The organism is Streptomyces sp. NPDC057445 (assembly GCF_042802855.1).
Taxonomy (GTDB): domain Bacteria; phylum Actinomycetota; class Actinomycetes; order Streptomycetales; family Streptomycetaceae; genus Streptomyces.
Window position 1 is genome coordinate 1 of sequence record NZ_JBHVDH010000019.1, and the last position, 115343, is coordinate 115343.

General features: G+C 72.8%; 70 protein-coding genes and 2 pseudogenes. 47 read left to right on the forward strand and 25 right to left on the reverse strand.

The features are described from left to right. From ACFU5O_RS29020 to ACFU5O_RS29040, 5 genes are all read left to right on the forward strand, one after another. Positions 1-420: adenosylhomocysteinase (locus ACFU5O_RS29020; RefSeq protein ID WP_384245015.1), on the forward strand; the 420-nt coding region annotated here is incomplete at its 5' end. 219 nt (positions 421-639) lie between these two features. Next, positions 640-1905, forward strand: a complete 1266-nt coding sequence (locus ACFU5O_RS29025; protein ID WP_384245016.1) for a beta-ketoacyl-[acyl-carrier-protein] synthase family protein — start codon at positions 640-642, stop codon at positions 1903-1905. Further along, on the forward strand, positions 1902-3170 hold the full coding sequence (locus ACFU5O_RS29030; RefSeq protein ID WP_384245017.1) for a ketosynthase chain-length factor: 1269 nt from the start codon (positions 1902-1904) through the stop codon (positions 3168-3170). Before ACFU5O_RS29025 ends, ACFU5O_RS29030 begins: the two co-directional genes overlap by 4 nt. 53 nt (positions 3171-3223) lie before the next feature. Next, positions 3224-3499 (forward strand): acyl carrier protein, encoded by a 276-nt coding sequence (locus ACFU5O_RS29035; protein ID WP_384245018.1) that lies wholly within the window; start codon positions 3224-3226, stop codon positions 3497-3499. A 104-nt stretch (positions 3500-3603) separates the two neighbouring features. Beyond that, a complete protein-coding gene (locus ACFU5O_RS29040; protein ID WP_384245020.1) occupies positions 3604-5250 on the forward strand; it encodes an FAD-binding protein in 1647 nt (548 codons plus the stop codon). 89 nt (positions 5251-5339) lie between these two features. Here the strand turns inward: ACFU5O_RS29040 and ACFU5O_RS29045 are convergent, their stop codons facing one another. Continuing rightward, positions 5340-5636: an antibiotic biosynthesis monooxygenase family protein gene (locus tag ACFU5O_RS29045; protein WP_384245021.1), complete on the reverse strand. Its 297-nt coding sequence runs from the start codon at positions 5634-5636 to the stop codon at positions 5340-5342. Between the two features lie 171 nt (positions 5637-5807). Here ACFU5O_RS29045 and ACFU5O_RS29050 point away from each other — a divergent pair, with 171 nt between their 5' ends. The 4 genes from ACFU5O_RS29050 to ACFU5O_RS29065 are packed head-to-tail and all read left to right on the forward strand — an operon-like array spanning position 5808 to position 11851. Next, entirely contained in the window at positions 5808-6803 is a 996-nt protein-coding gene (locus tag ACFU5O_RS29050; protein WP_384245022.1) for an ATP-binding cassette domain-containing protein, read from the forward strand. Then, positions 6800-7624 carry an ABC transporter permease gene (locus tag ACFU5O_RS29055; protein WP_384245024.1) on the forward strand — a complete coding sequence of 275 codons (825 nt, stop codon included), beginning with the start codon at positions 6800-6802 and terminating at the stop codon, positions 7622-7624. Before ACFU5O_RS29050 ends, ACFU5O_RS29055 begins: the two co-directional genes overlap by 4 nt. Before the next feature lie 22 nt (positions 7625-7646). After that, positions 7647-10535: an SNF2-related protein gene (locus tag ACFU5O_RS29060; protein WP_384245025.1), complete on the forward strand. Its 2889-nt coding sequence runs from the start codon at positions 7647-7649 to the stop codon at positions 10533-10535. Beyond that, complete coding sequence (locus ACFU5O_RS29065; RefSeq protein ID WP_384245026.1) at positions 10532-11851, forward strand: hypothetical protein; 1320 nt, start codon at positions 10532-10534, stop codon at positions 11849-11851. Before ACFU5O_RS29060 ends, ACFU5O_RS29065 begins: the two co-directional genes overlap by 4 nt. A gap of 274 nt (positions 11852-12125) precedes the next feature. Here the strand turns inward: ACFU5O_RS29065 and ACFU5O_RS29070 are convergent, their stop codons facing one another. Further along, complete coding sequence (locus ACFU5O_RS29070; RefSeq protein ID WP_384245027.1) at positions 12126-14519, reverse strand: ATP-binding cassette domain-containing protein; 2394 nt, start codon at positions 14517-14519, stop codon at positions 12126-12128. A gap of 339 nt (positions 14520-14858) precedes the next feature. Here ACFU5O_RS29070 and ACFU5O_RS29075 point away from each other — a divergent pair, with 339 nt between their 5' ends. From ACFU5O_RS29075 to ACFU5O_RS29120, 10 genes are all read left to right on the forward strand, one after another. After that, the gene (locus ACFU5O_RS29075; RefSeq protein ID WP_384245029.1) at positions 14859-16379 is read left to right on the forward strand and encodes an AMP-binding protein; all 1521 of its coding nucleotides are present in this window, start codon (positions 14859-14861) and stop codon (positions 16377-16379) included. A 1-nt stretch (position 16380) separates the two neighbouring features. Beyond that, positions 16381-16647, forward strand: a complete 267-nt coding sequence (locus tag ACFU5O_RS29080; protein WP_384245031.1) for a phosphopantetheine-binding protein — start codon at positions 16381-16383, stop codon at positions 16645-16647. Positions 16648-16649: 2 nt separating this feature from the next. Then, positions 16650-17690 (forward strand): anthranilate phosphoribosyltransferase, encoded by a 1041-nt coding sequence (locus tag ACFU5O_RS29085; RefSeq protein ID WP_384245033.1) that lies wholly within the window; start codon positions 16650-16652, stop codon positions 17688-17690. Continuing rightward, positions 17683-18519 carry a tryptophan synthase subunit alpha gene (gene trpA, locus ACFU5O_RS29090; protein WP_384245035.1) on the forward strand — a complete coding sequence of 279 codons (837 nt, stop codon included), beginning with the start codon at positions 17683-17685 and terminating at the stop codon, positions 18517-18519. Before ACFU5O_RS29085 ends, trpA begins: the two co-directional genes overlap by 8 nt. Then, entirely contained in the window at positions 18516-18890 is a 375-nt protein-coding gene (locus ACFU5O_RS29095; RefSeq protein WP_384245036.1) for an ectoine synthase, read from the forward strand. The genes trpA and ACFU5O_RS29095 overlap by 4 nt, the downstream gene beginning before the upstream one ends. Positions 18891-18956: 66 nt before the next feature. Further along, entirely contained in the window at positions 18957-20096 is a 1140-nt protein-coding gene (locus ACFU5O_RS29100; protein ID WP_384245038.1) for an acyl-CoA dehydrogenase family protein, read from the forward strand. A 77-nt stretch (positions 20097-20173) separates the two neighbouring features. Beyond that, on the forward strand, positions 20174-20869 hold the full coding sequence (locus tag ACFU5O_RS29105) for a transglutaminase family protein (protein WP_384245040.1): 696 nt from the start codon (positions 20174-20176) through the stop codon (positions 20867-20869). Then, positions 20869-21567, forward strand: coding sequence for an N-(5'-phosphoribosyl)anthranilate isomerase (locus ACFU5O_RS29110; RefSeq protein WP_384245042.1), 699 nt, complete (start codon positions 20869-20871; stop codon positions 21565-21567). Before ACFU5O_RS29105 ends, ACFU5O_RS29110 begins: the two co-directional genes overlap by 1 nt. Continuing rightward, positions 21564-22262, forward strand: coding sequence for an indole-3-glycerol-phosphate synthase (locus tag ACFU5O_RS29115; protein WP_384245043.1), 699 nt, complete (start codon positions 21564-21566; stop codon positions 22260-22262). The genes ACFU5O_RS29110 and ACFU5O_RS29115 overlap by 4 nt, the downstream gene beginning before the upstream one ends. A gap of 202 nt (positions 22263-22464) precedes the next feature. Next, positions 22465-23541: a selina-4(15),7(11)-diene synthase gene (locus ACFU5O_RS29120; RefSeq protein WP_384245045.1), complete on the forward strand. Its 1077-nt coding sequence runs from the start codon at positions 22465-22467 to the stop codon at positions 23539-23541. A gap of 150 nt (positions 23542-23691) precedes the next feature. Here ACFU5O_RS29120 and ACFU5O_RS29125 read toward each other — a convergent pair whose 3' ends face one another. After that, on the reverse strand, positions 23692-24330 hold the full coding sequence (locus tag ACFU5O_RS29125; RefSeq protein ID WP_384245047.1) for a hypothetical protein: 639 nt from the start codon (positions 24328-24330) through the stop codon (positions 23692-23694). Positions 24331-24451: 121 nt separating this feature from the next. On the opposite strand from ACFU5O_RS29125, the gene ACFU5O_RS29130 reads away from it, so the two are divergent. From ACFU5O_RS29130 to ACFU5O_RS29150, 5 genes are read left to right on the forward strand one after another with little or no spacing between them, the layout of a single operon-like run. Beyond that, positions 24452-25327: a TetR/AcrR family transcriptional regulator gene (locus ACFU5O_RS29130; RefSeq protein ID WP_384245049.1), complete on the forward strand. Its 876-nt coding sequence runs from the start codon at positions 24452-24454 to the stop codon at positions 25325-25327. A 16-nt stretch (positions 25328-25343) separates the two neighbouring features. Further along, the gene (locus ACFU5O_RS29135; RefSeq protein WP_384245051.1) at positions 25344-26210 is read left to right on the forward strand and encodes an NAD(P)H-binding protein; all 867 of its coding nucleotides are present in this window, start codon (positions 25344-25346) and stop codon (positions 26208-26210) included. After that, the gene (locus tag ACFU5O_RS29140; RefSeq protein ID WP_384245053.1) at positions 26207-27247 is read left to right on the forward strand and encodes a zinc-binding dehydrogenase; all 1041 of its coding nucleotides are present in this window, start codon (positions 26207-26209) and stop codon (positions 27245-27247) included. Before ACFU5O_RS29135 ends, ACFU5O_RS29140 begins: the two co-directional genes overlap by 4 nt. A gap of 11 nt (positions 27248-27258) precedes the next feature. Beyond that, the gene (locus ACFU5O_RS29145) at positions 27259-27723 is read left to right on the forward strand and encodes an ester cyclase (protein ID WP_384245055.1); all 465 of its coding nucleotides are present in this window, start codon (positions 27259-27261) and stop codon (positions 27721-27723) included. Next, positions 27720-28637, forward strand: a complete 918-nt coding sequence (locus ACFU5O_RS29150) for an MBL fold metallo-hydrolase (RefSeq protein ID WP_384245057.1) — start codon at positions 27720-27722, stop codon at positions 28635-28637. The genes ACFU5O_RS29145 and ACFU5O_RS29150 overlap by 4 nt, the downstream gene beginning before the upstream one ends. A gap of 515 nt (positions 28638-29152) precedes the next feature. Here ACFU5O_RS29150 and ACFU5O_RS29155 read toward each other — a convergent pair. Genes ACFU5O_RS29155 through ACFU5O_RS29165 form a run of 3 tightly spaced genes read right to left on the reverse strand, consistent with a single transcriptional unit; the run spans position 29153 to position 31323 of the window. Continuing rightward, entirely contained in the window at positions 29153-30034 is an 882-nt protein-coding gene (locus ACFU5O_RS29155; protein ID WP_384245058.1) for an NmrA/HSCARG family protein, read from the reverse strand. A gap of 12 nt (positions 30035-30046) precedes the next feature. Further along, positions 30047-30886, reverse strand: coding sequence for an NAD(P)H-binding protein (locus tag ACFU5O_RS29160; RefSeq protein ID WP_384245060.1), 840 nt, complete (start codon positions 30884-30886; stop codon positions 30047-30049). Between the two features lie 2 nt (positions 30887-30888). Next, entirely contained in the window at positions 30889-31323 is a 435-nt protein-coding gene (locus tag ACFU5O_RS29165) for a SnoaL/DnrD family polyketide biosynthesis methyl ester cyclase (protein ID WP_384245062.1), read from the reverse strand. A gap of 194 nt (positions 31324-31517) precedes the next feature. Between ACFU5O_RS29165 and ACFU5O_RS29170 the strand changes: the two genes are divergently transcribed. Next, a complete protein-coding gene (locus ACFU5O_RS29170) occupies positions 31518-32396 on the forward strand; it encodes a class I SAM-dependent methyltransferase (protein WP_384245064.1) in 879 nt (292 codons plus the stop codon). Between the two features lie 76 nt (positions 32397-32472). Here ACFU5O_RS29170 and ACFU5O_RS29175 read toward each other — a convergent pair whose 3' ends face one another. From ACFU5O_RS29175 to ACFU5O_RS29185, 3 genes are all read right to left on the reverse strand, one after another. Next, on the reverse strand, positions 32473-33228 hold the full coding sequence (locus tag ACFU5O_RS29175; protein ID WP_384245066.1) for an SDR family NAD(P)-dependent oxidoreductase: 756 nt from the start codon (positions 33226-33228) through the stop codon (positions 32473-32475). 7 nt (positions 33229-33235) lie between these two features. Next, the gene (locus tag ACFU5O_RS29180; protein WP_384245068.1) at positions 33236-34312 is read right to left on the reverse strand and encodes a serine hydrolase domain-containing protein; all 1077 of its coding nucleotides are present in this window, start codon (positions 34310-34312) and stop codon (positions 33236-33238) included. 107 nt (positions 34313-34419) lie between these two features. Beyond that, the gene (locus ACFU5O_RS29185) at positions 34420-34881 is read right to left on the reverse strand and encodes a nuclear transport factor 2 family protein (protein ID WP_384245070.1); all 462 of its coding nucleotides are present in this window, start codon (positions 34879-34881) and stop codon (positions 34420-34422) included. Between the two features lie 200 nt (positions 34882-35081). On the opposite strand from ACFU5O_RS29185, the gene ACFU5O_RS29190 reads away from it, so the two are divergent. From ACFU5O_RS29190 to abc-f, 4 genes are all read left to right on the forward strand, one after another. Beyond that, on the forward strand, positions 35082-35387 hold the full coding sequence (locus tag ACFU5O_RS29190; protein WP_384245072.1) for an antibiotic biosynthesis monooxygenase family protein: 306 nt from the start codon (positions 35082-35084) through the stop codon (positions 35385-35387). An 81-nt stretch (positions 35388-35468) separates the two neighbouring features. Continuing rightward, the gene (gene fabG, locus ACFU5O_RS29195; RefSeq protein WP_384245074.1) at positions 35469-36254 is read left to right on the forward strand and encodes a 3-oxoacyl-ACP reductase FabG; all 786 of its coding nucleotides are present in this window, start codon (positions 35469-35471) and stop codon (positions 36252-36254) included. 19 nt (positions 36255-36273) lie between these two features. Next, positions 36274-37239 (forward strand): aromatase/cyclase, encoded by a 966-nt coding sequence (locus ACFU5O_RS29200; protein WP_384245075.1) that lies wholly within the window; start codon positions 36274-36276, stop codon positions 37237-37239. Positions 37240-37251: 12 nt separating this feature from the next. Continuing rightward, positions 37252-38931, forward strand: coding sequence for a ribosomal protection-like ABC-F family protein (gene abc-f / locus ACFU5O_RS29205; protein ID WP_384245076.1), 1680 nt, complete (start codon positions 37252-37254; stop codon positions 38929-38931). A gap of 562 nt (positions 38932-39493) precedes the next feature. On the opposite strand, the gene ACFU5O_RS29210 is transcribed toward abc-f, so the two are convergent. From ACFU5O_RS29210 to ACFU5O_RS29255, 10 genes are all read right to left on the reverse strand, one after another. Then, positions 39494-40480, reverse strand: a complete 987-nt coding sequence (locus ACFU5O_RS29210) for a Gfo/Idh/MocA family protein (protein ID WP_384245077.1) — start codon at positions 40478-40480, stop codon at positions 39494-39496. Positions 40481-40510: 30 nt separating this feature from the next. After that, entirely contained in the window at positions 40511-41935 is a 1425-nt protein-coding gene (locus ACFU5O_RS29215; protein WP_384245078.1) for an NDP-hexose 2,3-dehydratase family protein, read from the reverse strand. Next, entirely contained in the window at positions 41925-42701 is a 777-nt protein-coding gene (locus tag ACFU5O_RS29220; RefSeq protein ID WP_384245080.1) for a thioesterase II family protein, read from the reverse strand. Before ACFU5O_RS29220 ends, ACFU5O_RS29215 begins: the two co-directional genes overlap by 11 nt. Before the next feature lie 6 nt (positions 42702-42707). Then, positions 42708-43289 carry a dTDP-4-dehydrorhamnose 3,5-epimerase family protein gene (locus tag ACFU5O_RS29225; protein ID WP_384245081.1) on the reverse strand — a complete coding sequence of 194 codons (582 nt, stop codon included), beginning with the start codon at positions 43287-43289 and terminating at the stop codon, positions 42708-42710. Then, positions 43276-44298, reverse strand: a complete 1023-nt coding sequence (gene rfbB / locus ACFU5O_RS29230) for a dTDP-glucose 4,6-dehydratase (protein ID WP_384245170.1) — start codon at positions 44296-44298, stop codon at positions 43276-43278. Before rfbB ends, ACFU5O_RS29225 begins: the two co-directional genes overlap by 14 nt. A 64-nt stretch (positions 44299-44362) precedes the next feature. After that, positions 44363-45265 carry a glucose-1-phosphate thymidylyltransferase RfbA gene (gene rfbA, locus ACFU5O_RS29235; RefSeq protein ID WP_384245172.1) on the reverse strand — a complete coding sequence of 301 codons (903 nt, stop codon included), beginning with the start codon at positions 45263-45265 and terminating at the stop codon, positions 44363-44365. Positions 45266-45320: 55 nt separating this feature from the next. Further along, a complete protein-coding gene (locus tag ACFU5O_RS29240) occupies positions 45321-46460 on the reverse strand; it encodes a DegT/DnrJ/EryC1/StrS family aminotransferase (RefSeq protein ID WP_384245083.1) in 1140 nt (379 codons plus the stop codon). Beyond that, positions 46457-46903 carry a sugar 3,4-ketoisomerase gene (locus tag ACFU5O_RS29245; RefSeq protein WP_384245085.1) on the reverse strand — a complete coding sequence of 149 codons (447 nt, stop codon included), beginning with the start codon at positions 46901-46903 and terminating at the stop codon, positions 46457-46459. Before ACFU5O_RS29245 ends, ACFU5O_RS29240 begins: the two co-directional genes overlap by 4 nt. Positions 46904-46958: 55 nt before the next feature. Beyond that, positions 46959-48218: a cytochrome P450 gene (locus ACFU5O_RS29250; protein WP_384245087.1), complete on the reverse strand. Its 1260-nt coding sequence runs from the start codon at positions 48216-48218 to the stop codon at positions 46959-46961. Positions 48219-48277: 59 nt separating this feature from the next. Next, complete coding sequence (locus ACFU5O_RS29255; protein ID WP_384245089.1) at positions 48278-49516, reverse strand: macrolide family glycosyltransferase; 1239 nt, start codon at positions 49514-49516, stop codon at positions 48278-48280. A 295-nt stretch (positions 49517-49811) separates the two neighbouring features. On the opposite strand from ACFU5O_RS29255, the gene ACFU5O_RS29260 reads away from it, so the two are divergent. From ACFU5O_RS29260 to ACFU5O_RS29315, 12 genes and pseudogenes are all read left to right on the forward strand, one after another. Continuing rightward, positions 49812-51023 carry a cytochrome P450 gene (locus ACFU5O_RS29260; RefSeq protein WP_384245091.1) on the forward strand — a complete coding sequence of 404 codons (1212 nt, stop codon included), beginning with the start codon at positions 49812-49814 and terminating at the stop codon, positions 51021-51023. Positions 51024-51215: 192 nt separating this feature from the next. Next, complete coding sequence (locus ACFU5O_RS29265) at positions 51216-64163, forward strand: SDR family NAD(P)-dependent oxidoreductase (protein ID WP_384245092.1); 12948 nt, start codon at positions 51216-51218, stop codon at positions 64161-64163. Continuing rightward, positions 64115-70027: an SDR family NAD(P)-dependent oxidoreductase gene (locus ACFU5O_RS29270; protein ID WP_384245173.1), complete on the forward strand. Its 5913-nt coding sequence runs from the start codon at positions 64115-64117 to the stop codon at positions 70025-70027. The genes ACFU5O_RS29265 and ACFU5O_RS29270 overlap by 49 nt, the downstream gene beginning before the upstream one ends. 31 nt (positions 70028-70058) lie before the next feature. After that, a complete protein-coding gene (locus ACFU5O_RS29275) occupies positions 70059-81209 on the forward strand; it encodes an SDR family NAD(P)-dependent oxidoreductase (protein ID WP_384245093.1) in 11151 nt (3716 codons plus the stop codon). A 29-nt stretch (positions 81210-81238) separates the two neighbouring features. After that, entirely contained in the window at positions 81239-85921 is a 4683-nt protein-coding gene (locus ACFU5O_RS29280; protein ID WP_384245095.1) for an SDR family NAD(P)-dependent oxidoreductase, read from the forward strand. An 84-nt stretch (positions 85922-86005) separates the two neighbouring features. Further along, positions 86006-91621 (forward strand): annotated as a pseudogene (locus ACFU5O_RS29285) (SDR family NAD(P)-dependent oxidoreductase); the annotation flags it as partial. Between the two features lie 13 nt (positions 91622-91634). Next, positions 91635-92819, forward strand: a complete 1185-nt coding sequence (locus ACFU5O_RS29290; protein ID WP_384245096.1) for a hypothetical protein — start codon at positions 91635-91637, stop codon at positions 92817-92819. Positions 92820-92878: 59 nt separating this feature from the next. Further along, positions 92879-94192: an activator-dependent family glycosyltransferase gene (locus tag ACFU5O_RS29295; protein ID WP_384245098.1), complete on the forward strand. Its 1314-nt coding sequence runs from the start codon at positions 92879-92881 to the stop codon at positions 94190-94192. Further along, positions 94189-94935: a class I SAM-dependent DNA methyltransferase gene (locus tag ACFU5O_RS29300; protein WP_384245100.1), complete on the forward strand. Its 747-nt coding sequence runs from the start codon at positions 94189-94191 to the stop codon at positions 94933-94935. The genes ACFU5O_RS29295 and ACFU5O_RS29300 overlap by 4 nt, the downstream gene beginning before the upstream one ends. A gap of 7 nt (positions 94936-94942) precedes the next feature. Beyond that, complete coding sequence (locus tag ACFU5O_RS29305) at positions 94943-95629, forward strand: 4'-phosphopantetheinyl transferase (protein ID WP_384245102.1); 687 nt, start codon at positions 94943-94945, stop codon at positions 95627-95629. 24 nt (positions 95630-95653) lie between these two features. Continuing rightward, positions 95654-96784, forward strand: coding sequence for a transaldolase family protein (locus ACFU5O_RS29310; RefSeq protein ID WP_384245103.1), 1131 nt, complete (start codon positions 95654-95656; stop codon positions 96782-96784). A gap of 199 nt (positions 96785-96983) precedes the next feature. Then, positions 96984-98951, forward strand: a complete 1968-nt coding sequence (locus ACFU5O_RS29315) for a helix-turn-helix domain-containing protein (RefSeq protein ID WP_384245104.1) — start codon at positions 96984-96986, stop codon at positions 98949-98951. 394 nt (positions 98952-99345) lie between these two features. Here the strand turns inward: ACFU5O_RS29315 and ACFU5O_RS29320 are convergent. Continuing rightward, positions 99346-100158: pseudogene (locus tag ACFU5O_RS29320) on the reverse strand (IS701 family transposase); the annotation flags it as partial. Between the two features lie 519 nt (positions 100159-100677). Between ACFU5O_RS29320 and ACFU5O_RS29325 the strand changes: the two are divergent. Both ACFU5O_RS29325 and hflX read left to right on the forward strand, forming a co-directional pair. After that, positions 100678-103113 (forward strand): beta-glucosidase, encoded by a 2436-nt coding sequence (locus ACFU5O_RS29325; RefSeq protein WP_384245106.1) that lies wholly within the window; start codon positions 100678-100680, stop codon positions 103111-103113. A gap of 50 nt (positions 103114-103163) precedes the next feature. Further along, the gene (gene hflX / locus ACFU5O_RS29330; protein ID WP_384245107.1) at positions 103164-104567 is read left to right on the forward strand and encodes a GTPase HflX; all 1404 of its coding nucleotides are present in this window, start codon (positions 103164-103166) and stop codon (positions 104565-104567) included. A gap of 68 nt (positions 104568-104635) precedes the next feature. Here the strand turns inward: hflX and rfbH are convergent, their stop codons facing one another. Then, the gene (rfbH, locus tag ACFU5O_RS29335; protein ID WP_384245108.1) at positions 104636-105934 is read right to left on the reverse strand and encodes a lipopolysaccharide biosynthesis protein RfbH; all 1299 of its coding nucleotides are present in this window, start codon (positions 105932-105934) and stop codon (positions 104636-104638) included. A gap of 211 nt (positions 105935-106145) precedes the next feature. Between rfbH and ACFU5O_RS29340 the strand changes: the two genes are divergently transcribed. Both ACFU5O_RS29340 and ACFU5O_RS29345 read left to right on the forward strand, forming a co-directional pair. Then, positions 106146-106328: a DUF5302 domain-containing protein gene (locus ACFU5O_RS29340; protein WP_384245109.1), complete on the forward strand. Its 183-nt coding sequence runs from the start codon at positions 106146-106148 to the stop codon at positions 106326-106328. A 364-nt stretch (positions 106329-106692) separates the two neighbouring features. After that, positions 106693-108285, forward strand: a complete 1593-nt coding sequence (locus ACFU5O_RS29345; RefSeq protein WP_384245111.1) for an acyl-CoA carboxylase subunit beta — start codon at positions 106693-106695, stop codon at positions 108283-108285. A gap of 50 nt (positions 108286-108335) precedes the next feature. Here ACFU5O_RS29345 and ACFU5O_RS29350 read toward each other — a convergent pair whose 3' ends face one another. Continuing rightward, on the reverse strand, positions 108336-109550 hold the full coding sequence (locus ACFU5O_RS29350) for an RNA-guided endonuclease InsQ/TnpB family protein (protein WP_384245112.1): 1215 nt from the start codon (positions 109548-109550) through the stop codon (positions 108336-108338). A gap of 144 nt (positions 109551-109694) precedes the next feature. Here ACFU5O_RS29350 and ACFU5O_RS29355 point away from each other — a divergent pair, with 144 nt between their 5' ends. After that, positions 109695-109901: an acyl-CoA carboxylase subunit epsilon gene (locus tag ACFU5O_RS29355; protein ID WP_384245114.1), complete on the forward strand. Its 207-nt coding sequence runs from the start codon at positions 109695-109697 to the stop codon at positions 109899-109901. 409 nt (positions 109902-110310) lie between these two features. On the opposite strand, the gene ACFU5O_RS29360 is transcribed toward ACFU5O_RS29355, so the two are convergent. Both ACFU5O_RS29360 and ACFU5O_RS29365 read right to left on the reverse strand, forming a co-directional pair. Then, positions 110311-110682 carry a hypothetical protein gene (locus tag ACFU5O_RS29360; RefSeq protein ID WP_384245115.1) on the reverse strand — a complete coding sequence of 124 codons (372 nt, stop codon included), beginning with the start codon at positions 110680-110682 and terminating at the stop codon, positions 110311-110313. A 178-nt stretch (positions 110683-110860) separates the two neighbouring features. Further along, on the reverse strand, positions 110861-112216 hold the full coding sequence (locus ACFU5O_RS29365; RefSeq protein ID WP_384245174.1) for a cytochrome P450: 1356 nt from the start codon (positions 112214-112216) through the stop codon (positions 110861-110863). A 635-nt stretch (positions 112217-112851) separates the two neighbouring features. Here ACFU5O_RS29365 and ACFU5O_RS29370 point away from each other — a divergent pair. After that, on the forward strand, positions 112852-114186 hold the full coding sequence (locus ACFU5O_RS29370) for a cytochrome P450 (RefSeq protein ID WP_384245117.1): 1335 nt from the start codon (positions 112852-112854) through the stop codon (positions 114184-114186). 429 nt (positions 114187-114615) lie between these two features. Here the strand turns inward: ACFU5O_RS29370 and ACFU5O_RS29375 are convergent, their stop codons facing one another. Beyond that, positions 114616-115230 carry a DUF6082 family protein gene (locus tag ACFU5O_RS29375; protein ID WP_384245118.1) on the reverse strand — a complete coding sequence of 205 codons (615 nt, stop codon included), beginning with the start codon at positions 115228-115230 and terminating at the stop codon, positions 114616-114618. Positions 115231-115343 lie beyond the last annotated feature (113 nt).

Here is a 115343-nt window from a genome sequence, read left to right on the forward strand (position 1 = left end):
ATCGTGGGGAACATCGGCCATTTCGACAACGAGATCGACATGGCGGGTCTGGCGGGGGTGGCGGGCATCGTGAAGGACGAGGTCAAGCCGCAGGTCCACACGTGGACCTTCCCTGACGGCAAGGTGCTGATCGTGCTGTCCGAGGGGCGTCTGCTGAATCTGGGCAACGCGACCGGCCATCCGTCGTTCGTGATGTCCAACAGTTTCGCGGACCAGACGCTGGCCCAGATCGAGCTGTTCACCAAGCCCGAGGAGTACCCGACCGACGTCTACGTGCTGCCCAAGCACCTGGACGAGAAGGTCGCCCGTCTCCACCTGGACTCCCTGGGTGTCAAGCTCACCACGCTCCGTCCGGAGCAGGCCGCGTACATCGGTGTCGAGGTCGAGGGCCCGTACAAGCCCGACCACTACCGCTACTGACCCCCGTCCCTGTCCGCCGACTCCCCTCACGGACCCCCGTCACCGACTCGCATCGAAGAGCCGGGCGGCCACCTCGCGTGGCCGCCCGGCTCTTTCCGGCAGCAGGCATCCGTGCTTCGAGCGCACCTCTAGGCCGGTCGGCGAGTCTCGAAGCCGATCGGCACCCGCACGATCCGGCCATCCCGCCGTCCCGGAGGAGACAACTGTGAGGCACAACCGATGAGGCGCGTCGTCATCACCGGGATCGGAGTGGTCGCGCCCGGTGGAGTGGGCACCAAGGAGTTCTGGTCGCTGCTGACGGCCGGCCGGACCGCCACCCGTGGAATCACCCTGTTCGACGCGTCGCAGTTCCGTTCCCGCATCGCCGCAGAGGTCGACTTCGACCCGCAGGCGCACGGATTCACCGCCGAAGAGGCCGGGCGCCTCGACCGGGCCGCCCAGTTCGCCCTCGCGAGCGCGCGGGAGGCCCTCTCCGACAGCGGTCTGGCCGGCGGGCTGGACCCGCTGCGCACCGGCGTCACGCTGGGCAGCGCGGTCGGCTGCACCACCGGACTCGACACCGAGTACGCGGCGGTCAGCGACAGCGGCACCCACTGGCTCGTCGACCACGAGCGCGCCGTACCGCACCTCTACGACTACTTCGTGCCCAGCTCCATGGCCGCAGAGGTGGCCTGGGCCGCGGGCGCCCAGGGCCCGGTGTCCATGGTCTCCACCGGGTGCACCTCAGGCCTGGACTCCCTCGGGCACGCCGTGGAAGTCATCCGCGAGGGCTCGGCGGACGTGATGGTGGCCGGCGCCACCGAGGCGCCGATCTCCCCGATCTCGGTGGCGTGCTTCGACGCCATCCGCGCCACCTCCCCCCGCAACGACGAGCCGGAGACCGCCTCGCGGCCCTTCGACCGCACCCGCAACGGGTTCGTGCTCGGCGAGGGGGCGGCCGTACTGGTCCTCGAGGAGTTCGAGCAGGCCCGCCGCCGTGGTGCCCATGTGTACGCCGAGATCGCGGGGTTCGCCTCCCGCAGCAACGCCTTCCACATGACCGGACTGCGCCCCGACGGCAAGGAGATGGCAGAGGCCGTCAGGGCCGCGCTCGCCGAGGCCGGGCTCGACGCCTCCGCCGTCGACTACATCAACGCGCACGGCTCGGGCACCAAGCAGAACGACAAGCACGAGACCGAGGCGTTCAAGCGCAGCCTCGGACAGCGGGCGTACGAGGTGCCCGTCAGCTCCATCAAGTCGATGATCGGTCACTCGCTCGGCGCGATCGGCTCCCTCGAAGTGGCCGCCAGCGCCCTCGCGATCGAGCACAACACCGTGCCGCCGACCGCGAATCTGCACGAGCCCGACCCGGCCTGCGACCTGGACTACACCCCGCTGACCGCGCGCGAGCAGCGCACCGACACGGTGCTGACCGTCGGCAGCGGATTCGGCGGCTTCCAGAGCGCCATGATCCTCACCCGCCCGCGTCTGGGGGAAGCGGCATGACCACCACCATCACCCGCGACGAGACCGGGGGCCGCACCGGCGGCCGTACGGCCGGGGCCGTCGTCACCGGCATCGGCGTCGCCGCCCCCAACGGCCTCGGCGTCAAGGCATGGTGGGACGCCACCCTGCGCGGCGAGAGCGGCATCGGGCCCCTGACCCGCTTCGACGCCACCGGCTACCCGGCCCGCCTCGCGGGCGAGGTCCCCGGCTTCGTCGACGAGGAGCACATCTCCAGCCGGCTGCTGCCCCAGACCGACCGTGTCACCCGGCTGTCGCTGGCCGCCGCCAAGGAGGCCCTCGACGACGCCGCGGTCGACCCGGCCCGGCTGCCCGAGTACGCGGCCGGAGTCGTCACCGCCAGCTCCGCCGGAGGCTTCGAGTTCGGCCAGCGCGAGCTGGAGCTCCTCTGGAGCAAGGGCGGCGCCTACGTCAGCGCCTACCAGTCCTTCGCCTGGTTCTACGCCGTCAACTCCGGCCAGATCTCCATCAAGCACGGGCTGCGCGGCGCCAGCGGCGTCGTCGTCTCCGAGCAGGCCGGCGGCCTCGACGCCGTCGCGCACGCCCGCCGTCAGCTGCGCAAGGGCGCCTCGCTCGTCGTCACCGGCGGCCTCGAGTCCGCCGTCTGCCCCTGGGGCTGGGCCGCGTACATGGCCTCGGGCGAACTCAGCACCTGCGACGATCCGGCGCGCGCCTACCTTCCCTTCGACGAGGACGCGAGCGGCCATGTCGTCGGCGAGGGCGGCGCGCTGCTGATCCTCGAGGACGCAGAGGCCGCCCGCGCCCGTGGCGCCCGGGTGTACGGCACCGTCGCCGGCTACGCCGCCACGTTCGACCCCGCTCCCGGCAGCGGAGGCGCACCCCGGCTCGCCGACGCGGCCCGGCTCGCCCTCGCCGACGCCGGGGTCCGCCCCGAAGAGGTCGGCGTCGTCTTCGCCGACGCCGCCGGAACCCGCGCCGCCGACCGCGCCGAAGCCGGGGCCATCGCCGCTGTCTTCGGCCCGCACGGTGTGCCCGTGACCGCGCCCAAGACCATGACCGGCCGGCTCTCCGCGGGCGGCGCCTCGCTGGACCTGGCAGCCGCCCTGCTGTCCCTGCGCGACCAGGTCGTCCCGCCGACCACCGGTGTCACGCGGCCGGCCGCCGACTGCCCCGTCGACCTGGTCACCGGCGGCGCCCGGCGCACCGGTGGCTCCCTGCGCACCGCCCTGGTGCTGGCCCGTGGCCGCGGCGGCTTCAACGCGGCAACCGTCGTCCGCGCGGTCTGACACACCGCTCGACGCCCCACTCCGCAATCCCCAAGAGAGAAAGAGGTACCACCGTGGACCGGCTGGAAATCAGCGATCTGACCACCCTGCTGCGCGAGTGCGCCGGCGAGGGCGAGGGCGTCGACCTCGACGGCGACGTCCTGGACACCCTCTTCGTCGACCTCGGCTACGACTCCCTGGCCGTCCTGCAGACCACCGGCCGCATCGAGCGCGACTACCAGGTGGTCCTCGACGAGGAGGCGATCGACGACGCCGAGACCCCGCGGCTGTTCCTCGAACTCGTCAACCGGGCGATCGACGCCCGCGACGGCGCCGCCACCGCCGCCTGACCACCCCGCCGCCCGGCCGCCTGACCACCCCGCCGCCCGGCCGCCCGGCCGCTGCGTCACCCCGCCTTCCCCGCACTCCCTCACCCCGCACCGAGAGGTTCACGATGACTGGTCCCAACCGCCGACGGTTCGTCACGGGCACCGTGGCCGCAGCCACGGCCACGGCCGCCGGGGCGGCCTCGGTCGCCGCCGCCGCGCCATCCGCCCGGGCACACGCGGCATCCGGCGACCCCGGCTTCGGCACGGTCACCGTGGGGGAGGCCGACCCGCGCTACGAGGACCTCGCGGTCCGCGGCGCCAACAAGCGCTTCACCACCCGCCCGGAGTCCTTCCGCCTGGTCTCCTCGACCGCGCAGGCCGTGCGCGCCGTGGGCGACGCGGTACGCGCGGGCAAGCGCATCGCCGTACGCAGCGGCGGGCACTGCTACGAGAACTTCGTCGGCGACCCGGCCGTCGAGGTCGTCATCGACCTCGCGGAACTCGACACCGTCCGCTACGACGCGGGCCGCCGCGCCTTCGAGGTCGGCGCGGGTGCCCGGCTCGCCGACGTGTACCGCACGCTCTACTACGGCTGGGGCGTCACCGTCCCCGGCGGCGCCAGCGCCTCCGTCGCCTTCGGCGGCCATGTCCTGGGCGGCGGCTACGGACCTCTCTCCCGCCGCCACGGCATCTCCTCCGACCACCTGTACGCCGTCGAGGTCGTCGTGGCCGACGCCGCCGGCCGGGCCCGCGCCGTCATCGCCACCCGCGACAGCAACGACCCGCACCGCGAACTGTGGTGGGCCCACACCGGCGGGGGCGGCGGAAACTTCGGACTCGTCACCCGCTACTGGTTCCGCTCGCCCGACGCGACCGGCAGCGACCCGTCGCGACTGCTGCCCCGCCCGCCCGGCAGCGTCCTCACCTCCACGGTGATGTTCCCCCGCGACGGCATGGACAAGGCCGCCTTCCGCGCCCTGGTGCGCAACCACGGGCGCTGGCACGAACGCAACAGCGGCCCGGACTCGCCGTACCGGGGCCTGTTCAGCGGCCTGGTGCTGCTCGGCAAGCAGCACCAGAACGACCAGGGGATGGCCGCCATCGCGTTCACGCACCTCGACGCCACCCTGCCGGACGCACCGCGGCTGCTGCAGAACCACATCGACGCGCTGACCGCGGGCGTGACCGTCCAGCCGCTCGTCATGCCCGCAGAGAAGATGCCGTGGCTCGCCTCGGTCAACTCCCTCGCCGCGGCGCAGGACGCCGAGACGGGCCGGCAGAAGATCAAGTGCTCGTATCTGCGCAGCGCGTTCACCGACGAGCAGATCGACGTCCTCCACGAGCGGCTCTCCGGCCTCGACCACTCCAACGACACCAGCTCGGTGTCGCTGCAGTCCTACGGCGGCCGGGTCAACGCCGTCGCCCCGGGCGCCACCGCATCGGCCCAGCGCGACTCGGTTCTCAAGGCCCTGTTCATGAACACCTGGCAGGACCCGGCCCAGGATGCCGACAACACCGGCTGGCTGCGCCGCCTCTACGCGGACGTGTACGCCGCGACGGGCGGTGTCCCGGTACCGGGCGGCCAGGGCGACGGCTGCTTCATCAACTTCCCGGACGTGGACATGGCCGACCCCAGGTGGAACACCTCCGGTGTCCCGTGGCACGAGCTGTACTACAAGGGCAACTACCCCCGGCTGCAGGCGGTCAAGGCCGCCTACGACCCGCGTGACGTCTTCCGCCACGCGCTGTCCGTCCGCCCGGCCGGGCGCTGACCCGGCGCCACGGCACACGGACAGGGCCGGTGCGGTATGCACCGGCCCTGTCCGTGCGCTGTCGGTGCGCCGTTCGCACGGCGCACCGCTCAGCCCGCTTCGCGCTCCAGCACCGTCGTGGTGAACAGATTCGGGTCGCTCGTGCTCAGCCGGCGCAGAGCCGTCGCGTGGGGAACGAAGTCGGGATGCGTGACCGCCCGGCGGAAGGACTCGGCGTCCGTCCACTCGGCGACGTTCACATAGCTCGCCGGGTCGTCGGCGTGCCGCATCAGCCGGTGCCGGACAAAACCCGGCCGGTCGGCGAAGAAGGCCGAGGTCTCCTCGAAGAGCCGCTCGAACTCCTCCACCGGACCGCTGACGGTGAACCTGTTGACGAAGGTGACCACTGTGTTGCCTCCGGGACTCGGGCGGACGGTCCGCGCTTGGAAGGTCCCCCCTCCGGCTCGACCCGCGCTCGAACGGCAGCCGAGCGTACCCGGCCATGCTGCCTCGCAGGCACGTCCACACCCGTCCCGCGTGCCGGTCCACGCCCCCGAACCACCCCGAGGAAGGACACCATGGGATCCGAGTACGCGATCCACGCCGAGGAACTGCGCAAGCGGTACGGCGACGCCCACGCCCTGAACGGGTTCGACCTGCAGGTTCCGCCCGGCACCGTGCACGGTCTGCTCGGCCACAACGGTGCGGGCAAGACGACCGCCGTCCGTATCCTCGCCACCCTGGCCGGGTTCGACAGCGGCCGCGCGGAGGTCGCCGGCTACGACGTGGCGCGCCAGAGCGCCCAGGTGCGCTCCCGGATCGGACTCCTCGGCCAGTACGCCGCGGTCGACGAGGTGCTCTCCGGACGCCAGAACCTCGTGATGTTCGGCCGCCTCTACCACCTCGGCAAGAAGGAGGCCGGAGCCCGCGCCGACGCCCTGCTCGAGCAGTTCGGCCTCGCCGGCACCGGCGACAAGCAGGTCAAGGACTACTCGGGCGGCATGCGCCGCCGCCTGGACCTGGCCGCCAGCCTCATCCTCGCCCCCAAGGTGCTCTTCCTCGACGAGCCCACCACGGGCCTGGACCCGCGCAGCCGCAACGAGGTCTGGGGGGCCGTCAGGTCCCTGGTCGACGACGGCACCACCGTGCTGCTCACCACCCAGTACCTGGACGAGGCCGACCAGCTCGCCGACCGCATCTCCGTGATCGCCTCCCCCGGCAAGGAAGGCGGCCGGGTCATCGCCGAGGGCACCCCGGACGAGCTCAAGTCCGCCATCGGCGGCGACCGCATCGACGTCACCGTGCGCCACGCCGGCGACCTCGCCACCGCGGCCGGTGTGATCCGCGGTGTCACCGGCAGCACCGCAGAGACCGATGAGGACAACCGGCGGGCCGGTGCACCCGTCGCCGACCGCGTCGCCGCCCTCACCGGAATCGCCCGCGCTCTCCAGGAGGCCGGCATCGACGTCGAGGACATCGCCCTGCGCCGCCCCACCCTCGACGAGGTGTTCCTGCACCTCACCGGCGAGCGCACCGGGCACAAGGACGACACGAAGGAAGAGGTGACGGTGTGACCACCGCAAACCCGCAGGCGGACGCCCGCACCGGCAGGCTCGGCTGGGCCCTGTCCGACTCCTGGGTCCTCACCGGGCGTTCGCTCGCCCACTGGGCCCGCAACCCCGCCCCCGTCATCATCGGACTGCTCTTCCCGATCATGATGGTGCTGATGTTCGGCTACCTCTTCGGCGGAGCCATGCAGGTGCCCGGCGGCGGCAACTACCGCGAGTTCCTGGTTCCCGGCATGTTCGCCATGACGATGGTGTTCGGCATCGAGGTCACGATGCTCGCCGTGATCACCGACGCCGCCAGGGGCGTCACCGACCGGTTCCGGGCCATGCCCACCTCCTCCGCAGCCGTGGTCACGGGCCGCAGCATCGCCGACATGCTCAACTCGGTCCTCGGCCTCGCCGTCATGATCCTGTGCGGCCTCGCCGTCGGCTGGCGCGCCCACGAGGGGTTCCTCAACGCCCTCACCGCCGTGGGCCTGTTGCTCCTGCTGCGCTTCTCGCTGCTGTGGGTCGGCATCTACCTCGGCCTGGTGTTCACCGACACCGCCGCCGTCACCGCCGTCCAGACCCTGGTGTGGCCGCTCGGCTTCCTGTCCAACGCGTTCGTCTCGCCCGACACCATGCCCGGCTGGCTCGCCGCCGTCTCGGAGTGGAACCCGCTCTCCGCCACCGGCACCGCCACCCGCGAGCTGTTCGGCAACCCCGGCTGGGAAGGCGGCTCCTGGGCCTCGGAGCACGCGATTCTCCTCGGAATCGCCTGGCCGGTCGTGATTTGTGCGATCTTCTTCCCGTTGGCCGTGCGACGCTATCAGCGGCTCGGCCGCTGAACGAAGGGGAGCAACCGAACCCATGGCAGAGGCATTGACGACGGCCGGTCAGGCAGCCGGACTCGCCCGGTGCGCAGTGGTCTTCGAAGCCGGAGACCCGGCCCGCACAGGGAGGATCCTGTTCTGGCGGCCGGACGGCGGACCACTCCCCGACCGGCCCGACGGCCCGGGAGAACATTCCGAGGCCGTCCTCGTCACCGCCACCGACGGGGCGGCCGGCGGCACAGCCGTCCAGGCGCGCCCCGTCCCCGTGCTCCGGATGCCCGTCGCCGACGCGCTGCCGGCGCTCGCCCACGCCGCCAGGCCCGGCACCGGGGCCCACCCGGCCGCCGCGTTCTGGGGCAGCGCCACCGCGCTCGCGCTGCATCTGGGTGCCCGCCGACGGCTGCTGCCGGGCGTCTCACCCGCCGGGTACGACGCCTGGCGGGTCGGCCCCCTGGACCTGGACGACGTACAGCGCATCCGCGAACTCGCCGCCGCCGCACCGCCGGAGGCCCGCGCCCTGCCGCTGCCCGGCCCCGGCGCGCCCCGGCTGCCGGACGCCGAAGGACTCGTACGGGCCTTCCTGGACGCCGTCGCCGACACCCTTCCGCGCACCCCCGCCGCCGAATCCGCCTCCGGCCGGGCCGCGTTCTCGGCCCCGGCACCCCAGCACGTACCCCAGCTGCGGGCCTGGGCCGACGAGGTCTCGGCCGGCCTCGACTCCGGCGTACGCATCTCCCTGCGCCTGGAACTGGCCACCGCGCAGGACCGGCCGCCGCAGCTGCGGCTCGTCCCCTGGGCGCACAGCCTTGCCGACCCGACCCTGACCGCGCCCGCCCGCACCGTCTTCGACGGTGGCGCCGCCGCGTTCGGGCACCGGGCCGCCGCCGACATCGCGGGCGCCGTCCGCCGCGCCGCCGGGGTATGGCCGCCGCTGGAAGGGATGCTGCCGGTCCCCGGCGAACTCGAACTCTCCGACGCCGAGATCGGCGACCTGCTCGGTGGCGGCGCCGCCCGGCTCCGGGCCCACGGAATCGACCTCCACTGGCCCGAGGACACCTCCCGCGGGCTGGGCGCGCAGGCCGTCGTCGGCGCCGGCCTCACCCCGCCCGCGGACATGCGTTCCTTCCTCGGCGGCGCCTCCACCGTCGACTTCCGCTGGCAGCTCACCCTCGACGGCGAACCGCTCACCGACACGGAGGCCGCGCAGGCCGCCGCCGCGGAACGGCCCGTCGTGCGGCTGCGCGGACGCTGGTTCCTCCTCGACGCCCCGCTCGCCCGCAAGGCACGGGAGCCGGAACTGAAACCGCTCACCCCCATCGAGGCACTCGGCGCCGCCCTCACCGGCCACGCCGACATCGGCCGCGAGCAGGTCCGCGTCGCCCCGACCGCCTGGCTGCTCGCCCTGCGCGAGCGGCTGTCCGACCCCGAGGGCGGCAACGAGCCGCTGCGTCCGCCCGCCGCGCTCGACGCCACCCTGCGCGACTACCAGCTGCGCGGCGTGCGCTGGCTGGAGCGCATGACCTCCCTGGGCCTCGGCGGCTGCCTCGCCGACGACATGGGCCTGGGCAAGACCGTCCAGCTCATATCGCTGCACCTGTTCCGGCAGGAACACGCCGACACCACGGGGCCCACGCTGGTCGTCTGCCCGGCCTCGCTGCTCGGCAACTGGGAACGGGAGGTACGCCGCTTCGCCCCCGGCACACCCGTACGCCGCTTCCACGGCACCGGACGCACCCTGGACGGCGCGGGCGAAGGCTTCGTCCTCACCACGTACGGGACCATGCGGCTCGACACCGAGGTCCTCGCCGCGCACCGCTGGGGGATGGTCGTCGCCGACGAGGCCCAGCACGTCAAGAACCCGCTGTCGGGAACGTCGAAGGCGCTGCGGCTGATCCCCGCGGGCGCACGCATCGCCCTGACCGGCACCCCCGTCGAGAACAACCTCTCCGAACTGTGGGCGATCCTCGACTGGACCACACCCGGACTGCTCGGCTCGCACGGTCACTTCCGCTCCCGCTGGGCCAAGCCCATCGAGGCCGAACGCGCCGGCGCCGAGGCCGCCGTCCAGGACGAGGACACCGCGGCACGGCTCTCCCGGCTCGTCAGGCCGTTCCTGCTCCGCCGCCGCAAGTCCGACCCGGGCATCGCGCCCGAACTGCCGCCCAAGACGGAGACGGACCGGCCGGTCTCCCTCACCCGCGAGCAGACCACCCTGTACGAGACGCTGGTCCGCGACATCATGGCCGAGATCAAGAGCAGTGAGGGCATCGCCCGCCGGGGCCAGGTCCTGAAGCTGCTCACCGGCCTCAAGCAGATCTGCAACCACCCGGCCCAGTTCTTGAAGGAGCACGGCCCGAAGGAGCACGGCCCGGGACAGGACAAGCCGCTGCTGGCCGGCCGTTCCGGCAAACTCGCCCTGCTCGACGAGCTGCTGGACACCATCCTCGCCGAGGACGGCGCGGTCCTGGTCTTCACGCAGTACGTCGCCATGGCGCGGCTGCTGGAGCGTCATCTCACCGACCGGGGCGTCCCCGTACAGTTGCTGCACGGCGGAACTCCCGTGCCCCGCCGCGAGGAACTCGTACAGCGCTTCCAGAACGGCGAGGTACCGGTCTTTCTGCTGTCGCTGAAGGCGGCCGGCACCGGCCTCAACCTCACGCGCGCCGACCACGTCGTCCACTTCGACCGCTGGTGGAACCCCGCCGTCGAGGCCCAGGCCACCGACCGCGCCCACCGCATCGGACAGACCAGGCCGGTGCAGGTCCACCGGATGATCGCCGAGGGCACCATCGAGGACCGGATCGCCGCCATGCTCCAGAGCAAGAAGGAACTGGCGGACGCCGTGCTCGGCGCGGGCGAGGCCGCCTTCACCGAGCTGACCAACGACGAACTGGCCAACCTGGTCGAGCTGAGGAGCGCCGGATGAGCGGGCACGAGGCCGCCGACAACGCGAACACCGGGGCACGCGGCTTCCCGGCCTTCGCTGCGCGCAAGGGCGGACGCGCCCGCGGCCGGTCCTGGTGGGCCAAGGCCTGGGTCGAGGCGATGGAGGACACCTCCCTCGACCCCGAGCCGCTCAAGAAGGGCCGCACCGTGGCCCGTTCGGGCGTGCTCGGCCCGGTGACCGTGAGCCCGGGACGGATCGCCGCGCCGGTGTACGACGGCGAGGACAGCTGCACCGTGGAGATCGCGCTCACCGTCCTCGACGACGACGAGTGGGACCTGCTCTGGGAGAAGCTCGCCGAACGGCCCGCCGAGCTCGAGGCCGTTCTGGCGGGCGAACTGCCGGCGGATCTGATGGAGGCGGCCGAGGACGCCCGGGTGCGGCTGCTGCCGGGCTACGGCGACCTGGAGCCGGAATGCGGCTGTGACTCCTTCGACCACCCCTGCGCGCACGCCGCCGCGCTGTGCTACCAGGCGTCCTGGCTGCTGGACGAGGACCCCTTCCTGCTGCTGCTGATGCGCGGCCGCGACCGGGAGCCAGCGCTCGACGAACTCAGGACGGCCGTCCTGATGGGCATCATGGGCGCGCAGGACGAGGACGACTACGAGGAAGAGGACGAGGACGAGGACGGGACCGGGGACGGGCCGCCCCGGGGACCGGCCGACGAGCCCGCGGACGCAACGGCCGAAGGCATCGACGCCGGCCTCGCCCACACCCTCGGCATCCCCCCGCTGCCCGCCCCGCCCCCGCTGCCCGAGGCCCTGCACACGGACGGTGACGCCCCCTCGGGCATCGAGGCCGACCCGATGGAGCGGCTCGCCGACGACGCCGCCGTCCGCGCCCGCGCACTCCTGGCGTACGCGCTCGGCCACACCACGGCCCCGCCGGCCCCGCTCACCCACTGGCAGGACACCGTCCGCATCGCCGCCCACGCCGACCCGCGCACCCTGGAGCGGCTCGCGGAGGCCAGTGGCAGAGGGGCAGAACTGCCACGGGCCGCCGAGGCCTGGCGGCTGGCCGGCGCGGCGGGTCTCGCCGTCCTCGAGGAGACCTGGACCCCCGACCGGCAGGAGACCGCGCGGGCCCGGACCGCGCTGGCCCTCGGCTGGGAGGAGGACGAACTCCCCGAACCGGCAGTCCGGCACAACCGCTGGACCTTCGAGGAGCGCGGCCTGCAACTGCGCCAGGGCCGCGACGGCCGCTGGTACCCGTACCGCCGCGAAGGGGACGGATGGTGGCCCGCCGGCGGACCGGAGACGGATCCCGCGGCGGCCCTCACGGAGCTTCTGGGCGGCTGAGGCGCGGGGCGTCGGGCCCTCACGGAGCTTCTGGGCGGCTGAGGCGCGGGGCGTCGGTAGAGCGCGTATCGGCGGGATCGTGCGCCGCGCCTCCCCGCGGCACGGCGCTCCCTTCGGCCGATCCCGACACCCACCGCCGCGAAGGCCACCGCCGCGAAGGCCACCGCCGCGAAGGCCCGGCGTGGGCAGCGGTCAAGGCCGGGCGGGCGGCGCGGGAACCCCGCTCTCCCCGTGGCGACCGCCTCAGGGGACGGGGTGCCCGCGACGGCCTCTGTCAGGCGCCGACGTAGGCCGCGAGGTGCTCGCCCGTGAGGGTGGAGCGGGCGGTGACGAGGTCGGCGGGCGTGCCCTCGAAGACGATCCGGCCGCCGTCGTGGCCGGCGCCGGGACCGAGGTCGATGATCCAGTCGGCGTGCGCCATGACCGCCTGGTGGTGCTCCACGACGATGACCGACTTGCCGGAGTCGACGAGCCGGTCGAGCAGGCCGAGCAGCTGCTCGACGTCGGCGAGGTGGAGGCCCGCGGTCGGCTCGTCGAGGACGTAGACGCCACCCTTCTCAGCCATGTGGGTCGCCAGCTTGAGCCGCTGCCGCTCGCCGCCGGACAGGGTGGTGAGCGGCTGGCCGAGGCTCAGGTAGCCGAGACCGACGTCGGCGAGCCGGACCAGGATGCGATGCGCTGCCGGCGTGTGCGCCTCGCCCGCGCCGAAGAACTCCTCGGCCTCGGTCACCGACATCGCCAGCACCTCGCTGATGTCGCGGCCGCCGAGGTGGTACTCCAGCACCGATGCCTGGAACCGCTTCCCTTCGCAATCCTCACAGGGGGTGGCGACGCCGGCCATCATCGCCAGGTCGGTGTAGATGACGCCGGCGCCGTTGCAGGTGGGGCAGGCGCCTTCGGAGTTGGCGCTGAACAGCGCCGGCTTCACGCCGTTGACCTTCGCGAACGCCTTGCGGATCGGTTCGAGCAGTCCGGTGTACGTCGCCGGGTTGCTCCGCCGTGAGCCGCGGATGGGGCTCTGGTCGACCGAGACCACGCCCTCGCCGGCCGGGATCGACCCGTGCACGAGCGAGCTCTTGCCGGAGCCGGCGACGCCGGTGACGACGGCGAGCACCCCGAGCGGGACGTCGACGTCGACGCCCTGCAGGTTGTTCGCCGTCGCGCCGCGGATCTCCAGCGTGCCGGTGGGCTTGCGTACCGTCTCCTTGACGGCGGCCCGGTCGCCGAGATGGCGGCCGGTGACGGTGCCGCCGGCCCGCAGCCCCTCGACGGTGCCCTCGAAGCAGACGGTGCCGCCTTCCGTACCGGCGCCGGGGCCGAGGTCGACGACGTGGTCGGCGATCGCGATCACCTCCGGCTTGTGCTCCACGACGAGCACCGTGTTGCCCTTGTCCCGCAGCCGCAGCAGCAGGTCGTTCATCCGCTGGATGTCATGGGGGTGCAGGCCGATGGTGGGCTCGTCGAAGACGTAGGTGACGTCCGTGATCGAAGAGCCGAGGTGACGGATCATCTTGACGCGCTGTGCCTCGCCGCCCGACAGCGTGCCCGCCGGCCGGTTGAGCGAGAGGTAGCCGAGCCCGATCTCCACGAACGAGTCGAGGGTCTGCTGCAGCGCGGTGAGCAGCGGCGCCACCGACCGCTCCTTGAGCCCTCGGACCCACTCGGCCAGGTCCCTGATCTCCATCGCGCAGGCGTCGGCGATGCTGATCTTGTCGATCTTCGACGACCTGGCGCCCTCGCTGAGCCGGGTGCCGTCGCACTCGGGGCAGGTGGTGAAGGTGACCGCCCGCTCCACGAACGCCCGGATGTGCGGCTGCATCGCCTCCTTGTCCTTGGACAGGAACGACTTCTGGATCTTGGGGATCAGCCCCTCGTAGGTGAGGTTGACACCGTTGACCTTCACCTTGGTCGGCTCACGGTAGAGGAAGTCCTGCATCTCCTTCTTGGTGAACTCGCGGATCGGCTTGTTCGGGTCGAGAAAGCCCGACTCGGCGTAGATCCCCACGGTCCACACGTTGTCCGACTTCCAGCCGGGAATGGTGAACGCGCCCTCGGTGATCGACTTGGAGTCGTCGTAGAGCTGGGTGAGGTCGATGTCGGAGACCGTGCCGCGGCCCTCGCAGCGGGTGCACATGCCGCCGGTGCGCTCGAAGGTCGCCTTCTCGGCCTTGGTCCTGGCGCCGCGCTGCACGGTGATCGCACCGCTCGCCCGGACCGAGGCGGTGTTGAAGGAGTACGCGCTGGGCGGGCCGATGTGCGGCTTCCCGAGCCGGCTGAAGAGGATGCGCAGCATCGCGTTGGCGTCGGTGGCGGTGCCGACCGTGGAGCGGGGGTCGGCACCCATCCGCTGCTGGTCGACGGAGATCACGGTGGTCAGCCCGTCGAGGACGTCGACCTCGGGCCGCGCCAGCGTCGGCATGAAGCCCTGTACGAAGGCGCTGTAGGTCTCGTTGATCAGCCGCTGCGACTCCGCGGCGATCGTGTCGAACACCAGAGAGCTCTTGCCCGAGCCGGAGACGCCGGTGAACACCGTCAGCCGGCGCTTCGGGATCTCGATGCTGACGTCCTTGAGGTTGTTCTCCCGCGCGCCGTGCACGCGGATCAGATCGTGGCTGTCGGCAATGTGCTGCGCAGGCGACTGCGTGTCCGTCCTCGTGGTCCTGCTCATCGTGTCTCCATCATCTTGGGCGGGGCCGCCTTCGCGGTCCCGTCGGCGTCGCCTGGCTCGATCCGACCAGCCCCGAGCGTAACGTCTGGTTCTCCTTCGACGGCGTGGTCGCGAAAACCGTCGCTGCCGACCTGATCGGCGGTGCCGGCCGGTGGCGCGAGAACCAGGGCATCGATGCCGCTTCGGCCCGTGCCCCCGGGCACCGCAGCGCGTGAACCGGGCCGCCTCCCTCACCGTCCCTGCCGGGTCGCCCGCCCTCCGTACACCAAGGCTCGAACGGTTCTCCAGGCGTGAAAACCACCATCGGTCACAGATCGTTCGGCCGGAGGGACGGGGAAGATGGCAGGCGGAGACAGCGCTGTGCGCGTGGGGACGACCCCCGCTGACGCGTTTCTCGTCCACGCGCGGCTGCGGCCCGGGGCGCCGGCGCTGGTATGGGGGGACGAGGAGACCAGCTACGGCGAACTGCTCGGGCTCGTCGGGTCCGAGAGGCTGCGGGTGGCAGGCCTGGCCGCCGGGCCCGGGGAGCCCGTCGGGGTTCCGGCCGTCAAGTCCCCCGGCACCGTCGCGCTGATCCTGGCCTGCCTGCTGGAGCGGCGGCCCGTGCTGCTGTCCGCCGGGACGCTGGGGCAGGAGGTCCTGGAGCGGCTCTACGAGCAGGCCGGCGTCCGCCATGTGCTGGCCGCGCGGGCCGTCCCCGGCGGGGAAAGCGGCGGGGAAGGCGGCGGGGACGACGGCGGGGCGGAGCCCGGGCGGGCGCCGCGGCCCGGGGCTCCCGCGCTGCTGCTGACCACTTCCGGGTCCACCGGAATGCCCAAGATCGTGCCGCTGGGCGGCGAGGCGATCACGGAGTTCACCGGCTGGGCGGGAACGCACTTCGGTATCGGTCCCGGCACCACCGTGCTCAACTACGCGCCCCTCAACTTCGACCTCTGCCTGCTGGACGTGTGGACCACCCTCGCCCACGGCGGTCGCGTCGTCCTCGTCGACCCCGAGCGGGCCTTGCAGGGCCCCTACCTGCTCGGGCTCGTCGAGCGGCACGCGCCGGAGGTGGTGCAGGCCGTCCCGATGTTCTACCGGCTGCTCGCCGACGCCGCCCGCGCGGCCGGCGACCGCGTCCTGCCGGGTGTCCGGCACGCCGTGTTCACCGGCGACACCATGCCCGTACCCGTTCTCGAGGCCCTGCCGCGGCTGCTTCCCGGCGCCCGTCTGGCCAACGTCTACGGATGCACCGAGACCAACGACAGCTTCCTGCACGAGGTGACCGACCCCACGGTCCCCGCCCCGCTCGGCCGGCCCCTGCCCGGCGTCGGCGCCCTCGTCGTCACCGCCGACGGCGCCGTGCTGGAGGGCCCCGGAACCGGCGAGCTGTATGTGTCGACCCCCTTCCAGAGCAGCGGCTACCTCGGTGCGGGCGGCAACGGCGCCTTCGTGCCCGACCCGCGCCCGGACGCACCGTCCGGCGGGCGCCGCTGGTTCCGCAGCGGCGACCTGGTCCGGCGCGACGCCGACGGCGTCCTCACCCTCGAGGGCCGCACCGACTTCCAGGTCAAGGTCCGCGGTGCGCGGGTCAATCCGCAGGAGGTCGAGCACGTGCTCCTCGAACACCCCCAGGTGACGGAGGCCGCCGTCCTCGCGCTGCCCGACCCGGTGGCCGGCCGGCTTCTGCACGCCGTCGTACGGCGCGGCGCCGGAAGCGGACTGAACAGCCTCACCCTGCGCGGCCATCTGGCCCGCCGGCTGCCGCGCACCGCCATCCCCTCCACCGTGCGGATCACCGATGAGCCGCTGCCCCGGACTTCCACCGGCAAGGTCGACCGTGACCGCGTCGCCCGGGCCCGTACCAGCAAGGAGAGCTGACATGCCAGACATCCTGACGGCCGTCAGGCGGTTCGTCGTCGAGGAGTTCCTCCCGGACGTCACGCCACAGGAGCTCGACCCCGACCTCGACCTGCTGGACGAGGGCGTCATCGACAGCCTCGGCCTGCTCAAGGTGATCGCGTGGATCGAGTCGACGTACGACATCGACACCGACGAGGTCGACCTCGACCCGGACGCCTTCCGGTCGGTCGCCGCCATCGGGGCGTTCGTCGAAAGCGTCTCCCCGGCGCGGCCGGAGGCGGCCTAGCCATGCACGAAGCCCTGGTCGCCCTCATCGGCGGCGGCCGACCGGTGGATCTGGGGACCTGGCGGTCCTTCTGGGACCGGCTCCACGACGGGGGCCTGCGCCGGGGCGAAGCGGTGGCGCTGCTGTCCTCGCTGTCCACCTCCCTGCCCGAACGTGCCACGCTGACCGCGCTGCTGGACTCGCTCGACGAGCGCCGCCCGGACCGGGCCGTGAGCTTCGAGAACACGGTCAACATCGTCGGCACCGGCGGCGGGCCGCGGACCTTCAACATCTCCACCGCGGCCGCCTTCACCGCCGCCGCCATGGGCGCGAAGGTCGTCAAGACCGGCTCGCGCGCCTACACCAGCGGCTACGGCTCCGTGGACCTGCTGGAGCTGCTCGGGATCGGGCTCACCGGCTCGTACGAGCAGACCCACGAGGTCCTGGAACGCGACGGCATCGCGTTCGCCGGCTCCTTCGTCTATCCCGCCGAGCTGGCCCGCCTCGGCCGCAGCATCCTCCCCCTCGGCATGCGCGACATCGGCCGGTTCGTCAACGTCCTCGGACCCTTCCTGTCCGGTGTGCCGGTCACCGCCCAGCTCACCGGTGTCTCCGACCCCCGGACGCTCCCGGCGCTCCGCCAGGCCGCCGAGCACATCGCGCGCCGCACCGGCCGCACCGTGTGGGTCTGCACCAACGACCTGGGGGCCGACGAGCTCGTCGGCTTCGTCCCGAACCGCGTGCGCACCTACGAGGGCGGCGGCGAGGACGAGTTCACGCTCCGGCCGGGTGCGCTGGGCCTCGCGCCCGGGCACCTCGGGGACCTGCGCCAGGCGGCCGGCGGCGGCGAGGACGTGGTGCGCCGCTTCCTGGACGTGCTGTCAGGGGAGGGCGACCCGGTGGCCGAGCAGACCGTCTGTCTCAACGCCGCGGCGCTCGCCGTCGCCGGGCGGCTGACCTCCGACTGGCTCGGTGCGCTGGCCGCCGCCGAGGCCGCGATCCGCGACGGCTCGGCCCGGGCGCTCGTGGAACGGCTGCGTTCACGGGCGGTGGCCGTTGTCTGAGTTCTTCGCCGGGCGCCGGCCGGGACGCCCCGGCCTCGCCCTCTTCCTCAACGCGGGCGACCCGCCCCTCGCCGTGCTGCCCGAGCTGCTCGCCATGGCCGACGAGAACGACGTGGACTGCGTCGAACTCGCCGTGCCCTTCCCCGACTCGGTCACCGACGGACCGGTCATCCGGCGCTCGGCGGACCGGGCGCTCGCACAGGGCGTCACCCTCGACACCGTCCTGGCCGCCGTCGCCGCCGTCCGCCCCTCGCTGCGCCGGCTGCGCATCGCGCTGCTCGCTGACTGGAGCCACACGGTCAGGGGCACCTCACTGCCCGGCTTCACCCGGGCCGTGGCCGGGGCCGGCTGCGACGGGCTGCTGCTGCACGGGCTGCCGCCGCGGCTGCGCGAGCCGTACCGGGAGGCCTCCCGAGAGGCCGGACTGCCGGTCGTCACCACCTGCTACGCCGTCTCCGGCCCCCAGGTACGGGCGGACGCGGCGGCCCACGCCTCCGCCTACCTCTACCTGGTGGCCCACTACGGCCGCAGCGGCACCGCGGCCCCGCTGGACGAGCGGCGGCTCGCCGACGCCGTCCGGGAGCTCGGGGCCGCGTCCGCGGCGCCCGTCGCCGTCGGCTTCGGCGTCCGCACCGCCGGGGACATCGCCCGCCTCGAACGGCTCGGCGCCGGGTCCGTCGTCGTCGGCAGCGCGGGCGTGGCCCGCATCGAACGGGCCCTCACCCACCGCCGCGACCCCGTCGCGGAGTTCGCGGAGTTCGTACGGGAGCTGCGGTCGAACGCCACCGCGCGCTCCGGCACCACCGTTCCGAAGGGAATCGCATCATGATCATTCGCAAGCTCGAAGACGTCGCCTCCGTCGAGTGGGGCAACGGTCTCAGCCGCCGCTTCCTGACCGAGCGGGACGGCGTCGGCTACTCGGTGACCGACACGGTCGTCCGCGCGGGCACCAAGTCCCGTCTGGAGTACCGCAACCACCTGGAGACCTGCTACTGCATCGAGGGCAGCGGCGAGGTGATCGACACCGCGGGCAACTCGCACCCGATCACCCCCGGCACCCTGTACGCCCTGGACCGGCACGACGCCCACTGGCTGGTCGCCGCGCCGCACGAGGACCTGCGCCTGGTCTGCGTGTTCTCCCCGGCGCTGCGCGGCGACGAGAGGCACAACCTCGACTCGCCCGAGTTCTCGCAGTACTAGGGCCTCTCGTTCGCGACGAAAGACCCCAGCCCCGGCCGGGGCGCCTACCCGCACAGGAGCACGTAGATGATCAAGTGGAGCGGTGACCAGCAGGCCCTGCGCGACGGCCTCGGCCCGTACCTGGACGTCCTGAACGCCGGCCACGCCGAGCAGGACGCCGCCGCCGCCTTCCCGCACGAGAAGTGGGCCGTCCTGGCGGGCGCCGGGATCCTCGGCCTGCCCTTCGACGAGGAGTACGGCGGCCTCGGGCAGGACCTCCTCACCACCATGTACGTGCTCGAAGGCCTGGGCGAGGGCTGCCGCGACGCCGGGCTGAACTTCTCCGTGTGCACTCACCTGGTCAGCACCGGAGTCCCGCTCCAGCGCTTCGGCAACCCCGGGCTCAAGGAGCGGTATCTGCCCCGCATCAGCTCGGGCGAGCTCATCGCCGCGCACGCCATCAGCGAGCCCGACAGCGGCTCCGACGCGCTGGCGATGCGCACCCGTGCCCGGCGCGACGGCGGCGACTGGGTGCTCGACGGCAGCAAGGCCTTCGTCAGCAACGGGCCGGTGGCCGGGGTGTTCGTGGTGTACGCGCGCACCAGCGACCGCCCCGGCCCGCTCGGCTGCACCGCCTTCCTGGTGGAGCGCGACACGCCGGGCCTGACCGTCGGCGCCCCCGTCGCCAAGATGGGTCTGCGCACCTCACCGCTCGCCGAACTCTTCCTCGACGACTGCCGGATCCCGGCCGACCGGGTGCTCGGGCGCGTCGGCGGGGGCTACCTCGTCATGGAGTACGTGATGCGGTGGGAGATCCTGCTCTCCTTCGTCGTCAACGCGGGGGAGATGCGCAGCAGGCTCGACCGCTGTGTCGCCTACGCCAAGGAGCGCGTCCAGTTCGGCCGGCCGATCGGCTCGAACCAGGCGATCTCGCACAAGCTCGTCGACATGCGCATCGGCCTGGAGACCTCACGGCAGTGGCTGTACGGCACCGCCGAGAAGATGGCGGCCGGGGAGAACGTCACCGAGGACATCGCCATCGCCAAACTCGTCACGAGCGAGGCCAACGTGGCCTCCGCGCTGTCCGCCGTGCAGATCTTCGGCGGCTACGGCTACCTGGCGGAGTACGGCATCGAGAAGGAACTGCGCAACTCGGTCGCCGGAACCGTCTACTCGGGCACCTCCGAGATCCAGCGCAACCGCATCGCCGCGCTGCTCGGCCTCTGAGCAGCCGCCCGGACGCCCCCGGCCACCCGGCCACCCCGCCACCGGGCCCCCGACTCCGACGGAAGCGGACCACCAGCATGAACCGCAACGACCTGCGCCCCACCGAGTTCCTGGACCACGAGTCAGCGGAGGTCCGCGAGTTCGTCCGGGCCTCGCTGCCGCCCGGCGGGGGCCGGACCCCCACCGAGCAGGCCGTCGCCCTCTACTACGCCGTCCGCGACGGCATCCGCTACGAGGTGTACGGGGCCGACCTGTCCCGCCGCGGCCTGAGCGCCGGCCAGGTCGTGCGCACCGGCTCCGGCATGTGCCTGCACAAGTCCGTGCTCTACGCCGCGTCCCTGCGCTCCCTCGGCATCCCGGCCCGGCTCGTGCTCACCGACGTACGCAACCACCTCGCCTCCGAGAAGCTCAGGCAGCTCCTCGGCGGTGACGTCTTCCACCAGCACGCTCTGACCTCCGTGTGGCTGGAAGGCCGCTGGGTCAAGGCCACCCCCGTCTTCAACAGGACGCTGTGCCGGCTGTACCGGATGGCCCCGCTGGAGTTCGACGGCACCGCCGACAGCCTGCACCACCCCTTCGACGAGCAAGGGCGGCGCCGGATGGAGTTCCTGCGCACCCACGGCGAGTTCGACGACCTGCCCTACGACATGGTCCTCGAGGATCTGCGCACCGCGCACCCGGGGCTGTTCAGGGAGGGCGCCGCCACGGCCTTCGCGGACGGTTCGCTGGCCGAGGACGCGCCGTCCGCGCCCCGGGCGGGGGCGGGCGCATAGTGCTGGTCAAGTTCTGCGGTGCCACCACCGAGTCGGAGGTGGCGGCCGTCGCCACGGCCGGGGCCGACCTCGTCGGCCTCTGGTACGCGGTGCCCGGCGGCCCCGCCGAGCTGGCGGCCGGCCGGGCCGTGCAGCTGTGCGCCGCCGCCCGGGAGACCGGCCGCGCCGAACCCGTACTCGTCACCTTCTCCCACGACACGGAGGACCTCCTGGCGGTGGTGGAGGCCGGGCGGGTGCCCTGGGTGCAGCTGCACGGCTTCCAGGCGCCGTCGGTGGTGCGCCGGCTGCGCCGTGACGGGCCGCCGGGCCTGCGCATCGTCAAGGTCCTGCATGTGGACGCGGCCGGGCGGTGCCTGGAGGGTGCGCTCGCCGGAGCGTACGAGAAGGCGGGCGCGGACTGTGTGCTGTACGACGCGGTCGGTGCGGACGGCAGGATCGGCAGCACGGCCCGCTCCCTGGACCCGGCCGCCGTCACCGCGCTCGCCGGGCGCACCGGCCTGCCGTTCCTGCTGGCGGGCGGACTGCACGCGCAGAACAGGGCCGCCTTCGAAGCGGTCGTCGCCCACCCGCGGTTCCTCGGCATCGACGTCGACTCGGCGGCCAGGGGACCGGGCGGGCTGCTCGACGCCCGGGCCGCCTCCGCGGTCGCCCACGCCTGGCGCGCCGGCACCGCAGCCGCACCCGGGACGGCGGCATGAGCGCCCCCTTCACCGATGCCCTGACCACCGCCCGGCTGCCGCTGGTGATGGAGGTCAAGTGCCGTGACGCCGGGGGCGAGGATCTGCTCGGCGGCCGGCCGGTCGCCGACGTCGTCGCCGCCTACGAGGCCGCCGGGGCGCCGTGTGTCTCGGTGGTGACCGGCCGCTGGTTCGGCGGGAGCGAGGACCTGCTGGCCGAGGTCGCCGGCCTGACCCGGCTGCCGCTGCTGCGCAAGGACTTCATCACCAGCCGTCGCCAGCTCCGGCGCAGCGCCGAACTGGGCGCCTCCGCCGTACTGCTGACGGTCCGTCTGCTGTCCTCCGACACCCTTCGGCTGCTGACGCGGCAGGCCCTCGATCTCGGTCTGACGCCGTTCGTCGAGGTCGGCGACGAGGAGGAGGCCGCGGCCGTACGGTACGGCGCGGACTGTGTGGTCGCGGTCAACAACAAGGACATCACGACCCGGGAGCGGGGCGAGGGCGACCTCTCCCGCAGCCCGGCCCTGCTGCCGGCGGTCCGGGCCACCGGGACCCGGTGCCCGGTCAGCGCCAGCGGCATCCACAGCCCGCAGGACGCCGCGGCCCTGGTCGACGCCGGTTTCGCGGGGCTGCTGGTCGGCACCGGGCTCCTGCGGGCGGCGAGCCTGGAGCAGTGGTGCGAGGACTTCGCCCGCGCGCGTACCCGCCGGCCGTGACCGCCCTGCCGGGCCGGATCGGGCCCTGAACCTGCCCGGGGCGGGCCTCGCGACGGCCTTCCCCTCGTGGAGGCGGCCTTGGAGCGTTGACTTACCGTCAGTACGATGCGGCTTAGTTGATCACTCAGCGTGTGGTTCCGGCCATGGTTCGTGACGTATCACGCAGAGTGCTCGCGCGCCGACAACTGAGAGGGAATCAAGAGTGCCCCACGCACTGGCAGTTCCGCCGACCTACGCTCCCATCCCGTCCGCCGTGCACCCGAACCACGCCGCCATCGACGCACGGACCGCAGCCTGGGCCGACACCTTCGACATCGGATCACCGGAGTGGCGCAGCCGCCTCGTCACCCAGGACATCGGCGTGTTCGCCGCCCGCATCCTTCCCGAGGGGCAGGAGGAGGTCGTCGCCCTTCTCTCCGACTTCGTCATATGGCTCTTCGGGGTGGACGACGGCTATTGCGAGGAGGGTGAACTCGGCGGCAGGCCCGGCGAGTTGGCGGCGACGCTGCACCGTCTGCTGCGCATCGCGCAGAACCCCGAATCGCCCATGCTCACGGACGATCCCCTCGCGGAAGGGCTGCGCGATCTGACGCTGCGGGTGTCCCGATGCGGAACCGCCCTGCAGGCCGCGCGGTGGGTGGACACCCTGCGCGAGTACTTCTTCGCCGTGGTGTGGGAGTCGGAGCACCGCGCCGCGGGCCGGGTTCCGGGGCTGAACGACTATGCGCTGATGCGCCTCTACGACGGTGCGACCTCCGTGGTGCAGCCGTTCCTTGAGATGGGGTACGGGTTCGAACTCCAGCCGTACGAGCGGGACAGCAAGGCGGTGCGGGCCGCCGCAGAGATGACCTCGTTCATCACCACGTGGGACAACGACATCTACTCCCACCACAAGGAAAGCCGCGGGACGGGCTACTACCTGAACATCGTCCGGGTGCTGGAGCGCGAGTACGGACTGAGCCCGGAGCAGGCGCTGACCGCGGCGGTGGCCCAGCGCGACCGCGTGATGTGCCTCTTCCTGAGCCTGCGCGCCAAGCTGGAGGACGAGGGAAGCCCCCAGGTGCGGCAGTACCTGCGCGGCCTCTCCTCCTTCATCCGGGCCACCCAGGACTGGAGCATCAGCTCCCTGCGCTACACCACGCCCGACGACCCGGCCCTCCTCCCCTCGTCGTTCACCGACGAGCCGAGTGACGGCAGCACCGATCCGCTGGACATCCCGTCGATCTCCTGGTGGTGGGATCTGGTGCCCGTCTCCCGGACGGCACCCCTGGGCGAGTAGCTCCCCCGCGCAGCCCCTCGTGGGGACGTCGTGGGACGGCCGTCACCTGCCGGCCGTTGGAACGGGAACGAGATGGCCGGTCATGGACGCCGCTGCGGCGTCCATGACCGGCCCGGCCCGGCGACGGGGGACGCCGGACCGCCTGCTGTTTCAGCCCCGGGCCGCTGCCGCCGAACGCCGCCGGGCAGCAGGGGTGTTGCGCCTGCCGCGGGCGGTGCGGCCCCACGGCTTGTAGACGGACACCACCGCGGCGACGGTGAGCAGCACGAACAGCAGCGGGACACTCCACAGCAGGAAGTCGGCGGGCCAGCCGGGCTTCGCCACGCCTGCGGCGGCGTCAGCGGTGTTCTCGGTGGCCTTCATGACGATCGGGTGGATCACGAACCAGGCGAAGACCGTCATGAAGAGGGTGATGACCCACTTCACGATGATCCAGAAGTGCAGCATGAATCCCCATGCGGTGCCCCAGGACAGCAGGATGCCCGTGATGGCGGCGGTGATGCTGAACACGGTGACGCTGGTGTCGTCGAAGACGTACATCGCCTGGTAGACGCCCTTGGCGATGGCGGGGTCGTCGGTCGTGTACCCCATCACGGCCAGGACCACCATCGACAGGGACATCCCGACCCAGCCGACCGATGTGACGACATGGATCGCCAGCGTCAGTTTCCGGGCCCGGCGGCTCAGTTCGAACTTCTTCTTCCCCTTCTGGACCTTCCTCTCCTTGGCGGTGCCCAAGGGCTGTGTGCCTGCGGTGGCCTGGGAGCGGTCGACAGCGGGTGCGGACAAGATTCATGCCTCCTGCGGACTGTGGCGATCATCGTCGAGGGCATAAACTCTGTATGCCGTAAGGGGAAACTCCGTACAGGGTACAAAGTTCATGTCGCCGACGCGAGGGGATACCAGCACAATGGCCGGAAACGATGGCCGGACGGATCCGGAACGGACTCTCGTCCTCCTCTGGCGGGACCACCGGGGGCCCGCCCGCCCGGCCCGTGGACCCAAGCAGGCCTTGACCGTCGACGCGATCGTGGACAGCGCGATCCGCGTCGCGGACACGGAGGGGCTGGACGCCCTGTCGATGCGCAAGGTGGCCGAACCGCTGGGGGTCTCCACCATGTCGCTCTACACCTACGTCCACGGGCGGGCCGAGCTGGTCAACTGCATGCTCGACAAGGTCCTTTCCGAGTCACCGTCGCTCGCCGAGGTCGAGGGCGGCTGGAGGAAGGCTCTGGAGCGGTACGCGCACGGCGCCCGCGACATCGCCCGCCGCCACCCCTGGGTGCCGCCGCTGTTCTCCTCCCGCATGCTCATGGGGCCGAACGAGACCGCGGTATGGGACGGGGTGCTCCACGCCGTCTGCGGAACCGGCCTCGACGAGCGGGAGATGCTCACCGTCGTCAACCTCGTCAACGGCTATGTGCGGGGCGCCACGGTGCAGGAGACCGACGTGGAACAGGACGAGCGGCGGTCGGGCCTGAGCTACCAGGAGTGGTTCGAGCGCAGCGGCCCGGTGCTCGAACGCCTCATCCCCTTCACCCGGTACCCCACACTCACCAAGGTCTGGATGTCCGGCGTCTTCGACGAGCCAGGCTCCGGCTTCGGCCCCGACGGAGGCTTCGAGTTCGGCCTCCAGCGGGTGCTCGACGGCATCGAGCGGTACATCGACGAGCGCACCGCCGCCCGCGACGGCGGTCCAGCCGCTCTCCGGGAGGCCTCCAGCCCCGCCGCCGACCCTGGCAGCACAACTGGCCGACAGGTCCCGGCGGGCCGGGACCGAGGGTGACGAGGGTGGAGCAGGCGTGACAGTTCTGGTGACAGGAGCAACGGGATCCGTCGGACGCCATGTGGTGGCACGGCTCGTGGCCGAGGGAGTGCCGGTACGGGCGCTGACCCGCGACCCGGAGTCGGCCCAGCTGCCCCCGCAGGCCGAGGTGTTCACCGGCGACCTCACACAGCCGCGGACGGTCGTCGAGGCGCTGCGCGGGGTGGAGAAGCTCTACCTCTTCCCGGTGCCCGAGACCGCGGGCGAGGTCGTCGCCGCAGCCAAGGAGGCGGGTGTCCGCCGCATCGTGGTGCTGTCCTCGGCCTCCGTGCTCGACGAGTCCGGCGACAACCACAGCGGTGAGCACCACCGCATCGTGGAGAAGGCCGTGGAGGCCTCGGGCATCGAGTGGACCTTCGTCCGCGCGGACGAGTTCGCCACCAACGTGCTGTGGAAGTGGAGCCACTCCATCCAGGTCGAGGGCGTCGTCCGCGCGCCGTACGGCAACGCCCCGCGCGTGCTGGTCCACGAGAAGGACGTCGCGGCAGTCGCCGCGGCCGCACTCCTCGAGGACGGGCACGGCGGCCGGGCGTACATCGTGACCGGGCCCGAGGCGATCACCCAGACCGACCAGGTGAAGGCCATCGCCGCGGCCACCGGCCGGGACATCGCCTTCGAGGAGATCACCCCCGCCCAGGCGCGGGAGCAGATGGGCCGGTTCATGCCGCTGCCGGTCGTGGACATGGTCCTCGGCTACCTCGCCGACGCCGTCGAGAACCCGCCGGTCCCGGCCGACACGGTCGAGAGGATCACCGGCCGCCCCGCGCTGACCTTCGCGCAGTGGGCCGCCGACCACGCGGCCGGCTTCGCGGCCGCCCAGGACCCGGCGCAGGCCGCCGCATGACCGCCGCCGGTACGCAGGCCGCGCTCGACAACCCCGCCGTCCGCATGACGGGCAGCGGCGAGCCCGAGCAGCACATCGAACGGTACGACGCCGGCCGCCCCGCGGCCGGACGCGGCAAGGTGGTCGTCGAGGTCGAGGCCGCCGGCGTCTCGTTCGCCGAGGTGCAGATGCTCCAGCACCTGCACCCCTTTCCGCCCCGCTTCCCCTTCGTGCCCGGCTACGACCTCGTCGGCCGGATCGTCGAGGTCGGCGACGGCGTCACCGGCTGGAACGCCGGCGACCGCGTCGCCGCCATGCCCCGCTACGGCGGCTGGCAGAAGTACGCCGAACTGCCCGCCAAGCACCTGGCGGCGCTGCCGGAGGACCTGGACGCGGCCGAGGCCGTCGCCCTGGTCACCAACGGTGTGACGGCCTGGCAGATGCTGCACCGCCTCACGGACGTCGAGGCCGGTGACACCGTCCTCGTGCACGGCGCGAGCGGTGGCGTGGGCTCCCTGCTCACCCAGATCGCCGTCCACCGCGGGGTGCGCGTCATCGGCACCGCCTCGCCGGCCAAGCACGACGCGGTACGCGAACTGGGCGCGGAGCCGCTCGACTACCGCACCCCCGATCTGCCGTCCGCGGTCCGCGCGCTGGCCCCCGGCGGCGTCGCGGCGGTCTTCGACCACATCGGCGGCAAGGGCCTCGACAGCAGCTGGGCGATGCTCGCCCCCGGCGGCACCCTGGTGTCCTTCGACTCCTCCGTCGCCGGCTACGAGCCCGGCCAGTGGTTCCGCCCGCATCTGCCGGCCCTGCGCCGCACCGTCCGGCACGCCGTCGCCCGCCGCCTCGGCCGCACCGGCGGCCGCAGGATGCGGATGTACTACGTCAAGCCCGGCAAGGACTTCGAAGCCGACCTGAACGCCATGTACGGGCTGCTGGCGCAGGGCGTGCTGCGCCCGGAGATCGCCGGCCGCCTTCCGCTGGCAGAGGCCGCCGCGGCGCTGCGTGCCCTGCTCGACGGCCGCGCGGTCGGCAAGTACGTCCTCGTCCCCTGAAAGGAATCACCATGACCACCACCGTGAACGAGACCATCACGACCACCGCCGGGCAGAGCGTCCAGGAGCGCAACAAGGAGCTCGCGCTGTCGATGGTCGCCGCCTGGAACCGCTGGGAGCTCCAGGGCATCATCAAGCACTGGGCGCCGGACATCCAGCACTTCTCCGAGGACCGCCTGGTCGACTCGCAGGCCATGGCCGGCGCCATGCAGGGCGGCCTCGCCGCCTTCCCCGACCTCCACCTGGAGGCGAAGAGCGTGGTGGCCGAGGGCGACCGCGTCATCCTGCGCATCACCGTGACCGCCACGCACCTCGGCGAGTTCATGGGCAAGGCCCCCACCGGCAGGAAGGTCACCTGGTACATGCTCGAGGAGCTCCGCTTCAACGAGGCGGGCCAGGTCATCGAGCACTACGACGTCTTCAACTACCTTCCGATGCTGAAGGAGCTGGAGTTCGTCGCGGCGGACGTGCTGTGACCCTCACGGCTCCCGCCGGCGCGAACGTCACCGAAGTGGCCGACGGTGTCCACGCGTACGTGCAGCCCGAAGGCGGCTGGTGCCTGAACAACGCGGGCATCCTCACCGACGGCGGGCAGAGCGCGCTCGTGGACACCGCGGCCACAGAGGCGCGCGCCCGGCGGCTGCGCGAGGCGGCCCTGAGGCTCGCCCCACGGCCGCCTCGCGCCCTGGTCAACACCCACTTCCACGGGGACCACACCTTCGGCAACTTCGTCTTCCCCGAGGCCCTGACGATCGGCCACGAGGAGACCCGCACCCTCGTGCAGGCCGCCGGTCTGCACCTGACCGGTCTGTGGCCGGACGTGTGCTGGGGCGACATCGAGATCAGGCCCCCCGAACTCACCTTCCGGGACCGCACCACGCTGTACGTGGGCGCGATACGCGCCGAGCTCATCCACATCGGGCCGGCCGCGCACACCACCAACGACACGGTGGTGTGGCTGCCGGAACAGCGCGTGCTGTTCACCGGCGACCTGGTGATGAACGGCGTCACACCGTTCTGCGTCATGGGCTCCGTGGCCGGCTCGCTGCGCGCCCTGGACCGGCTGCGGGCGCTGGGCGCCACCACCGTCGTGCCCGGCCACGGTCCGGTCGCCGGCCCGGAGATGCTCGACGCCAACGAGGCCTATCTGCGCCGGATCCAGCAGCTCGCCAAGGAGGGCGTCGCCGCCGGCGTCACCCCTCTCGACCTCGCCCGTGACACCGGCCCGGGCCCCTACGCCGGGCTGCTCGACGCCGAACGCCTGGTCCCCAACCTCCACCGCGGCTACGCCGAGGAACGCGGCCTGCCGGAGGGCTCCCCCCTCGACATCGGCGCCCTCTTCGACGAGATGATCGTCTACCACGGCCGCCACCCGGTCTCGCACGCCTGAGCCTGTTCCCCGGCCGCCGGCCGCCACGGCCGGCCCCCGGCCCGGCGGGCGGGGCATCCCGTGAAGTCCCGCCTGCGCGTGCGCTGTTGGCGCTGGTGGCGAAAGGTATGACGGCTCGTCAACAACTGGCCGGAGCCCGACGGAGCCACCACTCGACCAGTCCGTGCCGTGCCGTGCTCGTGCCGGGGAACGCGAACGCCGTTGCCGAGGGCCGGCCCGCTTCGTGCGGGCCGGCCCACACGTGCGCCGCCCGTGTGTGAGGGTGGGGCGCACGGGATGCGCACCGCGTAAGGGGGCTTCGACATCTGGGGCCTGGTCGCCCCGTGGCCGCTCTTGCGACGGTGGTGACCGCCCTCATGCAGTCAGGTGCTCAGGGACTCCCCGTCGGCGCGCAGGTCCACGGGCACCCCGGCCGGTCCACCGGGGGCCGGACGCATCACGAGACCGGACGCATCACGAGAGCCGGGCGCCCCCCTTCAGGGAGGCGCCCGGCTCTCGTGCGTTGCCCTGCCGGGTCAGACGTCGACGGTCTTCAGGAACGCCTCGAAGGACTTCAGGCCCGGGTGGACGGCGCGCAGGGCGGGGATGTCCGCCCGGTAGCCGTGGTCCTGGAACCACTCGAACATGAGGGCGATCTCGGGGGCGTTGGGGATGTACGGATTGGCCGCCACCGCGTCGAGGGGGATCTCCTCGAAGCGGGCCGGGCCGCCCGTGCGGGCCGCGAACGCCTCGGCGACCTCGGTGGCCGTCAGCTCGTCACCGGCGATCTCGACGGCGCGGCCGAGGTACTCGTCAGGCTTCTCGAAGGCCTCCGCCGCGAACCAGCCGATGTCGTCCACCGCGATGAACTGCACCCGGGTGTCCGGCTTGAGACCCAGCTGGACCACCAGGGTGCCGTCGACCTGCTGGGGGCCGTGCGCCGCGAAGTTGTCCATGAAGAACGTCGGCCGCAGCACGGTGTGGGGCACCCCGAGCTCGTCCAGGTAGCGCTCGATGTGCCGCTTCGAGTCGAAGTGCGGCACACCGCTGTGCCGCTCCGCGCCGCCCACCGAGCTGTACACGACGTGCGCGACACCGGTGTCCCGGGCCGCACGGGCCACCGCGCGGCCCTGGCGGACCTCACCGCCCAGGCCCGCCGGCGTCATGAAGTTCTGCACGCTGAAGACGCCGTGGACGCCGTCCATCGCGGCCCGCAGCGATTGCTCGTCGTTCAGGTCACCCCGTACCGGGGTCACCCCGAGCGCGGCCAGCGCCTGCGCGGCGGGGGCGTCCGGGGTGCGGACCAGGGCCCGCACCTCGCGGCCGCGGGCGGCCAGCTGACGGGCGGTCGCGCCGCCCTGCAGACCGGTCGCGCCGATCACCAGGACCGGGCCGGAAGTCTTCTCCGTCTGGGACATGCTCATGTCTCCTCAGCCGAACAGCGGCGCGTTGGCCGCCGCCCACTCGCGGTACGGGCGGGGCTCGCGGCCGGTGAGGTCGCGCACGGTGGTCGTGGGCCTCGCCCACGGCACCTCGGGGCTGTGCAGCGCGGCGACGTTGCTCACCGCCGCCTCGCGGTCGCCGGTGATTCCGGCGAAGACCTCGACGACCTCCTCCCGGGGCGCGACGGAGAAGTCCAGTTCCCTGCCGATGGCCTCGCCGAGGATGCGCGCCTGCTCCTCGGAGGTCAGCACCTCGGGGCCGGTCAGGACGTACGCCTTGTTCTCGTGCCCGTCCTGCGTCAGCGCGGCGACGGCCACCGAGGAGATGTCGTACTCGTCGATCGGCGCGCCGGGATTGTTCCCGATCCAGTCGCGGACGCGGCTGTTCTCACGGACCGTCTTGATCCACCAGGAGGTGTTGGCGTGGAACGGGCCGGGACGCAGGAACGTCCAGGCGGCGTCGACGCCGAGGATTGCCTCCTCCGCCTCACGGTGCTCCCGCGCGATGCCGTGCGGCAGCGGGTGCAGCACGCCCGCCGACGACAGCAGCACGATCCGGCGCAGGCCCGCCTCGGCGGCCGCGGCGGCGAACGTCCGCGCCTCGGCCGCCACATCGCCCGACAGCACGACCAGCGCGGCGTCGGCACCCTTCAGCGCGACGGCCAGCGAATCCGCGTCGCCGGGGCTGCCCGCGACGACCTCGACGCCCTCCGGCAGGTTCGCCTCCTGCGGCTTCCTGCTGAGCGCCCGCACCTCGCGTCCGAGGGCCACCAACTGCTCGACGACCTCGCGGCCGACCTTGCCCGTTGCTCCGGTCACCAGAATCATGGTCAGGCCCTCCAGCCCTGCGGCTCGGGCCACGGGGAGCCGAGCTGGCGGTACGTGCCCTGGTAGTCGGGCCAGTCACGGTGGTCGCGTATCTTGCCGTCCACGAAGCGGATCAGATGGATCTGCTCGCCGGAGAACTCACGGCCGGTCGGGGCCATGCCGACCAGCTCGCCCACATGGCGGCCGTACAGCACGAGGTTGGCGCGCACCCAGTCGCCGTTCTCCTCCAGGGAGACCTCGACCAGCCGCGCCTCCTGCGAGAACGTCATCTTCAGCCACTTGACGGCCATGGCGAACGAGTCCGGGCCGCGCAGATCCATGTGCTCCATGGTCGCCGGATTCAGGTATTCGGGATGAATGTACTCCGCGACGTCCTCGGTGTTTCCGGTGTTGTACGCCGCGATCATGCGGCGTACGGCAGCAAACTGACTGCTCATCAATTCCCTCCACAGGGCTTTCCGTCACAGGACGTCGGATTTCTTTCATCTTCGGGCCCTGGCTTTCCCCGGGCAAGGGGCGAATTGCCGCTGCGACCGGATGTCCATCGATCCTCCAGCGGATCCCGTGGACGGACCTCCAGGATGAGTTCCGGATGCTCGGCCCCGACGTCCGCATATTCCTGGGAGCTGAATTGAGTACCGACACCGCCACGGCAACCTACAAAACGAAAGTCACCGCCGCCTTCAACGGCGCCGCGGCGACCTACGACCGGCTCGACGTGGAATTCTTCACGCCCATGGGCAGTCGCCTCGTCGAGCTGGCCGCCCCGCGGGAGGGGGAGCGGGTCCTCGACGTCGGCTGCGGCCTCGGCGCCACCCTGCTTCCCGCCGCCCGCCTGATCGGCGAGCAGGGCAGCGCCCTCGGCATCGACATCGCGGAGGCGATGATCGAGGAGGCCGGCAAGGAGGCCGCCCGCCAGGGCATCACCAACGTCGGCCTGCGCGTCATGGACGGCGAGCACCCGGACCTGCCGGCCCGCTCCTTCGACCTGGTGCTCGGCAGCTACAGCGTCATCTTCCTGCCGGACGCCCGCGCGGCCCTGGCCCGCTACGCCGACCTGCTCGCCGACGGCGGCCGTATCGGCTTCACCAGCCCGGTGTTCACCAAGGACACCTTCCCGTTCCTGCCGCCGCTGTTCACCGAGCTGATCCCGATGTCGCTGCTCGAGCACCTGCCGGAGGCCTGGCACCCGGAGCAGCTGCACCGGCAGCTGCACTCCTGGCTGGAGGACCCGGCCGACCTGACGGCCGCGCTCGGGAAGGCCGGCTTCACCGACGTCCGCATCAGCGACGAGCCGGTCCTGCAGACCGCCCCCTCCGGTGAGGCATGGGTGAACTGGTCGCACACACAGGGCATGCGGCTGCTGTGGCAGCACCTGCCGGAGGCAGAGGCGGCCGCCCTGCGCGGGCGCATCGTCACCGCCCTCGACGCGCTGCGAACCGACGGCGGCCGCGGCCGGGTGCAGTTCGAGGTCCCGGTCCGCTACGTCACCGCCACCGTCGCCCGCTGAGCCCGCGCGGACGCACCACGGCGCGGGGCCCGCCGGAGAGATCCGGCGGGCCCCGCGTTCCGTGCTTCCGGCGCCGTCAGGTGACGGACAGCGCGCCGTCCACGGCGAACACGGTGCCGTTGGCGTACGCCGCCTCCGGGCGGGTCAGCTGGACGATCCACCAGGCGATCTCCTCAGGCCGGCCGACCCGACCGGACGGAATGCGCTCCGCCATCTGCGCCAGGAAGCCGTCGTAGGCCTCCTGCGGCATCCCGGCCCGCACGCCGACACCCGTGTCCACGACACCCGGGGCGATGCCCACCGAGCGGATGCCGCGCGGAGCGAGCTCCACGGCCCAGGTACGGGTCAGGAAGTCCATCGCCACCTTGGCCATGCCGTACACCGAGTTCTCGGGCCAGGCCCGGCGCCCCAGCGAGCCGGCCGAGCTGACGTTCACCACGACACCGCCGGTGGCCTGAAGGGCGTCCAGCGCGCGCTGGGCGAGGAACACCGGGGCGATCAGATTGGTGCCCAGCTGAGCGCCGACGGAGGCCCGCTCGAGGCCGTCCAGCGCGACAAAACCGGTGACCGCCGCATTGTTGACGAGGACATCGAGCCGCCCGAATTCGCGCAGCGCGGTGCCGACAACGGCATCCGGCGCCCCCGGGTCGGAGATGTCCGCAGCCAGCACGCGAATTCGCTCGTGACCGTCGGCGGTTTCCTTGAGCGTGTCCTCGTTGCGTCCGACGATCAGCACATGCGCACCGTCGTCGGCGAAAGCGCGGGCGGTTGCCGCACCTATTCCCGTACCGCCGCCGGTGACAATGACGGCCTTCTCCACGGAATTCGTCATCGTGGCCTCAGAAGCACAGGGCGGTGTTGACGCCGCGGATGACGGCCTGCTCGGCGTCGTGACCGAAGTCCTTGTCGCCGATCGTGAACGACAGCTGCACGCGGGCGCTCAGGTCACGCGTGGTGGCGGCCAGGGTGGCGTAGCCCGGGATGCCGGCACCGTGGCCCCACAGGTCGAGGCCCTTGTCGTTCTCGAGCTTCATGATGCCGAGGCCGTACCCGATGCCCATCGGCAGGTTCTCGATCATCTCGGGCGGCAGCGGAGTGGTCATCTCCGTGAACTGCGCGTCCGCCAGCAGCTTGCCGCTGAACAGAGCGCTGAAGAACGTGTCCAGGTCCTTCGTGGTCGAGATGATCTCGCCCGCACAGCCCGCCTCCGACGGGTTCATCAGCGTGACGTCCACCGGCTCGCCGCCGATCTGCATGTAGCCGCGGGCATGCGGCCCGGGGATGTTCGGGTCGTCGCCCGGCAGCACCGTCTCGTCCAGACCCAGGGGCTCCAGCACGCGCTCCGTGATCTCCTCACGGTACGAGCGGCCGGTGACCTTCTTGATGAGCAGACCGATGATGAAGTAGTTCGTGTTGCAGTACATGAACTTCGTGCCCGGCTCGAACTCCAGCGGCTTCGCGGCCGCGATGGCGATCAGGTCCTCGGGCTCGTAGTGCTTGTAGCGGTCGCGCAGGAAGCGGTCGCCCGGCTTCTGGAACGAGTCCATGTAGTTGTACAGACCGCTGGTGTGCTGCATCAGATTGCGGATGGTGATCTTCTCGCCGTACGGCAGCAGGCCCGGCAGGTAGCTCTCCACCGTGCGGTCGAGGTCGATCCTGCCGTCGGCGACCAGCTGGAGCACCACGACCGCGACGAACGGCTTGGTGATGCACGAGATGCGGAAGCGGCCGTCCTCGGGAACCGGGCGGTCCGTGCCCAGCTCCGCGATGCCGGACGTCACGACGAAGGAGTCCTCGCCCCGCGTGACCCGGAACTGGACACCGCCGGCACCGAGCTCGACGAGCCGGTCCGCCGCGCCCTGCACGGCCGTCTGAAGGGCCGAGACCTCCGGCCGGTCGATCGTCGTCTGGGTCATGTCGGGAAACCCCCATGGGATTGCGGTCGGTTCTTGTACGGGGAGACTCGCCGCAGGCGATCGCGGCGCGGCCGGAGGACGGTGGAGCGGAACTCGACCGGGCCGGATCAGGCCAGGTCGTCGCGGGTCACCCGGCGGGCCGCGACCTGCAGCTCACCGGCGTCGCGCACCAGCACGTCCTCGCACACGCACACCCGGTGCACCCGGGAGTCCTTGCCGACCGTCGAGGCGTAGACGACGGCGTAGGAGCGGACGTGCACGGTGCCGTCCTGCTGCGGGCGCACATCGAGCATCCCGATGACGTGGCGGTGCTGCTCGCCGGACCCGGCCAGCTGGGCGTGGGCGCGGGTCGTCGAGGCGATCAGCGCGGACCGGCCGCGCACCGGCTCGGGCAGGGTCGGCACGTCGAAGGTCGCGTCCTCGGTGAACGTACCGGCCCACCGCTGCGGCTCGTTCAGGTCGAGCAGCTGCATCTGGCGGGCGTAGAACTGCTGCACCTCGGCGTACAGCACCGCGGCCTCGGCGGCGGGCAGCTGAACGGCGGTCGCGGGGTCGGCCAGGATGGTCACGGGGAACTCCGATCGTCGGCATGTCGTCTCCGGGCACTCTCCGGGGGCCCGATCGAGCCCTCTTCGAAGATTCCTCAAGTCCCGGAACGGACGGTGGGGACGACCGCAGCCGCGGGCACCGCACAAGGCCCCGCGCGTGGGACGGCAGAGCTCGCCTTCGCGAAGCGGCCCGGTGCCCCTCATCCACGGGAGCGACAGCCATGGTGACCTTCGTCAACAAACTCAACGTCCACGGGGACATCGAGGAGTTCCTCGCCGCCAAGAGCCGCGTCACGGCCTACATGAGCGCCCAGCCCGGCTACGTCAGCCACCAGACCCTCCGTCTGGTCGGCGCCCCCAACGTCTTCGTCGAGCTGGCCGTGTGGGAGGACGCCGCCGCCCACCGCGCCGCCGTCACCGGCGAGGGGTTCCAGGAGCTCGTCAGGGGCCTCGCCGCCCTCGCCACGCCCGAGCCCGGTCTGTACGAGACGGTCCCCGACGCCGACCGTGTCGCCGATGCCGTCTGACCTCCGTCTCAAGCATCTTTCCGCCGGTTCTCGAGCGGCTCCGGCATACGGTCGGGACAATCACACAGTTCTGGAGGGACGATGACGGCACCGACGAAGCCGGTGGCGCTGGTCACCGGTGCCACCAGCGGTATCGGCCTGGCCGTGGCGCGCGACCTGGGGCGCCGCGGTCACCGCGTGTTCATCTGCGCGCGCACCCCCGAGAAGGTACGGGAGACCGTGGCCGGGCTGCGCGCCGAGGGGCTGGAGGCGGACGGCGCGGCGGCCGACGTGCGCGACCGCGAGTCCGTGGCGGCGCTCGTCGCCGCGGCCGTGGCGACGTTCGGCCCGATCAGTGTCCTGGTCAACAACGCGGGCCGCAGCGGCGGCGGGGTCACCGCGGACATCGATGACGAGCTCTGGGACGACGTCATCGACACCAACCTCAACAGCGTCTTCCGGCTGACCCGCGAGGTGCTGAAGAAGGGCGGCATGGAGGGCGCCTCCTACGGCCGCATCATCAACATCGCCTCCACGGCCGGCAAGCAGGGCGTCGTGCTCGGTGCCCCGTACTCCGCCTCGAAGCACGGTGTCGTCGGCTTCACCAAGGCCCTCGGCAACGAGCTGGCCCCCACCGGCATCACCGTCAACGCCGTCTGCCCCGGCTACGTCGAGACGCCCATGGCCCAGCGGGTGCGCGCCGGCTACGCAGCCGCGTACGACACCACGGAGGACGCGGTCATGCAGAAGTTCACCGCGAAGATACCCCTCGGCCGGTACGCGACCCCCGAAGAGGTCGCGGGCCTCGTCGGCTATCTGACCACCGACCTCGCCTCGTCCATCACCTCCCAGGCGCTCAACGTCTGCGGCGGACTGGGCAACTTCTGACCCGGAAGAGAGACATCCGATGGCAAACGAGCGGGTGCACCGCACGGTGCACGAGGTGGAGACGGACGCGCCGGCGGACGTGGTCTACGGGCTGATCGCGGACGCCGAGCGGTGGCCGCTGCACTTCCCGCCCAATGTGCACGTGGAGAAACTCGAGAGCGACGGCGGCACCGAGCGGCTGCGCATGTGGGCCACGGCCAACGACCGGATCAAGTCCTGGACCTCGCGCCGCGTCCTGGACCCCGGGCGGCGGCGCATCGGGTTCCGCCAGGAGGTGTCCGCGGCTCCCGTCGAGTCGATGGGCGGTACCTGGATCGTCGAGCCGCTCGGCGACGAGCGCTCGAAGCTGACGCTGCTGCACGACTTCACCGTCGTCGGCGACCGCGCGGAGGACGTCGAGTGGGTGGAACGTGCCACCGACACCAACAGCCGTGCGGAGCTGGAGAATCTGCGTACCCTGGTGGCCGGGCGGAAGCTGGAGGACCTCGTCCTGTCCTTCGAGGACTCCGTCCACGCCGACGGCCCGGCCGAGCTCGTCTACGACTTCCTTCACCGGGTTCAGGACTGGCCGGAGCGGGTCCCGCACGTCGACCGGCTCGAACTGACGGAGGACGAGCCGGGGGTGCAGGTCATGGCCATGGACACACGTACCGCGGACGGTTCGGTGCACACCACGGAGTCCGTGCGCGTGTGCTTCCCCGACGACCTGCGGATCGTCTACAAGCAGACCGCCACGCCCGCGCTGATGGCCGCCCACACCGGCCGCTGGACCGTGGTGCCCGCCGAGGGCGGCGGCGTCACCGTCACCTCCCAGCACAGTGTGGTCCTGCGCGAGGAGCCCATCCGGCGCATCCTCGGCGAGGACGCCGACGTCGCCCGGGCGCGCACCTACGTCCGCGAGGCGCTCGGCCGCAACAGCACCGCCACGCTCAACCTCGCGAAGAAGTTCGCGGAGAGCGACGTCCCCGCTCTCCGAACCGCTTGACCAGGAGCATGTATGCGAATTGCCTCACCCGCCGCGTCCCGTGCGCACTCCCAGCTCACGCTGGAGGAGGTCACCAAGCGCTACGACGACCATGTCGTCCTGGACCGGGTGTCCTTCACCGTCAAGCCCGGCGAGAAAGCCGGCGTCATCGGTGACAACGGATCGGGGAAGTCGACCCTGCTGCGGATCATCGCCGGAGCCGAGAGAGCGGACAACGGCGATGTGACCGTCACCGCCCCGGGCGGTGTCGGCCACCTTCCGCAGCGCCTCGAAATGCCCCCCGGTGCCACCGTCAGAGACGTGCTGGACCAGGCATTCGCGGATCTGCGGGATCTGGAGAAGCGGCTGCACGCCGCCGAGGACGGGCTCGTCGACGACGACCCGCGGCTCCTGGACGAGTACGGCGACCTGCTGGCGGAGTTCGAGGACCGCGGCGGCTACGAGGCCGATGCACGGGCCGACGCTGCCCTCCACGGGCTCGGGCTGCCCGGTCTCGACCGCGAGCGGCCCGTCGAGACCCTCTCCGGCGGAGAGCGCCGCCGGCTGGCCCTGGCGGCGACGCTGGCCGCGGCCCCCGAGCTGCTGCTGCTCGACGAGCCCACCAACGACCTGGACGACCAGGCCGTCGACTGGCTCGAGAAGCGGCTGCAGGACCATCGCGGCACCGTGGTCGTCATCACCCACGACCGGGCCTTCCTGGAGGCCGTGACCTCGTCGATCCTCGAAGTGGACCCGGACCGCCGGACCGTCAACCGGTACGGGGACGGCTACCAGGGCTACTTGACGGCCAAGGCCGCCGCCCGCGCCCGCTGGGAGCGCGAGTACCAGGACCATCTCGCCGAGATCGACCGCCAGGAGACCCTCGCGGCCAACGCCGGCCGGATGCTGGCGACGATCGCCAAGAAGGGCCCGTGGGCCTTCAGCGGCTCCGAGCACCACCGGGCCCGCTCCTCCTCGTCCTCGACGTCCAGCAAGGCCCGCAACGCCAACGAGCGGCTGCGCAGGCTGCGGGAGAACCCCGTGCCCGCGCCGCCCGAGCCGCTGCGGTTCACCGCCTCCCTCGCTCTTGGGGACGACACCGCCGCGGACGACACCGCCCGGGCCGGTTCGCAGGAACCGCTCGCCGAGGTGAGGGACCTGGAGGTGACCGGCCGGCTGCGGGTCGGCCGGCTGGCCATCGCGCCCGGCGAGCGGCTGCTGATCACCGGGCCGAACGGTGCGGGCAAGAGCACCCTGCTGCGGGTGCTCGCCGGTGACCTCGAGCCCGACGCCGGCACCGCGCGGCGGGCCGCCCACACCGGCTGGCTGCGCCAGGACGAGATGCCCAAGCACCCCCGGCGCTCGGTGCTCGCGGAGTTCGCCGACGGACGGCCCGGGCACCCCGACGAGTACACCGAACAGCTCCTGTCCCTCGGCCTGTTCCGCGAGCCGGAGCTGCGGCTGCCGGTCGGCTCCCTGTCGGTGGGCCAGCGCCGCCGCATCGACCTGGCGCGCCTGGTGACCCGTCCGGTGGACCTGCTGCTGCTCGACGAGCCGACCAACCACCTGTCCCCGCTGCTGGTCGAGGAGCTCGAGGCGGCTCTGGGGGACTACACGGGTGCGGTGGTCGTCGTCACCCACGACCGCCGGATGCGGCGCGCGTTCCGCGGCTCGCACCTTCGCCTGAACGAGGGCGCCGTGGTCACCGGCTGACCCGTGGGCCGTATCCGCGAAGTCCCGCCCGGCCCGCGACTCCCCGGAGTTTCGCCGTACCGCCTGGCGGGCACGTTCGCCGGGTTGCCGGGCTCGTCCGGTTGCGTGCGGTTCGCGTACCGGATGCCGTCGGCCCTGTTCCGTTCGGTGGGACGGTGCTGCTTTGCGGATACGGCCGTGGTGTCGTGACCGGGGTGGTTCACGGGCTCGCGATTGTCCCGGAGCTGTGTCCGGGAGGTATCCCGTGGTGGGCACGTTCGCCGGGTTGCCGGGCTCGTCCGGTTGCGTGCGGTTCGCGTACCGGATGCGGTCGGCCGTGTCCCGTTCGGTGGGACGGTGCTGCTTTGCGGATACGGCCGTGGTGTCGTGACCGGGGTGGTTCACGGGCTCGCGATTGTCCCGGAGCTGTGTCCGGGAGGTATCCCGTGGTGGGCACGTTCGCGTCGCCGGCGGAGTCGCCCGAGTGCGTCCGGTACGAGGGTGATCTCCCTGGCCTGCGGCCGGGCGGTACCCACCGCCTTGCGATTCGCCGCGCCGGGCGCCTCTCGGCGGACCTTGCCGGTCACGGCGCTTGCGCCGCCGCGCGGACGGCGTCGAGCAGCCCGGCCTGCTGCCGTGACTCCTCACCGAGGAGCAGCAGGCCGGGCTCGACCCGTTCCCGCTCGCGCACGGCCGTGGCGAAGAACCGCAGGACGGCCTCGAAGTGGTCCTCGGCCGGGAGCCGGATCGCGGTGTGCTCGGTGCCGACCGTGAGCTGCAGGACCGGGCAGTGGCCGGGCGCGGTCGTGTAGACGTGCTCGACGGCGAGGGTGCCGGCGCTGCCCTGGATCTCGTACCACGAGCGGTAGTGGTGCTCCATGCCGAACCGGATCTGCGCCGTGGCACCGCTGGGGGCGGTGAGCAGCACCGCGCCGCCGGTGTCCACGCCGTGCCGGTCGCTGCGCCGCAGGACGGCCCCGGCGACCGTGAGGCCGCCGCCGAGGAGACGCAGTGCGGCCCGCAGCGGATAGACGCCGTTGTCGAGCAGCGCGCCGCCGCCGAGGGCCGGGTCGTAGCGGGTGTCACCCTCGGGCCGGGGCGGGATGGTGAACGCGGCGGAGACCGCGCGGACCTCGCCGAGCGTGCCGGCCGCCAGCAGCTCGGTCACCTTCCGCTGTGTGCCGTGGTGCAGGAACATGAAGTTCTCCAGCAGCACCAGGCCCCGCTGCCCGGCCAGTGTGAACAGACGCCGCGCGTCCGCCCCGCCGGCCGCCAGCGGCTTCTCCACCAGCACGTGCTTGCCGGCCAGGAGGGCCCGCTCGGCCCAGACGGCGTGCAGCATCGTGGGCAGGCACAGGTAGACGGCCTCGGTCCCGTCGTCGGCCAGCAGTTCCTCGTACGAGGACAGCGGGGCGCCGCCGAAACGGGCCGCGAACGACGCGGCCCGCCCGGGGTCCCGGGAGGCCACGGCGGCCAGCTCCAGTCCGGGCGTACGCAGGAGCGCCGGGAGCGTCCGGCGCTCGGCGATGTCACCGCAGCCGAGAAGGCCGAGGCGCAGGGGAGCGGGCATGACCGTCCTCGGGTGGGTGGATGGCGGAGCTCAGTACAGGGTGTGGGCGCACACCACGAGGGTGCGCAGTTCGACGTTGAGGTAGTTGCTGTGTGCCAGCAGCTCGGTGAGCTGGGCGAACGTCAGCCATGCGTAGTCCTCGGGCACGTCCTCGCAGAAGGCGTCGGGGACTTCTACGATCGTGTACCGGTTCTCCGCGTGGTAGAAGCGGCCGCCCTCCTCCGACTGCACGGCGTCGTAGCGCAGCCGGTCCCCGGGCGCCGCGAGCACGTCGGCGAGGAACGGCGGGTAGGGCTCCGTGCCCGGGCCGGTGTGGTCGGCGGGACGGCAGTGCACGGTCGGCGCCAGCTCGGCGACGTTCAGGTGCCCCACGTCGACCCGTGCCTGGACCAGGGCGTGCAGTGCCCCGTTGATGCGTTTGACGATCAGCGCCATCAGCCCCGGCACCTGCGGCTGGATCAGCGGCTGGGCCCAGGCGGCGACCTCGCGGTTGCTGGCCGAGATGTCGGCTCCGATGACCTTGAAGCGCCGGCCGCTGTCGTGCCCGATCTCCTTGTCGCCGAACAGCCAGCCGTCCTCCGCGACCTCCTTCAGCGGCACCCGGCGCTGGTTGAGCTCGCTCAGTGCCCGGATCCCGGTGAGCCAGCTGTGTATCTCCGCCGCGCTGTTGAGGGCGGGCGCGTCCGGGTCGTGGAAGGACCGCAGCACCGGGTCGGCGGGATCGGCGCAGCCGGCGCCGGCGGTCGGCAGGCAGGCGAGGATCGAGCGCGTGTCCATGTTGACCACGTTGTCCAGCAGCAGCAGGCGCAGCAGCTGACCGAAGGTCAGCCAGCGGAAGTCCTCGCCGGTCTCGATGTCCTCGTCGATCTCCACGATCATGTTGCGGTTGCGTTTGGCGAGGAACCAGTCGGCCTGCTCGGACTGGAGCACGTCCACGAGCACCCTGGCCCGGCCGCGTTCCAGGAAGAGGTCGAGGAACGGGATGCCGCGGCCCTTGTGGACGCCCGTGAAGTTGCTGCGGGTGGCCTGCACGGTGGGGGAGAGCTGGAGCATGTTGATGTTGCCCGGCTCCATCTTGGCCTGCATCAGGAAGTGGAGCACGCCGTCGATCTCGCGGGCGACGATGCCGAGCAGGCCCACCTCGGGCTGCACGATGATCGGCTGCTTCCAGCCGCGGGACGGCAGCGCGTCGGCGTGGACGTGCAGGCCCTCCACCGCGAAGAACCTGCCCGACTCGTGCCGCAGATCGCCGCTCACCTCGTCGAAGGCCCACCCTCGCAGTTGCGCGAAGGGAACGGGCGTGACCTGGAACTGCCCGCGCCGGGCCTGCTCGGCCAGCCAGCCGGGCACCCGGTCCACGGGCATGGCAGGGGAGTCGGGCACCCGTGCCGACGCCAGCAGGCGCCGCGCGGTGTCCGCACGGTCCGCGGTCCGTGCCAGGGTGTCAGCGAGCATCGTCCAGCGCCTCCTCGATGATGTGGCCGACGGATTCCGTGCGGTCGTTGAGGAAGAAATGGCCGCCGGGCAGCACATGGAGTCCGAACGGGCCGCCGGCCACCTCCGACCAGCGCTGCGCGTCCTCGACGGAGACGTTCGGGTCGCTGTCACCGGTCAGCGCGGTGACCGGGAACCGTACGGCGGGCCCCGGCCGGTGGCGGTAGGCGCCCGCCATCGCGTAGTCGCTGCGGATCGCCGGCAGCACCATGCGGAGCAGTTCCTCGTCCCGCAGCAGTGCCGGGTCGGTGCCCTGCAGCCGGGCGATCCTGGCGATGAGCGCCTGGTCGTCCAGGAGATGAACGGTCTCCCGCAGCGCCGTTTCCGGCGCCCGGCGCCCGGAGACGAACAGATGGCGGGGGCTGGTGCCTTCCTCCTCCAGCCTGCGGGCGGTCTCGTACGCGAGTGTCGCGCCGAGGCTGTGCCCGAACAGGGCGAAGGGCCGGCCGGTCCACTGCCGCAGTTCCGGCAGCAGCGCCTCGACCAGTGCGTCGACCGTGCGGATGAACGGCTCGCCCCGCCGGTCCTGGCGGCCCGGGTACTGCACGGCCAGCACCTCGATACCGGCCGGGGCGAGTGCGGTGGCCAGGCCGAGGAAGGCGCTGGCCGATCCGCCGGCGTGCGGGAAGCACACCAGCCGCAGGGACGCGGCCTCTGCGGGACGGTAGCGGCGCAGCCACTCGCCGGAGGCGGCGGCCGGAGCGCGGGTCGGGGTCGGGAGGGTCACGGTGGTTCAGCTCCTCTGGGGCGGCGTGTAGCGCGGAAGCCGGCCGGAGGCCAGGGCGTCGGCGAGGGAGGGGGCCGCCGCGTCCTTGACCGAGCGCAGGGGCGGCCCGGCCAGGTCCCACGGCAGGCCCATCGCGGGGTCGAGCGCGTCGACGTCGACCATCGCGCCGGGCACGTACTCCGTGGAGAGCAGATAGTTCACGCAGGTGCCGTCCTCGAGGGCGAGGAAGGCATGGCCGATGCTGCCGGGCATGTACAGGGCGACACCGTCGCCGGCTTCCAGCCTGGTGGTCTCGTACGCGCCGAAGGTCGGCGAGCCCACCCGCAGGTCGACCATGACGTCGAGGACCGCCCCGCGCACGCACGTCACCAGTTTGCTCGCGTCGCCGGGCACGTCGTTGCAGTGCAGACCGCGCAGGACACCGCGCCGCGAGACGGAGTTGTTGACCTGGCGGACCGTGAACGGCAGACCGGTCGCCCCGGTCAGCTCGCTGTGCTTCGCCGCCTCGTAGAAGTCGCCGCGCTCGTCGGCGATCCGTTGCGGGACGAGCCGGTAGGTGCCGGGGATGCCGGTCTCATCGATGCGCACGGGCACCCGCCGTCCGCGCCTGCGTCTGCTGCGCGGTGCGAGCCTTGAGCGGCTCCCACCAGGCCCGGTTCTCGCGGTACCAGGCCACCGTCTCGGCCAGTCCCCGCTCGAAGGGGACGCGCGGCGCGTAGCCCAGCTCGGCGGATATCTTCGCGATGTCCACCGAGTAGCGGCGGTCGTGCGCGGCCCGGTCGGCCACGCGGCGCACCGCCGACCGGTCACGGCCGCACAGGTCCAGGAGGCGGTCCGTCAGTTCGAGGTTGGTCAGTTCGGTACCGCCGCCGATGTTGTAGATCTCGCCGGGCCGGCCTTTCACGGCGACCAGGGCGATGCCCCGGCAGTGGTCGTCCACGTGCAGCCAGTCCCGGCTGTTGCCCCCGTCCCCGTACAGCGGTACGTCGAGCCCGTCCACGAGGTTCGTGGTGAACAGCGGGATGGCCTTCTCCGGGAACTGGTAGGGCCCGTAGTTGTTGGAGCACCGCGTCACGCACACCTCCAGCCCGTGGGTGCGGTGGAACGCCAGCGCCATCAGGTCGGAGGACGCCTTGGAGGCGGCGTAGGGGGAGTTGGGAAGCAGCGGGTGGTCCTCTGCCCACGAGCCCCGTTCGATCGACCCGTACACCTCGTCCGTCGACACGTGCACGAAGCGCCCGGTCCCGGCGTCGACGGCGGCCTGCAGCAGGGTCTGAGTGCCCAGCACGTTGGTCCGTACGAACTGGGAGGCGTCGGCGATCGAACGGTCCACGTGCGACTCGGCCGCGAAGTGCACCACCAGGCCGGTGCCGGCCATCAGCCGCCCCACCAGGTCCCGGTCACAGATGTCCCCGTGCACGAACTCCAGCCGCTCATGGCCGCGGACCGGGTCCAGGTTGGCGCGGTTCCCGGCGTAGGTGAGGGCGTCCAGCACCACCACCCGGGTCCCGTCGAGGTCCGGATAGGCGCCGGACAGCAGCTCTCTGACGAAGTGCGAGCCGATGAAGCCCGCACCTCCGGTCACGAGGACACGCATCTGCATGAGGCCTTTCCTGGAAGGGGGACGGGAGTCCGTACGGGTGTCGGGCCGGTGGCGGCCGTCACGCGGCGGGGGAGTCGGCCGCGGCCTCCGCCGCGGCCCGCCGGGCGAGCTCCCGCACGTAGTCGCCGTAGCCCGAGTTGCCGAGTTCACGGCCCAGCGCGAAGCACTGCTCGTGGGTGATGAACCCCATCCGCAGGGCGATCTCCTCCACACAGGCGATCCGCTCGCCCTGGCGCTGCTCCAGCAACTGCACGTACTGGCCGGCCTGGAGCAGCGAGTCATGGGTGCCCATGTCCAGCCAGGCGAACCCGCGGCCCAGCTCGCTCAGCCGGGCCCGGCCCTGCGCCAGGTAGACACGGTTGACGTCGGTGATCTCCAGCTCGCCGCGCGCGGAGGGGGTGAGCCGGCGGGCGATGTCCACCACGTCGTTGTCGTAGAGGTACAGGCCGGTGACGGCCAGGTTGGAGCGTGGCTTGACCGGTTTCTCCACCAGGGAGACCAGGCGCCCGTCGGCATCCACCTCGCCGACCCCGTACCGCTGCGGGTCCTTGACCGGGTAGCCGAACAGCTCACAGCCGTCGAGGCGGGCGGTGGACTGCGCGATCAGGGACGAGAAGCCCGGCCCGTGGAAGACGTTGTCCCCGAGGATCAGGGCCACCGGGCTGTCGCCGATGTGCTCCTCGCCGATGAGGAAGGCCTCCGCGATGCCGCGCGGCTCCTCCTGGTGCGCGTAGCTCAGCCGGAGTCCGAGCTGCCCGCCGTCGCCGAGCAGCGCTCGGAACATCTCCAGGTGGCTCTTCGCCGAGATGATCTGGATGTCCCGGACGCCGGCCAGCATCAGCACCGACAGCGGGTAGTAGATCATCGGCTTGTCGTACACCGGAAGCAGCTGTTTGGACACGACTCCCGTCAGCGGCCGCAGCCGGGTACCACTCCCGCCGGCCAGGACGATGCCCTTCATCGGGCGCGGGGATGCCGGGCCGGTCAGCGACGACAGATGCTGAAGTGCCGGAACCTCACTCATGGCTGCTCTCCGTGGCGTCACGGACCGCCGCGATGACGGTCTCTGCGTCGTGCGCGGTCAGCTGCGGCCCCATGGGAAGACTCAGCACCTCGGCGGCCAGCCGCTCGCTGCGCGGCAGCGGACCGTACGGCTCGCCCGCATAGGCGCCGCAGTGGTGGACGGCGACCGGGTAGTGCACCAGGGTCTCCACCCCGGCCGCGGCGAGGGCGGCGCGAAGCTCCTCACGGCGCGGGGTGCGCAGCACGTACTGGTGCCACACGTGCTCCGCCCAGGGCCGGACGTCCGGCGGGGCCACCCCCGGCAGCCCGGCGAGGCCTTCCGCGTACCGGGCCGCGATCGCGTTCCTGCGGGCGTTCCAGCCGTCCAGATACGGCAGTTTCACGCGCAGCGCGGCGGCCTGCATCTCGTCCAGCCGGGAGTTGGTGCCGCGTTCGTCGTGCCGGTACTTCACCCGCGAGCCGTAGTTGCGCAGCAGCCGGATCCGCTCCGCGAGCGCGGCGTCGGCGGTGACCACGGCGCCGCCGTCGCCCAGCGCCCCCAGGTTCTTGCCCGGGTAGAAGCTGAACGCCGCCGCGTACCGCGAACCGATGCGCCGGCCCCGGTAGCGGGCCCCGTGCGCCTGGGCCGCGTCCTCCACCACCGGGATGCCCCGAGGGGTGGCCACGGCGTCGATCGCGTCCAGGTCCACCGGGTGCCCGTAGGTGTGCACCGGCATGATGGCCCTGGTCCGCGGGGTGATCGCGGCCTCGATACGCGCGGGATCGATCAGAGGGGAGTCCGCCTCCGGCTCCACCGGAACCGGGCGGGCCCCGGTCGCGGACACCGCGAGCCAGGTCGCGATGAACGTGTGGCCGGGGACGATCACCTCGTCGCCCGGGCCGGCGCCCAGCGCCCGCAGCGTCAGCTCCAGGGCGTCCAGACCGCTGCCCACCCCGACACAGTGCTCGTTCTCGCAGTACCGGGCGTACTCCTCCTCGAACGCGGCCAGTTCCGGCCCGAGGAGATAGCGCCCGGAACGCGCCACCCGCAGCACCGCGGCGTCGATCTCCGCCTGCACCCCGTCCAGGGCGTGCAGTTCGCGCAGGTCGTGGAAGGGGACACGCGGCTCGCGCGCCAGGGCGGGCGACGTCACGGCCCCCTCCTCGCGTCCCGCAGGAACTCGTCGTACTCGCGGTAGTAGTCCGCCTCGTCGTAGTGCAGCGACGCCAGCACGAGGCTGACCGCGTCCTCGGAGAAGTCGCTGAGGTTCCGCCACACCATCGGGCCGATGTACAGCCCCTTGCCGGCGCCGTCGAGCCGGTACTCGGCCCGGTTGACCCCGTCGTCCACGGTGATCGTGAAACTGCCGTGGACGGCGATGATGAGTTGCTCCAGCGCCCGGTGGGCGTGCCCGCCGCGGGACGATCCGGTGTCCAGGTCGTGCAGGTAGTACACCCGCTGGATGGGAAAGCCGGCCGTCCACTCGGACTCGACGACCGACAGGCTGCCCCGCTCGTCGTTGTGCTGCTCCAAGTCGATGAAGGTGCAGGGCTTGACCCTGCCCACCTTCGTTTCTGGGGTGATGCCCACTGCCATGCGATCGCGCTCCCTGGTTGCCCTGGTCCTGGCCGGTGCCGTCAGGCGGGCCGGCTCAGCCGCGGACGACGGTGACGGGAAGATGACGGGCGGTCAGCTGGTCCGCCTCGTAGAACTCCGCCCTGTCGTGGTGGACCGTGAACGACGCGAACTCGTCGAAGGCCAGGTTGAGGAAGACCTTCGCCTCCATACGGGCGAGGAACGCGCCCAGGCAGTGGTGGATGCCGTGGCCGAACGCCATGTGCTTGTTCGCCGCGCGACGGACGTCGAACGTGTCCGGGTCCGGGAACTGCGCGGCGTCACGGTTGGCCGAGGCGCTCCACGCGGTGACCATCTGGCCGGCCTTCATCGGCACACCGAGGATGTCGGTGTCCTCCTTCAGCAGCCGGAAGATGTTGTTGAACGGGCTGCGGTAGCGCAGCGTCTCCTCGATCGCGCCCGCGATCAGCGAGCGGTCGGCACGCAGCTCGGCCTGCGCCCGCGGGTTCTCGTCCAGCACGATGAACAGGTTGCTCAGCAGCGTGGCGCTGGAGATGTGGCCCGCCGTCAGCAGGAGCGCGACGATGTTGACGATCTCCTCGTCGGTGAGCCGGCGCCCGTCGACCTCGGACTCGATCAGCCCGCTCATCAGGTCGTCGGCCGGCTCCGCCCGCTTCTCCGCGATCTTCCCGTAGAGGTACTCCGCCCACTCCTTGATGGCCGGGCCCATCGTCTCCGCGAAGTCGTCCGGAAGGTTCGGGTACTCCATCCCCTCGTTGTTGAGGATGACGTCGACCCACTCGCGGAACAGGTCCTGGTCCGCGGCCGGCACACCGAGCAGCTCGGCGATCACCGTCACCGGCAGCGGGTACGCCAGGTCCGTGACCGCGTCGATCTCGGTCCGGTCGCCCAGTCCGGCGAGCAGCTGACGGGTGATCTCCTCGATCCGCGGCTCCAGCGCGGCCATGCGGCGCGGTGTGAAAGCCTGGCTGACCAGCTTGCGCAGCGGGCCGTGCTTCGGCGGGTCGATACCGCCGAACGTACCCGGACCCATCAGCAACGCCAGCTCCTCGGGCACCGGGAAGACGGGCGAGAAGTCCGAGGAGAAGATCTGCGGATTGGTGGAGACGGTGTTGTAGTCCTCGTACGAGAAGACCTGCCAGGCAAAGCGCGTCGAGTCCCAGAACACGGGCGCCTCTGCGCGGCCCCGCGCGAACCACTCGAGCAACCGGCGGGCGTCGGCCCCCTCCGGCTGCGCCAGCGGGTGCGGCGCCTCTGCGCTCTCCGTGCCGTCCGGGGCCACGGCGTCCTCGGCCTGCGTGGTCTGTGTCGTCATATCGGCTTCCTCAGCTGAAGGTCGGCAGAAGTCTGGAGGGGGCTGCGGCGCGGCGGCGCTCAGCCCGAGGCGGCCGTGGCGGCCTTGGCGGGCGTCAGCAGCGCCTCGATCGCGTCGGCGGCGGCCGTGGGGCCGCCCGCGGACTCGATCTCTCCGCGCAGCCGCGCCACGGCGGCGCGTACGTTCTCGTCGTCCGCGAGCGCCAGCGCTCTCTCGCGGATCCGCTCGGGGGTGACGTCACTGCGCAGGATCTTGGCGCCCACGCCCAGCTGTTCCACCCGGGTGGCGGTCGCGTGCAGCTCCGCCATCTGCGGTACGGAGATCACCGGAACGCCCTCGGAGACGGCCTGGAGCACGGTGCTCGTCCCGCCGTGGTTGATCATCAGGGCCGCGTGCTCGAGCACCGCGCCCTGCGGCGCGAAGTCGTGCACCTGGATGTGCGCGGGAACCTCGCCCAGCTCGCCCTCGGCCACCCCGCCGGCGTGCGTGATCACGACATCCCACTCGAGGTCCGCGAATGCATCGACACAGGCGCGGAAGAACTCGGGCTGCTTGTTGTAGAGCGTGCCCAGGCTGATCAGGACCAGCGGCCGGCCGGTCCCCGGAGCCTCCCACTCGCCGTGGAAGGAGTTCGCGCTCGTGCACGGACCGACGAAGCTGACCTCCTCGCCGAAGGTCTCGCCCGCGTACTGGAACGCGCGCGGCAGGTAGACCAGTGCCGGCCCCGAGTGCACCTCGTCCGCGAACTCGCCGATGCCCTTGTCCACGTCGTGCTCGGCCAGCAGCCCCGCGATGACGCCGAACAGCTCACCGGTCTCCGGGTCCTGCTGCTGCTCCTCGGCCGTGTCGACCGGCGGGTGCAGCGACCAGTGCTCGTTCGCCACGTACGTGGGCGTACTGCGGATGACCGGGATGCCCCACTTGGCCGCCAGGATGTGGCCGCTCCAGAACGACGACGGGTCGCACACGAACACATCGGGACGGTTGTCGTCGAAGTGCTTCTCGAACTGTGGAAGCGTCTGCTGGGTCAGATCCAGCATCCACTTCATCATGTTCAGGAACTCCTGCTGGTCCGTGTACTCGGGCGAGTCCTGCTGCGGCACCATCGTGGCCAGGAACCGGTCCTGGTCCATCGGGTACGGGACGAACTCCGCGCCCGTCGCGAGGACCCGCTCGCCGTAGTTCTCGGACAGGGCATAGCTGACCCGGTGGCCACGCGCGACGAGCTCCCGCGCCACGGACAGCGTCGGATTCACATGACCTGCCGCGGGGAGGATGAAGAAGGCGATATGCGCCATCGAGGCAGCCTTTCGAGGCAATATGGATACGGCTTGTCGATGCAACGCAAATTACGGGCCGCAACACCATTGGCGCAAGTGAGGACTTGACATAGTTGCCCGCGGATCTGCAGTGCAGGAAAACCCTGTCCGGCGAGACTCAAACCACCTTCGAATGCCGCTCGCATTCCGCTGTATTACGGCTTGAATTTCCAGCCGTATTCGCGGCGACTTGACACAATCAGCTGCCATCACGCGGTCACTGCGCCGCGCTGCTGTTGGGTGTCAGGGGTCCGCGTACAGAGGAGATTCAGTCATGACCTGCCCTCATGCCGCCGCCGGATCCGTCCGCGCGTATCCGTTCGGCGACCGGGTCGACCTCGAACTCGATCCGGCCTACGGCGAACTCCGGGCCACCGAGCCCGTGGTGCGCGTACGCATGCCCTACGGCGGCGAGGCCTGGCTCCTCACCCGGCACGCGGACGTCAAGAAGGCCTCCGCCGACCCCCGCCTCAGCATGCACGCCGCCGCCGACCGGGACGTGCCCCGCGCCGCCCCCCGCGCCCTCGACTCCGTGGGCCTCATGGGCATGCCGCCCGAGGCCCACGCCCGGCTTCGCCGGCTCGTCTCGCGCGCGTTCACCGCCCGCCGCGTCGCCGCGATGCGCCCCCGCATCACCGAGATCACCCACGGTCTCATCGACGATCTCGTCGCCGGCGGCGGCCCCGCCGACCTGGTCGAGAAGCTCGCCCTGCCGCTGCCCACCTCCGTCATCTGCGAGATGCTCGGCATCCCGCACGCCGACCGCCACATCTTCCGGACCTTCACAGAGGCCCTGATGTCCGCGAGCCGCTACACCGAGGAGCAGGTCGGCCAGGCCGCCGAGGAGTACGCCGACTACCTGCGCGGATATGTGGCCGAGCGGCGCGCCAAGCCCGAGGACGACCTCCTCAGCGCCCTCATCGAGGCCCACGACGAAGGCGAGAAGCTCAGCGAGGACGAGCTCCTCATGCTCACCGGGGGCATGCTGATCGGCGGCCACGAGACCACGGCCAGCCAGCTCGCCGCCCACGTCCTGGTCCTCCTGCGCGACCGGACCCGGTACGAGGAGCTCTGCGCCCGCCCCGAACTGGTGCCCTCCGCCGTCGAGGAACTCCTGCGCGTCGTCCCGCTCTGGTCCAGCGTCGGCCCCAGCCGAGTCGCCACAGAGGACCTCGAGATCGGCGGCGTCACCATCCGCGCGGGCGAGGCCGTCGTCTACTCCCTCGCCTCCGCCAACCGGGACGAGGCCGTCTTCAAGGACGCCGGCGACTTCGTCCTCGACCGCGGGACCAACCCGCACATCGCCTTCGGACAGGGCCCGCACTACTGCCTCGGCGCACCGCTGGCCCGTGCCGAACTCCAGATCGCGCTGGAGGCCCTGACCGGCCGGCTTCCCGGTCTGCGCCTCGCGGTTCCCGCCGACGAACTCGAATGGCACGGCGAAATGCTCGTACGCGGGCTGGTGGAACTTCCCGTCACCTGGTGACGGGCGAATCCGGCGGGCTACCGGCCTGCTCTGTCCACCTGGACTGCTTGAACTGCTTGAACTGCTCGATGTGATCGCTCTGCTCGATCCGCAACCCCGCTCGATCCGCTTGGTCCGCTCGATCCGCTCGATCCGCTTGGTCCGCTTGTGGCTTTTCCGCACCTCATCTCTGTCTCTGGCTATGGAGAAACAATGACCCCGAAGACCGCTGAGCAGTACGTGGGTGACAACGACATAGCCGTCGTAGGGATGGCGTGCCGACTCCCCGGAGCCTCCACCGTCGAGGAATTCCTGCAGCTCCTTCGGACCGGCGGACAGGCCGTGACCCGGCAGCCCGACGGGACCTGGCGGGCCGCGCTGGAGAACCACGGAGAATTCGACGCGGAATTCTTCGGGATGAGCGCGGCACAGGCCGCCGCCACCGACCCGCAGCAGCGCCTCGTGCTCGAACTCGGCTGGGAGGCCCTGGAACACGCGGGAATCGTCCCTGCCCGCCTCCGCGGCACCCGCACCGGCGTCTACGTCGGTATCGCCTCCGACGACTACGCCACCCTCGCCCGCCGGACCGGCACCGCCGGCGGCCACAGCGCGGCCGGCCAGCACCGGGCGATGTCCGCCAACCGCCTCTCGTACCTCCTCGGCCTGCGCGGCCCGAGCATGGCCGTCGACACCGCGCAGTCCTCCGCGCTCGTCGCCGTCCACCTCGCCTGCGAGAGCCTGCGGTACGGCGAGACCGACCTGGCGCTCGTGGGCGGCGTCAACCTCGTCCTCGCCGACGACAGCACCACCAACATGGAGCTGATGGGCGCCCTGTCCCAGGACGGCCGCTGCTACACCTTCGACGCCCGCGCCAACGGCTACGTACGTGGCGAGGGCGGCGTGGCCCTCGTGCTCAAGCCGCTGCGCCGGGCCCTCGCCGACGGCGACCGGGTGCACTGCGTCATCAAGGGCGGCGCCGTCAACAACGACGGCGGCGGCCCGAGCCTCACCACCCCCGACCGCGAGGCCCAGCAGGCCCTGCTGCGCGAGGCCTGCGAGCGGGCCGGAGTCCCGGCCGGACGCATCCGTTACGTCGAGCTCCACGGCACCGGGACCCGCGCCGGGGATCCCGTCGAGGCGGCGGCACTCGGCGCCGTGCTCGGCGCGGCCCGCGCCCCCGGCACGGGCCCGCTCGCCGTGGGATCCGCCAAGACCAACGTCGGCCACCTCGAAGGCGCCGCCGGCGTCGTCGGCCTGCTCAAGGCCGCCCTCGCCGTCCGCGAGGGCGAACTGCCGCCCAGCCTCAACTACGAGACCCCCAACCCGGACATCCCGCTCGACGAACTGAACCTGCGCGTCCAGACCGAACTGGAGCCCTGGACCGAGCCGTCCGGGCAGCGCCGCCTGGCCGGTGTCTCCTCATTCGGCATGGGCGGCACCAACGCCCACCTCGTGCTGGAACAGGCCCCGGACACCGAGCCGGCCGCGGCCGGCCGACGGCTGCCGGTCGTGCCGGTGGTCGTCTCCGGCCGCACCGCAGAAGGCCTGCGCGACCAGGCCGCGCAGCTCAGCGCCCGTGTCGAACACGGCCTGGAGCTGGACCTCCTGGACGTCGCCTGGACCCTCGCGCGGGCCCGAACGGTCTTCGGGCACCGGGCCGTGGTGCTGGCCGGCGACCGCGAGGAACTGCTGACCCGGCTGGAGCGGTCCGCCGTCCACGGGATTGCCGGTGAGACCGGTCGTCGGGTGTTGGTGTTCCCGGGGCAGGGGACGCAGTGGGCGGGTATGGGCGCGGGCTTGTTGGAGTCCTCGCCGGTGTTCGCGGCTCGGCTTCGCGAGTGCGCGGATGCACTGGCCCCGTTTGTGGACTTCGATGTGGTCGAGGTGGTGCGTGGGGGCCGGGAGTTGGACCGGGTGGATGTGGTCCAGCCGGTGACCTGGGCCGTGATGGTTTCCCTCGCGGCGCTGTGGCGTTCGCTGGGTGTGGTGCCGGATGCGGTGGTGGGCCACTCGCAGGGCGAGATCGCTGCCGCTGCCGTGTCGGGCGTGTTGTCGTTGGAGGACGCGGCGCGGGTGGTGGCGCTTCGGGCGCGGGTAATCGGGCGGGAGCTGGCGGGGCTGGGCGGTATGGCTTCCATTCCGCTGCCGCAGGCGCGGGTGGTGGAGCGGCTCGGCTCGTGGTCCGGGCGGTTGGGTGTGGCTGCGGTCAACGGACCGTCCAGCACGGTGATCGCCGGGGACGCGGATGCGATTGTCGAGTTCGTCGCCGGATGCCGCGCCGAGGGCATCAGGGCGCGTCAGGTGCCGGTCGACTACGCCTCTCATTCGGCTCATGTGGAGCGGATCGAGGCCGAGCTGGCGAAGGTGCTGGCACCGATCATCCCGCGCCGCGCGGAGGTCCCGTTCTACTCGACCGTCGAAGGCGGCCTCGTCACGGACACGACGGTGCTGGATGCCGGGTATTGGTATCGCAATCTGCGGCACCCGGTGCGTTTCGAGGACACGGTACGGAGCCTCATTGAGGACGGCTTCGGCACCTTTGTGGAGTCCAGTGCGCATCCGGTGCTGACCATGGGCATCGAGGAGACCGCCGAGAGCGCGGGTGTGGATGCGCTGGTCAGTGGTTCGCTGCGCCGTGACGAGGGCGGTCTGGAACGCTTCCTGACCTCGGCGGCGGAGCTGTTCGTCCGTGGCATCGACATCGACTGGGCGGCCGTCTTCGAAGGCACCGGCGCCCGCCACGCCGACCTACCCACCTACCCCTTCCAGCGCACCCATCACTGGCTGTCCTCCGGCGACACCGACGAGCGGCCCGAGGCGCCCGCGCCCGATGCCGAGGAGACCCTGCTCAGCCGCGAACTGCAGGGCCGTTCCGCAGGCGAGCAGCTCGATCACGTACTTGAGCTGGTACGCGTTCATGCCGCCGCCGTGATCGGTCGCCCCTCCGCCGACGCGATCAGCCCCGAGAACACCTTCAAGGAGCAGGGCTTCGAGTCCGTCGACGGGATCGAGCTGCGCAACCGCCTGCGGTCCGCGACCGGTCTGCGGCTGCCCACCACCCTCATCTACGACTCGCCGACCCCGCTCGCCGTCGCCCGGCTGATTCGCGATGCCGCCGTCGAGGAGTCCGCCGCCGCGCCCGCGCGACCGGCCGCCCCGGCCCGGCGCGAGCAGCCGGTCCTCGACCAGGACGACGCCGTCGCGATTGTGGGGATGGCGTGCCGTTTCCCGGGTGGGGTGGGTTCGCCCGAGGGTTTGTGGGATCTGGTGGTTTCGGGTGCGGATGCGGTGTCGCCGTTTCCGGGGGACCGGGGCTGGGATGTGGAGGGGTTGTTCGATCCGGTGCCGGGTGTGGCGGGTCGGTCGTATGTGCGGGAGGGGGGTTTTCTGCACGGGGCGGGGGAGTTCGATGCGGGCTTCTTCGGTATTTCGCCGCGTGAGGCGGTGGCGATGGATCCGCAGCAGCGGTTGTTGCTGGAGACGTCGTGGGAGGCGTTGGAGCGGGCGGGGGTGCCGGCGTCCTCGTTGCGTGGTTCGCGCACCGGCGTCTTCGTCGGCGCCATGTCGCAGGAGTACGGCCCCCGTCTCCACGAGCCCGCCCAGGGCTACGAGGGCTACCTGCTCACCGGCACCACGGCCAGTGTCATGTCCGGCCGTATTTCCTATGCGCTGGGCCTGGAGGGTCCGGCGGTGACCGTCGACACGGCCTGCTCGTCGTCGCTGGTCGCGCTGCATCTGGCGGCCCAGTCGCTGCGGGCGGGGGAGTGCGACCTGGCCCTGGCCGGCGGAGTGGCAGTGATGACTGGCCCCGGCATGTTCGTGGAGTTCTCGCAGCAGCGGGGGCTGGCTGCGGACGGGCGTTGCAAGGCGTTCTCGGACGGTGCTGATGGCACGGGCTGGGCCGAGGGTGTGGGTGTGCTGTTGGTGGAGCGTTTGTCGGACGCGGTGCGTCGTGGGCATCGGGTGCTGGCGGTGGTGCGTGGTTCGGCGGTGAATCAGGACGGTGCGAGCAATGGGCTGACGGCGCCGAGCGGTCCGTCGCAGCAGCGGGTGATCCGGGCGGCGTTGGAGAGCGCGGGTCTGGGTGCTGGTGATGTGGACGTGGTCGAGGCGCACGGGACGGGCACGCGGTTGGGTGATCCGATCGAGGCGCAGGCGTTGCTGGCGACGTACGGTCGGCGGCCTGTGGGTGCGGAGCCGTTGTGGCTGGGGTCGTTGAAGTCGAACATCGGTCATGCGCAGGCGGCTGCCGGTGTGGGTGGTGTCATCAAGATGGTGATGGGGCTGCGGGAGGGTGTGCTGCCCAGGACGCTGCATGTGGATGCACCGTCGTCGGAGGTGGACTGGGATGCGGGTGCGGTTTCGCTGTTGACGGAGCGGCGGGAGTGGCCCGAGACGGGGCGGGTGCGGCGTGCGGGTGTGTCGTCGTTCGGTGTGAGTGGCACGAACGCGCACGTGATCCTTGAGCAGGCGCCCGTGCTTGAGCCGGTCGAGGAGCCGGTGACACGGGAACTCCCCGTCGTCCCCCTCGTCCTCACCGCCAAAACGGACGCGGCTCTGCGCGCACAGGCCACAAGGGTACGTGCGCATCTCGAACCTGCCGGTGAACTGCGGCCGTTGGACGCAGGCTTCAGCCTGGCCACCTCGCGCTCGGTCTTCGAACACCGTCAGGTCGTCCTGGGCACGGAAACCGTCGAGGGTGTTGTCTCGGCCGGTGGTCGTCGGGTGTTGGTGTTCCCGGGTCAGGGGACGCAGTGGGTGGGTATGGGTGCGGGCTTGTTGGAGTCGTCGCCGGTGTTCGCGGCGCGGCTTGGTGAGTGCGCGGATGCACTGGCCCCGTTTGTGGACTTCGATGTGGTGGAGGTGGTGCGTGGGGGCCGGGACCTGGACCGGGTGGATGTGGTCCAGCCGGTGACCTGGGCCGTGATGGTGTCCCTGGCGGCGTTGTGGGGTTCGCTGGGTGTGGTGCCGGATGCGGTGGTGGGTCATTCGCAGGGTGAGATCGCTGCCGCTGCCGTGTCGGGCGCGCTGTCGTTGGAGGATGCGGCGCGGGTGGTGGCGCTTCGGGCTCGGGTGATCGGGCGGGAGCTTGCGGGGCTGGGTGGTATGGCTTCCATTCCGCTGCCGCAGGCGCGGGTGGTGGAGCGGCTCGGCTCGTGGTCCGGGCGGTTGGGTGTGGCTGCGGTCAACGGGCCCTCGAGCACGGTGATCGCGGGGGATGCGGACGCGATTGTCGAGTTCGTGGCTGTGTGCCGGGAGGAGGGCATCAGGGCGCGTCAGGTGCCGGTGGACTACGCCTCTCATTCGGCTCATGTGGAGCGGATCGAGGCCGAGCTGGCGAAGGTGCTGGCACCGATCGTCCCGCGCCGGGCGGAGGTCCCGTTCTACTCGACCGTCGAGGGCGGTCTCGTCACGGATACGACGGTGCTGGATGCCGGGTATTGGTATCGCAATCTGCGGCACCCGGTGCGTTTCGAGGACACGGTACGGAGCCTCATTGAGGACGGCTTCGGCACCTTTGTGGAGTCCAGTGCGCATCCGGTGCTGACCATGGGTATCGAGGAGACCGCCGAGGACGCGGGTGTGGATGCGCTGGTCAGTGGTTCGCTGCGCCGTGACGAGGGCGGTCTGGAACGCTTCCTGACCTCGGCGGCGGAGCTGTTCGTCCGTGGCATCGACATCGACTGGGCGGCCGTCTTCGAAGGCACCGGCGCCCGCCACGCCGACCTTCCCACCTACCCCTTCCAACGCGAGCACTACTGGCACGAACCCGCCACCCCCGCCACCACCACCCACACCGGGACCACCGGCACCGAACCGTCCGGCACCGACGCCTGGCGCTACCGGACCACCTGGAAGGGCCTGGTCGGCGACTCCGCCCCCGCCCTCGACGGCCGCTGGCTCCTCGTCGTCCCGGCCGGTCCCGACGCCGCCCTCGCCGACGCGGTCGCCGCCACCGAGGCCGCGCTCACCCGGCACGGCGCCCGTACCGAGCGGCTGATCCTCGACCCGGCCACCGCGACCCGTGAGGAACTGACCGCGCGCCTGTCCTCGTACGAGGGCCTCACCGGCGTCCTCTCCCTGCTCTCGCTCACCCGCACCCCTGAATCCGTCCCCGCGAGCCTCGCGCTCGTGCAGGCCGCCGGTGACGCAGAGATCACCCCCTGCCGTCTCTGGGCGCTGACGCAGCAGGCGGTCTCCGTCGCCCCCGGCGAGCTGCCCGACGACACCGGGGCGCAGATGTGGGCCTTCGGCCGGGTCGCCGCCCTCGAACTGCCCTCCCTGTGGGGCGGTGTGATCGACCTGCCTGCCGAGCCCGACGCGCGCGCCTTCGACCGCGTGGCCGCCGCGCTGGCCCAGGGCGGCCGGCCCGGGGCCGAGGACCAGATCGCCGTACGGGCCTCCGGCGCCTACGGCCGCCGGGTCACCCGGGCCCGCGGCGCCGGAACACCCGGCACCCGCTGGAGCGCCCGCGGCACCGTCCTCATCACCGGCGGAACCGGCGCGCTCGGCGCCCAGGTCGCCCGATGGGCCGTACGGCAGGGCGCCCGACACCTCGTACTGACCAGCCGGCGGGGCCCGGACGCGCCCGGCGCACCCGAGCTGACCGCAGAACTCCACGCGCTCGGTGCCGAGGTGACCATCGCCGCCTGCGACGTCTCCGACCGGGACGCGCTCGCCGCGCTCCTCGACGCACACCCGCCGACCGCCGTCTTCCACACGGCCGGCGTCCTCAACGACGGCGTGATCGACGCGCTCTCCGGCGACGCCTTCCGCGAGATCCGCGCCCCGAAGGCCGACGCGGCCCGCCATCTGCACGAACTCACCGCCGCCCGGGGCCTGGAGCTCGACGCGTTCGTGCTCTTCTCCTCCGTCACCGGCACCTGGGGCAACGGCGGCCAGGCCGCCTACGCCGCCGCCAACGCCTCGCTCGACACGCTCGCCGAGCGGCGTCGCGCCGAGGGCCTGCCCGCCACCTCCATCGCCTGGGGCCTGTGGGGCGGCGGCGGCATGGCCGAAGGCGCCGGCGAGGAGAGCCTGAGCCGCCGCGGCATCAGGGCCATGGACCCGGAACAGGGCATCGAGGCCCTGCACCGGGCTCTCGACCTCGGCGACACCTGCGTCACCGTCGTCGATGTCGACTGGGCGGACTTCGCACCGCGTACCGACGCGCTGCGCCCCGGCCCCGTCTTCGACACCGTGCCAGAGGCCCGCCGCGCCCTGGAGGCCGAGCGGCAGAAGAACGCCGCCGAGTCCACCGCCGGACCGGCCGAAGGGCTCGCCCGGCGTCTCGCCGGACTGCCCGCAGCGGAACGCACCCGCATCCTCGTCGAACTGGTACGCGGCGAGGCGGCCGCGGTGCTGCGGCACGCCAGCACCGACGCCGTCCTGGCCGACCGGGCCTTCAAGGACGCCGGCTTCGACTCGCTCACCGCCCTCGAACTGCGCAACCGCATCAACGCGGCCACCGGACTGACCCTGCCCACGACCGTCGTCTTCGACCGGCCCAGCCCGGCCGTGCTCGCCGAGTACGTGCTCGGCAAGCTGCTCGGCGAGACCCCGGCAGCCGCACCCGCCGCCCCGGCGGCCACCACCGCCGCCGACGACGCGTCCGACCCCGTCGTCATCGTCGGCATGGCCTGCCGCTACCCCGGCGAGGCGAACACCCCCGAGGCACTGTGGGATCTCGTCATGGCCGAACGCGACGTCATCGGCGCCGCGCCCGCCGACCGCGGCTGGAACCTGGACGAGGTGTACGACCCGGATCCGGAGAACGGCCGGCGCGGTACGACGTACGTCCGCGAGGGCGGCTTCCTGCACGAGGCGGCGGAGTTCGACGCCGAGTTCTTCGGCATCTCCCCCCGCGAGGCCCTGGTGATGGACCCCCAGCAGCGCCTGCTGCTGGAGACCTCCTGGGAAGCGCTGGAGCGCGCGGGCATCGACCCGCTCTCGCTCCGCGGCAGCCGCACGGGCGTGTACGCGGGCCTCACGCACCAGGAGTACGCCTCCCGGCTGCACGAGGCCGACGAGGAGCACGAGGGCTACCTGCTCACCGGCAAGTCCGCGAGCGTCGTGTCGGGGCGCATCTCCTACGTTCTGGGCCTGGAAGGCCCCTCGGTCTCGATCGACACGGCCTGCTCGTCCTCGCTGGTCGCGCTGCATCTGGCCGCCCAGGCCGTGCGGGCGGGCGAGTGCGACCTGGCCCTCGCCGGCGGGGTGACGGTCATGGCCGCACCCGGGCTCTTCGTGGAGTTCTCCCGACAGCGCGGCCTGGCCGCCGACGGCCGGAGCAAGGCCTTCTCCGACGCGGCCGACGGCACCAGCTGGGGCGAGGGCGCGGGCATGGTCCTGGTCGAGCGGCTCTCCGACGCGATACGCAGGGGACACCCGGTGCTCGCCGTCATCCGTGGCGAGGCCGTGAACCAGGACGGCGCCAGCAACGGTCTCGCCGCCCCCAACGGGCCTTCCCAGGAACGTGTCATCGCGCAGGCGCTCGCCAACGCCGGGCTCGGAGTCCAGGACATCGACGCGGTCGAGGCCCACGGGACGGGCACGCGGTTGGGTGATCCGATCGAGGCGCAGGCGCTGCTGGCGACGTACGGTCGGCGGCCTGCGGATGCGGAGCCGTTGTGGCTGGGGTCGTTGAAGTCGAACATCGGTCATGCGCAGGCCGCCGCCGGTGTGGGTGGTGTCATCAAGATGGTGATGGCGCTGCGGGAGGGTGTGCTGCCCAGGACGCTGCACATCGACGCACCGTCCTCGCAGGTGGACTGGGAGTCCGGTGCGGTCTCGCTGCTCACCGGGGCCCGGAAGTGGCCCCACGTGGACCGGCCGCGCCGGGCCGGTGTGTCCGCGTTCGGTGTGAGTGGCACGAACGCGCACGTGATCCTGGAGCAGGCACCTCTGCCGGAGTCCGCCGAGGGAGCCGCGACACGGGAACTGCCCGTGGTTCCGCTGGTGTTGTCCGCCAAGACGGCGGCCGGGCTGCGCGAACAGACCGACCGGCTGCGTACCCGGCTGGATCGCGAGAGCGGCCTGCGGCCCCTGGACGTCGGCCACACGCTGGCGGCCTCGCGCTCGGTCTTCGAGCACCGGCAGGTCACGTTGGGGACGACGGTGTTGGAGGGTGTTGTCTCGGCCGGTGGTCGTCGGGTGTTGGTGTTCCCGGGGCAGGGGACGCAGTGGGCGGGTATGGGCGCGGGCTTGTTGGAGTCCTCGCCGGTGTTCGCGGCTCGGCTTCGCGAGTGCGCGGATGCACTGGCGCCGTTTGTGGACTTCGATGTGGTCGAGGTGGTGCGTGGGGGCCGGGAGCTGGACCGGGTGGATGTGGTCCAGCCGGTGACGTGGGCGGTGATGGTGTCGCTGGCGGCGCTGTGGCGTTCGCTGGGTGTGGTGCCGGATGCCGTGGTGGGTCATTCGCAGGGCGAGATCGCTGCCGCCGCCGTCTCGGGTGCCCTGTCGCTTGAGGACGCGGCGCGGGTGGTGGCGCTTCGGGCCCGGGTGATCGGACGGGAGCTTGCGGGGCTGGGCGGTATGGCTTCCATTCCGCTTCCGCAGGACCGGGTCGAGGAGCGGCTGGAAGCGTGGTCCGGGCGGTTGGGTGTGGCTGCGGTCAACGGGCCCTCGAGCACGGTGATCGCGGGGGACGCGGACGCGATTGTCGAGTTCGTGGCCCTGTGCCGGGAGGAGGGCATCAGGGCGCGTCAGGTGCCGGTCGACTACGCCTCTCATTCGGCTCATGTGGAGCGGATCGAGGCCGAGCTGGCGAAGGTGCTGGCACCGATCATCCCGCGCCGCGCGGAGGTCCCGTTCTACTCGACCGTCGAAGGCGGCCTCGTCACGGACACGACGGTGCTGGATGCCGGGTATTGGTATCGCAATCTGCGGCACCCGGTGCGTTTCGAGGAGACGGTGCGGGCGCTGCTGGGCAAGGGCTTTGGCACGTTTGTGGAGTCCAGTGCGCATCCGGTGCTGACCATGGGTATCGAGGAGACCGCCGAGGAGGCGGGTGTGGATGCGCTGGTCAGTGGTTCGCTGCGCCGTGACGAGGGCGGTCTGGAACGCTTCCTGACCTCGGCGGCGGAGCTGTTCGTCCGTGGCATCGACATCGACTGGGCGGCCCTCTTCGAAGGCACCGGCGCCCGCCACGCCGACCTACCCACCTACCCCTTCCAGCGCAGGCGTTACTGGGCACCGACCTCACCGGCAGGTGTGGGAGAGGCGGCCGCCGCACGCTTCGGCATGGCCTGGGACACCCACCCCCTGCTGGGCGGTGCGCTGCCGCTCGCCTCCACCGGCGAGGTGGTGTTCGGGGGCCGGATCTCGCTCTCCGACCACCCGTGGATCGCCGATCATGCGGTCTTCGGCCGGACCCTGCTGCCCGGCACCGCCTTTGTCGAACTCGCTCTCCACGCCGCCGCCGCGACCGGCTGCGCCGGCCTGGAGGAGCTGGGCCTCGAGGCGCCGCTCGTCCTCGGCGGGCGTGGCGCGGCGCGGATCCAGGTTCGCGTCGAGGCGGCCGACGAGAGCGGCCGCCGCCGGGTGACCGTGCACTCCCGTACCGAGGACGCCGACGCCGCGGCCGGATGGACCCGGCACGCCACCGGTGTGCTCACCCCGGCCGCCGCACCCCCGCCGGAGGCCGACTGGGCCGGCCGGTCCTGGCCGCCGGCCGGTGCCGAGCGTGTCGAAGCGGACGATGTGTACGGGCAGTTCGCGGATCTCGGCTACGAGTACGGTGAGGTGTTCGCCGGCATCGAAGCGTTGTGGCGGCGGGACGGTGAGGTGTTCGCCGAGATCCTGCTGCCCGGCCGCGCCCGGGCCGACGCGGTCGCGTACGGACTGCACCCGGCCCTGCTGGACGCCGCACTCCAGCCGTGGCTGGCCGGTGGGCTGCTCGACGTACCGGACGGTTCCGTACTGCTGCCTTTCGCCTGGCAGGGAATCGCCCTGCACGCGGCCGGCGCCGACGCGCTGCGCGTCCGTATCGCACGGTCCGGCGACGGCGCGGTCTCCCTGGAGGCCGTCGACCTCGGCGGCGCACCCGTCCTCACCCTCGGCGCGCTGGTCATGCGGCCCGTCGAGCGGGAACGTCTGGAGGCGCTGCTCGGTGCCGCCGGGAGCGAACTGCCGTTGTACCGCGTCGCCTGGGAGCGTGGCACCACCGCACCGGAGCCGCTGCGGCACCTGGCCGTGATCGGACCTGACACGCCCGTCATCGCCGGCGCGGGCCACCCGGCCACCACCGTCAGCGCCTACGCCGGTATCGCCGCGCTGCGAGCCGCCGTCGCCGACGGGGCACCCGTGCCGGATGCCGTGGTCGTGGCCTTCCCGGCCGGCACCGGCACCGGCACCGGCACCGGCACCGACGCCGACGCCGTGCGCGAGGTCACCGGACGGGGCCTGGCCCTCGTCCAGGAATGGCTCGCCCAGGACGGACCGCTCGCCGACGCCCGACTGGCCGTGCTCACCGAACGGGCCGTGGCCGCCGGGCCGGGGGAGAGCCTGCCCGGACTCGCGGGTGCCGGCCTGTGGGGCCTCGTACGCTCCGCCCAGACCGAACACCCGGGCAGGTTCACGCTCGTCGACACCGACGGTACGGACGCCTCGGCGGGCGCACTGGCAGGGGCGCTCGGCACCGGCGAACCCCAGCTGGCCCTGCGGGAGGGCGGGATACGCACTCCCGCGCTCGCCCGCCGGGAGGAGGCCGCCCCGGATGGCGCAGGCGCGGCCGACGCGGGCGTGGCCGGCGCTGAGTCCGCCGGGAGCCCGTTCGACCCGGACGGGACCGTCCTCGTCACCGGCGCCACCGGCACGCTCGGCACGCTGCTCACCCGCCACCTCGTCACCGCGCACGGCGCCCGCCGGCTGCTGCTCGTCAGCCGCAGCGGACCGGCAGCCGCAGGAGCCGCGGAGCTGGAGCGGGAACTGTCCGCGCTCGGCGCCCGGGTGGAGATCGGCGCATGCGACACGGGCGACCGCTCCGCGGTGGAGGCACTGCTCGCGCGCATCCCCGCCGAGCACCCGCTGACCGCCGTGATCCACGCGGCCGGTGTGCTCGACGACGGCGCGATCACCGCTCTCGATCCGGAGCGGCTGGGCGCCGTGCTCCGGCCCAAGGCCGACGCCGCACTGCATCTGCATGAACTGACCGCCCATCTGCCGCTGTCCGCGTTCGTCCTGTTCTCCGGTGCCGCCGGGCTCCTCGGCCGCCCCGGCCAGGCCAACTACGCCGCCGCGAACACGTTCCTGGACGCCCTGGCCGCACACCGCCGGGCCACCGGTCTGCCCGCCCACTCCCTGGCCTGGGGCCTGTGGGGCGAGACCAGCGGCATGACGGGACACCTCTCCGGCACCGACCTGCGCCGTATGCGGCGCTCCGGCATCGCACCCATGAGCAACGAGCAGGGCCTCGCCCTCTTCGACCGGGCCCTCGCCGCGCCCGGCGACGAGGCGCTGCTCGTGCCGCTGCGCCTGGACGCCTCGGCCCTGCGCCGGGAACAGGCCGCCCACGGCACCGACGCCGTGCCCGTCCTCCTGCGCGCCCTGGTCCCCGCCGCCACCGGAGCGCGGGCCACGGCCGCCGGCCGGACGGACACCGCGCAGGCCGGGGACCCCGGCCCGTCGGAGGGCGCAGCCCAGGCACTGGCCCAGCGCCTGGTGGGTCTCGACGACACGGCCCGCGCCCGGGCGCTGGACACCCTCGTACGCACCGAGGTCGCCGTCGTGCTCGGCTTCACCGGACCCGACGCCGTCGACCCCGCCCGCGCCTTCCGCGACATCGGCTTCGACTCGCTCACCGCGGTCGAACTCCGCAACCGGCTCAACGCCGCGACCGGGCTGCGGCTCGCCGCCGCCGTCGTCTTCGACCACCCCACCGCCCAGGCCCTCGCCGGACACATCGGCGAGGAACTGCGCACCGCGCAGAGCGGCGGCCGGGAAGCGGGCGAGGCCGCGCTCGCCGGCCTCGACGCCCTCGAAACGGCCCTCGCGGCCATGGCCGAGGACGACATCCGACGCGAGACGGTCAACCGCCGACTGGCCGCGCTCGTCGCCGCGGCCGGCACCGGGCCGGGCCCCGTGGACCTCCCGGCGGCCGGGCCGCGACTCGAATCGGCCGACGACGACGAACTTTTCGCCTTCATCGAGGAGCAGCTGTGACGGGAAGCGCCGTACCCGAGAACGCCGGCCGGACCGCGGGCGGAGCCGACAACACCGACAGGATCCGCGACTACCTCAAGCGGGTCACCGCCGAACTCGTCGCCACCCGCGCCCGGCTGCGCACCGCGGAGGAGGCCGCGGAAGCGGCCCGCGAGCCCATCGCGATCGTGTCGATGAGCTGCAGGATGCCCGGTGGTGCCGACACCCCCGAAGCGCTCTGGCAGCTCCTGGCGTCCGGCACCGACGCCGTCTCCGGCCTGCCCGGGGACCGCGGCTGGGACCTCGACGCCCTCTACGATCCCGACCCCGACGCCCACGGCACGAGCTACGCCCGCGAAGGCGGCTTCCTCCACGACTGCGCCGACTTCGACCCCGAGTTCTTCGGCATCTCGCCCCGCGAGGCCCTCGCCATGGACCCGCAGCAGCGGCTCCTGCTGGAGACCGCCTGGGAGGCCTTCGAGCGGGCAGGCCTCGACCGGGACGCCGTACGCGACAGCCGCACCGGCGTGTACGCGGGCGTGATGTACGACGACTACGGCGCGCGCATCCCGCACATCCCCGGCGGCCGTACCCCCGAAGGCCTCGAGGGTTACCTCGTCAACGGCAGCGCGGGCAGTGTCGCCTCGGGGCGCGTGTCCTACACCTTCGGACTGCGCGGGCCCGCCGTCACCGTCGACACCGCCTGCTCCTCCTCGCTCGTCGCCCTCCACCTCGCCGCGCAGGCCCTGCGCGCCGGCGAGTGCGACCTGGCCCTGGCGGGCGGTGCGACCGTACTGGCCACGCCCACCATGTTCATCGACTTCTCGCGCCAGCGCGGCCTGGCCGCCGACGGACGCTGCAAGGCGTTCGCCGAGGCGGCCGACGGCACCGGCTTCGGCGAGGGCGCCGGCATGCTGCTCCTCCAGCGGCTCTCCGACGCCCGGCGCGAGGGCCGTACCGTCCTCGCCGTCGTCCGCGGCTCCGCCGTCAACCAGGACGGCGCCGGAAACGGTCTCACCGCGCCCAACGGCCCCGCCCAGCAACGCGTCATCCGTGCCGCCCTGCACAGCGCCCGGCTCACCGCCGACCAGGTCGACGCCGTCGAGGCGCACGGCACCGGCACCCGGCTCGGCGACCCCATCGAGGCAGAGGCCCTGCTCGCCACCTACGGCCGCGGCCGACCCGCGCACGCGCCCCTGCTGCTCGGCTCGCTGAAGTCCAACATCGGCCACGCCCAGGCCGCCGCCGGGGTGGCCGGGGTCATCAAGACCGTGCTGGCCCTGCGGCACGGCATCCTGCCCAGGACCCTGCACGCAGAGGTGCCCTCCACCCGTATCGACTGGTCGGCCGGCGAGGTCTCCCTGCTCAACGAGCACACCCCCTGGCCCGACCGGGCGGACGAACCGCGCCGCGCCGGTGTCTCCGCCTTCGGCGCCAGCGGCACCAACGCCCACGTCATCCTGGAGTCCCCGCCCGAGCCCGAGTCCGCCCCGGCGCGCCGGAAGGCTGCCCCCGGGACCCCGGGAACGCCGCCGTCCAAGCCCGCCGCCCCGGCGGCCGAGGTGAGCGAGACCGAGGCGGAAGAGACCGGGGTGAGCGGGGCCGACGCGAGCGGGACCGGGGTGAGCGGGGCCGACGCGGACGAGACCGACGCGAGCGGGACCGGGGCGCCCGCCCAGGACACCGGCCCCGTCTTCGCGGGCGGCACCGCCTGGACCCTTTCCGCCCGGGACGAGGCCACGCTGCGGGCCCAGGCACGGCGGCTTGCCGATCACCTCGACGGGCGCGGGCCGGGGAACCCCGACCCGGCCCTCGTGGCCGGTGTGCTCGCCCACCACCGGACCGCGTTCGCCCGACGGGCCGTCGTGCTCGGGGACGACGGCGACAGCCTGCGGCGCGGGCTCGAGGCGCTCGCCGCGGGCGAAGGCGCCGCGGGGCTGGTCACCGGGCGGGCCGTCGCCGGGCGCCGTACCGCGTTCCTCTTCACCGGGCAGGGCAGCCAGCGGCCCGGCACGGGACGGGAACTGTACGCGGCCCAGCCGGAGTTCGCCCGCGCACTCGACGAGATCTGCGAGGCGTTCGAGCCCCACCTGGCGCGCCCGCTGCGCGAGGTGATGTTCGCCGAGCCCGGCTCGGCCGATGCCGCGCTGCTGGACCGCACCGAGTACACCCAGCCCGCGCTGTTCGCACTCGAGGCCGCGCTCCACGCCCTCGTCACCTCCCGGGGCATTCGCCCCGACGCCGTGGCCGGCCACTCCGTCGGCGAGATCACCGCCGCCTACGTCGCCGGGGTCTTCCCGCTCGCCGACGCGGCCCGGCTCGTCGCCGCCCGCGGCCGCCTCATGGGCGAGCTGCCCGGGGGAGGCGCGATGGCCGCCCTGCAGGCGAGCGCAGAGGAAGTCCTGCCGCAACTGGCCGGCCGGGAGGCCGAGATCGACCTCGCCGCGGTCAACGGACCGGCCGCCGTCGTCGTCGCCGGAGACGAGGGCGCCGTCGCGGAACTGGTCGACCACTGGAAGAGCCGCGGCCGGGCCGCGAAGCGGCTGAAGGTCAGTCACGCCTTCCATTCGCCGCACATGGACGGCATGTTGACACAGTTCGCATCCGTCGCTCGCGGTCTCGACTACCGCGAGCCCAGGATTCCTCTCATGTCGAACCTGACCGGAGAGCTCGCCGCGGGCGACGCGCTGTGCGGCGCGGACCACTGGGTCCGTCACGCGCGCCGGCCGGTGCGGTTCCTCGACGGTCTGCGCGCGCTGCGCGCCGACGGCATCGACACCTTCGTCGAACTCGGCCCGGACGCCGTGCTCACCGCCATGAGCCGCACCATCCTCGACACGGACGCGGCGGACGGCGACGGCGCCGCGCTCACCCTGCCCGTGCTGCGCCGCGGCCGGCCGGAGGCCGCCGCGTTCGACCGGGCCGTCGCCACCGCCTACGTCAACGGCCTGCCCGCGCGGCTGGCCCCCGTCCCGGAACCGGGAGCCGCCACGGCCCTGGCCGCCGAACTGCCCACGTACGCCTTCCGGCGCACCCGGCACTGGCTGGACGCGCCCGCGCCCCAGGCCCCGCTCACCTCCGCCGGGGTGGACCCCGCCGGCCATCCGCTGCTCGCCGCCGCCGTCGAACTCCCCGACGCGCAGGGCACCGTGTGGACCGCCACGCTGTCCACCCGCACCCACCCGTGGCTGGCCGAGCACACGCTCGCGGGACGCCCCGTCGTCCCCGGCACGGCGCTGCTGGAACTCGCCCTCACCGCGGCCGGTGACGACGCCCGGATCGCCGAACTGACCTTCGAGAACCCTCTTGTGCTGCCCGGCGACGCGCCCGTGCGGCTGCGCGTGCGGCTCGGCCCCGCCGAGGCCGACGGCTCACGCCCGGTCAGCGTGCACTCCGCCCCGGCCGCCGCCGGCGCCCCCTGGACTCCCCATGCCACGGGCCGCACCGAGCCCGCCACGACAGGAGACCACCGGGACCACGGAGACCACGATGATCTCGAAGCCTTCGCCGACCTGACCGGCGAGTGGCCGCCGCCCGGTGCAGAAGCCGTCTCCCTCGACGAGGAGCACGAGCGCTTCGCCGCCGCCGGCATCGGCTACGGGCCCGCCTTCCAGGGCCTGCGGGCCACCTGGCGGGTCGGCACCGACGTCCACGCGTACGCCGCCCTGCCCGAACCGGAGGCCGCAGAGGCCGCCGCGTACGGGCTGCACCCCGCGCTGCTCGACGCCGCCCTGCACGCCGTCACCGCCGGCCGGGAGGACGCCCACGGACTCGTGCCCTTCTCCTGGACCGGCGTCACCCTGTACGCGCGGGGCGCCGACGCCCTGCGGATACGGATCTCCCCGGCCGGGCCCGACGCCGTCACGGTCACCGCCGCCGACCCCGCCGGCCGGCCCGTCCTCGCCGCGCGTTCCCTCGCGCTGCGCCGGGCCGCCACCGACCGCGTCGCCGCCGCGCCCACCGCACAGCCACCGCTGCTGCGCCCCACCTGGACGCCGCTCGACGCCGGCTCCGCAACGCCGGAGCAGGCCACCTGGTACCTCCTGGGCGACCACGAACCGGCCCTCGCCGAAGCCCTGGCCGCCAACGGATCGACCGTACTCGCCGCCGCCGACCCGGCCGGCGTACCGGCCACCGGCGCGGCGCACGTCCTGGCCGACCTGCGCGGCGCGGACGACCCGCACCTGGCCGGTCACCGGGCCCTGGCGCTCGCCCAGGCCTGGCTGGCCGCCGAACACCCCGCGCCGGCCCGTCTCACCGTCCTCACCCACGGCGCCGTCGACGCCGCCGGCCCCGTCACCGACCCGGCCGCCGCCGTGGTCTGGGGCCTGCTGCGCTCCGCACAGGCCGAACACCCGGGCCGCTTCGCCCTGGTGGACATCGACGAGGACCCGGCCTCCTACGCCGCCCTGCCCGCGGCGCTCACCCGCCGCGACGAGGCGGACCAGCTCGCCCTGCGCGCCGGAGTCCCGCACGCCCCGGCCGTCGTCCGCGCCGAAGGCGCCGCCGTCGCCCTCGGCTGGAACCCCGACGGCACGGTGCTCGTCACCGGCGGCACCGGCGGCCTCGGCGCCGCCGTCGCCCGCCACCTGGTCACCACGCACGGCGTACGCCACCTTCTGCTGACCAGCCGGCGCGGACCGGACGCCCCCGGGGCCGCCCGCCTGACCGCCGAACTCGCCGCAGCGGGCGCCACCGCCGTGGTCGCCGCCTGCGACGCCGCCGACAGCACCGCCCTCGCCGCTCTCCTCGCCCGCATCCCCGCCGACCACCCGCTCACCGGCGTGGTCCACACCGCGGGCGTGCTCGACGACGGTCTGCTCACCGCCCAGGACCCCGCCCGCCTCGACGCCGTACTGCGGCCCAAGGCCGACGCGGTCCGGGTCCTGCACGATCTCACCCGGGAGCTGGAGCTCGACGCGTTCGTGCTGTTCTCCTCCGCCGCGGGCATCCTCGGCAGCGCCGGACAGGCCACCTACGCCGCGGCCAACGCCCACCTGGACGCCTTCGCCTCCTGGCGACGGGCCCAGGGCCTGCCCGCCACCTCCCTCGCCTGGGGCCCATGGGCAGGCGACGGCATGGCCGGCGAACTGACCGGCGCCGACGCCGCCCGGCTGCGCCGCAGCGGGCTCGTCGCCCTCCGCCCCGAGGAGGCGCTCGCCCTCTTCGACGAGGCCTGCGCCCGGGAGGAAACGGTCCTGCTGCCACTGCGGTTCGACCCGGCGGCCGCCCGCGGCGCGGGCCGCGAACTTCCCCCGGTGCTGCGCACCCTGGCCGCACCGACGGCCCGCCGCCCGGCAGCGGCCGGCACCGAGGCCAAGGCCGTCACCTCCGGACCGCGCCGCGCCGCGCTCGCCGACCGGGTCGCGGGCCTGCCCCGCGGCGAACGCGCCGCGCTCGTCCTCGAACTCGTACGCACCGAGGTCGCGGCCGTACTCGGCCACGCGAGCCCGGCCGGGATCCCGGCCGACCGCAGCTTCAAGGAAGCCGGCTTCGACTCGCTCACCGCCGTCGAACTGCGCAACCGGCTCACGGCCGCGACCGGCCTTCGGCTGACCGCGACCCTCGTCTTCGACCACCCGACGCCGCTGGCCCTCGCCGCACACCTCGACGAGGAACTGCCCGGCGCGGAGGCCGCCGTACTCGACCTGCTCGGACAGCTCGCAGAGGCCACCGCCCGGGCCGACCTCGACGAGGCCGCCCGGCAGGCCGTCACAGGACGGCTCAGGGCACTGATCGACGGACTCGGCAGCGCCGCCGGGACACCGGAGACCGGCGCCCCCGACCCCGGCACACCGGACACCGGCAACGTCACCGAACTACTCCATTCCGCCTCCGACGACGAGCTGTTCCAGCTGCTCGACAGCGGCTTCCGCACTGCGTGAAGCCCGGCACCGACACCTCCAGGGGAGAGCTGTGTCCGCAAACGACGCCCACAAGGAAGCCACCGGCAACGAAGTCCGGCTCCGCGACTATCTGCGCCGCGCCATGGCAGAACTGCACGAGACCCGAGAGAAGCTGCGCGAGGCCGAGGAGCGCGGCAGCGAACCCGTCGCGATTGTGGGGATGGCGTGCCGTTTCCCGGGTGGGGTGGGTTCGCCCGAGGGTTTGTGGGATCTGGTGGTTTCGGGTGCGGATGCGGTGTCGCCGTTTCCGGGGGACCGGGGCTGGGATGTGGAGGGGTTGTTCGATCCGGTGCCGGGTGTGGCGGGTCGGTCGTATGTGCGGGAGGGGGGTTTTCTGCACGGGGCGGGGGAGTTCGATGCGGGCTTCTTCGGTATTTCGCCGCGTGAGGCGGTGGCGATGGATCCGCAGCAGCGGTTGTTGCTGGAGACGTCGTGGGAGGCGTTGGAGCGGGCGGGGGTGCCGGCGTCCTCGTTGCGTGGTTCGCGCACCGGCGTCTTCGTCGGCTCGATGTACCACGACTACGGCACCGGCCGGCCGGCCTCCGACGACGACGCGGGCGGCTACGCCGGCACCGGCACGTCCGGCAGTGTCGTCTCCGGCCGTATTTCCTATGCGCTGGGCCTGGAGGGTCCGGCGGTGACCGTCGACACGGCCTGCTCGTCGTCGCTGGTCGCGCTGCATCTGGCGGCCCAGTCGCTGCGGGCGGGGGAGTGCGACCTGGCCCTGGCCGGCGGCGTCACCGTCATGGCCACCCCCAATACCTTCGTGGAGTTCTCGCAGCAGCGGGGGTTGGCTGCGGACGGGCGTTGCAAGGCGTTCTCGGACGGTGCTGATGGCACGGGCTGGGCCGAGGGTGTGGGTGTGCTGTTGGTGGAGCGTTTGTCGGACGCGGTGCGTCGTGGGCATCGGGTGCTGGCGGTGGTGCGTGGTTCGGCGGTGAATCAGGACGGTGCGAGCAATGGGCTGACGGCGCCGAGCGGTCCGTCGCAGCAGCGGGTGATCCGGGCGGCGTTGGAGAGCGCGGGTCTGGGTGCTGGTGATGTGGACGTGGTCGAGGCGCACGGGACGGGCACGCGGTTGGGTGATCCGATCGAGGCGCAGGCGTTGCTGGCGACGTACGGTCGGCGGCCTGTGGGTGCGGAGCCGTTGTGGCTGGGGTCGTTGAAGTCGAACATCGGTCATGCGCAGGCGGCTGCGGGTGTGGGTGGTGTCATCAAGATGGTGATGGCGCTGCGGGAGGGTGTGCTGCCCAGGACGCTGCATGTGGATGCACCGTCGTCGGAGGTGGACTGGGATGCGGGTGCGGTTTCGCTGCTGACGGAGCGGCGGGAGTGGCCCGAGACGGGGCGGGTGCGTCGGGCGGGTGTGTCGTCGTTCGGTGTGAGTGGCACGAACGCGCACGTGATCCTGGAGCAGGCGCCCGTGCTTGAGCCGGTCGAGGAGCCGGTGACGCGGGAACTCCCCGTCGTCCCCCTCGTCCTCACCGCCAGGTCCGAAGCCGCATTGCACGGCCAGCAGGCCCGCATCGGCGCCCGCCTGGCCCAGGACAACGGACCGCGCCCGCTGGACGTGGCCTACAGCCTCGCCACCGGCCGCTCCATGCTGGAGCACCGCTCGGTGACGCTCAACTCCACGCGGATCGAGGGTGTTGTCTCGGCCGGTGGTCGTCGGGTGTTGGTGTTCCCGGGTCAGGGGACGCAGTGGGTGGGTATGGGCGCGGGCTTGTTGGAGTCCTCGCCGCTGTTCGCGGCTCGGCTTGGTGAGTGTGCTGAGGCGTTGGCGCCGTTTGTGGACTTCGATGTGGTCGAGGTGGTGCGTGGGGGCCGTGAGCTGGACCGGGTGGATGTGGTCCAGCCGGTGACCTGGGCGGTGATGGTTTCCCTGGCGGCGTTGTGGCGTTCGCTGGGTGTGGTGCCGGATGCGGTGGTGGGCCACTCGCAGGGTGAGATCGCTGCCGCTGCCGTCTCGGGTGCGTTGTCGCTGGAGGATGCGGCGCGGGTGGTGGCGCTTCGGGCGCGGGTGATCGGGCGGGAGCTGGCGGGGCTGGGTGGTATGGCTTCCATTCCGCTGCCGCAGGCCCGGGTCGAGGAGCGGCTGGAAGCGTGGTCGGGGCGGTTGGGTGTGGCGGCGGTCAACGGGCCCTCGAGCACGGTGATCGCGGGGGATGCGGACGCGATTGTCGAGTTCGTGGCTGTGTGCCGGGAGGAGGGCATCAGGGCGCGTCAGGTGCCGGTGGACTACGCCTCTCATTCGGCTCATGTGGAGCGTATCGAGGCCGAGCTGGCGAAGGTGCTGGCACCGATCGTCCCGCGCCGGGCGGAGGTCCCGTTCTACTCGACCGTCGAGGGCGGTCTCGTCACGGACACGACGGTGCTGGATGCGGGCTATTGGTATCGCAATCTGCGGCACCCGGTGCGTTTCGAGGACACGGTACGGAGCCTCATCGAGGACGGCTTCGGCACCTTTGTGGAGTCCAGTGCGCATCCGGTGCTGACCATGGGCATCGAGGAGACCGCCGAGGACGCGGGTGTGGATGCGCTGGTCAGTGGTTCGCTGCGCCGTGACGAGGGCGGTCTGGAACGCTTGCTCACCTCGGCTGCCGAGCTGTTCGTCCGCGGCACCGACATCGACTGGGCGGCCCTCTTCGAAGGCACCGGCGCCCGCCACGCCGACCTGCCCACCTACCCCTTCCAACGCGAGCACTACTGGCACGAACCCGCCACCCCCGCCACCACCACCCACACCGAGTCCACCGGCACCGAACCGTCCGGCACCGCAGGCACCGCAGGCACCGCAGGCACCCTCTCCTACCGCATCAACTGGAAGAGCCTGCGCAGTGACGACCCGGCCACCCGTCTCTCCGGCCGCTGGCTGCTGATCCTCCCCGAGCCGCTGACCGGCTCCGGGACCGCCGGCCTCGCCCGCCAGGCCCTGACCGACCGCGGCGCCACCGTCGAAACGCTCGTCGTGGACCCCGCCGGCGCCGACCGGTCCCTGCTGCGCGCCCGCCTCGCCGAGGCCGCCGACCGGGCCGGCACCGAGCCGCTGAGCGGCATCCTCTCGATGCTCGCCCTCGCCGAGGGCGAGCACCCGGACCACCCGGCCCTCCCGCTCGGCCTCGCCGCAACCCTCACCCTCACCCAGGCCGCCGCGGACGCCGGCACGAAGGCGCGCCTGTGGGCCGTCACCGCCGGTGCCGTCGCCGTGTCCCCGGCCGAGTCACCGTCCGCCCAGCAGGCCCAGATCTGGGGCTTCGGCCGGGTCGCCGCCCTCGAACTGCCCGCATGCTGGGGCGGTCTGGTCGACCTGCCGACGGCCGCGGACGCCCGCGCCTTCCAGCAGCTGACCACCGTCCTCGCCGCCCCCGGTGCGGACGACCAGGTCGCCGTGCGAGGCTCCGGCATCTACGGCCGCCGCCTCGTCCAGGCCCCGGCCGGCCCCGCCCCCGCCGGCGCCCGCCGGCACGGCACCGCGCTCGTGATCGGCGACATCGCCGCCGTCGCGGGACCCCTGGCCCGCCGACTGCTGAGCGCGGGCGCCGAGCGGATCGTTCTCGCCGGGCTGACCGGCGGCCTCCAGCAGGAACTCGGCGGCACGCTCGCCGACATCGCGGACCGCACCACCGTCGTGCCCTGCGACCTCACCGACGACACCGCGCTGCGCGAGCTCCTCGCCCGGCACACACCGGCCGCCGTCTGCGTCGCCCCGCCCACGGCGCCTCTGACCACGCTCACCGAGACCACGATGGAAGGCTTCGCCGCCTCCGTCACCGCCAAGACCGACCTCGCCGCCCGCCTCGACACGCTCCTCGAGGACGACGCACCGGACACGTTCGTCGTCTTCTCCTCCGTCGCCGGCGTGTGGGGCGGCGCGGGCCAGGGCGGCTACGCGGCCGGCACGGCCTACCTGGACGCACTCGCCGAGCGCCGCAGAGGCCGTGGCCTGTCCGCCACCTCCGTCGCCTGGACACCCTGGCGGAGTGCCGTCGCCGGACCCGCCGCGGAACAGCTGCGCCGCACCGGCCTGACCTTCCTCGACCCCGAGCGGGCCCTCGACGTGCTCGACGGGATCGTCGGCCGCGGCGAGACCGGTGTCGCCGTCGCCGACATCGACTGGGACCGGTTCGCCCCCGCCTACACGGCCGCCCGCCCCTCGATGCTCCTCGACGAACTGCCCGCCGTACGGCTCCTGCGGGCTGCCGAGCGGGCCGCGGCGGAGGAACAGGGCCCCGCCACCGGCCTCGCCGCCGTCCTGCGCGGCAGGTCCGACCAGGAGCAGCAGCGTGAGCTGGTGCGGCTCGTCCGCTCGCACGTCGCCGCCGTACTCGGCCACGCATCGCCCGACGGCATCTCGCCCGACCGGGCGTTCAAGGAGCTCGGCTTCAACTCGGTGACCGCCGTCGAGCTTCGCAACCGGCTGCGTGAGGCCACCGGACTCGACCTGTCGGCCTCCCTCGTCTTCGACCACCCCACCACCGCCTCCGTCGCCCGCCACCTCAAGGAGCTGGCGGGCGGCACCGACGGGGCCGCGGGCGCCGCCGGCGCGTTCGCCACCGCCCCGGCCGGCGGGGACGCCGAGCCCATCGCCGTCGTATCCATGGCCTGCCGCTTCCCCGGCGGCATCAACACCCCCGACGAACTGTGGCAGTTGGTGATGCACGGCGGCGACGCCATCACCACGTTCCCCACCAACCGAGGCTGGGACCTGGAGGGCCTCTACGACCCGGACCCCGACGCCAAGGGCCGTACCTATGTCCGCGAAGGCGGCTTCCTCCACGAGGCCCCCGACTTCGACCCCGAGTTCTTCGGCATCTCGCCCCGCGAGGCCCTCGCCATGGACCCCCAGCAGCGGCTCCTGCTGGAGACCGCGTGGGAGGCGTGCGAGCGCGCGGGATTCGACCCGAACGTGCTGCGCGGCAGCCGCACCGGCGTCTTCGTCGGCACCAACGGCCAGCACTACATGCCGCTGCTGCAGAACGGTGAGGAGGACTTCGAGGGCTACCTCGGCACCGGAAACTCCGCCAGCGTCATGTCCGGCCGGCTCTCCTACGTGTTCGGCCTCGAAGGCCCGGCCGTCACCGTCGACACCGCCTGCTCGGCCTCCCTGGTGGCCCTGCACCTCGCCGTCCAGTCGCTGCGCCGCGGCGAGTGCGGCATGGCCCTCGTCGGCGGCGCGACCGTCATGTCCACCCCCGAGATGCTGGTCGAGTTCTCCCGCCAGCGCGTCATGTCGCCCACCGGCCGCTCACGCGCCTTCGCCGCCTCCGCCGACGGCGTCGCCCTCGGCGAGGGCGCGGGCATGCTGCTCGTCGAGCGGCTCTCCGACGCCGTACGCAACGGGCACCCGGTGCTCGCCGTCATCCGTGGCTCCGCCGTCAACCAGGACGGCGCCAGCAACGGTCTCACCGCCCCCAACGGCCCCTCCCAGCAGCGGGTCATCCGCCAGGCCCTGGCCGACGCCGGCCTGCGCCCCTCCGACATCGACGCCGTCGAGGCCCACGGCACCGGCACCGAACTCGGCGACCCCATCGAGGCCCAGGCCGTCCTCGCCACCTACGGCGACGGCCGCCCGGCCGGCGACCCGCTGTGGCTCGGCTCGGTGAAGTCCAACATCGGCCACACCCAGGCCGCCGCCGGCGTCGCCGGTGTCATCAAGATGGTGCTCGCGCTGCGCGGCCACACCCTGCCCCGCACCCTGCACGTCGACGAGCCCACCCCCCGGGTCGACTGGTCCGCCGGCGCCGTGTCCCTGCTCACCGAGGACATCGCGTGGCCCGAGCGGGACGACCCGCGCCGCGCCGCCGTCTCTGCCTTCGGCATCAGCGGCACCAACGCGCACGTCATCCTCGAAGAGGCACCCCGCCCCGACAGCCTGGCCGCCGCTCCCGCCCCCGGACAGGGCACCGGCGAGTCCTCCGACTGGTGGGAGGAGGTCACCGTCCCGCTGCTGCTGTCCGCCCGCTCCGAAACGGCCCTGCGCGCACAGGCGGCCCGGCTGCGCGCCGGCCTCGTCGAACACCCCGGCACCCACCCCGCCGATGCCGGCTACACCCTGATGACGGCACGTTCACGCTTCGAGCACCGCGCCGCCGTCATCGGCGAGAGCCGCGAGGAACTCCTCGACGCCCTCAACTCCCTCGCCCAGGACCGGCCGCACCTCGCCGTACTGCGCGGCACCGCCGGACCCGGCGACCGCGTCGCGTTCGTCTTCCCCGGACAGGGCTCCCAGTGGCCCGCGATGGCCGACGGGCTGCTCGAGCGCTCCTCCGCCTTCCGCGAGAGCGCGCTCGCCTGCGACACCGCACTGCGCGCCTATCTCGACTGGTCCGTCATGGACGTGCTCCGGCAGGTGCCGGGCGCGCCGTCGCTCAGCCGCGTCGACGTCGTCCAGCCCGTGCTGTTCACCATGATGGTGTCGCTGGCCGCCGCCTGGCGCTCCATAGGCGTCCACCCCTCGGCGGTCGTCGGCCACTCCCAGGGCGAGATCGCCGCGGCCTACGTCTGCGGCGGCCTCTCCCTCGACGACGCGGCCCGTATCGTCGCGCTGCGCAGCCAGGCCTGGCTGACGCTGGCCGGCAAGGGCGGCATGATCGCCGTCTCCCTGTCCGCCGGTGAACTGCGGGCCCGTCTCGAACGGTTCGGCGACCGGCTGTCCGTGGCCGCCGTCAACAGCCCCGGCACCGCGGCCGTGGCGGGCGAGCCGGAAGCACTGCGCGAACTCCTCGAAGAGCTCACCGCCGAAGGTGTGCACGCCCGGGCCATCCCCGGCGTCGACACCGCCGGACACTCCGCCCAGGTCGACGCGCTGAAGGACCACCTCATGGAGGTCCTCGCCCCGGTGTCCCCGCGGACCGGGGAGATCCCGTTCTACTCCACCGTCACCGGCGGGCTGCTCGACACCAGCGGCCTGGACCGCGCGTACTGGTACCGCAACATGCGCGAGCCCGTCGAGTTCGAGCAGGCCACCCGCGCCCTCATCGCCGACGGTCACGAGGTCTTCCTCGAGCCCAGCCCGCACCCGATGCTCGCCACCTCCCTGCAGGAGACCACCGCGGACGCGGGCTGCCGGGCCGCCGTGCTCGGCACCCTGCGCCGCGAGAAGGGCGGCCCCCGCTGGTTCGGCGCGGCCCTGGGCATGGCCCACATCAGCGGCGTCGAGATCGACGCGGACGCCCTCTTCGGCGCCGGTTCCCGCCGCGTCGACCTGCCCACGTATCCGTTCCAGCGCGAGCGCTACTGGTACAACGCGCCCGCACGCCGCGGCGACGTGTCCGCCATCGGCCTCCAGCAGGCCGGGCACCCGCTGCTCGGCGGCGGAGTCGAACTGCCCGAGAGCGGCGCGGTCGTCTACACCGCCCACCTCGGCGCCGACACCCGGCCCTGGCTGGCCGAGCACGCCCTCATGGGCACTGTCCTGCTGCCGGGCGCGGCCCTGATGGACCTCGCCCTGTGGGCGGGCCGCGAGGCCGGCTGCGGCCGTCTCGACGAGCTGATCCTCCAGGCCCCCGTCGTCCTTCCCGACAACGGAGCCGTCGAGCTGCGCCTCCTCGTCGGGGAAGCCGGTGACGACGGCCGGCGCACCCTCACCGTCCACTCCCGCGAGGCGGGCGCCGCCCCAGGCTCCCCGTGGCACCGTCACGCGGAAGCCCTCGTCGCCCCCGTCCAGGGCGCTGAGCCGCCCGCCACGGGACCCGCCGTCTGGCCCCCGGCCGCCGCCGTGCCAGCGGAGCGCGGCGAACCCGACGCCTTCTACGAGGAGTTCAGCGCCCGCGGCTACGACTACGGCCCGCTGTTCCGCGGCTTCGGCACCGGCTGGAACGAGGACACGGCCGTCCACGCGGAGGTCGCCCTCCCGCCGCAGGCCGGCGACGGAACCGCCGGCTTCGGCATCCACCCGGCCCTCCTCGACGCCGCCCTCCAGGCCATGAGCCTCGGCGCGTTCTTCCCCGACGACGGCCGGGCCCGCATGCCGTTCGCCGTCCGAGGCGTACGCCTGTACGCGGAGGGCGCCGACCGGCTGCGCGTCACCATCTCCCCGCTCGGCGAGGAGGCGGTCCGCCTGCGCTGCACCGACGACACCGGGCGCCCCGTGCTCGACATCGACGAGCTCGTCGTCCGCACGGTCTCCGACGAGCAGCTCGCCGTCGCCGACGCCCAGGGCCGCGCCAGGCTCAACGGCTCCCTTTACGAGGTCGAATGGCCGCAGCTGCCCGTCCCCACCGCCCTGCCCGTACGCCGGCTGGCCGTCGTCGGCGAGGACCACGCCAAGGTCATCGCGGCCATGGAGGGCGCCGGCAGCGACTGCGACTGGTACCCCGACCTGGCGTCGCTCATCGCCGCCACCGGGGACGGCCCGGCGCCCGACACCGTCGCCGTCTCCTTCCCGCGCCGCCCCTGCCCCGGCGCGTCCGCCGTCCATGACACCGCCCACCGGGCCCTGGACCTCGCCCAGAGCTGGCTGGCCGCCGGCGAGGGGCTGTCCGGCACCACCCTTGCCCTGGTCACCCGCGGCGCCGTCGCCGCCGGGCCCGGCGAGCACGTCACCGACCCGGTCGCGGCCACCGTGTGGGGCCTGATCCGCTCCGCCCAGTCGGAGGAGCCCGGCCGCTTCGTCCTGCTCGACACGGACACCGACACCGTCAACGGCACCGCCCTGGCCGCCGCGCTCGCCTGCGGCGAAGCCCAGGCCGCCGTCCGTGGCACCGCCGTCCGCGTCCCCCGGCTCGCCCGGAGCGCCGACGGGACCGCCCGAGGCGACCTGCTCGTACCGCCGGCGGACACCCCCGCGTGGCGGCTCGCCACCAGCGGCACCGGAACCATGGAAGGCCTCCGGCTCACCCCGGCGCCCGACACCCTGGCCGCCCTCGGGGAAGGCCAGGTCCGTATCGCCGTCCGCGCCGCGGGCCTCAACTTCCGCGACACGCTCATCGCCCTCGGCATGTACCCGGGCGAAGGCGTCATGGGCGCGGAAGGCGCCGGCATCGTCACCGAGGTCGGCCCCGGCGTGACCTCCGTCGCTCCCGGCGACCGGGTCCTGGGCATGTGGACCGGCGGATTCGGCCCCTACGCGGTCGCCGACCACCGGATGGTCGCCCCGATCCCGGACGGCTGGACCTACACCGAAGCCGCCTCCGTGCCGGCCGTGTTCCTCACCGCCCAGTACGCACTCACCCGCCTGGCCCACGCCCGGCCCGGACAGTCGCTGCTGATCCACGCGGCGGCCGGCGGTGTCGGCATGGCCGCCCTCCAGCTCGCCCGCCACCACGGCCTGACCGTGTACGCCACGGCCGGCACCGGAAAGTGGGACACCCTGCGCCGCCTCGGCCTCGCCGACGAGGCCATCTCCAACTCCCGCACCACCCAGTTCGCAGAGGAGTTCCTGGCGGAGACCGGCGGCCGGGGCGTGGACATCGTCCTCAACTCCCTCGCCGGCGAATTCGTCGACGCGTCGCTGCGGCTGCTGCCACGCGGCGGCCACTTCCTGGAGCTCGGCAAGGCAGACGTCCGCGACCCGCAGGCCGTCGCCGCCGGCCATCCCGGCACCGTCTACCAGGCGTTCGACCTGGTCCAGGCCGGTCCGGACGCCGTGGGCGAGATGCTCGGGGAACTGCTCGCGCTCTTCCGGGCCGGCGTCCTGAAGCCCCTGCCGCACACCGCGTACGAGATCCGCAACGCCCGCGAGGCCTTCCGCACCCTCAGCCAGGCCCGGCACACCGGCAAGCTCGTCCTCACCATGCCGCCGTCCTTCGGGCCTTACGGCACCGTGCTGGTCACCGGTGGCACCGGCACCCTCGGCAGCGCCGTGGCCCGGCACCTGGTCACCCGGCACGGCGTACGCCACCTCGTGCTCGCCGGACGCAAGGGCCTCGATGCCGGGGGCGCCCCCGAACTCGCCGCCGAACTGGGCGGACTCGGCGCCGACGTCACCGTACGGGCCTGCGACGCGGGCGACCGCGAGCAGCTCGCCGCGCTCCTGGCCGGCATCCCGGCGGACCGGCCGCTGACCGCGGTCGTCCACACCGCCGGCGTCCTCGCCGACGGCACCGTGCCCACCCTCACCGCGGACGGGCTCGACACCGTCCTGCACCCCAAGGTCGACGCCGTGCTCAACCTGCACGACCTGACCCGCGACCTCGACCTGTCGGCGTTCGTCCTGTACTCGTCGTCCTCCGCGCTGTTCGGCAGCCCCGGCCAGGGCGGCTACGCGGCCGCCAACGCCTTCCTCGACGCCTTCGCCGGCTACCGGCGCTCCCTCGGCCTGCCCGCCGTGTCACTCGCCTGGGGCCTGTGGTCCAGCAGCAGCCGGATGGCCGGACACCTCGACCAGAGCGGGATGCAGCGGCGTCTCGCCCGCGGCGGCGTCATGCCGCTCACCGACGCCGAAGGCCTCGCGCTCTTCGACGCGGCCCGGACGGCCGACACCCCGCTGCAGGTCCCGATCCGGCTCAACCACGCGGCGCTGCGCGCCGCCGGACCCGTCCCCGCCTTCCTCAGCGGCCTCGTCGGCGGCACGGACGACGAGGACGGCCCGGACCGGCGGACCGCCCCGGCCGGCACCCTCGCCGACCGGCTCGCCCAACTGCCCGCCGAGGAACAGGAGGAACTGATCCTCGACGCGGTACGCATGCACGCCGCGGCCGTCCTCGGCCACGGCGGACCGGAGAGCATCGTCACCGACCGCGCCTTCAAGGAACTCGGCTTCGACTCCCTCACCGCGGTCGAGATGCGCAACCGGCTGGCCGCCGCCACCGGCCTGCGCCTGGCCGCCACGCTGGTCTTCGACCACCCGACCCCGGCGGCGCTCGCGACGCACCTGCGCCGCGAACTGACCCCAGAGGACGACGGGGCCGCACCCGTCGCCGACGCCCGCGCCGGCTCCGTCACGGCGGAACTCGACCGGCTGGAAGCCCTGTTCGGCGCCCTCGCCGGACAGGCCGCCGACGGCACCGCGACCCCCGACGAGACCGCGCACAAGGAGATCGCGGGCCGTCTCGCCGCCCTCACCGGCCTGTGGAACGGAATCGGCAACGGGAGCGGCGACGGAACCGGCGACGGAGGCGGCGTCACGGGTCCCGGAGCGGCGAAGGGCGAATCGGTGGCCGAGTCCATCGAGGACGCCGACGACGACGAGATCTTCGCATTCATCGACGAGCGGTTCTGAACCGCACAGCACGTGACGGGTGACGACACATGGCGAACGAGGACAAGCTCCGCGAGTACCTGAAGCGGGCCACGACCGAACTGCACCGGACCAGCGAACGCCTCAAGGAACTCGAGGCAAGGGCCCACGAGCCCATCGCGATCGTCGGCATGGCCTGCCGCTTCCCCGGCGGCGTCGACTCCCCGGAGGCGCTGTGGGACCTGGTCTCCACCGCCACCGACGCGGTCTCCCCGCTGCCCGGCGACCGCGGCTGGGACGTCGACGGCCTGTACGACCCCGACCCGGACACGGCCGGCCGCACCTACTGCCGCGAAGGCGGCTTCCTGCAGTCCGCCGGCGCCTTCGACCCGGCCTTCTTCGGCATCTCGCCGCGTGAGGCGGTGGCGATGGACCCCCAGCAGCGCCTGCTGCTGGAGACCTCCTGGGAGGCCCTGGAACGGGCCGGGGTCGACCCGAGCTCGCTGCGCGGCTCCCGCACCGGCGTCTTCGTCGGCGCCTGGGACGGCGGCTACACCTCCGGCGTCCACGAGCCCTCGGCGCAGCTCGAAGGCGACCTGCTCACCGGAGGCGTCGTCAGCTTCACCTCGGGCCGCATCTCGTACACGCTGGGTCTCGAAGGCCCGTCCGTGACCGTCGACACGGCCTGCTCGTCCTCGCTGGTCGCCCTGCACCAGGCCGCCCGGTCGCTGCGCGAGGGCGAATGCGACCTGGCCCTGGCCGGCGGCGTCACCGTCATGTCCACCCCGGCCGTCTTCGTCCAGTTCGCGCGCCAGCGCGGCCTGGCCGCCGACGGGCGCTGCAAGGCCTTCGCGGACGCGGCCGACGGCTTCGGCCCCGGCGAGGGCGCCGGCATCCTCCTCGTGGAGCGGCTCTCCGACGCGATACGCAAGGGCCACCGCGTGCTGGCCGTGCTGCGCGGCTCCGCCGTCAACCAGGACGGCGCCAGCAACGGCCTCACCGCCCCCAGCGGCGCCGCCCAGCAGCGCGTCATCCGGCAGGCGCTCGCCGACGCCCGGGTCACCGCGGCCGACGTGGACGCCGTCGAGGCACACGGCACCGGCACGAGGCTCGGCGACCCGATCGAGGTCCACGCCCTGATGGACACGTACGGCAGCGCCCACAGCGCCGAACGGCCCCTGTGGCTGGGGTCGTTGAAGTCGAACATCGGGCACACACAGGCGGCTGCGGGTGTGGGTGGTGTCATCAAGATGGTGATGGCGCTGCGGGAGGGTGTGCTGCCCAGGACGCTGCATGTGGATGCACCGTCGTCGGAGGTGGACTGGGATGCGGGTGCGGTTTCGCTGCTGACGGAGCGGCGGGAGTGGCCCGAGACGGGGCGGGTGCGTCGTGCGGGTGTGTCGTCGTTCGGTGTGAGTGGCACGAACGCGCACGTGATCCTGGAGCAGGCGCCCGTGCTTGAGCCGGTCGAGGAGCCGGTGACACGGGAACTTCCCGTCGTACCGCGGATCGTGTCGGCCCGCTCCAAGAAGGCGCTGCGCGCGCAGGCCGACAGGCTCGGCTCCTGGCTGGAGCGCGAGAGCGGCCTGCGGCCGCTGGACGTGGCCTGGAGCCTGGCGGCCTCGCGCTCGGTGTTCGACCACCGGCAGGTCACGCTCGGGACGGTCACGATCGAGGACGTGGCAACCGCGACCGGTCGTCGGGTGTTGGTGTTCCCGGGTCAGGGGACGCAGTGGGTGGGTATGGGTGCGGGGCTGTTGGAGTCGTCGCCGGTGTTCGCGGCACGGCTTGGCGAGTGTGCTGAGGCGTTGGCGCCGTTTGTGGACTTCGATGTGGTCGAGGTGGTGCGTGGGGGCCGTGAGCTGGACCGGGTGGATGTGGTCCAGCCGGTGACCTGGGCGGTGATGGTGTCGCTGGCGGCGTTGTGGGGTTCGCTGGGTGTGGTGCCGGATGCGGTGGTGGGTCATTCGCAGGGGGAGATCGCTGCCGCCGCCGTCTCGGGCGTGTTGTCGTTGGAGGATGCGGCGCGGGTGGTGGCGCTTAGGGCGCGGGTGATCGGGCGGGAGCTGGCGGGGCTGGGTGGTATGGCTTCCATTCCGCTGCCGCAGGCGCGGGTGGTGGAGCGGCTCGGCTCGTGGTCCGGGCGGTTGGGTGTGGCTGCGGTCAACGGGCCGTCGAGCACGGTGATCGCGGGGGATGCGGACGCGGTCGTGGAGTTCGTCGCCGGATGCCGCGCCGAGGGCATCAGGGCGCGTCAGGTGCCGGTGGACTACGCCTCTCATTCGGCTCATGTGGAGCGGATCGAGGCCGAGCTGGCGAAGGTGCTGGCACCGATCGTCCCGCGCCGGGCGGAGGTCCCGTTCTACTCGACCGTCGAGGGCGGTCTCGTCACGGATACGACGGTGCTGGATGCGGGGTATTGGTATCGCAATCTGCGGCACCCGGTGCGTTTCGAGGAGACCGTGCGGGCGCTGCTGGGCAAGGGCTTCGGCACGTTTGTGGAGTCCAGTGCGCATCCGGTGCTGACCATGGGTATCGAGGAGACCGCCGAGGAGGCGGGTGTGGATGCGCTGGTCAGTGGTTCGCTGCGCCGTGACGAGGGCGGTCTGGAACGCTTCCTGACCTCGGCGGCGGAGCTGTTCGTCCGCGGCACCGACATCGACTGGGCGGCCCTCTTCGAAGGCACCGGCGCCCGCCACGCCGACCTACCCACCTACCCCTTCCAGCACAAGAACTACTGGCTCGAGCCGTCGGCCCCTTCCGCCGCCGTGCCCGCCGGTATCGACACCTGGCGCTACCGCGTCACCTGGCAGAGCCTGACCGGGACCGGCACCCCGGCCCTCGACGGGCGCTGGCTCCTGGTTCTGCCCGGGGACGCCGACGACGGCACCGCCGACGCCCTCGAGGCCGCGCTCACCCGGCACGGCGCCCGGACCGAGCGGCTGATCCTCGACCCGGCCACCGCGACCCGTGAGGAACTGACCGCGCGCCTGTCCTCGTACGAGTCACTCACCGGCGTCCTCTCCCTGCTCGGCACCGACGAGCGCCCGCACCCGGCCCACCCGCACCTGCCGCTCGCCGCCGTCGGCACCACCCTGCTCGCCCAGGCCGCCGCCGACTCCGGCGGCACGGCGAAGCTGTGGGCGCTCACCCGCGGCGCGGTGGCCGTTTCTCCCGGCGAGCGGCCCGGCTCCGCCGGTGCCCAGGTCTGGGGCCTCGGCCGCGGTATCGCGCTGGAACACCCCTTGCTCTGGGGCGGCCTGGTGGACCTGCCCGCCGCCCCCGACACCCGCGCCTGGCAGCGGGTGGTCGCCGCCCTGGCCGCAACGACGGGCGAGGACCAGATCGCCGTACGGGCCTCCGGCGCCTACGGCCGCCGGCTCGTCCCGGCCGGGAACGCCCCCGCCCGCCGTACCTACACCCCGCGCGGCACCGTCCTGGTCACCGGCGGCACCGGCGCCCTCGGCGGCCATGTCGCCCGCTGGCTCGCCGCCGCCGGAGCCGGGCACCTGGTGCTCACCGGCCGCCGTGGCGCCGACGCCCCCGGCGCCGCCGAGCTGACCGCAGAACTGCGGGCGCTCGGCGCCGAGGTGACCGTCGCCGCCTGCGACGTCTCCGACCGGGAGGCGCTCGCCGCGCTCCTCGACGCACACCCGCCGACCGCCGTCTTCCACACCGCGGGCGTCCCGCACTCGGCGGCCTTCCTCGACACCGGCACGGACTCCCTCGCCGACGTGTACGCGGGCAAGGTCGCGGGCGCGCTCCACCTGCACGAGCTGACCCGCTCGCGCGACCTCGACGCGTTCGTGCTGTACGCGTCCGGGGCCGGAGTGTGGGGCAGCGGCGGGCAGAGCGCCTACGGCGCCGCCAACGCGTCCCTGGACGCGCTCGCCGAACGCCGGCGCGCCGACGGCCTGCCCGCCACCTCCGTCGCCTGGGGCCTGTGGGGCGGTGGAGGCATGGGCGAAGGTGCCGGTGAGGAGTTCCTCAGCAGCCGCGGCCTGCGCACCATGGACCCCCCGCGGGCCGTGGAGGCGCTGAGCCGCGCCCTGGACCGCGACGACGTCTGCGTCGCCCTCGCGGACATGGACTGGCCGCTGTTCGCCAAGGGGTTCACCGCCTTCCGGCCGAGCCCGCTGATCGGCGAGCTGCCCGGCGTACGGCAGGCGCCGGGCACGGACCCGGCCGACGGCGAAGGCGAGGGTGACGGCGACCCGGCCGGCGCGGAGCTTCCCGCCCGGCTCGCGGCCGTGGACCCCGCCGAACGGCACGAGATCGTGCTCGACGAGGTACGCCGCGGTGTCGCGGCGGTGCTCGGCCACGCCGGCCCCGAGGACGTCGACCCCGAAGAGGCCTTCAAGGACCTGGGGTTCAGCTCCCTCACCGCGGGCGAGCTCGCCGGGCGCCTCAGCCGCGCGACCGGCCGCAAGCTGCCCCCGACCCTCGTCTTCGACCACCCCACGGCCTCCGCCATGGCGCACCACCTGGTCGAACTCCTCACCCCGGCCGCCGCAACGGGCCGCGACCCGGAGGAGACACGGATCCGGGCCGCACTGGCCACGCTGCCGCTGCCCTTGCTGCGCGAGGCCGGCCTGCTGGAGACGCTCCTCGCCCTCGCCGCGGGCGACGTACGTCCGGCGGCGGCGGCGCCCGAGTGGTCCTCAGGCGGCGACGGGTTCGATGGGGCCGACAGCATCGACGACCTCGACGGTGACGCGCTGATCGCACTGGCCATGCGCGACACGGCCGCCTGAAAGACCGCCGGAACCGCCGCCGCCTGATCCGTCGCCGTCCGACCACCCGCCCAGAGAGGGATCCCACCCATGGCCATGTCTCCGGAAAAGCTCATGGAGGCGCTCCGGACCTCCCTGAAGGAGACCGAGCGGCTCCGCAGGCTCAACCGGGAACTGGCCTCGGCCGCCCACGAGCCCATCGCCGTCGTCGGTATGGCCTGCCGCTACCCGGGCGGGGCCGACTCGCCGGAAGGCCTCTGGAGCCTGGTCGCCTCCGGTACGGACGCCGTCGCGCCCTTTCCCGAGAACCGCGGATGGGACACGGAGGGGCTCTACGACCCTGACCCGGAGTCGCACGGCACCACCTACTGTGACCAGGGCGGATTCCTTGCCGGCGCGGGCGACTTCGACGCGGCGTTCTTCGGGATCCCGCCGCGCGAGGCCGTCGTGATGGACCCGCAGCAGCGCCTGCTCCTGGAGACCTCATGGGAAGCCCTGGAGCGCACCGGCCTGGACCCGCGCACCCTGCGCGGCACCGGCACCGGTGTCTACATCGGGGCCGCCCACGCCGAGTACGCCAACGACCTCGACCGGGTCCCGGCCGGTTCGGAGGGATATCTGCTGACGGGCAGCGCCGACGCCGTGCTGTCCGGCCGGATCAGCTACGTCCTCGGGCTCGAGGGCCCCTCGCTGACCGTGGAGACGGCCTGTTCCTCCTCCCTCGTGGCCCTGCACCTGGGCGTCGCGGCGCTGCGGCGCGGGGAATGCGGACTGGCCCTGGCGGGCGGCGTCGCCGTCATGCCGGACGCCGCGGCGTTCGTCGAGTTCTCCCGCCAGAAGGGACTGGCGGCGGACGGCCGCTGCAAGGCGTTCTCCGCCGACGCGGACGGCACCGGCTGGGCCGAGGGCGTAGGCGTCCTCGTGCTCGAGCGTCTTTCCGACGCCTGCCGCAACGGACGTACCGTGCTCGCCGTCGTCCGCGGCTCCGCCGTCAACCAGGACGGCGCCAGCAACGGTCTCACCGCCCCCAACGGCCCCTCCCAGGAAAGGGTCGTCCAACAGGCCCTGGCCGACGCAGGCCTGGAGCCGGGGGACATCGACGCCGTGGAGGCGCACGGCACCGGCACACGCCTGGGCGACCCGATCGAGGCGCAGGCCCTGCTGAACGTCTACGGCCGTTCCCGCCCGTCCGGCCACCCCCTCTGGCTGGGCTCCCTCAAATCCAACATCGGCCACGCCCAGGCGGCGGCCGGCGTGGGCGGCGTCATCAAGACGATCCAGGCACTCCGCAACGGCCTGCTGCCCCCGACCCTCCACGCCGGCACCCCGACCCCCCACGTCGACTGGGCGTCGGGAGACGTCCGTCTGCTGACCGGCCCGGTCCCCTGGCCCCCCACCTCCCGCACCCGCCGCGCCGCGGTCTCCGCTTTCGGCGTGGGCGGCACCAACGCCCACGTCATCCTGGAAGAGGCCCCCGCCGACCCGGCCCCCGCCGACGCGACTCCCTCCGGGCCGGCTGTCTCCGACCCGGCCCCGGCCGCAACGGCGCTTCCTGTCAGGGCCGTTGCCCCCCAGGACGGCCCTGGGATGACGCTCACGCCCTGGTTCGTGTCCGGGCGGTCGGAGGACGCTCTGCGGTCGCAGGCGACGAAGCTGCGGGAGCATCTTGCCGGGGCTGCCGGGGCTGCCGGGGCTGCCGGGGCTGCCGGGGCTGCCGGGGCGGGCGACGCCGTGGACACCGGCTACTCGCTCGCCGCCACCCGTACCGCCTTCGAGCACCGGGCCGTCGTCCTCGGCAGGTCGTACGAGGAACTCGCCCGCGGTCTCGACGCACTCGCCGACGGCGCCTCCTCACCGGCCGTCGTCCGGGGCGTGCGCCGCCGCGACTCGAAGACCGCGTTCCTCTTCACCGGCCAGGGCAGCCAGCGCCCCGGCATGAGCCGTGAACTGCACACCGTCCACCCGGTGTTCGCCCGGGCCTTCGACGACATCGCCGCCCGTCTGGACCCGCACCTGGAGCGCCCGCTCGCCGACGTCCTCGACGCCCCCGAGGACGAGAGGCTGCACCGTACCCAGTACGCGCAGGCCGCCCTGTTCGCCGTCGGGGTGGCCCTCTACCGGCTGCTCGAGGACTGGGGCATGCGGCCCGACGTCGTCCTCGGGCACTCGGTCGGTGAACTGGCCGCCGCCCATGTGGCCGGTGTACTCACCCTCGACGACGCATGCACCCTGGTCGCCGCCCGCGGCCGTCTGATGCAGGCCCTGCCGGCCGGCGGCGCGATGCTCTCCGTACGTGCCACCGAGGACGAGGTACGCGAGCTCCTCGCCGGACGCGCCGGACGCGCCGGAACGGTGGCCGTCGCCGCCGTCAACGGCCCCCGGTCGCTGGTCCTCTCCGGCACCGGGGAGGCCGTCGAGGAGGTACGCGCCCTGCTGGACGCGCGGGGCCGCAAGACCAGGCGGCTCACCGTCAGCCACGCCTTCCACTCCCCGCTCATGGACCCCATGGTGGAGGAGTTCCGCGCCGTCGCGGACCGGCTCACCTACCGCGCCCCCCGCATCCCGGTGATCTCGAACGTCACCGGACGCCGTGCCACCGGACAGGACCTGCGCACCGCCGACTACTGGGCGGGCCACGTCCGCGCCGCCGTCCGCTTCGCCGACGGTGTGCGCACCGCCCGCGACCTCGGCGCCGACACGTTCGTCGAACTGGGCCCCGACGGCGTGCTGTGCGGTATGGCCGAGGAGGTCCTCGCCGCCGAGGCACCCGCCGCCGCCGGGGAACCGGCCGTCCTGCTGCCCGTCCTGCGCCGCGGCCGCCCCGAGGCGGACACCCTGCTGCGGGCGGTCGCCACCGCCCACAGCAGGGGCGCCGCCCTCGACCGGGCCCGCATCTTCACCGGCACCGGGGCCCGCCGCGTCCCGCTTCCCGTCTACGCCTGGCAGCACCGCACGTACTGGATCGCACCCACCCCCCGCGGCGGCGCCGGCGGGGGCCGCGACCGCACCGGGGCCCGGCGTTACCGCGTCACCTGGCAGCCGCTGCCCGAGCAGACCGGTGCCCGCCTCACCGGCAACTGGCTGCTGGTACGCCCCAGCAGCCCCGGCAGTCCCAGCAGCCCTGGCGGTCCCAGCAGCCCCGGCGGTCCCGGCGGCTCGAGTGCCCCGGGGAGCCCGCCGGACTCCTTCGCCGACGCCGCAGAGCGGGCCCTGACCTCGCTGGGCGCCACCGTGCAAAGCCTCCGCGTCGACGCCGCACGGGCCGACCGCGCCTCGCTCGTGGCCCTGCTCGACACGCTGCCCGGCGCGCAAGGTGACACAGCCGCGACTTTCCAGGGCGTGCTCTCCCTCCTGGGCACCGATGATCGGGAGCAACCCGGAGACGGCCCGGTCCCGGCCGGTGTCCGGGCGACCCTGTTCCTCGCCCAGGCCATGGAGGAGAAGTCCATGTCCGCTCGCCTCTGGTGCGCGACACGGGGAGCCGTGGCCGTGGCCCCCGGTGAGCGGCCCCGGGCAGCGGCCGCCCAGCTGTGGGGTCTCGGCCGTGTCGCGGCCCTCGAACTGCCCGCCCTCTGGGGCGGTCTGGCCGACCTGCCGGAGGCCGCGGACGACGAGGCCTGGCGGCGACTCGCCGCCGTGCTCACCGGCCCCGAGGACCAGGTCGCCGTCCGGGAGACCGGCGCGTACGGCCGCCGCCTCACGCCCGCGGCCACGCCCCGCGCAGAGGACCCCTACCGCCCGCGCGGCACCGTCCTCGTCACCGGCGGCACCGGCGCCCTCGGCGGACACCTCGCCCGCCGGCTCGCCCGCGAAGGAGCCGCGCATCTCCTGCTCGTCGGCCGGCGCGGGCGCCAGGCACCCGGCGCGGACGCCCTGGAATCCGAACTTCTCGCCCTCGGCGCCAAGGTGACCTTCGCCGCCTGCGACGTCGCCGACCGCGACGCGCTCGCGGAGGTGCTGGCGAAGATCCCCGCCGACGCCCCGCTCACCGCCGTCTTCCACGCCGCCGGCATCCCCCAGGTCGGCGCGCTCACAGAGACCGGCCCCGGCCTCCTCGCCGACGTGTACGCGGGCAAGGTCGCCGGCGCGCGCCACCTGGACGAACTGACCCGGCACGCCGCGCTCGACGCCTTCGTCCTCTACTCCTCCGGCGCCGGTGTCTGGGGCAGCGCCGGCCAGTGCGCCTACGCCGCCGCCAACGCCGGCCTCGACGCGCTCGCCGAACAGCGGCGCGCCGACGGCCTGCCCGCCACCTCCGTCGCCTGGGGCCTGTGGGGCGGCGGCGGCATGGGCGACGGCGAGGGCACCGACTACCTGCTCCGCAGGGGGGTGCGGGCCATGGACCCGCAGGAGGCACTCACCGAGCTCTTCCGCGCCGTCGCCGCCGGCGAGGCCAACGTGACGGTCACCGACACCGACTGGCCGCGCTTCGCCGCCGGGTTCACCGCCTACCGGCCGAGCCCGCTCATCGCGGACCTCGGCGGGCCCGCCGACCCCCGGGACCCGGCCGCGTCCACCGGCACCGACACCTCCGCCGGTGTCCCCGCCCCGCGCGAGCTGCGGCGCGACCTGGACGGGCTGGACCCGGCCGCCCGCCACGCCGCCGTCCTCGCCCTCGTGCGCACCGAGGCCGCCGCCGTCCTCGGACACCACGGCGCGGACGACATCAGGGCGGACGCCCCCTTCACCCGGACCGGCTTCGACTCCCTGGCCATCGCCCAGTTCAGGCGCCGGCTGACCACCGCCACGGGCTGCGACCTGCCGCCCGAGACGTTCCTCGACCACAACACCCCGGAGGCGCTGACCGGGCATCTGCTGGACCTCCTGCGCGACCCGGTCCCCGCCGCACACACCGGCGAGGACACCCCGGGCGCCGGCCCCGGCGCGAGCACGCTCGTCGCCCTCTACCAGGACGCGCTGGCGCACAGCCGGGTCGCCGATGCCGTCGACGCCCTCGGCGCCGTCGCCGCCCTGCGCCCGGTGTTCACCGCCGGCCGCGGGCAGCCGGTCACCCCCGTCCGGCTCGCCGAAGGCCCCGCCGACGACCAGGGCCCGCTGCTCATCGGCGTCACCGGAACCGCGGCCGTCTCCGGGCCGCTGGAATTCGCCGCCCTCGCGGGCGCCCTCGCCGGCCGCCGTAGCGTCGTCGCGCTGCCACAGCCCGGCTTCCGGGCCGCGGAGCCGCTGCCGGGCTCCCTCGACGCCCTGTGCGAGGCACACGCCGAAGCCGTCACCCGTTACGCCGACGGCAGGCCGTACGCCCTGGTCGGCCACTCCGCCGGAGCCAACCTGGCCCACGCGCTCGCCCGTCACCTCGAGGCCCGCGGCGCCGACGGCCCCGCCGCCGTCGTGCTTGCCGACATCTACACCCCCAGCTCCCCCGGGGCCATGGAAGTCTGGCGGGACGTCATGCTCCGCTGGGCGTCGGACCGGACCGTCGTACCGCTCGACGACACCCGGCTCACCGCCATGGGTGCCTACCACCGGCTGCTCCTGGACTGGACCCCGCAGCCCACCCGCGCCCCCGTGCTGCACCTGCGCGCCACCGAACCCATGGCCGCCTGGACCGACCCCGCCACCGACTGGCGGTCCGTCTGGGACGGCGCCCACACCGTCGCCGACGTACCCGGCAACCACTTCACGATGATGACCGAGCACGCCCCGACCACGGCCGCCACCGTCGACGCCTGGCTCGGCGCGCTGCCCGGCGGTGACCGATGACGAGGAGTCACGCATGACCCGCCAGCTGCTGACCGAGGAGCCGGGACGGGACACCGCCCGCCGGGCCCGGCAGAACCAGCTCACCCGCGCCGCCCAGTGGTTCGCCGGCATCCAGGCCGACCCCTACGGCCTGCTCCTGCGCGGCGGCACCGACGACCCCCGCCCCCACGAGGAGCGGGTGCGCGAGCAGGGACCGCTGTTCCACAGCGCCCTGCTGGACACCTGGGTCACGGCCGACCGCGCCGTCGCCGACGCGCTCGTCACCGGCCCGGCCTTCGACGGCCCCGGCCCCGACGCGTCCGCCGACGGACTGCCGTACCGCAGCGCCACCCTCACCCTCAACCGTGAGAGCGCCGCCCGTCTCGCCCCGCTCACCGGACTCGGCGGACCCCTGCTCCGGGCCGCCGGAGAGGAGGACGTGGAGAAGCAGACCGTGACGCTCACCCGGACGATCCTCGCCGGTCTCGGCGAACGCTTCGACCTCGCAGAGGACTTCGCACGCCGTCTCGTCGCCCTGGTACTCGCCGGCCAGCTCGGCCTGCCCGGGACCGCCCACGAGGACTACGCCCGGCTGCTGACCGGCTGCCGGCACGCACTCGACGGTCTGCTGTGCCCCCAGCCGTACGCGACCGCACGGGCCGGCGAAGCGGCGGAGGCCGGCCTGGGCGCCCTCCTCGAAGAGGCCCTCGGCGAAGCGGGGCCCGACACCGTACGGGCCGCCCGCGTCCTGTCCGTCGGCGCCGCGGAGACCACCGCGGTGCTCATCACCAACGCCGTACGCACCCTCCTCGGGCAGCCCGGCGCCTGGCGGCGGCTCGCCGCCGACCCCGCAGCCCTGGCAGGCACGGCGATCGACGACACCCTGCGCTCGGCGCCGCCCGTCCGCCTCGAGACCCGCACCGCCCGCGACGCCACCACCCTGGCGGGCACCGAACTGCCCGCCGGAGCCCGGGTGACGGTCCTGGTCGCCGCCGTCGACCGGGACCCGGGGGCCGGCCCCGCCGCCGCACCGTTCGCTCTCCCCGACGACCTGCACTTCGCCCTGTCCGCCCGGCTGATCAAGGTGATCGCCCGCGCCGCGCTCGGCGCGCTCGCCGAAGCCCTCCCGGGACTGCGCACGGACCCGGCGCCGGTGACACGGCCGCGCTCGCCGGTGCTGCACGCCCCGGCCCGCTTCCCGGCCGCCAAGAACGCCTGACCACGGCCCTGACCACCACGGCCCTGACGCAACGGGCCGGACGAGGGGAGAGAGACGCCATGCGCGTCCTGATCACGTGCTTCGCGCACAACACCCACTACTACAACCTGGTGCCGCTGGCCTGGGCCCTGCGCGCCGCCGGCCACGAGGTCCGGGTGGCCAGCCAGCCCGCACTCACCGAGGTGATCAACGGCTCCGGCCTGACCGCCGTACCCGTCGGCGACCTCGACTCCATCGTCGAGCTGATGACCCGGATCGGCGGTGACCCCACCCCGTACCAGCAGGGCCTCGACTTCGCCGAGACCCGCACCGAGCCGGTCGGCTGGGACCACGCCCTCGGGCAGCAGACCATGATGACCGCCATGTCGTTCGCGCCGCTCAACGGCGACACGACCATCGACGACCTCGTCGCGTTCGCCCGGTCCTGGCGGCCCGACCTGGTCCTCTGGGAGCCCTTCACCTACGCGGGCCCCATCGCCGCGCACATCACCGGCGCGGCACACGCCCGCGTGCTCTGGGGACCCGACGTCATCCTCAACGCCCGCCGCCAGTTCCTCGAATTGCGCGACCGGCAGCCCGAGGAGCGGCGCGAGGACCCGATGGCCGAATGGCTGACCTGGACCCTGGAACGGTTCGGGATCACCCCGGACGCCGCCGCGGTCGAGGAGATCATCGCAGGCAGGTGGAGTGTCGACGCCGCGCCGGAGAGCCTGCGCATCCCCGTGCCCGGCCAGGTCGTCCTCCCCATGCGCTTCGTCCCGTACAACGGCCCCTCCGTGATCCCCGACTGGCTGCACACCCCGCCCGCCCGGCCCCGGGTCTGCGTCACCCTCGGCGTCTCCGCACGCGAGACCTTCGGGCGCGACGCCGTCCCGTTCGAGGACCTGCTGCACGCGCTCGGCGACGTCGACGCCGAGATCGTCGCCACCCTCGACGCCGGCCAGCTCCGGGACCGCGAGAGCCTCCCCGCGAACATCCGCGCCGTGGACTTCGTGCCCATGGAGGCCCTGCTGCCGACCTGCGACGCGATCGTCCACCACGGCGGCGCCGGCACCGGCTACACCGCCACCCTGCTGGGCGTGCCCCAGATCATCGTGGCCTCACTGTGGGACGCCCCCCTCAAGGCCCGGCTCCACGCCGAACAGGGCGCGGGCATCGAACTGCCGCCGCAGAAGCTCGACGCCGCCGCGCTCCGCGACGCGGTCGTACGGGCGATCAGCGACCCGTCCCTGGCGGCCGGCGCCCGCCGGCTGCGCGAGGAGACCCTCGCCGACCCGTCACCGGCCGACCTGGTCCCGGTCCTGCAGCGGCTCACGGAGCAGCACCACCGACGCCCGCAATCCGCTCACCCCAGCCAAGGAGAGACGACGTGACCACCACCGACGCCCGCACGGGCAACGGCTACGCGGACGGAATCGCCCGGGTCTACGACCTGGTGCACCAGGGCAAGGGCAAGGACTACCGGCGCGAGGCCGCCGAACTGGCCGCCCTGATCACCTCCAGGGCCCCCGGCGCGCGCAGCGTCCTCGACGTGGCCTGCGGCACCGGACTCCACCTGAAGCACCTCACCCCCCTCTTCGACCGCGTCGAGGGACTCGAACTCTCCCCGGACATGCGGGAGATCGCCCTGCGCCGCAACCCGGGGGCCACCGTCCACCAGGGCGACATGCGAGGCTTCGCGCTCGGCACCGCGTACTCCGCCGTCATCTGCATGTTCAGCTCCATCGGCCACATGGGCGACCAGGCGGAGCTCGACGCGGCACTCGCCCGCTTCGCCGCGCACCTCGAGCCCGGCGGCGTCGTCGTGGTCGAACCGTGGTGGTTCCCCACCACGTTCACCCCCGGCTTCGTCGGCGCCTCCATCGTCGAGGCCGAGGGCAGGACCATCTCCCGCGTCTCCCACTCGCGCCTGGAGGGCGACGCCACCGCGATCGACGTCCACTACCTCGTCGCCGAACCCGGCCACGACATCGAGCACCTCTCGGAGAGCCATCTGATCACCCTCTTCGAGCGCACCGCGTACGAGCAGGCCTTCGTACGCGCCGGTCTGGACGTCGAGTTCCAGGAGGGCGGCCCGTCCGGCCGCGGCCTGTTCATCGGCGCCCGGGCGGCCTGACCGGCCCGTGATCGAGGAGATACTCCCGCCGGGCACCGTCGCGGTCGACACCGTGGGCGAATTCCCGCCGGAGCTGCTCTTCGCCCAGGAACGGGCAGTCGTCCGGGACGCGGTCGAGGAGCGGCGCCGCGAGTTCGCCACCGCACGGGTGTGCGCCCACCGGGCCCTCGCCGCCCTCGGCCGGCCCGCGGAGCCACTGCTCCCCGGCCGCCGGGGCGAACCGCTGTGGCCCGCGGGCACGGTCGGCTCCCTCACCCACTGCGAGGGCTACCGCGGGGTGGTCATGGCGCCCGCCGCCCACTGGCGGGCGCTGGGCATCGACGCGGAACCGCACACACCGCTGCCGCCGGGCGTGGCCGAGGCGGTGACCTCCCCGGCGGAACGCGAGCGGCTGCGCGAACTGGCCCGCGGCCACCCCGGCACCCACTGGGACCGGCTGCTGTTCAGCGCCAAGGAGGCGGTGTTCAAAGCATGGTCCCCCCTCACCCACCGGGAGCCCTCCTTCACCGACGCCGTCCTCGAACCCGACCCCGCGCGCCGCACCTTCACCGCGCGTCTCCAGCTCACCGGACCCCTCCACGACGGCAGTCCCCTGACCGCGTTCACGGGCCGCTGGACCGTCCGCGACGGTCTGATCCTCACCGCCGTCACCCTCGCCGCCCGGCCGCACCGGCCCTCGCCGGCACTCCCCTGACGCGACTCCCCGACGGGACGGGCCATGCCAGCCAGCTTCCAACAGCGCCTCACCGGCGAGCACGTCACCCTCCACCTGGACGGCTACGAACGAGGCATGAGCGCCTCCGGGGAGCTGGAGCACCTCGTCGCGGCCGGGGTCACCGGCCTGTCCTGGCATCCCGGAACCGTCGCCCGCGCGGTACGCACCGGGCGGGCCTACGGCGGCCAGCTGCGCGACCTGGCCCTGCTCGCCACCCCCGCGGGAGCGGCCGTACGCGCCCTGCTCGCCCACGACGGGCGGCTCATGTGCGACGCGCTGCGCCAGGTCGCCGAACGCACCGGCGGCCGGGACGGCTACGCCTCGCTGCCCCCGCACCCCGGCCGCCCCGGCGACCCGGACGCCTTCCTCGCAGAGGCCCGCGTCCTGCACCGGGCCGTGGACCGGCCCAACCTGCTGGTCGCCGTCCCCGCCCTGCCCGGCCCGTCCGCCGCCCGCGTCATCAGTGACTGCCTCGCCGACGGCATCGGCGTCAACGCCACCCATGTCCTCGCCCCGGCGGTCTGTCACGACGTCACCCAGGCCTTCCTCACCGGCCTCGAACGCGCCCGCGCCGCAGGCCGCGACCTCTCCCGCATCGGCGCCATGGTCACCCTCCCGCTGCAGCTCCTCGCCGACGGCGTCGACTCCCGCCCGGCCCGCCGCCGCTGCCGCCCCGGCCGCACCGCCGCCCGCACGGCCGCCCGTGCCTGCGCCCGCCTCGGCTACCAGGCGTACGAGCGGGCCCTGGCCGACCCGCGCTGGCGCTCCCTGGTCGCCGACGGCGCCCGCCCGTACCGGTTCGTCTGCTCCGCGACCTACACCCTGCGCTGCGGCGCACCCGCCGGGGGCGCGGCCCCGCTGCACGACCTCGCCGCCCCCGGCACCGCGCTCGCCGGCGACCGCAGGGGCCTCGCCGTCTTCCTCGCCGCCCGGCGGCTCGGCCCCGACTGCCTCGCGGCCGGGCAGGCAACGCCCGGGGAAACGCTCGGGATCCGCCTGAGCCGTGAGTCAGAACGGCTCGTACGCCGCCAGAGCATCGCCCTGCGCACGGCGTGGGCCGGTCTGCGCGACGCGGCCGCCGCGACGACCGCGGCCGTCTCCGCGCCCGGCTCCGGCACAAACTCCCCAGCCTAGGCCCGGGGCGGGGCACGGCACAGGTGCCGGCGCCACCCCGCCGACCGCCCGAGGCGGCCACCGCCGGTGCTCCGGCCACCACATCACGCCCCCGCCGGCCCGCCGCGGGAGGACCGGAGAGCGTTTGACCGCCGCCGGGGCGGAAGTTACGTTCCGGGGCAGCCGAGATCAGGCCGATTCTTCCGCCGGGGGGGCAGGGATGACCGGAGAGGACACCCACGCCGAGGACGACGCACTGCGCATCCTCGAACTTCTCGCGGGCGAGGCACCCGCCCGCGACTACGAACAACTGCTCGGCCGCGCCCGCCGGTCCGCCGTCGCACCCCAGCGCCTCGACCGGCTCGAGCGCGCCACCCGTCTCGCCCTCGACGTGGGCGGCCTCCTCGACCGGCGCCGTCGGCGCGAGGCCGAACTCGCCGCCCTCGTCGACACCGCCCGCGAACTCACCCGGTCCGGCCGGCCGGACGCCACCCTGCGGCTGATCAGCCGCCGCGCCCGGCTGCTGATGCACGTGGACTTCGCGTGCACCGTCCTCGCCGACGAGGACGGCGGCGACCTGACGGTCCGTACCGCCGACGGCGCCGTCAGCGCCCTGACCACCGGCCACCGCATCCCCGCCGGGGTGCTCCCGGCAGACGGCCACGACGAACGGCCGGGCCCGTTCTGGACGTCCGACCTCCTCGCCGGGGACCACGACCCGCACACCACCGCCCACGCCGCCGCCCTCGACGACGTCGTCCACGCCGAATCCCTCCACGCCGTGCTCGGCGTGCCGCTGCACGCCGACGACCGCCACCTCGGCTACCTCTACGCCGCCGACCGCGCGGTCCGCCACTTCACCCCCGACGAGGTGGCGCTGATGTGCTCCCTCGCCGATCTCTGTGCCGTCGCCATCAGGACCGCCCGGCTGCTCGAAGGCGCCCGCGCCGCCAACGCCGAGCTGGAGCAGGCCGGTTCACGGGCCCGCGCCGGCCTCAGCGACGCACTGCGCGGCAGGAGCGCCCAGGACGACCTCGTCCGGCTCGTCCTCGACGGAATCGGCCTGGACGAGCTGACCGCCCGGGCCGCCGCCGAACTCGGCGGCGGCCTCCGCGTCCGTGGCCAGTCGGGTGAACGCCTCGCCGAACACGGCCGGATACCCCGCCCCGACGGCGAGGAACTGGAACGCGTCCGGCTCAACGCCGCCGCGACCGGCATCGCCTGCCCGCTGACCACCGGCACCTGGGTGGTGCCGCTGACCGCCCGCTCGCAGGACATCGGCTGCCTGCTCTTCCACCCCGACGGCGCCGGCCCGCACACCCTCGCCGGACACGGCGAACAGGTCCTGCTCTCCTACGCCCGCGCCGTCTCCCTGCTGCTGATGCAGCGCTCCGCCGCCGGCGAGGGCCAGTTCGCGGACGACTTCCTGGAAGACCTCATCACCGCCGACGGCCCCACCGACCGGGTTCTGGGACGGGCCCGCCGGCTCAGCGCCGAACTGGACCGCCCGCACGTCGTGGTCGTCGCCCGGCCGGGGACCGACGCCGCCGCCCTCGTCGAGAGCTGGGCAGCCGCCCACGTACGCCGCCACCGCGGCATGAAGACCGTCCAGGGCGACCGGCTCGTCCTGCTGCTGCCGGGTGACAACCCGGCGGAACGCGCCGAGCAGGTACGTGCCGGGCTCGCCGCCGCCACCGGCGCCCCGGTGACCGCCGGCGCCGCCGGCCCCACCCAGGGCGCCGGCACCGTACCCCGCGTCCACCAGGAGGCCGTCCGCTGCTTCGAGGCACTCACCGCACTCGGCGGAACCGGCCGCGCCGCGGCCGCCCGGGACCTCGGCTTCATCGGCATGCTGCTGGCCGACGACCAGGACGTCCCCGGCTTCGTCGACCGCACCCTCGGCCCGCTCCTCGACCATGACGCGGAGCGGTTCAGCAACCTCGTCGAGACCCTCGAAGGATGGTTCACCGCCGCCGGCAGCCCCACCCGGGCCGCCGAGATCCTCTACGTCCACCCCAACACGGTCTCCCGCCGCCTGGAGCGCATCAGCCAGCTGCTCGGCCGGGACTGGCAGCAACCGGAGCAGGCACTGGAACTCCAGCTCGCGCTGCGGCTGCTACGGACCCGAGCCCGCCTCGCACCCGCCGGCCCCCCGTCATCCGGCCCGTGGCCATCGGGACCGGCGTGACCGCGCCGCGCCCGTGGTGCGCCCCCGGCCCCAGCAGGCGCAGCGCGTGCGCGAGGGAAACCAGCGTCACATGCCGGTGCCAGCCGTGGAAGGACCGGCCCTCGAAGTCCAGGGCGCCCACAGAAAGGCTCGTACCGGTGAAGTCGGCGTCGACCCGTCCGATCAGCCTGCCCAGTCCCAGCAGCGTGCTGCGGCTCGCGCCGGACAGACTGGTCAGCCACAGCTCCGACACCTCGCGGCGGTTCGGCGACCACACCCCCACCAGCGTCAGCGGCACGCCCGGCGTCCGCCCGCCGGACAGCGTCCCGCCCTTCGGCCCCGCCCGCCCCGGAAGCCTCACGGGCAGCAGCGCCACCAGCGAGGTGCGCGGCAGCCCCGTCCCCGCCGGATCGAACCACTCCACGGGCCGCCGCTGCGTCCGGGCAAGCTCCGCGAGCTGACCGGCCGAACCCGCCACCGCCGGGCTGCGCCCCGCCGACAGGTTCGGCGCCAGCAGCCCCGTACCGCCGCCGATCCGCAGCAGGAACGGCAGCCCGGCGTTCGAGAGCGCCTCCACCAGCGGCAGCACGGCCTCCTCACGGGCGTCCGTCACCACCGGCACCGCCGACGCGCCCCATGCGGCCGTCTCCAGCACCATGTCCACCGCGAGTTCCTCCGGCGCACCGGCGTCCACCGAATCGGGAATCGCCGCCCGCTGGCGCATCTCGGCGTCCTCCAGCCAGTCACCGCTCAGCGACAGCCGCCAGTTCACCGGCACGGAGGCCGCACCGGACGCCAGCCACAGCCCGTACCCCTGCTGGCTGTTGACCACCTGCCCCAGCTGCGGCACGAACCGCCGCCCCACGCCCACCGAATGGCGTCCCGTCTTCGGGATCACCAGCGGTCGCACCACCCAGGCGCGCGGTGCGAGCAGCCGGTCCACCTCCGCCGTCAGTTCCGCCCGCAGGGGCGCCCAGTCCCACGTCGAGCAGCTGATGAAGTGGTGCAGACTCTGCTCCGCCGACCGCTCGTCCGTGCTCGCGGCGAGATTGCGCATCGTCTTGCGGCCGGGCGCGTTCAGCAGCCCGTTCACATACAGCTCTCCCTTGTGCCGCTGGTCCCGGCGGCGCAGCGACGCCAGCACCGACGCGCACAGCGTCCGCGACACCTCCGCGGCTCGCTCACGCGGCGCACCTTCGGCTTCCACGACCGGGCGAATGGCCCTCATGACGCTCCTCGGAGGTCGGCGCCCCGCAACTGCCAGGTCGGGGCCGGATCGGCTGGGACCCCTCCACCGTCGCCGCCGCACCCGCCGCGGCCCAGGTAGGCCGGAAACACACTTCCGGCCACGGTCCGCGCCCGGCGCCCGGCACCCCGCCGGGCCGACGGACCGCGCCTGCGGGTGGTGGCCGCACCACCACCCCGGGCCCCCGGCGGGGCGCGCGGGGCCCTGCGCGGCGCCGCGCAGCGGCCGCGCCGTGTCCTCAGGTCCGGCCGACCGGCCGTCGGATCCCTGTTGGCAGGCGGTGTCGCGGGCAGGAAGAGGCCGGACTCCGAAGAGTGTGACGAGTGGACCTCGTGCCCGGGGACGATCTACGCGAGCGTGGAGGGGCGCATACCAGGCGCCGTAACGACGCACCGGACAACAGGAGTTCACATGCCGTCCCGCAGGTCAGGGGAGTCAGCGCCCCTCCGCATCAGACTCCGGAGCCAAGGGCGGTGGCGGCGCCGGGGCCGTACCTCATGGGTGCTCGCCGTCTCGGCCGCCCTGCTGTGCACCACCGGCCTGGCCGGCGCGGCCCCCGTCCCCGCCCCCGACCCGGCCGCCGAGGGCAGCGCGCGCGTGCGCGCCCTGGTCTCACGGATGACGCTCGACGAGAAGCTGTCCTTCGTCCACTGGACGGCCGGCCCCGACGGCGGCCCGCTCGCCCGCGGCGTCGGCTACATACCCGGCGTGCCACGCCTCGGCATACCCTCCCTGCAGGCCTCCGACGGCCCGGCCGGCGTCCGCATCAACGGCAGCCGCGCCACCGCCATGCCCACCCCCACCGCGCTCGCGGCCACCTTCGACGACTCCCTCGCCCACGCGTACGGCAAGGTCCTCGGCCACGAGGGACGCGCCCTCGGCCAGGACGTCGTCCTCGCCCCGATGGTCAACAACATCCGCGTGCCGCACGGCGGCCGCAACTTCGAGACCTTCAGCGAGGAACCGCTCGTCACCGCCCGCACCGCCGCCGCCGAGATCAAGGGCATCCGCAGCCAGGGCCTGATGGCCACGGTCAAGCACTTCGCCGGCAACAACCAGGAGACCGACCGCTTCACCGTCGACGCCGCCATCGACGAACAGACCCTCCACGAGGTCGAACTCCCGGCCTTCCGCAGCGCTGTCGAAGCCGGCGCCGCCGCCGTCATGTGCGCCTACAACGGCGTCAACGGCACCCCTTCGTGCAGCAACGACCAGCTGCTCCAGAAGATCCTGCGCGAACAGTGGGGCTTCAAGGGCTGGGTGATGTCCGACTGGCTCGCCACCCACGCCACCACCGACATCACCAAGGGCCTCGACCAGGAACTCGGCCTGGAAATGGTCAAGCCCACCGACCCGGTCCCCGACTCCAAGCACTTCGGTGCCGCCCTGAAGGCCGCCGTCGGCCACGGCACCGTGCCCGAGGCCGCCCTCGACCGGGCCGTCGTCCGCATCGTCGGCCAGATGGAGCGCTCCGGCCTCCTCGACACGCCCCCGCAGCGCCCCGCCCGCGACGCCGCGGCCGGCCGCACCACCGCCCGCCAGGTCGCCGAGAACGGCGCCGTGCTGCTGCGCAACTCCACCGTCGGCGGCCGGGCGGCCCTGCCGCTCACCGGCGACGCCGGCACCGGTCTCGCCGTCATCGGCGACAGCGCCAAGCGGCCCAAGGTCTCCGGCCTCGGCAGTTCCCACGTCGTCCCCGACGGTGCCAAGGCACCCCTCGACGCGCTGCGCGAGCGTGCCGGCTCCGGCGCGCACCTCACCTACGAGCCCGGCATCGACCGGCTCGGCACGCCCCTGACCTCCGAGAACCTGAGCCCCGTCCTCACCAACGGCAAGCAGCTCGACGCCGGCGAGGACCGCCAGTTCTACGACGGCACCCTCACCGTCCCCGCCGACGGCGAGTACCGCATCGGCCTGCGCGTCAACGGCGGCCTCGCGATCCTGCAGATCGCCGGACAGACCCCCGTCTACGCCGCCGACTCGTTCAGCGAGACCACCAGCGTCGTCCTCAAGCTCACCAAGGGAACCCACAAGCTCACCATGAGCGGCTGGGCATGGCCGGACCGCCCGCTGTCCGTCGACCTGACCTGGGTCACCCCCGAACAGGCCGAGCGGAACATCCAGCGCGCCGTCGCCGCGGCGGCCGCCGCGAGGACCGCCGTGGTCTTCGCCCAGGACGAGGGCTCCGAGGGCTACGACCGCCCCACGCTGTCGCTGCCCGACGGGCAGGACGCGCTGATCTCCGCCGTCGCCAAGGCCAACCCGAACACCGTGGTCGTCCTCAACACCGGCTCCTCCGTGCTGATGCCGTGGCTCCCCGACACCGCCGCCGTCCTGCAGATGTGGTACCCGGGCCAGGAGGGCGCAGGGGCCACCGCCTCGCTCCTGTACGGGGACACCAACCCCAGCGGCAAGCTCACCCAGACCTTCCCCGCGGCCGAGGACAGCCACCCGATGGCGAAGAACCCCAGGCGTTTCCCCGGCGTAGACGGTAAGCAGGAGTACAGCGAGGGCGTCCACGTCGGCCACCGCTGGTACGAGAAGGAAGGAGTCACGCCGCTGTTCCCCTTCGGACACGGCCTGTCGTACACCTCCTTCGCCTACCGCGACCTGGCCGTGGAGCGGACCGCCGACGGCGCCGCCGTCCGCGTCACCGTGCGCAACACCGGTGGGCGCACCGGCAAGGAGGTCGTCCAGGTGTACCTCGGCCCGAGCGCGCTCGTCACCGCCCCGCAGGCGGTCAGCAAGCTCGCCGGCTACACCAAGGTGACCCTCGCCGCCGGCCAGGAGAAGCGGATCACCGTTCCGGTCGACGCCCGCCAGCTCAAGTACTGGGACGCCCGGGGGCACGCATGGCAGGACGCGCCCGGCGCCCGCGCCGTCGCGGTCGGCTCCTCCGCGTCCGACATCCGCCTCACCGGCAGCCTCGCCCCCTGACCGCCGCCGAACCCCAGCCCCCCACTTCACCACCCTGCGAGAGGAACCACATGACCGCGTCTGAACACCCCGGGACCACCGGCCCCATCGGCACGGCCGACGCCATCGACGCCACCGAGGACACCGGGCTGCGCCATGTCGCCGCCCTGTCCACCGAACTGCGCGACGTCGTCGAGGTCGAGCAGCGCCAGGTCCGCCTGGAGCGCGTCGTGCTGGTCGGAGTGTGGACGTCGGGCACGGTCGCAGAGGCCGAGAGCTCGCTCGCCGAGCTCGCGGCCCTCGCCGAGACCGCCGGTGCCCTGGTCCTCGACGGTGTCATCCAGCGCCGCGACAAGCCCGACCCGGCCACCTACATCGGCTCGGGCAAGGCCCGGGAACTGCACGACATCGTCGTCGCTACCGGGGCCGACACCGTCGTGTGCGACGGTGAGCTCAGCCCCTCCCAGCTCGTGCGCCTCGAGGAGTTCGTCAAGGTCAAGGTGGTCGACCGGACCGCTCTGATCCTCGACATCTTCGCCCAGCGGGCGACCTCCCGGGAGGGCAAGGCCCAGGTCGCGCTCGCGCAGATGCAGTACATGCTGCCGCGCCTGCGCGGCTGGGGCGCCTCGCTGTCCCGCCAGATGGGCGGCGGCGGCAGCGGCGGTGGCGGCATGGCCACCCGCGGCCCCGGTGAGACGAAGATCGAGACGGACCGGCGCCGGCTGCGCGACAAGATGGCCAAGATGCGCCGCGATATCGAGGACATGAAGACGGGCCGCGACCTCAAGCGGCAGGAGCGGCGCCGCAACCGGATCCCGTCGGTGGCCCTCGTCGGCTACACCAACGCCGGCAAGTCCTCCATGCTCAACCGCCTCACCGGCGCCGACGTCCACGTACAGAACGCCCTGTTCGCCACCCTCGACCCGACGGTGCGCCGGTCCGAGACCCCCGGCGGCCGGGCCTACACCCTCGCCGACACGGTCGGCTTCGTCCGCCACCTGCCGCACCAGCTGGTCGACGCGTTCCGCTCCACCCTGGAGGAGGTCGCGGAGGCCGACCTCATCCTGCACGTGGTGGACGGCTCCCACCCCGACCCGGAGTCCCAGATCGAGGCGGTGCGCGCGGTCATCGGCGAGGTCGGCGGCGCCGGCGTGCCCGAGGTCGTCGTGATCAACAAGTCGGACAAGGCCACACCGGAGACCCTCGAGCGCCTGAAGGCGGCCGAGGACGGCGCGGTCGCCGTGTCGGCCCGTACGGGTGAGGGCATCGAGGCCCTGGTGGTCCGCGTGGAGCAGGAACTCCCGCACCCGGACACGGAGGTCGACGTGCTGATCCCCTACACCGAGGGCCACCTGGTCGCCCGCGTCCACTCCCACGGCGAGGTCCTCGCCGAGTCCCACGAGGAGTCCGGCACCCGGCTCAAGGCGAACGTCGACGCCCCGCTGGCCGCCGAACTCGCCGCCTACACGGCCTGATCCACGGCCCTCGCACGACGCCGCCCCCTCCCGTCCGGGAGGGGGCGGCGTCGTGGTGCGGCGGCCGGTCAGCGGGAGGTCGTGAACTCCCTGACGGAGGCGATCACGTAGTCCAGCATCTCCTCGGTCAGACCGGGATAGACACCGATCCAGAAGGTCTGGTCCGTGATCAGGTCACTGTTGGTCAGGGGCTCGGCGACGCGGTGCGGCTTCTCCGCGTACGCCGGGTGGCGGGTCAGGTTGCCCGCGAAGAAGCGGCGCGTGTTGATACGGCGCGACTCGAGGAAGTCGACCAGGGCCGCGCGCGAGTAGGACGCCGCCGGGTCGACGGTGATCAGGAAGCCGAACCAGCTCGGGTCGCTGTCCGGGGTCGCCTCCGGCATCAGCAGACCGGGCAGACCGTCCAGGCCCTCGCGCAGCCGACGCCAGTTGCGGCGGCGTGCGGCACTGAACGCCTCGATGCGCTGCAGCTGACTGAGCCCGAGAGCGGCCTGCAGGTCGGTCGCCTTCAGGTTGTAGCCCACGTGGGAGAAGATGTACTTGTGGTCGTAGCCGTGCGGCAGCTTCCCCATCTGCTGGTCGAAGCGCTTCATGCACCGGTTGTCCTCGCCCGGCTCGCACCAGCAGTCCCGGCCCCAGTCGCGGAACGACTCGACGATCCTCGCCAGCGCCAGATTGCTCGTCAGGACGCAGCCGCCCTCGCCCATCGCGATGTGGTGCGCGGGGTAGAAGCTGGTCGTCGCCAGGTCGCCGAAGGAACCGGTGCGCCGGCCCCGGTACGTGGAGTCGACCGCGTCGCAGTTGTCCTCCACGAAGAACAGGTCGCGGTCCTCCGCGAGCTGGGCGACCTCCTCGACCCGGAACGGGTTGCCCAGCGAGTGCGCGATCATGATCGCGCGGGTCTTCGGACCGATCGCCGCGGCGATCCGCTCGGGCGTGGTGTTGTACGTGCCGAGCTCGACGTCCACGAACACGGGCACCAGACCGTTGTGCAGGATCGGGCTGACCGTCGTCGGGAAGCCCGCCGCTACCGTGATCACCTCGTCGCCCGGCCTCAGACGGCGGTCCTCCAGCTGGGGGGACGTCAGGGAGCTCAGGGCCAGCAGGTTCGCCGAGGATCCCGAGTTCGTCAGATGGGCCTTGCGCGTACCGATGAAGCGGGCGAAGTCCCGCTCGAAGCGGCGTGAGCTGACGCCGGCCGCGATCCGCATGTCCAGCGCGGCGGACACCAGGGCGAGCCGGTCGTCCTCGTTGAGCACCGCGCCGGAGACCTGCACGGGGGAGACTCCGGGCTCGAAGGGGCCGGGGGCCTTCTCCCGGTGGTATTCACGGACGAGCTCCGCGATCCGTTCCCTGGTCTCGCCCATGGATGTTCCCTTCTGATGGCACCACTGACGTCACCGCGAGCGTAGGTGCGGCGCGAGCGCGAATCGCAGGAACAGGGGCCGACTTCATCAGGTCCCCGGTGAAATCAGAACCGATGGCTCGATCTATTCCGTCGCCAACTGGAGCCACTCGCACGGCGGTCACTCGGATGTCACACTAAAACCGCTCTAGAACATGCCCAGGAGGTAACGCATGACTGAAAAGCCGGAAAGCAACGCCGCCGAGACAGAAGCCAAGCGCAAGTTCCGTGAGGCCCTGGAGCGCAAGGCCCGTACCGCCAGGTCCCAGCAGGCGCACCACGAGGGGCGGTTGAAGATCAAGGGCTCCAACGCTCCCGTCGGCCAGAACCGGAACTTCCGCCGCAAGTCCGGCTGACGCTTCCTCGCATTTCCCTGCCCGGCCGCCGTGATCCCTGCCACCGGATCACGGCGGCCTCTTTTGTGCCCGTTTCCTTGGCGCTGCTCGAATTCCCCTCGAAAATCGCTCGAGCACCACTGGATAAAGTCTCGGAACGGGCTATGGATTCAGCCGAAGATTCCGCGGAAATCACTCCGCGACGGCTTCTGGGCCGGCCCCGGACCGGCGCGCGTCCACGGAGGCGGCGGTCCGCCCGGCAGCCGCGCCACCACGGCGGACCGCGCGGAGTAGGGCGGAATTCGAACCAGTCTTGAGTCGGCCTGGCGAAGGTGGAGGACGCGACACCGGCCGGACCCGGTGCCTCTGTGTCGAAAGGGCCCGTATGAGCATCGTCGAGGAACGACCCCTGGAGCAGCCGCGATTCGCCACCCTGCGCGAGCGGACCGCCGAACTGGCCGCCGTGCGCGCCTCGGCCGAGGCCGGCCCGGGCGAGCGCGCCACCGCCGCCCAGCACGCGAAGGGCAAGCTGACGGCGCGCGAGCGCATCGGGATCCTCTTCGACCAGGGGACGTTCAACGAGGTCGAAGGCCTGCGCAGACACCGGGCCACCGGCTTCGGCCTGGAGGAGAGGAAGCCGCACACCGACGGCGTCGTCACCGGCTGGGGCAAGGTCCACGGCCGCACCGTCTTCGCGTACGCCCACGACTTCCGCATCTTCGGCGGCGCACTGGGCGAGGCCCACGCCGAGAAGATCCACAAGCTGATGGACCTGGCGGAGGCCGCCGGCGCCCCCGTCGTCGGCCTCTGCGACGGCGCGGGCGCCCGTATCCAGGAAGGCGTCACCGCTCTCGCCGGCTACGGCGGCATCTTCCAGCGCAACGTCCGCAACTCCGGCGTCATCCCGCAGATCTCCGTCATCCTCGGCCCCTGCGCCGGCGGCGCCGCCTACTCACCCGCCCTGACGGACTTCGTCTTCATGGTCCGCGGCACCTCCCAGATGTTCATCACCGGCCCCGACGTGGTGCAGGCGGTCACCGGCGAGGCCGTGACCATGGAACACCTCGGGGGCGCCGACTCCCACGCGGCCGGCTCCGGCGTCGCCGCGTTCGCCTACGACGACGAGCCCAGCTGCCTCGAGGACGTACGGCACCTCCTGTCCCTCCTGCCCTCCAACAACCGCGAGGCCGCCCCCGAGGGCGACCAGGAGGACCCCGCCGACCGCCGCAACGACGCCCTGCTGGACCTGGTACCGCTGCGCCCCACCCAGGGCTACGACATCCGCGACCTGATCGAGGAGGTCGTCGACCACGGCGACTACTTCGAGATCCACGGTCAGTGGGCCCAGAACGTGGTCTGCGCACTGGCGCGGCTCGGCGGCCGGACCGTCGGAATCGTCGCCAACCAGCCCGCCCACCTCGCGGGCGTGCTGGACATCCACGCATCGGAGAAGGCCGCGCGCTTCGTCCAGTTCTGCGACGCGTTCAGCATCCCGCTGGTCACCCTGATCGACGTGCCCGGCTTCCTCCCCGGCGTGGACCAGGAACACAACGGGATCATCCGCCACGGGGCCAAACTGCTCTACGCCTACTGCAACGCGACCGTGCCCAGGATCAGCCTGATCCTGCGCAAGGCGTACGGCGGCGCGTACATCGTCATGGACTCCCGCTCGATCGGCGCCGACATCGCGCTCGCCTGGCCCTCCAACGAGATCGCGGTCATGGGCGCGGAAGGCGCCGCGAACGTCATCTTCCGCCGCGAGATAGCGGCGTCCGACGACCCGGAGGCCACCCGGGCGCAGAAGATCAAGGAATACCAGGCAGAGCTGATGCACCCTTACTACGCCGCGGAACGAGGCCTCGTCGACGACGTCATCGACCCGGCAGAAACCCGGGTCCGTCTGATCGCCTCGCTGGACATGCTCGGGTCCAAACACGCCCGGATGCCCGCCCGCAAGCACGGAAACCTCCCGCTTTGACTCCTCCCCCTCGTAAACGAGGGGGATTCCTAGCTCACTTCGCCTGACCCCTAGCAGGGGGCAGGGCTTACAAGATCAGCACTAGCCGGGTTGAGACCAGCCCGGACGAGCATCACCCGGGCGGAGTTCTTGTCTCTGGGCGAGACAGCTCCGCACGCGGTGCACGTATACGTTCTCTCGGAGAGGGGGAGTGCGTGCTTGGCTCTCGCTCCGCACTGTGCACAGTCCATGGTGGTGTGCGCGGGGTGGACCAGATGCACGGGGCGCCCGTGCTTGCGGCCCATCTCGACCAGCGCCGCCTTGGTCGCACCGATCGCGGCGTCGGCGGCCTTGCGGGCCATGTTCGACTTCGCGAGGAACTTCGGCCGGAAGTCTTCCACTGCGATCACGTCGAAGTCCCGGACAACGGTCTTGGCCCACTTGCGGCCGGTGTCCTGCCGCTGCCGGGCGATCTTCTTGGACACCTTCGCAGCGGCCTTGCGGGCCTTGCGGGCCTTGCGGTACCCGGCGGTGTCGGGCCGGTTCTTCGAGGTACGGCGCCGGGCCATCATCCGCTGGTACCGGGCCAGCCTCGTGGCGGCGGTCTTCCCGTGCTGGGCGTGGGGCAGATCGTGGGCGTCGGACGTGGTGGTGGCGGTCTCCTTCACGCCCCAGTCGACGCCTATCGCCCGGCCGGTCGATGGCAGCGGCTCGGACGGTGTGGCCACCACGAACGAGGCGTGCCAGTGGCCGAGGCTGTCCCGGTACACGCGCACGCTGGTGGGTGCGGACGGCAGATCGCGCGACCACACCACGGTCAGCACGATCCCGCCCGCCAGGTGCAGGCGGCCGTCCTTGATGCGGAATCCGCGCCGGGTGTAGTTCAGCGACGGCGCTGCCTCACGCTTGCGCTTGATCCTGGGCATCCCGGCCCGCTGCCGCATCGGCAGCTTCGCCTTGATGTCCTTGAGCGCTTTGGCCCGGGACTTCGCGAAGTCCCGGATGATCTGCTGCTGCGGCACCGAAGCACCCTCCCGCAGCCACGCCATCGACTGTCGGGCCTCGGTCAGCATCCTGTCGAGCTGCGCCGGGCCGCACGTCGTGTTCTCGTCGGTGGCCTTGTTGTGGGCGTGTATCCGGCGCGACAGGGCCACGCACTCGTTCCACAGCCACCGGCACCGCGCCCACTCGGCATCAAGCCGGTCAAGCGCACCGGACGACACCCGAAGCCGGAAGGTGTACCGGGCATGCCCGGACCCCGTCTTGGCCATCACTGTCGTCACCATGATCCAGAACCTAACAGCCTCCACTGACAACGGAAGAGAGTGCAGGTCAGAACAGATGCGCAGCGAACTCCGCCGCTTCGCGGCTCCGACCCCAGGACCCATTCCTCCCCTGCCTGAAGGCAGCGGCATCCTGGGAGACATCCGGTGAACGCCGACAACGCGGTGGCACTGTCCCTGGCGTCGATCCGCATCACCCGGGGCAACCCGACGGCGGAAGAAGTCGCGGCCCTGGCCGTGCTCCTCACCGCCCGCCTGCGCCCCGCCCCGCCCCCGGGTCCCTCCACCCGCAAACTCCACGCCCGCCGCCCCGGGCCCGCCCCCTACACCCCTCCGACGTCCTGGGCCTCCTGAGGAGCCGACCGGCCGACGGCGGGCATCGCGGAGGAAGAGCGGCACACGCCGTCGTCCGGCCGGGAGAGCGAAGGGCCGGACCGCCGCTTGGCGGCGCCGGGGGTGCACCGGCAGACGGCCGGGCAGGGCGCGTCCCTGGGGGCGGGGAGCGTGACCCGTCTGCCCGCAGGACCTGCCCGGCGACCAGGCCGGGGAGCGGCAGGTCCGGCTCCTGGCCGCGCGGTGGAGCTCGTCCGCGACGTCCAGGCCGGCAAGGTGAACGTCTACCAGGCGGCCGAGCGTATGCGTTCCTGGCGCATCCGACCCGCGCGGCCGGGCCGGGCCCACCGGGGCCCGCTCGCTTCCTGTGAGGTTCCCGCGTGGGGACCAGGAGGGCACTCGTGAGCCACACAGCCGCTGTCCGGCTTCCTCAGAAGCCGAACGTGGCGTTGCTGAAGGCGACGTAGACCGCCCCGATGCCGACGATCCACACGGCGATCGTGCCGATCATCGCGCCTGTGGCCGCAGGAACACCGGCGCGGCGTCCCAGCACCGTGGCGCCCGTCCAGCCGCACGCGGCACCGGCCATGGGCACGCCGAGGACCAGCATCACGGCATGCTGGAGCGACTTCTTGGTCTCGTGGTTGGCGCGCCAGTCGGTGCTGCTCCTGTTCCGGAGGGCGTCGTCGGCGGCGTACCACAACCCGCCCAGCAGGGGGAGCAGGAGCACGGCCGTCACCACGAGAAGGGTGATGACCGTGCGCCGCGTCCGCCGGGCCGTCTCTGCAGGAGAATCCGTCACGCGAACATGCTGCTCGGGCGCCGCCGCGCCCACCATCCGTACACGTACTCAGCCGGCCGCACACGTCTCAACCGGTCGGCCGGACCGACAGGTTCGCATGGATGCGGACGACAGCCCGGCGGAGATGCCGATGTCGCGACAGGTGCGAGCACGTCAGCCCTCGAAGCGTGTCAGCGTGTCAGCGTGCGAGCAGGGCGCGCCACCGCCTCCGCCGAGTCGATGCGGATGCCGAGGGCGCAGCACCGGGCTCGATGGCGGCCGGAAGCGGCTGAGCCGACGTCGGGGCGCGGCGAGGCGACTGGGGGACGTCGAGGGGGCTCAGCGGCCTGAATTCGACCGGGAGGGTGGAGGGCCGGGAGGTCATCCAGTCGGCGGTGATGCCGATCTCGCCGTCCGCGACCGCCAGGCGGATGTCCGGCAGCAGCGCCATGAGTTCTTCGATGCCGGTGGCGGCGATGGCGCGGCCGATGTCGCCGCCGGGGCATTCGTGGGGGCCGCTGCTCAACGCAAGGTGGGCGCGGTTTCCGTGCATCGGCACGCTCAGGTCCGGGCGCTGCTCGGGGTCGACGTTCGCGGCGGCGATGCAAAGGAGGAGCAAGTCGCCGGCCTTGACGTGCTGCCCTGCGAGCACATGGTCGCCGGTGGCCCACCGGCCAGGGATCACGCCGATGCTGGGGTTGTCCCACATCACCTGCTCCAGCGCGTCGGGCAGCGTCATGTAGCCGCCGGAAAGGTTGCCGCGGAAGCGGCGGTCGGTCAGCATCAGCCGCAGTGTGTGGGCGATCAGGTTGACCGTGCCCTGGTGCGCGGCAACGAGGACCAGGCGTAGGTGCTCCACGACCTCGGTGTCCGTGAGGCCGGACTCGTGCGAGATGAGGCGTGAGGCGAGGTCGTATCCGGGGGCCGTCTTCTTGTATGCGACAAGGTCCTCCAGGACCCGTGTCACGACGGCGTTGCTGGCGGCTGCGGTATCGCTGCCGCGTATCAGGTCGAGGGTGGGTTCGACCAGAAGTGGACCCTTCTCCGGGGTCATGCCGAGCAGGCGACTGACGACCAGCATGGGCAGCGGTTCTGCGTAGTCGCGGACGAGGTCGGCCGAGCCGGACTGCGCGAAGCCGGAGACGAGCTGGCGGGTGTAGTGCGTGACGTAGCGGCGCATGCCGCGGCGGTTGAACTGGGCGAGCCCGTCCACTACGGCACGGCGCAGACGCGCGTGCTCCTCGCCGTCGGTGAAAGCGCACAGCGGCTGCCAGCCGACCATGGGGATGAGCGGGGAGTCCGCCGGCACGCGGTTCTCCAGGAATGCGTTCCAGCGGCGTGAGTCCCGGCTGTAGAGACTCGGGGTGCGCATGACTTCCAGGTTCTCGCGGTACCCGAGCACGATCCATGCCGGGATGTCTCCGTGGAGGAGCACGGGGGCCACCGCACCGTATTGCTGTCGCAGTTCCTCGTACGTCTGGGCCGGCTCAGTGATTTCCGGCAGGCGCCGGAGGCTGCTGGCTGTGCCGTGGGCTGGGCACCCGGGAGGCGGCACGAGCCCGTCGGCGGATATCGGGGGGTGGGGGGTCACGGGGGCCTCCGGAGCTGGAGAGCGCCCCCGTCACGAAGGCCGACCGGGGCGGCTCATGATCGTCACCTGGCCGCGTACAACGGCCTTCGGGCTCCCGCTCTGCGGTGAGCAAGATCGGCAGCCGAGGGGCAGCATATCCCTGCGCGCTTCGTCGCCGACATGCCGTCAGAATGTGTTGACAGCAACGCCGTTAGGCCGTCGGTGCCTGTCCGGTACCGGGAGGTCGGGTATCCGCTCCTGCTCGCCCACGGCTCGACTCGCGGGCCGGTCAGGAAGTAGAAAGGGGAACGACGTTTCCCCTCGCCGGCGCGTGCGGGAAGCCACGATGATGAGGCGTCAGAAGAGCTGGTTTCTACGAACAGGTCCGGTAGGTGCATCGCCGTCAACGCGCCCCGCGGGGGCAATCGCGCGTGGCACAGCAGCTGGCAGGGCAGAGCCGCCTTCTGTGTGGGCCTGTTGGACCTCAGCCTTGACCGCTGTGCGGCCAAGGTGATCTCTCGCAGGCTTCGTAACCCCGCGAAACACCCCACATGTTCCCCACCAGCACGCCGGGCCGCGAGGCGAGCGCCGGTGTGTGGTCTTCTCGCGAAAGGACGCCTGTGTCACTGAATGCCGTACCCGGCGCCAAGGGTGGCATACCCGGCCTCGGCCACGTGCCGCGCTTGCTGCGCGACCCGCTGGGGGTCCTGCGATCCCTCCATGCCGAAGGACCGGTCCTGCGCCTCGACATCGGCACCATGCCGGTGATCGTGGTCACCAGTGCCGATACCGTCAACGAGGTCCTGGTCAGATACGCCCGGTCATTCGTCAAGGGCAGGATGTTCGAGCGCGTCCGGCCCCTCGCCGGCAACGGGCTGGCCAGCTCCGACGGTCCTTACCACCGTCGCAACAGGCGCCTGATCCAGCCCATGTTCTACAAGGAACGCCTCGCCGGATACGCCGACGTCATGCGTGAGCACGCACAGATACTCGCCGACGCCTGGAGCGACGGCCAGATCATCGACGCCAACAAGGTGATGGGGACGTATGCCATCGAGACTCTGACGGCCACGCTCTTCAGCACCGACATCGGCCGGCCCGCAGTGCGGTCCGTCCGCGAGGACCTCCCCGTCCTGCACAAGTACTTGCTCCTACGGGCCCTCGCCCCGAAAGCCCTGGACAAGCTGCCGATCTGGCGGGCTTTCGACCGGTCCGCGGCCCGCATGAGGGCCGTGTTCGACCAGGCCATCGCCACCACCCGGGCATCCGGCCCGGAAGACCGCACCGATCTGTTGTCGCTGCTGCTTTCGGCGCGCGACGACACCGGCGCCGGCCTGACCGATGCGGAGATCCTCGACGAGCTGACCACCATGCTCTTCGCGGGTACCGAGACCGTCGCATCCATCCTCGCCTGGGCGCTGTACCACCTGGGCCAACACCCGGACGTCGAGGAGGAACTGCTCAGGGAGATCGACAAGGTGGTGGGCGACCGGGCCGTCACCATCGCCGACGTGCCGCAGCTCCCCAGCATCACCCGGGTCCTGGACGAGGTCATCCGCCTGCACGGCGCAGTCACGACGATGCGGCGTACGACCGAGGAGGTCACCATCGGCGGATACAGCATCCCCGCGGAGACCGAAGTCCTCCTGAGCCTCTACGCCCTGCACCGCAACCCCGATCTGTACCCGGATCCGGACCGCTTCGACCCGGACCGCTGGCTTCCGGAACGGACCGCAGCGCGGCCCCGCGAGCACGTCGTCCCCTTCGGCGCCGGAGCCCACAAGTGCATCGGTGACAAGTTCGCGTGGATGGAGGCCACCATCACCCTGGCCACCATCCTGCCGCGCTGGCAACTGCGCTCCGTGCCGGGCAGCAAGCCGCCCAAGGAAGCGACCGCAGCCGTGGCACATCCCACGCGCGTTCCCATGGTGATCCACCGCCGCCGGAACCACTGATTCGCGTCCGCTCGGTGGCCGGCCTCCGTACCGGGGGCCGGCCGCAGACCCCGGTCCCTTGCGGTGCGGGCGCATTGCCGATCGGCCACGCACCTGGCATCTGGCTGACGGACCGCACGGGCGGCGCTGTCGTGGATCCGGAACCGTCCATGGAGGAGCGGACGCGCATCGTCTTCGACACTGTGCCCCGGAGCCCGTTTCGTTGACGGGCGCTCGACGGCGTCGGCGGCAATCACCGATGGGCGGCCGGGTCCTGGCCACCGCCCTCGGCGACGTCGGACTTGCCGCCGCCGGGTCCACCGACGACGTCGGTGCGGCGGCAGGCAGGGAGCCTGGCGGCCGGATATGGCCCCGGCGGGAGCGCCCCCGTCGCACGGGGCCGGTGCGCGTCCCGACCACCTGGTCGGGCGCCGGGGCCCCACAACATGCTCAGCTCCCCGCGTCGTTCCGCGGGTTCCGGGCGAGTGCGGCCTGATACTCCCTGTCGAAGATCTCGACGAAGCGCCGCTCCCGGGAAGAGCGGGCCTCGACGAGCCACCCCTGGCGCATGCGCGCCCACACTCGTCTGTTCGACTCCACGCGAAAGGTGTTCGCGGCGATTCTGGGAAGCGACTTCCACGGGACGGCGCCGGTGTCCGCGCCCGCCCACAAATAGTGCAGGACGAGCCGGGTGTAGGTCTGGCGCTGCCATTCCTCCCCCTCCAGCCCGCCCATCTCTCCCCAGGCCTCCCGGTAGATGGGGTTGTCCATGGCCATCACCAGCAATTCCTTCTGGAATCCCCGGACGGCCTGCCACTGCTCAACCCGGGCCTGCCGTGACTGGATGAGCAGGGAGACCCCGACGCCTGCGACAGCGAGAGCGGAAAGGATCGCGGCCACCGCGGCATAGGTCTGCCCTATGTCACTGAGGCGGTTCCAGTCGTCCCCCATCGGGGGAGCGATACGCATGAGCACGTACGGGGCGAAGGCGACCAGTGCCAGCACCCCTACCGCAGCTGCCAGAAGGACGACCGAGCCACGCACCACAACCGGTGACCCCGGCATCCGTAACCCCCGCACTGCGCGACCTCCCCATTCCTCCGCTGACACCGGCCTGTTCCTACCCCGGGGCGTCACCGGCAACCGGTCGCACGTGGACAGCCACGATGCGCCTTCGA

What these genes read in the sequence shown, in the direction of transcription:
- ACFU5O_RS29025 (WP_384245016.1), top strand. Translation starts at nt 640, where the DNA reads ATGAGGCGCGTCGTCATCACCGGGATCGGAGTGGTCGCGCCCGGTGGA.
- ACFU5O_RS29030 (WP_384245017.1), top strand. Translation starts at nt 1,902, where the DNA reads ATGACCACCACCATCACCCGCGACGAGACCGGGGGCCGCACCGGCGGC.
- ACFU5O_RS29040 (WP_384245020.1), top strand. Translation starts at nt 3,604, where the DNA reads ATGACTGGTCCCAACCGCCGACGGTTCGTCACGGGCACCGTGGCCGCA.
- ACFU5O_RS29050 (WP_384245022.1), top strand. Translation starts at nt 5,808, where the DNA reads ATGGGATCCGAGTACGCGATCCACGCCGAGGAACTGCGCAAGCGGTAC.
- ACFU5O_RS29060 (WP_384245025.1), top strand. Translation starts at nt 7,647, where the DNA reads ATGGCAGAGGCATTGACGACGGCCGGTCAGGCAGCCGGACTCGCCCGG.
- ACFU5O_RS29065 (WP_384245026.1), top strand. Translation starts at nt 10,532, where the DNA reads ATGAGCGGGCACGAGGCCGCCGACAACGCGAACACCGGGGCACGCGGC.
- ACFU5O_RS29070 (WP_384245027.1), bottom strand. Translation starts at nt 14,519, where the DNA reads ATGAGCAGGACCACGAGGACGGACACGCAGTCGCCTGCGCAGCACATT.
- ACFU5O_RS29075 (WP_384245029.1), top strand. Translation starts at nt 14,859, where the DNA reads ATGGCAGGCGGAGACAGCGCTGTGCGCGTGGGGACGACCCCCGCTGAC.
- ACFU5O_RS29080 (WP_384245031.1), top strand. Translation starts at nt 16,381, where the DNA reads ATGCCAGACATCCTGACGGCCGTCAGGCGGTTCGTCGTCGAGGAGTTC.
- ACFU5O_RS29085 (WP_384245033.1), top strand. Translation starts at nt 16,650, where the DNA reads ATGCACGAAGCCCTGGTCGCCCTCATCGGCGGCGGCCGACCGGTGGAT.
- ACFU5O_RS29095 (WP_384245036.1), top strand. Translation starts at nt 18,516, where the DNA reads ATGATCATTCGCAAGCTCGAAGACGTCGCCTCCGTCGAGTGGGGCAAC.
- ACFU5O_RS29100 (WP_384245038.1), top strand. Translation starts at nt 18,957, where the DNA reads ATGATCAAGTGGAGCGGTGACCAGCAGGCCCTGCGCGACGGCCTCGGC.
- ACFU5O_RS29105 (WP_384245040.1), top strand. Translation starts at nt 20,174, where the DNA reads ATGAACCGCAACGACCTGCGCCCCACCGAGTTCCTGGACCACGAGTCA.
- ACFU5O_RS29115 (WP_384245043.1), top strand. Translation starts at nt 21,564, where the DNA reads ATGAGCGCCCCCTTCACCGATGCCCTGACCACCGCCCGGCTGCCGCTG.
- ACFU5O_RS29130 (WP_384245049.1), top strand. Translation starts at nt 24,452, where the DNA reads ATGGCCGGAAACGATGGCCGGACGGATCCGGAACGGACTCTCGTCCTC.
- ACFU5O_RS29140 (WP_384245053.1), top strand. Translation starts at nt 26,207, where the DNA reads ATGACCGCCGCCGGTACGCAGGCCGCGCTCGACAACCCCGCCGTCCGC.
- ACFU5O_RS29145 (WP_384245055.1), top strand. Translation starts at nt 27,259, where the DNA reads ATGACCACCACCGTGAACGAGACCATCACGACCACCGCCGGGCAGAGC.
- ACFU5O_RS29155 (WP_384245058.1), bottom strand. Translation starts at nt 30,034, where the DNA reads ATGTCCCAGACGGAGAAGACTTCCGGCCCGGTCCTGGTGATCGGCGCG.
- ACFU5O_RS29160 (WP_384245060.1), bottom strand. Translation starts at nt 30,886, where the DNA reads ATGATTCTGGTGACCGGAGCAACGGGCAAGGTCGGCCGCGAGGTCGTC.
- ACFU5O_RS29165 (WP_384245062.1), bottom strand. Translation starts at nt 31,323, where the DNA reads ATGAGCAGTCAGTTTGCTGCCGTACGCCGCATGATCGCGGCGTACAAC.
- ACFU5O_RS29175 (WP_384245066.1), bottom strand. Translation starts at nt 33,228, where the DNA reads ATGACGAATTCCGTGGAGAAGGCCGTCATTGTCACCGGCGGCGGTACG.
- ACFU5O_RS29180 (WP_384245068.1), bottom strand. Translation starts at nt 34,312, where the DNA reads ATGACCCAGACGACGATCGACCGGCCGGAGGTCTCGGCCCTTCAGACG.
- ACFU5O_RS29190 (WP_384245072.1), top strand. Translation starts at nt 35,082, where the DNA reads ATGGTGACCTTCGTCAACAAACTCAACGTCCACGGGGACATCGAGGAG.
- fabG (WP_384245074.1), top strand. Translation starts at nt 35,469, where the DNA reads ATGACGGCACCGACGAAGCCGGTGGCGCTGGTCACCGGTGCCACCAGC.
- ACFU5O_RS29200 (WP_384245075.1), top strand. Translation starts at nt 36,274, where the DNA reads ATGGCAAACGAGCGGGTGCACCGCACGGTGCACGAGGTGGAGACGGAC.
- abc-f (WP_384245076.1), top strand. Translation starts at nt 37,252, where the DNA reads ATGCGAATTGCCTCACCCGCCGCGTCCCGTGCGCACTCCCAGCTCACG.
- ACFU5O_RS29210 (WP_384245077.1), bottom strand. Translation starts at nt 40,480, where the DNA reads ATGCCCGCTCCCCTGCGCCTCGGCCTTCTCGGCTGCGGTGACATCGCC.
- ACFU5O_RS29215 (WP_384245078.1), bottom strand. Translation starts at nt 41,935, where the DNA reads ATGCTCGCTGACACCCTGGCACGGACCGCGGACCGTGCGGACACCGCG.
- rfbB (WP_384245170.1), bottom strand. Translation starts at nt 44,298, where the DNA reads ATGCGTGTCCTCGTGACCGGAGGTGCGGGCTTCATCGGCTCGCACTTC.
- rfbA (WP_384245172.1), bottom strand. Translation starts at nt 45,265, where the DNA reads ATGAAGGGCATCGTCCTGGCCGGCGGGAGTGGTACCCGGCTGCGGCCG.
- ACFU5O_RS29245 (WP_384245085.1), bottom strand. Translation starts at nt 46,903, where the DNA reads ATGGCAGTGGGCATCACCCCAGAAACGAAGGTGGGCAGGGTCAAGCCC.
- ACFU5O_RS29250 (WP_384245087.1), bottom strand. Translation starts at nt 48,218, where the DNA reads ATGACGACACAGACCACGCAGGCCGAGGACGCCGTGGCCCCGGACGGC.
- ACFU5O_RS29255 (WP_384245089.1), bottom strand. Translation starts at nt 49,516, where the DNA reads ATGGCGCATATCGCCTTCTTCATCCTCCCCGCGGCAGGTCATGTGAAT.
- ACFU5O_RS29260 (WP_384245091.1), top strand. Translation starts at nt 49,812, where the DNA reads ATGACCTGCCCTCATGCCGCCGCCGGATCCGTCCGCGCGTATCCGTTC.
- ACFU5O_RS29265 (WP_384245092.1), top strand. Translation starts at nt 51,216, where the DNA reads ATGACCCCGAAGACCGCTGAGCAGTACGTGGGTGACAACGACATAGCC.
- ACFU5O_RS29280 (WP_384245095.1), top strand. Translation starts at nt 81,239, where the DNA reads ATGGCGAACGAGGACAAGCTCCGCGAGTACCTGAAGCGGGCCACGACC.
- ACFU5O_RS29290 (WP_384245096.1), top strand. Translation starts at nt 91,635, where the DNA reads ATGACCCGCCAGCTGCTGACCGAGGAGCCGGGACGGGACACCGCCCGC.
- ACFU5O_RS29295 (WP_384245098.1), top strand. Translation starts at nt 92,879, where the DNA reads ATGCGCGTCCTGATCACGTGCTTCGCGCACAACACCCACTACTACAAC.
- ACFU5O_RS29310 (WP_384245103.1), top strand. Translation starts at nt 95,654, where the DNA reads ATGCCAGCCAGCTTCCAACAGCGCCTCACCGGCGAGCACGTCACCCTC.
- ACFU5O_RS29315 (WP_384245104.1), top strand. Translation starts at nt 96,984, where the DNA reads ATGACCGGAGAGGACACCCACGCCGAGGACGACGCACTGCGCATCCTC.
- hflX (WP_384245107.1), top strand. Translation starts at nt 103,164, where the DNA reads ATGACCGCGTCTGAACACCCCGGGACCACCGGCCCCATCGGCACGGCC.
- rfbH (WP_384245108.1), bottom strand. Translation starts at nt 105,934, where the DNA reads ATGGGCGAGACCAGGGAACGGATCGCGGAGCTCGTCCGTGAATACCAC.
- ACFU5O_RS29340 (WP_384245109.1), top strand. Translation starts at nt 106,146, where the DNA reads ATGACTGAAAAGCCGGAAAGCAACGCCGCCGAGACAGAAGCCAAGCGC.
- ACFU5O_RS29345 (WP_384245111.1), top strand. Translation starts at nt 106,693, where the DNA reads ATGAGCATCGTCGAGGAACGACCCCTGGAGCAGCCGCGATTCGCCACC.
- ACFU5O_RS29350 (WP_384245112.1), bottom strand. Translation starts at nt 109,550, where the DNA reads ATGGTGACGACAGTGATGGCCAAGACGGGGTCCGGGCATGCCCGGTAC.
- ACFU5O_RS29375 (WP_384245118.1), bottom strand. Translation starts at nt 115,230, where the DNA reads ATGCCGGGGTCACCGGTTGTGGTGCGTGGCTCGGTCGTCCTTCTGGCA.